Origin of the sequence: uncultured Polaribacter sp. (genome assembly GCF_947503855.1) — a bacterium.
Classification (GTDB): Bacteria; Bacteroidota; Bacteroidia; order Flavobacteriales; family Flavobacteriaceae; genus Polaribacter.
Window position 1 is genome coordinate 115,343 of record NZ_CANNFF010000005.1, and the last position, 111,344, is coordinate 226,686.

The window sequence follows — 111,344 nt, forward strand, 5'->3', positions numbered from 1 at the left end:
TCTGAATTAACAGAGCGTTTTGAGTTGATGGTTTGTGGTAAAGAAATTGCGAATGCGTATTCTGAATTGAACGATCCAATTGATCAACGTGAGCGTTTTGAACATCAATTAAAATTAGCCGCCAAAGGTGATGATGAAGCTACCGAATTTATAGATCAAGATTTTTTAAGAGCTTTAGAATATGGTATGCCACCAACCTCTGGAATGGGCATTGGAATGGACAGATTAATTATGTTTTTAACCAACAATCAATCTATACAAGAAGTTTTATTTTTCCCTCAAATGAGACCAGAAAAGAAAGCGCCTACTGTAGAATTGAATGATGAAGAAAAAGCTGTTTTAGCCATAATTACCAAAGCTGAAAAAATAGAGCTAGTTGATTTAAAAACACAATCTGGCTTATCTAATAAAAAATGGGATAAAACCATTAAGGGCTTAACTAAAAAAGATGTTGCCAAAGTTACTAAAACTGATGAAGGTTTGTTTGTAGAAATTGTATAACAACTTACAATTCTGAACTTTTTCAGAATCTTATAAAAACAAAAAAGGAATTACAGCAATGTAGTTCCTTTTTTATTCCGTTAATTTCTAATAATTTTGACAAAACTAGAATCGTCAATGAAAAACTATCAAAAGATAATTACCCAAATTTACAATAACTTAAAAGATATTGATGATACTGGCAAAATAGCCAATTATATACCAGAACTTGCCAATGTTTCTGACTCTAATTTTGGTGTACATATTACCACAATTGATAGTAATTATTTTGGCATTGGAGATTCTGATAAAAAATTTTCTATTCAGAGTATCTCTAAAATACTAACCTTAACCTTAGCTTATCAATTAGAAGGTGAAAAACTATGGAAAAGAGTAGATGTAGAACCTTCTGGAAATCCATTTAATTCTTTATTGCAATTAGAATCAGATTTAGGGATTCCGAGAAATCCGTTTATAAATGCTGGTGCCATTGTGGTTTGCGATATTTTAATTAGTCACTTAAAAAATTCGAAGGAAGATTTTTTAAATTTCTGCAAAGATCTTTGTAAAAATCCAAATTTAAAGTATTCAGAAAAAGTAGCACAATCTGAAAAAAGCAGTGGTTTTAGAAACATTGCTTTGTGTAATTTTATGAAATCTTTTGGAAATATTAAAAATGATATTGATGTTGTTTTAGATTTCTACTTTTATACTTGTGCTTTAGAAATGACTTGTAAAGAAGTTTCTGAAATTTTTCTTTTTCTTGCAGATGATAATTTTATCACCCAAAAAGGAAAAAGAGTTTTAACGATGAGTCAAGCCAAAAGAATAAATGCTATTTTGTTATAACCTGTGGTTTTTATGACGAATCTGGCGAATTTGCATTTAGAGTAGGTTTACCAGGAAAGTCTGGAGTTGGTGGAGGCATTGTTGCCATTCATCCAGATGAATTTTGTATTACAGTTTGGAGTCCAAAATTGAATAAAAAAGGAAATTCGTACAAAGGGATGTTGTTTTTAGAGCAATTTACATCTGAAACTGAATCGTCTATTTTTTAAAATTATTTCAGAATTAGCAAAAGAATATGATACAAAAAGAAAAATTGAATTACTAAAATGGAAAATATTTAAAATTTTCAAATAAAGTACTACAATAAACACAGTTCAAAATTAATTGCTTGCTTTTCAGCCTATTTATGCAAATCCTAGTAGATTTTCTTTGTTAGTAATTATTTATTAGCTTTATTGCTAAATAAACGCAACTAAATCTTATATGAACTGTTAGCTAAAATGTAAAATGACAAAAACTAAAAGAAAAAAATACATAAAATTTGTTAGTAGTAATTGGGTTATAACACTTACCTCTACTATGATTGGCGTAATTCTCGGCTTATACCTAAATGGCTATTATGAAAATAAATCATTGGCAGAAGATAAGAAAAAAGCCATAACTCAAGTTTTTACTGAAATATCAGAAAACAAAAAATCATTAAAGAATTACCACGATTTAATCATTAAAAATTATAATCAAATAAATTATATTTTCTCAAAACTGAATAACGATTTTGAAATCATAGTACATAAGGACTCTACAAATCTGTTTATTAGTAAAACAAAAGCACTTTTTACATTTGCTAAATCAGAAAAAATCAACTCTAACTTTGTTAAAATAAGAGGAGATTTAAATTTCAATGTAGATTCTCCATTGATGATTTCAAGTTTATCTCAGATTACTTGGCAAGCTTACAAACAGACAAATTTTTTAGCGATAACAAATTTTAAGTGCTTAAAGCATATTGAAATAATTTACGAATTACAAAAAGAAGTAAACGAATTAAATAAGCTATGGGTAAAAAAAGTTTTAAATGGCGAATTTACTCAAGACATTATAATTAGAAACAAGTTTATGTCAGATTGGAGAAGTTTACTCTTAAGACAATCTGTATTACTAAAAGCATATAAAATGAATGATGATATTCTTAAAAACTGTAACTAACCCTTATACTTCATCCCTAAATGCACTACTTTTTTGGTTTCAAAAAAGTCTTCTTCAAAAAAATCTGGTAAATTGTAAATAGTTGCAGAAGTATATAATTTTAATTCTTCTGATAAATCGCCACCTTTTAAATATAAAATTCCGTTTTTTAAATCGTGATTTTGTTTTTTAGCAATTTTGCCTTTGTTCCAACGTACAAAAGTTTCCATCTGTGCTACTGCTCTACTTACAATAAAGTCATACGTATCTTTTACTTCCTCTACTCTACCATGTGTGGTTTTTACGTTTTCTAAACTCAAACCAGCCACTACTTCATTTACAACCTTTATTTTTTTACCAATAGAATCTACCAAATGAAACTGTGTTTCTGGAAACAATATTGCTAACGGAATTCCAGGAAAACCACCACCTGTACCTACATCCATTACTTTAGCACCTGGCATAAATTGTATAACTTTAGCAATTCCCAAAGAATGTAAAACATGGCGTAAATACAATTCATCTATATCTTTTCTAGAAACTACATTGATTTTTATGTTCCAATCTTGATACAGTTCTTGCAGTTTAGAAAATTGCAGAATTTGCGTTTCTGTTAAATTTTTAAAATATTTTTGAATAATATCCATGAATTACTATTTTTAGAATTGCAAAAATAGTTATTTGTGAGCAAACAATTCTAAACAAAAACTGACGTTTATCATATATAGCAAAATTAAATAGGTTATTTTTGCGTAATTAAATTTTTACATGAATACAATAAAATTCCCTCGAGTAGATAAAGCAAAATTCTTTAAAACTTTAAACAAGAGAGTAAACAATTACTTTAAAGACAATAATATAAAAAGAACAGGTAACTGGAGATTGTACACTAAAGCAATCATTATGTTTTCGTTGTTTTTAGTCCCTTTTATTTTAGTTTTAACAGTTTCTATGCCACAATGGGCTATGATTTTACTAATGGCTTTAACAGGTGTTGGTATGGCAGGTGTTGGTATGAATGTAATGCATGATAGCAATCACGATTCTTTTTCCAGCAAAAATTGGGTAAATAAATTAATGGGTAGTAGCATTTACATCCTTGCAGGAAATGTGTATAACTGGAAAGTGCAACACAATGTATTACACCATACTTTTACCAATGTAGAAGGACAAGATGAAGATATTGATGCTGGTAGAATTATTCGTTTCTCTCAACACTCTAAATGGTTTCCAATTCATAAAATACAAAAATATTATTCTATTTTTTTATATGGTTTATTAACTATTAACTGGGCCATTACTACAGATATTAAACAAATGCGCAGGTATTTAAAAAAGAAATTATCTTATGGTAAATTTCCAAATCCAACTACAGAATGGACCAAATTGGTCATTTCTAAAATTGCTTATTATGCACTTTGGATTGTTTTACCAATAGTAGTTTTAGACGTTGCTTGGTGGAAAGTATTAATTGGGTTTTTTGTAATGCATTATACTGCAGGTATGATTTTAAGTTTGGTTTTTCAACTAGCACATATTGTACCAAAAACAGAAATGCCTTTACCTGATAAAGATGGAAATTTAGAACACACTTGGGCAGTCCACCAATTATACACCACCTCTAACTTTGCACCTAGTAATTGGTTGGTAAACTTCTATACAGGTGGCTTAAATCATCAAGTTGAACATCATATTTTTCCGCATATTTCTCATGTACATTACAGTAAATTAGCTAAAATTGTAAAAGAAACTGCAAAAGAGTTTAACTTGCCATATAATGAGTATGAAACTACAAGAAAAGCCATTATAGAACATTTTAGGCACTTAGGCATTTTAGGACAAAACCCAGAAATAGCATAAAAACAAACACAACTAACAGTAAAAAATGACACATCCATTATCGGACAGAATTAACAGTTTACCAGCATCTGCTACTTTAGCAATGGCTGCGAAAGCAAGAGAGTTAAGAGCAGAAGGCAAAGACATTATTGGTTTAAGTTTGGGAGAACCAGATTTTAATACACCAGATTTTATAAAACAAGCCGCTATAGATGCTGTAAACGAAAATTACAATTCGTACACACCAGTAGATGGTTATGTAGAATTAAAAGAGGCTATCTGCACAAAATTTAAAAGAGACAACAACTTGGAGTATAAACCAAGTCAAATTGTAGTTTCTACAGGTGCAAAACAATCTATTGCAAATGTAATGCAGGTTTTATTAAACCCTGGAGACGAAGTTTTATTACCTTGTCCTTATTGGGTAAGTTACTCTGCAATTGCAACTTTATGCGAAGCAAAATCAGTTGAAATTCCATCAACCATAGAAAATAACTTTAAAATTACGCCAGCACAATTAGAAGCGGCTATCACACCAAAAACAAAGTTAATTTTATTTAACTCGCCTAACAATCCAAGTGGAATTATTTATACTCAAAAAGAGTATGAAGCATTGGCAAAAGTGTTAGAAAAATATCCTCAGATTTATGTAATGTCTGATGAAATTTACGAACACATTAACTATGGTACAAAACCTTTTAGCCTAGCAGCTATAGACAGTTTGTATGATAGAACAATTACTGTAAATGGTTTGGCAAAAGCCTTTGCTATGACAGGTTGGAGAATTGGTTATATTGGGGCACCAGAATGGATTGCAAAAGCATGTACTAAAATGCAAGGGCAAATTACCTCTGGAACCAATTGTATTGCTCAGAGAGCAGCTATTACAGCAGTTTTAGCACCTATTTCTAAAATACAATATATGGTAGATGAGTTTAAAGCCAGAAGAAGTATTGTAATAGATTTATTAAAAGAAATTGACGGTTTTAAAGTAAATGTACCAGATGGCGCTTTTTATGTTTTTCCAGATATTTCTGCGTTTTTTGGTAAAACCATACAAGGTGTAACCATTAATAACGCTAGTGATTTTGCCTTATTTATTTTAGAAAAAGCAAATGTTGCTACAGTTACTGGAGATGCTTTTGGAGCCCCAAACTGTATTCGCATTTCGTATGCAGCCTCTGAGTTACAAATTAGAGAGGCTATTAAAAGAATTAAAGAAGCGTTAAGTTAATAACTTACAGTAATAAAAGTCAAATTGAGTTTGTTTATGTTTTAAAAGCAATCAAGAAGCACAAAAAGACAAATAAAAACAATAAATCCATCTATTTTTTAGATGGATTTTTTTTAGAAGACACTTAATTTTCTTCTTAGAACGTGCCTTTTCTGGTAAGACTTTATACAAGCTTATTTAAAAACTTTTGGTTTTATTAAAATGTTTTCAGATTTAAGATTTTTAGCTATTTCTATGTGCTTTAAAAAGAAATCATTACTAAAGAAATTTCAAAAAAAAAGGAAACTCTTTACACTTTTAAGTTTTAAGTTTTAAGAAAATACAAAAAACCACATCTATTACAGATGTGGTTTTTTGTGGTTAGAAAGTAAAAGGAGTTGCTAATCTACATTATCATGTAAGAAAGAATTGTTAGATTTAAAACCTAAATCGTTATCATCTTTTTTAATTGCAGTTTTAGATTTGCTGATTGACGTATCTACATTTAAATCTAAACCTTGTCTTTTATATGCAGGTTGTTTTTCAATCTCATCTACATTTTTACTCATTTGATCGTTAAACTTGTAGTTAAACCCTTTCATTTTTCTGCGTCTTTCTGCAGCTCTTTCTTGCAATTCAGAAATGGTTAAGTCTAGTGGAGAAACTTCTTCACTTGAAGTTTCAATAGCATTTACATCTTCTACAGGTTTTGCAGTTTTTAGTTCAAATTTTATTTCTTCTTCCTCTACAGCTTCCTTTTTTTCGGTAATATGAGAACTTTTACCAATAGTTGGTTGTGCATCAAAATCTTTTAATACATACCTAGTTTCTGTAGACGATTTTATTTCTTTTTCCTCTATAACTTCAATACTATTTTTGTTAACAGCTTTTTCTTCTTCTAAAGAGAATTTAATTTCTTCTTGTTTTTTCTCCTCGTTAAAAGAATTTAAAGGCAAATCAAACAACAAATCTGTTTGTAGTTCTTTTGTTTGCTCATCTTCTTCTTCGTCTACAACTGGTGTAGTATCTGTAATAATAAAATCGTCTTCAGAAACAGTTTCTGTAGAAATCTCATCAAAAGTAACTGGCATTTCTGCAATCGACTCGGTTGTTGGAGTCAAATCTATTTTTGGAGAAGACGGTTTTTCCTCTTCATCTATAGAATTAAAATCTTCTAAAGTATGTACTATTTTCTCTTCTACTTTGTTAGCTCTTGGCTGATTTACAACTGGTGCTTTAGAGATTGTTTTTTCGTCGAAATTATAGGTTGCTTTTTGTTCATCCTCTAAAGTATGTACAACTTTTTTTACCTCTGTATTGGTTATAGAACTTTGTTGATCTGGAGCAAAACCAGTAGCAACAATCGTTACCGAAATTGCATCACCTAATTGTTCATCCTCTCCAATACCCATAATAATGTTGGCATCGTAACCAGCTTCATCTTGTATAAAATCATTAATTTCTCCAATTTCATCTAAAGTTACTTCATTAGAACCAGAAACAATTAATAACAATACGTTTTTAGCTCCTGTAATTTTATTATCATTCAATAAAGGGGAATCTAAAGCTTTTATAATCGCATTTTTTGCTCTGTCTTTACCTTCCTCTTTTGCAGACCCCATAATTGCAGTACCGCTGTTAGATAGTACTGTTTTAGCATCATGTAAATCTATATTTTGTTTATAGTGATGTGTTATTACTTCTGCTATACCTTTAGAGGCTGTAGATAAAACTTCATCTGCTTTAGAGAAACCAGCTTTAAAACCTAGGTTTCCATAAACCTCTCTTAATTTGTTGTTATTAATTACAATTAAAGAATCTACATTTTGGCGCAGTTGATCAATTCCTAATTGTGCTTGTTTAGAGCGCATTCTTCCTTCAAACTGAAAAGGCATGGTTACAATACCTACAGTTAGAATATCCATATCTTTTGCAATTTTTGCAATTATTGGTGCTGCTCCTGTTCCTGTTCCACCTCCCATACCAGCAGTAATAAATACCATTTTTGTTTGGGTATTTAGCATTTGCTGAATTTCTTGCATACTCTCTTTAGCTGCTTGTGCACCAATTTCTGGATTTGCACCAGCACCTAAACCAGAGGTTAAGTTGGCTCCTAATTGTATTTTATTGGGAATAGGACTGTTTTCTAATGCTTGTGCATCTGTATTACAAATTACAAAATCTACACCTTTTATATGTTGTGTAAACATGTGATTTACAGCGTTACTACCTCCACCACCAACACCAATAACTTTTATGGTATTAGATTGTGTTTTTGGCATGTCAAATGAAATGTTATCAAATTCTGCGCTCATAATAACTTTCTTATTTTTTTATTCTATTTTATTATTTTTAATTTACTTAAAAATTAAGTAAGCAAACTTTATTCTTTTCGGTTTTTAACAGCAGTTAATTTCTTATTCTGCGTTGTCTAAAAAGTCCTTTAATCCTTCTATAAACTTCTCGAAGAAGGGTTTTTTATTTTTTACTTTTTTAGGCTTCTCTTCTTGTGCTTGTTCAACTTCATCTTGTGATGCTATATTTTCTACAACTTGGTCTATCCCCTCTTCTTCTGGCTCTTCTTGTTTAGTTTCTTTTGCTAAACCTTCCATTAACAAACCTACTGCTGTTGCAAATGATGGACTTGATAAAACGTCATCAGAATCGCCCGCTAAATGCTCATTTGGAAACCCAATTCTAGCATCCATTCCTGTAATATACTCTACCAACTGGCGCAAGTGTTTTAATTGCGCTCCACCACCTGTTAGTACAATACCTGCAATTAATTTTCCTTTAGCGGTTTCGTGTCCGTAATTTTTTATTTCTAAGTACACTTGTTCTATAATTTCTTGAACTCTTGCATGAATAATTTTAGATAAGTTTTTTAGCGTTATTTCTTTTGGCTCTCTGCCTCTTAAACCTGGTATAGAAACAATTTCTGTCTCTTTATTTTCTCCTGGCCATGCAGAACCAAATTTTATTTTTAACAACTCGGCTTGTTTTTCTATGATAGAACAACCTTCTTTAATATCATCTGTGATTACATTTCCACCGAAAGGAATTACGGCTGTATGTCTTATAATACCGTCTTTAAAAATAGCTAAATCTGTAGTACCACCACCTATATCTATTAAAGCTACACCAGCTTCTTTTTCTTCTAAACTTAAAACTGCTGATGCAGATGCTAAAGGCTCTAAAGTAACATCACTTAAACCTAAATCTGCACTTTTTACACAACGACCAATATTTCTGATAGAAGACACCTGACCAACCACTACATGAAAATTAGCTTCTAAACGACCACCATACATTCCAATTGGTTCTTTAATGTCTGCTTGAGAATCTACTTTAAACTCTTGTGGTAAAACATGTATAATTTCTTCACCAGGTAACATAACTAGTTTATGAACTTGGTTTACAAGATTTTCAATATCCAACTGATCTATAACCTCATCTGCATTGTTTCGTGTAATATAATCTGAGTGATGCAAACTTCTAATATGCTGTCCTGCAATACCTACAACGACTTCTTTAATCGTTTGACCCGAAACACTTTCTGCTTCGTCTACAGCTTGCTGTATTGATTGTATGGTTTGTGTAATATTACTTACTACACCTCTTTTTACACCTAAACTTTTGGCTTTACCAATACCTACAACTTCAATTTTATTGTATTCGTTTTTACGACCAATCATGGCAACAATTTTGGTTGTACCAATATCTAAACCAACAGCTATTTTATTGTTTTCCATTTTGATTTATTTTGTGCACACAACTTGGTTGTGATATTTTACTGTAATTGTTTTATAATTCTGAATCGTTTTATTTTTATACGTTGTATTATAAAACGCTTTTAATTTTTTAAATTTTACCTCAATGTCTTCTAAATTGCCAAAATCTATTTTATAATCTCCACTTCTAACAGAAAAAACAAACTCATTTTCTGCAGATTTGTGGATACATACTATTTCTTTTTTAAAAAAATCATCTTTTAAAATTACTTTAACAAAAGGTAAAATTTCTTTAATTTCTTGGTCTTTTTTTACTCCCGAAATCAACAAAACTCTTGCAGAAAAAACATCAGACAAAGGAACCTTTACCCCTTGTTTATCAATGTAATAAGAACTATTTTTTGATACAATTCTTGCAATAGGTTCACGTTGTTTTACTACTGTTTTTAGAATACCATTAACGGTGTAAAATACAGCCGCTTTTTCTACATATGGATTTTTTAAAATATTATTTTCTAAACTATATAAATCTAAGATAGATTTTGCTTTGTTTTTGACTGTTTCATTATTTTGTATTAACAATTTATTAACCATATTATGGGTTAAAAAATTATTGTCTCCAGCCTCAAAATTAACAGATATATCTACGATCTTTTTTTGACTATTTCTTTGTAACGAAAAACCATATAACAAACTTAAACCGATAAGTAAACACAGTAACAGTAGGTGTTTTAATATTTTTTTAAACTTCATAACTTTGCTCTTTTAACAAGGTTTCTGTAACGGTATTTACCAACACTCCAACGTCTCCTGCACCTAACATAACCACAATTTTTGCAGTGGCGTTTTTAATATCTTTTACAAGATTATTTTTTTGTGTTAACTTTTTTTGACTAGTATTGATTTTATTTAATAACCAATCTGAATTTACACCTGCAATTGGTTTTTCTCTTGCTGGATATATATCTAACAATAAAACTTCATCAAACTTAGAAAGTGCACTTGCAAAATCATCTACAAAATCTTTGGTTCTAGAAAATAAATGAGGTTGAAATACCACCAAAACCTTTTCGTTTGGGTACATTTCTCTAATCGAATTTTCTACGGCATTTATTTCTGTTGGATGATGTGCATAATCGTCTATTAAAACAAAATCTGCTGTTTTTATCTTATAAGAAAATCTTCTTTTTACTCCTTTAAAATTTTCTAACCTTTCCTTAATTACCTCTAAAGAAACACCGTAAACATCTGCCATCGCCAATGCTGCTAACGCATTCATAACATTATGCTTACCTGGTAAATAAAAAGATATATTTTTAATTATTGATGTAGGTGTAGTTACATCAAAAACATACTTTCCTTTATGTATTTGTAAATTGTGCGCTGTGTAATCTGCTTTATCTTCAATTGCATAGGTTACCCCTTTTAAAGGCAAACCTTTGGCCACAATTAAAGTATCTGATACTTTGTTAGAAAACTCTGCAAAAGAAGTTGTTATAGCTTCTTCATTTTTATAAATATCTAAATGATCGGCATCCATAGAGGTTACACAAGCAATATTTGGACTTAGTTTTAGGAAAGATCTATCAAACTCATCTGCTTCTACCACAGAAACTTTATCATCACCTAAAATTAAATTAGAATTGTAATTTTCTGCAACGCCACCCAAAAATGAAGTCGCATTTACATGCGCCATAATATGCCCTAAAATAGCCGAAGTCGTAGTTTTACCATGTGTGCCTGCAACTGCTAAACAAAATGTACTTTCTGTAATTTTACCTAAAATTTCCGCTCTTTTTAAAATGGTAAAATCATTTTTTATAAAGTAATTTAGTTGCGTATGCGCTTTAGGAACTGCTGGTGTAAAAATTACCAAAGTTTTATTTTTATCTAAAAATGAAATAGGTATGTTTTTTACAGCATCTTCAAAATGAATTTCTATACCCAAATCCATTAAATCTTTTGTAATTTGGGAGGATGTTTTATCATAACCCGCAACATTTTTACCATTCACGCTAAAGAAACGAGCAATTGCACTCATTCCAATACCGCCAATTCCGATAAAAAAAATGTTATGATAACTTTTTAAATTCATTTATGTAATAGTTTTTCTACTTCGTCTACAATATCTTTTGTGGCACTGGGTAATGCCAATTCTTTTATATTTTCTGCCAAACTTTGTTGTTTGCCAATGTCTTTTATTAAGGTTTCTAACACTACAGGAAATGTATCCAATTCATTTTCTCTAATTAGTAAAGCAGCATGCTTATCTACAATAGATTTTGCGTTTTTTGTTTGATGATCTTCTGATACATTTGGCGATGGTATAAATACTACCGGTTTGCCAACAATACATAATTCTGAAACCGAACTTGCACCGGCTCTAGAGATAATGATATCTGCAGCTGCATAAGCCAAATCCATTTTATTTATAAATTGATGCACTTGAACGTTTTGAACCTCATTGTGTTTTTTATAATTATGATAATACAACTTACCACATTGCCAAATAATTTGAATGTTTTGAGATTTAAACAATTCTAAATTATTTTCTATGAGTTCATTTATTTTTTTTGCTCCTAAACTTCCTCCTAAAACTAAAATGGTAGTTTGCTTTTTATTTAACTTAAAAAAATCTACAGCTTGTTCTTTTTTTGAATGAACATTTAACAAATCTTGTCTTACAGGGTTGCCCGTTTTTACTATTTTTTCTTTTGGAAAAAAGCGTTCTAAATTATCATAAGCAACACAAATTTTACTTGCTTTTTTACTTAGTAATTTATTGGTAATTCCTGGGTAAGAATTTTGTTCTTGTATTAATGTTGGTATCTTTTTTTTGTTTGCCATTATTAAAGTAGGCCCACTTGCAAAACCACCAGTACCAATAGCTATATGTGGTTTAAATTTTCTAATTATTTTATTTGCACTCCACAAACTACTCATCAACTTAAAAGGAAATAATAGATTTTTAGCTGTTAATTTTCTTTGGATACCAGAAATCCATAAGCCTTTTATTTTATAACCTGCTTGTGGCACTTTTTCCATTTCCATTTTATCTTTTGCGCCCACAAATAAAAATTTAGCATCAGGGAAACGCACTTTTATTTCGTTTGCAATTGCAATTGCAGGGTAAATATGACCACCTGTACCACCTCCAGAAATTAATATATTAATCGATTGTTTCATGCAGAATATCTAAAGGGTTATCATCTAAAATTTCTTCTTCTGTAACTGTTTTGGTTGCACTAACACTTAAAATCATACCTAATGCAAAACAGGTCATCCAAATAGAAGTACCACCACTACTTATTAAAGGCAATGTTTGCCCTGTAACAGGAAACAAGTTTGTAGCTACTGCCATATTTATGGTTGCTTGAAAAACAATAGGAATACCTACTGCTAAGACCAACAATGTTCCAAAAATTGTAGTGGTTTTTTTTATCACTATAAAAATTCTAAAAAGTAATAAAAAGAAAATAGAAACAATTACAAAACCGCCAACTAAACCATATTCTTCTATAATTATTGCAAAAATAAAATCTGATGACGATTGTGGTAAAAAGTTTTTTTGTACACTTTTACCTGGACCAACACCAAAAGAACCTCCTGTTACAATAGCTATTTTTGCTTTTTCAACTTGGTATGATTCTTTACCTCCTTCTTTAGAAAAATTCTCTATTCTATTTTGCCAAGTTTGAACTCTATTGGGCATTGCATCTGGAAACGCTTTTGCTATTAGTATAAAAAAAGTAAGTGCTACTAGACCAGTACCTAACACCAAACCAATATATTTTATAGGATAACCACCAATAAAAGTAATTAATAAAATCATAGAAAATATAATAGCTGTGGTTGAGAAGTTTGCAGGTAATATTAAAATTAAAACTGCAAAAACGGGGAGCCAAAGTTGCCAAATACTTTCTTTAAACTGAATCTTTTTTTCTTTGTTTTTAGCTAAATATCGTGCCACATACACCATTAAAACCAAACCTGCTAGGGTAGACGTTTGAAAACCAATACCTCCAATACGAATCCACCTACTTGCATTTGCACCACCAATAGTGGTTCCTTGTGCTAAGGTTACAATCAAAAGAACAATAACAATAGGCAGCATAATTACAGAGCCTCCAGAAAAATATCTATAAGGCACTTTATGTACTGCATAAATAATTGCAAAACCTAAAATTAACAACACAGCATGTTTTACTAGATGCCCTAAGGTTGAACCATTACCTACCACATATACCAAATTTGTACTAGCGCTATAAACTGGCATAAAAGAAAAAACAGCCAAAATAGCTACAATAGCCCAAATGGTTTTATCTCCTTTAATATGTTTAAATATGGTTTTCAATCTTAGTTTTTTTTATTTTTTTTTGGGAAATGAAATTATTCTTTCTAACTAATAAAATAGATTTAAAGACTTTTTACCGCATTTTTAAATTGCCAACCTCTGTCTTCGTAATTTGTAAAAAGATCGAAACTTGCACAAGCTGGCGATAATAAAACAGCCTCACCTTTTTCTGACAATTTATAAGAAACTTTTACAGCCTCTTCTGCCCCTGCAGTTTCTACAATAATATCTACAACATTCCCAAAAGTGTCTTTTATTTTTTGATTATCTACACCTAAACATATAATTGCTTTTACTTTTTCTCTAACCAAAGGAAGTAGGTCTGTATAGTCATTTCCTTTATCCACACCGCCCACAATCCAAATGGTTTGTTTATCCATACACTCTAAAGCATAAAAAGTAGCATTTACATTGGTTGCTTTAGAATCGTTAATATATTCTACTCCTTTTATTTTGGCTACATTTTCTAATCTATGTTCTGCACCTTCAAAGTTTTCTAAACTTTCTTTAATGGTTTGTTTTCTAACTTTTAACAATTGTGCAGCCATTGTTGCTGCCATTGCGTTTTTTGTATTGTGTTTTCCTTGGATTGATAGGGTTGATGTTGGCATTTGTATTGTGTCTTTTGTTATATTTATGTTGATTGTATTGTCTTTTACATAGGCACCAAACTCTAACTCTTTTTCTAATGAAAAAGGAATTAATTTTGCTGCAGTTTTATTATTTTCTAACCAATTGGTAATTGCAGTATTATCTGCATCATAGATTAAAAAATCTTTTTCTGTTTGGTTTTTTGTTATTCTAAATTTTGATGAAATATATTTGTTAAAATCATAGTCGTATCTATCTAAATGATCTGGGGTAATATTTGTAATAATAGCAATATGTGGTGTAAATTCTTGAACCCCGTCTAACTGAAAACTACTTAACTCTAATACATAATTGGTATAGTTTTGTGTAGCTACTTGTTCTGCAAAACTTTGTCCTATATTTCCTGCAACACCAACATTTAAACCTCCTTTATTTAAAATATGATGCGCTAACAAAGTGGTGGTTGTTTTACCATTAGAACCTGTAATACCCACTATAGTAGCCTCTGTAAACTGAGCTGCAAACTCAATTTCTGAAATAACAGGTATCTCGCTGTCCTTCAATTTTAAAATCAAAGGAACATTGTCTGGTATACCCGGACTTTTTACTACAACATCTGCACTTAAAATTTTAGCTTCTGTGTGTTTTTTTTCTTCAAAATCAATAGTGTTATTTATAAGAATTTCTTTGTATTTTTTAGCTATTTTACTTTTATCAGAAACAAATACCTGAAAGTTTTTTTGAATTGCTAGAATAGCTGCTCCTACGCCACTTTCTCCCGCACCAAGCACAACAATTTTCTGCTCTTTTTGTAAAGAGTTTTTAGTGTTGTTATGTAATGCTTGATGTTTCATTTATAATTAAATATCGTTTTGTTTTTACCTTAACTTTAAGGTTACAATGGTAAATACAGCCAATAAGATGCCTACAATCCAAAAACGGACTACAATTTTACTTTCGTGATAACTCAACTTTTGATAATGATGATGCAAAGGAGACATTTTAAAAATTCTTCTACCTTCGCCAAATTTCTTTTTAGTGTATTTAAACCAAGATACTTGTAGAATAACAGAAAGATTTTCTACTACAAAAATTCCTGCTAAGATTGGCAGAAGCAACTCTTTTCTAATAGAAATTGCAATAACTGCTATAATTCCACCAATAGTTAAACTACCCGTATCTCCCATAAATATTTGTGCTGGATAGGTATTGTACCAAAGAAACCCAATTAATGCACCTGCAAAGGCAAGTATAAAAACAGTCATTTCTCCTGAGTTTGGTATGTACATTACATCTAAATAATCTGCAAAAATGATGTTACCAGAAACCCAAGCAAAAACTGCTAAGGTTACTACCATAATTGCAGAAGAACCTGCTGCTAAACCATCTATACCATCTGTTAAATTAGCTCCATTAGAAATGCCTGTTACTATAAAAACAGTAATAAAAATGAAAATAATCCATCCATACTTTTCGTAACCATCACCTAAAAAACTTACTGCTTTTGAGTAATCTAACTCGTTATTTTTAAAAAACGGAACTGTTGTTTTTGTAGATTTATGGGCATCCCCAAAAACTTGCTTTTTACCATTTGCCTGAACCATTTGTTGTTCTACTGGCAACTGTTCTTTAATAGTTACGTTTTCATTAAAATACAGCATAGAACCAACAATTACCCCTAAACCAATTTGTCCTAAAACTTTAAACTTTCCTTTTAAACCAGCTTTGTCTTTTTTAAATACTTTTATGTAATCATCTAAAAAACCTATTAAGCCCATCCAAACAGTGGTAATTAATAAGATGATGATATAAATATTATCTAGTTTTGCTAACAAAAGTGCTGGAATTAACGTGGCTAAAATTATAATGACACCTCCCATTGTTGGCGTACCTGATTTTTGCACTTGCCCTTCTAAACCTAAATCTCTAATAGACTCTCCTACCTGCTTTTTTTGTAAAAATCGAATGATTCTTTTTCCATAAATTGCAGAGATTAATAATGATAAAATAAAAGCTGCAGCTGCTCTAAACGTAATAAACTGAAACACACTAGCTCCAGGAATACTAAATTGACTTTCTAAATATTGAAATAAATAATACAGCATTTTATTGGTTTTTTAGTTGATTAAAACAATTGGTAACTTCTTCTAAATCATCAAAATGAGTTCGTTCTCCATTAATATCTTGATAATTTTCGTGCCCTTTACCTGCAATTAAAATAATGTCTCCTGCTTCAGAAAACTTGCAAGCAGTTTTAATGGCTTGTTTTCTATTTAATACAGTAATTGTTTTTTTATAATTTTCTGGCGCAACCCCTGCTTCCATTTCATCTAAAATAGTTTGTGGATTTTCTGTTCTTGGGTTGTCTGATGTAAAAACTACTTGATTGCTTAATTGCGATGCAATATGCGCCATTTTTGGTCTTTTGGTTTTATCTCTATCGCCACCACAACCCACAACTGTTATTAGTTTTTCGTTACCAGTTCTAATATTATTAATGGTTTCTAATACATTTTTTAATGCATCTGGTGTGTGTGCGTAATCTACAATTGCAGTTACTCCATCACTAGAAACTATATACTCAAACCTACCATTAACATTTTCTAATCGACTAACAAGAGTTAAAACTTCTAGTTTTTCTAACCCCAACAATTCTGCTGTTGCAATAATTGCGGTTAAATTGTAAATATTAAAAACACCAATTAATTTAGTCCAAACCTCTATACCGTCTACAGAAATTAACGTACCCGACAATTGCTTTTCTAAAATTTTCGCTTTAAAGTCTGCAATGGTTTTTAAGGCATATGTTTTTTTGGTAGCCTTTGTATTTTGCAACATAAAGTTGCCATTTTTATCATCTAGATTCGTAAGGGCAAATGCCGATTTTGGCAAACCATCAAAAAACTGTTTTTTTACATTTCTATATTCTGCAAAGGTTTCGTGATAGTCTAAATGATCATGAGATAGATTGGTAAAAATACCACCTGCAAAATGTAAACCCTCTGTTCTTTTTTGATGAATTCCATGAGAACTCACTTCCATAAAACAATAATCTACACCTGCTGCCAACATTTTATCTAAATAAGAGTTGATTGTTACAGAGTCTGGGGTAGTATGTGTTGCCTTAAACTCAATATCATTAACCAATATTTTTACAGTTGACAATAAGCCAACTTTATAACCAGCTTTTTTAAATAATTGATATAAAAGTGAAGCTACTGTAGTTTTACCATTGGTACCTGTAACCCCAATTAAAGGCATTTTTTCTGAAGGATTGTTGTAATAATTAGCTGCCATTATTGCCAAAGCAACACTAGAGTTAGCTACTTTTACATAGGTAACTTCCTCTTGTTTTGTAACAGGAACATCCTCGCAAATAATTACACTTGCACCAAAATCTATCGCTTTCTCTATAAACAAATGACCATTTACAGAAACCCCTTTTTGAGCAACAAAAACATCGTTTTTTGTTACTTTTCTAGAATCGAAAACAAGGTTATTTATTTGGATGTTGGTGCTTCCAAAAACTTGCTGTATTGCAACCTTATATAATATGTCTTTTAAATTTTTCAGTTTAAAACAGTTTTAATGTAATTGTTTTTCCTTTTTCTAATTTTGCTCCATTTTTAAGTGATTGAGATTGCACTTTACCCACTCCATCAACCTTTACTTTTAAACCTAAGTTTTCTAATAAAGACAAGGCATCCATAGCAGACATACCTTTTACATTTGGTACTTTTGTATAGTTTTTACTTAATAAAGAATTGTAATTCTGATAAGCCTTATCTATTTCTTCAAATTGAACAGCATCATCTACAGATTGCTTATCTGTAGGCGTTGTTGTATATATTTTTTGAGCAATTTCTTTAAAAACAGGTCCCGCAACTGTTGCTCCATAATATCCTTTTTCTTTTTTAGGATCATGAATTACCACAATACAAGAGTATTTAGGATTTTCTACAGGAAAAAATCCAGCAAAAGAAGCTACATAATGTTTATTAGAATACCCAGCTGCAATGGTTTTACCGTCTTCATCAACATGTTTTGGTAAGTATTTTTTTGCTGTACCGGTTTTACCTGCCATAGAAAAATTAGGCGAATAAATATTATTTGCAGTTCCTTTTACAACCACATTTTCCATTATTTTTTTAATTTTGTTTAAAGTTTCTTGAGAAGCTATTTTTGGATTTATCACTTCCACATCAAAAACTTTTGCTACTTTATCCTGTCTTTTTACTTCTTTTATAAAACGTGGTTTTACCATAACCCCATTATTTGCAACAGCGTTGTAAAACATTAGTGTTTGCATTGGTGTTACAGAAATACCATAACCCCAAGACATCCATTCTAAAGAAATTTTATTCCATCTTTTGTCTGACGGTTTTGGTACCACAGGCCTACCTTCGCCTTTAATCTGAAAGCCTACAGGTTTTGTAAAACCATAGTTATCTAATTTTTGTATAAATTTTTCTGGTTGGTGATCATAATGTTTACGAATCAACTTAACAATACCCACATTAGAAGAAACCTCAAAAACTCTAGCTGCAGAAATTTTACCATACCCACCTCTATGAGAATCTTCGACTTTAGAACCATGTATATAAATTCTACCTTTTTCTGTATCTACAACCGTAGATGTATCTATTACTTTGTCATCTAAAGCTGCCATTAAACTTGCTAGTTTAAAAGTTGAACCTGGTTCATGACTTTCCCAAACCGCATAGTTTCTTTTTTCGTAGTATTTGCCTTTAGAAGTTCTGCCCAAATTAGAAATGGCTTTAATTTCTCCTGTAGCAGTTTCCATAACTACAGCACAACCATGATCTGCCTCAAAATACTCTAACCTTGCTAACAATGCATGGTGTGTAATATCCTGTATATTAACATCTATTGTTGTTATTACATCATGCCCATCAACAGGTTCTTTTTCGTTATAATCTGTTATCGGTTTCCATTTATTTTTCGCAATTTTTTGTTCCCATCTCAAACCATTTTCGCCTTGCATATAATCTGCAAAAGCCCCTTCTATACCAGCTTCACCTCTAAAATCGTCATAACCAATTGTTCTTTCTGCAATTTTGCCAATTGGATGTGCACGCTCTGTTCTGTGTTTTGCTATAAAACCACCTTTATAAACTCCCAAATTAAATATTGGAAATTTCTTCATCTTTAAATAATCTGTATACCCTATATTTCTTGCAATCAAAAAATACCTTCTTTTTTTATTCTTAGCACTTCTTAATCTGTTTTGATGATAGCTAACTGAGTTACCTAATAATTCTGATAATTTTGTAGCCAGCCCAACAATGTTTTCTTCAAAAACTTTATCATCTACGGTTACCAAATCCATGTAGATTGTAAATTTAGACATAGAAGTTGCTAACAAATTACCATCGGCAGCATAAACATTACCTTTGTTTGCATAAATAGTATCTTGCCTAATTGTAAGTTCTGTTGCTAGCTTTCTGTAAGTATCTCCATGAACATGTTGCAGGTTTACTACCCTAAACACAATTGCAAATAAAAAGAGGGCCATAAAAGCAACTACCCAGTAGAATTTAGTAAGAATGCCTTTTTTATGAGTTGCCAATTTAAATTATTTTTTAATAGTTACTTTTATTTTTTTCGGAGGAGTTTCTGAAGGGAATAAACCTCTTTCTTTTGCATTTCTCCTAATACTAGATTCCATTTCCATTCTTGTAAGAATTGTTTCTGTATCTAAAGATTCTGCCCTTAACTCTCTTTTCAATTTATTTAATTCTGTAATTTTTATTACTTTTTTATCTGCATTATGAGCACTTGTAATCATTATTAACAAGAGAAAAACAATAAAAAAAATTACTTTCCAGTTTTTTAAGGCAGATTCGTCTGTTAAAAAACTACCTCTTAAAAAGCTATAAATACTTTTTTTAACTTTAGACATTTTATTTTTTTAAGGTTGCAATTCGTAGTTTAGCACTGCGAGCTCTGTTGTTTTCGTTAATTTCTTGCGAGGTAGGCACTATTAACTTTCCAACTTTCTGTAACGGCTCGCTCGAGTTTCCAAAAAAATCTTTTTCGGGCTCACCACTAAACAATCCTGTTCTTATAAATCTTTTTACCAATCTATCTTCTAAAGAGTGATATGAAATTACACTTAACCTACCCTCTTCTTTTAATAAAGTTGGTGTTTGCTGTAAAAATTCTTTTAAAACTTCTAACTCTTCATTTACTTCTATTCTAAATGCTTGAAATATTTGTGCTAAAATTTTATGCTCTTTAGCTTTTGGTAAATATTTCTGCAGGGCATTTTTTAACTGAAAACTAGTTTCAATTTTATTTTCTTCTCTTTTCTCAACAATTGTTTTCGCAATATTTCTAGAGTTTCTCAACTCTCCATACAGAAACAATATTTCTGCTAACTTTTCTTCTGAATAATTGTTTACAATTTCTTTGGCAGAGATTTTAGATTTTTGATTCATTCTCATATCCAAATCTCCATCAAAACGAATTGAAAATCCTCTTTCTGCCTCGTTAAACTGATGTGATGAGACCCCTAAATCTGCTAAAATTCCATCAACTTTTCTAACTCCATAAAACCTTAAAAACCTAGAAATGTATCTAAAGTTTTCTGGTATTAATTGAAAACGCTCATCATCTATTACATTTGCCAAAGCATCAGGATCTTGATCAAAAGCAAACAACTTACCGTTTTTACCTAACTTTTTTAAGATTTCTTTAGAATGCCCTCCACCACCAAACGTTACATCGATATAAACACCATCAGCTTTTATTGCTAAAGCGTTTACACTTTCCTCTAATAAAACTGGATTATGATAACTCATCTGCATCTGTATTACCCATTACATCTTCTGCCAATTGCGCAAAATCTACAGCTGCATCATCGATAGCTTTCTCGTAATTATCTTTATCCCAAATTTCTATGATATTCACAGCAGAAGACAACACCACTTGCTTTTTAATCGAGGCAAATTCGCATAAATCTTTTGGTATCAAAATCCTTCCAGCAGTATCAAAATCTACTGTTTTTACACCTGCAGTAAACCTTCTAATAAAATCATTATTCTTTTTAACAAACCTATTTAGCTTGTTTATTTTCTGCATCATCAAAGTCCATTCCTGCATTGTATACAACTCTAAACAAGGCTGAAAAACAGCTCTCTTTATCACAAATCCTTGAGAAACAACTGGCTGCAACTGCTTTTTTAAAGCAGTAGAAAACATAACTCTGCCCTTTGCATCTGCTTTACATTCGTATGTACCAATTAAATTTATCACCCTCTTACTAATGAAATATTGTTGATTTCAAAAATATATAAAATTTACCACTTTTTACCACTTTTTACCACATTGTTAATAAATATTTATTATTTTATCTAAACAACATTAAAAAATCGCTTAAATATTGAATTCGAGACATTTATAAAAAGGTTATATATTTTATAAAAAAGAACTACATTTGCGAATAAGTAAAACGAATTGAATAATGACTGATAAGTTAAAATCTGAAGGGAAATTTACATATGTAGAAGAAGGAGAAGGGCCTGCAATTATTGTTTTACATGGTTTAATGGGCACTTTAAGTAATTTTAAAGAAACTTTTTTTCATTTTTCTGAAAATGGATATAAGGTTTTAATACCTGAATTACCATTATACTCTTTACCGCTATTAAAAACCAATGTTAAAAATTTAGCGATATTTTTAAAAGAATTTATGGAACATAAAAACATTGATTCTGCTATTTTGCTTGGGAATTCTTTAGGCGGTCATATTGCTTTATATTTTACAAAACATTATCAACAAAAAGTAAAAGCACTTGTTTTAACAGGCAGCTCTGGTTTGTATGAAAAAGCAATGGGAGATAGTTTTCCAAAAAGAGGAAATTATGAGTATATAGAACAAAAAACTAAAAGCGTTTTTTACGATCCTGAAATTGGAACCAAAGAAATGGTAGATGAAGTTTTTAAAATTGTAAACGATAGAAATTCTGTTATACGAACTCTGGCAATAGCCAAAAGTGCTATTAGACACAATATGGCTAAAGATTTACCCGAAATGAAAATACCAACCTGTATTATTTGGGGAAAACAAGACAATGTTACACCACCTGAAGTTGCAGATGATTTTCATAAGCTTTTACCTAATTCTGATTTGTTTTGGATTGACAAATGTGGGCACGCAGCAATGATGGAAAAACCAGAAGAATTTAACACAATTCTACATAAGTGGTTTACAGACAGAAATATTTAGGGCATGAAAATAAAGTCTGCAGAATTTGTAATGAGCAACAGCAATGTTATAAATGCTCCTAAAGATAGAATACCAGAATACGCTTTTATAGGACGTTCTAATGTTGGCAAATCATCATTAATTAATATGCTGATGGAGCGTAAAGATTTGGCTAAAATTTCTGGAAAACCTGGTAAAACACAGTTAATCAACCACTTTAAAATAAACGATTCTTGGTTTTTAGTAGATTTACCTGGTTATGGTTATGCCCAAGTTTCTAAAAAGAAAAGAGTTATTTTTCAATACTTTATAGAAAATTATTTTAAAGAAAGAGAACAATTAGTTTGCACCTTTGTGTTGATAGATTCCAGACACGACCCACAAAAAATAGACTTAGATTTTATGCAGTTTTTGGGTGAAAACCAAATTCCTTTTTGCATTGTTTTTACAAAAGCAGACAAATTAAGTAGCTCTAAATTGAACAAACAAATTACTTCTTACAAAAAGAAATTACTGAATTATTGGGAAGCTTTACCAACATCATTTATAACCTCATCTTCTACTGGGTTTGGTAGAAAAGAGTTTTTAGACTTTATTGATGGCGTTAACCAAGACGTTGCCAAAGATTTTAAATAAAAACCTTTTACCCACTTAAGGTAACACTTAAAAATGCACACTACAAAAAACAACTTACAGGTTTTATTTGAAGACAATCATATATTAATTGTAAATAAAAGAGCTGGTGATATTACACAAGGTGATAAAACTGGAGACAAACCTTTAAATGAAGTTGTAAAAGAATACATTAAAGACAAATACAACAAACCTGGTAATGTTTTTATTGGCACTGTACATAGATTGGACAGACCTACTTCTGGTGTTGTAATTTTTGCAAGAACCTCTAAGGCTTTAGAGAGATTGAATAAAATGTTGCGAGAAAAAAGCATCCAAAAAACCTATTGGGCACTGGTTAAAATCAAACCGAAAAAGACAAAAGATACGTTAACAAACTTTCTTAAAAAAGACTCCAAAAAAAATAAATCTTTTGTTTACAAAAAAGAAATTGATGGTAGTAAAAAAGCTATTTTACACTATTCAGTTTTAAAAAATCTAGATACTTATACACTTTTAGAAATAGATTTAGAAACTGGCAGACATCATCAAATTAGAACACAATTAGCAAACATTGGTTGCCCAATAAAAGGCGATTTAAAATATGGTTTTGCAAGATCTAATAAAGATGGTAGCATTTCTTTACATGCCAGAAAAATTGAATTTGTACATCCTGTTTCTAAAGAATACATTAAAATTACTGCACCTACACCCATAGATGTTGTTTGGAGTGCTTGTGAGAAAAATTAAATTTTAGGCTTTAAAACTAAAACTCGCACGTTTTTCTCAATTTCTTTTTGATTCATTTGCATTTTTTCAAACTTGCCTTCTAAATATTTTTGTTTTTGATCTTTATAATACCTACTAAATAATCGACCAGACTGTCCTGTTGGTAAAATTGACAAACTATTTTCTACATCAGAAAAATCTATAATTCTTCTTGTAGAAGGGCCTGCTGTAACTTTGTAAACCCCTGTGCTATCTAGTTTAAATATCTGATTGTTAATCACCTCATTACCACCAATAGTTTTAAATGGCCCTACATTAAATATTTTACGTAAAACACCACCAGCTTTACCTATAGCGTGTTCGTGCTCTACAGAAATTACCTTATCCCAAGTCCAAAGTTCTACATTTGTTCCTAGTTGATTTTCTAAAAAAAGAAACGCTTTTTTAAAAGATTTGTTTATAATTTCTTCTTTTGACTCCTCCTTATTTTTAGTGGTAATATCATCCCACCAAACAGAATTATCTCTAGTAATTTGAGTTGTTAAAACCTGATCTTGTAACTGAGAGTTGATAAACAAATTAAAACTTTTTCCTATTTCATCTTTATAAGTAGCCACTAAAAACTCATATAAAAAGCGATTATAAATTGTTGGTCCAATAGCATCTTTTAAATAAACGCCTTTCCAATTTTTTAAAATTTCAAAAGCTTTTTTCTCTGATGGATTTAGCCCAGGGTAATCAACACTTTTTAGCAATTTGTTTGCAATTTCTGGCACCACAGAAGAAGTTACATCATAAGTCATTTTAACAACATCCTCTTTTGTAAAATCATTTTTAGCTTCTAATAGCTCTACAATTCTTTTAGACCTATCTTCTGGTTGATAGTATCCAGGATATAATTTTCCTCTTACAGAATCTGGTTGATGATTCGCGGAATACACATAATTAGAGCTTGGGTTAATGGCTTTCGGATTTTCTTCAAAAGGCAAAATTTCTAAGATTTCATCTTCACCAGAAGCGCCATCTAAAAACAGTTTTGATGATATACCTTCTCTTAATTGATACAATTTAGCAGAAGCAAACCAAGCAATGTTATTGTTTGCATCTCCATACATTACATTTAAACCAGGTGCATGTATTTTTTCTACAGCATTTTTAAATTCATTAAAAGATTTTGCATGACTCATCCCAAAAGCAACATCTAGGGTTTTGTTTTCCATTTGGGTAAAAACCCAATTCATGGCTATGGGTCTATCATCATTAATATGATTTACCAAACCATTCATTATAGGTCCATGTTTGCTAACCTTTACAACAAAAGTAGTATCTGGTTCGTCTTTGATTTTAATGGTTTTCTCAATCAAATCATATTTTAAAAACCCATTTTTTGTTTTATATTCTAAATTATTATTCGGATTATTTTCTTCTACATAAAAGTTTAAATCGTCATTAGCCAACATTGTTAAACCATAAGCATAATCTTTGTTATGCCCTAAAAGCGGAAAAGGCATTAAGGCTATATTGAATCCGTAAATTTCAAAATCGGGTGTTTTTATGTGATTTTGATACCAAACTGAAGGTTGAGAATATCCAATATGAGGATCATTTGCAAAAATAACTTTTCCGTTTTTTGTTTTTTCTGCACCAAGTACCCAAGAGTTACTTCCTATAAAAGTAGATACTGGTAAAGCATCCATAATATCACTAACTTCTTGAGATAAATTAGATTTTAACGGATTTACTTCTTTTTTATTAATGGTTAAGTTTTTACTGTAAGAATTCATCAACTCATTAATGTAAGCTTCTCCTAAATTCTCTTTAATATCTGTTAATAAAGGATCTGTTTTATGGGCAACAGCAAAACTAAATGCCATATAACCAAATACGTTATATACGTCTTTAATGGTATATTTTTCTACTTCAACATCCACCAAACTAAATTCTAAAGGTATTTGTCCTTCTTCTATATATTGGTTAATTCCGTCTAAATACTTCTGAGTTAAAATGTAAGCGTCAGTATTTTTATCAAGTTTTTCTATCGTTTTTTCGGCAGCCTCTTCAATTCCTAATCCACTAAAAAACAAATCTGTTTTTAATAATTTTTTTCCAAATATTTCCGACAATCTACCAGGAGCAATTCTTCTAATTAATTCCATTTGCCACAACCTATCTTGTGCGTGTACATATCCTAAAGCCACATATGCATCTTCTTGGGTTTTAGCATTAATGTGTGGCACACCGACATCATCAAAACGAATAGTAACCTCACTTTTAATCTTTTTCAATTCAATTTCACCAGAATAATTTGGTTGTAAAGCGCTTGAAAGATACCAAACTGCTATAAATAAAACAGTTAAAATTAATAAAAGCGCTATCAGAATTTTTTTTACTATTTTCATGGAAATGTGTTTGATATTTTCAAAGATAATAGATTTATATTGTATTTTTGATGTATTCACAAAACAACTACTTTATGAAAAAAATTCAAATGGTAGACCTACAAGGTCAATATGCAAAAATTAAAGAAGATGTAAACAATTCTATAGAACAAGTTTTAAGTACATCTGCATACATAAACGGACCTTTAGTACACGAATTTCAAAAAGATTTAGAAAAATATTTAGATGTAAAACATGTAATACCTTGTGCAAATGGTACAGATGCATTACAAATTGCAATGATGGGTTTAGGTTTAGAACAAGGTGACGAAGTAATTACTGCAGATTTTACATTTGCAGCTACGGTAGAAGTAATTGCATTATTAAAATTAACACCCGTTTTAGTAGATGTAGATGCTAAGACTTTTAATATTGATATTGATGCATTAAAAAAAGCAATTACACCTAAAACAAAAGCTATTGTACCTGTACATTTATTTGGTCAAGTTGCCAATATGGATGCCATTATGGAAATTGCCAAAGAACATAATTTATACGTTATAGAAGACAATGCTCAAGCAATTGGGGCCAATTATACTTTTAAAAATGGTAAAAAACAAAAAGCAGGTACTATTGGTAATGTAGGTACAACTTCGTTTTTTCCGTCTAAAAACTTAGGTTGTTACGGTGATGGAGGTGCCATTTTTACCAATGATGATAAACTAGCTCATACTATTAGAGGTATTGTAAATCATGGAATGTACACCAGATATTATCATGATGTAGTTGGCGTAAACTCTAGATTAGACTCTATACAAGCTGGAGTTTTAAAAGCAAAGTTACCTAACTTAAATGAGTATTGTAATGCTAGAAGAAATGCTGCTCGCTTTTATAATAACGCTTTTGCAGAAAATTCAAATATCATAACACCAACGGCAAAGTCGAATGCAACAAACCATTGTAATCAAATTTGTGATGTTTGTGATTGTCATGTATTCCATCAATATACCTTACAAATTACCAATGGTAAAAGAGATGCTTTGCATAAACATTTATTAGACAAAGGCATTCCAAACGCTATTTATTATCCTGTAGCATTACACGCACAAAAAGCGTATACAGACAAACGTTATAACGAAAGTGATTTTCCAGTTACAAATCAATTAATAGAAACGGTAATTTCTTTACCAATGCATACAGAGTTAGAGAATGAACAATTGGAGTTCATTACAAAAACCATCATTAATTTTGTAGGTTAGACGATTATAAAAGAAACTTAATTTTAAGCAAAAAGGAGGTTTTTTAGTGATATTTTTCGTGATTTTTAATGAATTTTTAGTGTTTTTTGCTAAAAATTCACTTTTTTGTAGCTTTTATTTTTAAGAAAACCAACTATCTATTAACATATTTACAAAAATAAACGGTGCTTTTTTTCATATCTGTATTTTTTATCTGATTTTCAATATTTTACGTCCTATTTATTGACATTACTTATCATTACAAGTAATTTTGTTATTTGTATTATTAATGATAAATGAACTCAATGAAATTGATTAAAATTAAAAGAGAGACCAGGTTAGAACAACGTCACACAATTAAAATGGGTACTTTAAATACTAAAGTAACCTATATAAAAATGACGCTTTTTAACCTTATCAATCTAAAAACATTACACAAATACAGAGAAACTTATTATGATAAAATAAAAGATTGTGAAGATTGCGTTTTAGCAAAATAAATTTAAAAAAGCCTCAATTTTAAAATAAAATTGAGGCTTTTTTAAAAAATTGAATATATAATTTACTCAAAACTTGCTCCACTAGCAGCAACACTTCTATCAATTTTACGCATTAAACCTTGTAAAACTTTTCCTGGCCCAACTTCTATAAACTCAGTTCCACCATCAGCAATCATTGCTTGAACACATTGAGTCCATTTTACAGGAGCTGTTAATTGCGCAATTAAATTTTCTTTAATCTCATTAGGATTTGTAACCGCTTTTGCTACAACATTTTGATACACAGCACAAGTTGGCTCACCAAAATCGGTTGCTTCTATAGCTGCTGCTAATTCTTCTCTTGCAGGCTCCATCATTGGAGAATGAAATGCACCTCCAACAGGTAATAACAAAGCTCTTCTAGCTCCTTTTTCTGTCAATACCTCACACGCTTTTTCTACCGCTTTTATTTCTCCAGAAATTACCAATTGTCCTGGGCAATTGTAATTTGCAGCCACTACTACTCCATCAATTTCAGCACAAGTCTCTTCAACAACATTGTCATCTAATCCTAAAACTGCTGCCATAGTAGACTCTTGCATATCACAAGCTTTCTGCATTGCTAAAGCTCTTTTAGAAACCAATTGTAAACCGTCTTCAAAAGTTAATACTCCATTTGCAACCAAAGCAGATAATTCTCCTAAAGAATGCCCTGCAACCATTTCTGGCTGAAAAGCATCACCTAATACTTTTGCTAAAATCACCGAATGCAAAAAGATAGCAGGTTGTGTAACCTTAGTCTCTTTTAACTGCTCTGCAGTTCCTTCAAACATAATGTCTGTTATTTTAAACCCTAAAATATCATTTGCTTTTTCAAAGTATTCTTTCGCTAATGGTGACTTTTCGTATAAATCCAATCCCATTCCTGTAAATTGCGCTCCTTGACCTGGAAAAATATATGCTTTCATAATAATATGTAATCGTTAAGTTGTTAAACTGTTTAATAGCGACAAAAATAATCATTTTTATTAGAAGCTGATTCCTGCTTTTCGTTATATATTTTACCAACAAACTTCTAACTTCTAACAAAATTCGTAACTTCGTTTTATGACATATAAAGACAAACAACTTGCAAATAGAATTTACCTAATTCTTGCTGCTCTTTTTATAGCCTCTTTAGTAACCTCTAACTTAATATTCCAAAAATTCTTTTATTGGTATCCTTTTGATATTCAAGTTTTCGATACAAAACTTTTTGAAGTTTCTGCAGGACTTTTACCTTATCCAATTACGTTTTTAATTACCGATATTTTATCAGAAATTTATGGAAAACGAAAAGCAAATGAGGTGGTTATTGCAGGAATTTTTGCTTCCTTTTTCTCGCTAATCATTATCTATGTTTCTAAAGAAGTACCAGCTACATCTTGGTCTCCTGTAAATAACAGTATTTTTGTCAATGTGTTTGGTGCAGCCCCTTTAGCAGTTTTCGCTTCGATGATGGCGTATTTGTTTGCCCAATTTATAGATATTAGAATTTATCATTTTTGGAAACAATTAACGAAAGGAAAACACTTGTGGTTGCGTAATAATTTCTCAACCTTTTCTTCTCAAATCATTGACACTCTAACCGTTTTAGTCTTATTATGTTTATTCGGCATTATCGATTGGAAAAACTTTTTAGGCCTTTTACTAAGTGGTTTTATTTTTAAAATACTAATTGCAGCTTTAGACACCCCAATTTTATATTTGGTTGTTAATGCTTTTCGAAAAAGATTCAACTTAGCAATCAATGAAGAAATTGATGATAAAGTTCTCATTGAAAAGGTTCAAGACGTAAATGAAATGAGTGTGTAAAATTTAGAGAAATTTTTCTAATTATTAAAAAAAATATTGCGTCTAAACCCTCAGAAATACGATTAAAGATGAAAAAAATAAGTTTACTTTTTGTGATACTTTTTGTATACCTACAAAACAATGCACAAACATCAATTTTTAACAACTTACTACAAGCTCATGTTTCTGATGACGGAATTGTAGATTATAAATCTTTTAAATCAGATTATTCAAAATTAGACACTTACCTCTCTTATTTAGAAAAAACAACACCTAAAATCTCTTGGTCAGAAAATAAACAAAAAGCATTTTGGATTAATGCTTATAACGCTTATACGATAAAATTAATCTTAGAAAACTATCCACTAAAAAGTATTTTAGACATTAAAAAGGATAGCAAAACAGCCTGGAAAATTCCTTATGCAAAAGTAGGTAGCAGAATTTATACTTTAGACTACATTGAACATGAAATTCTACGTGAAAAATTATTCGATCCAAAAATTCATGTGGGCCTTAATTGCGCCTCCGTTTCTTGTCCTAAGTTATTAAATATCGCTTTTACAGAAAATAATGTAGAAACTAAATTAACCAAATTGATGAAGGCTTTTATCAATGACTCATCTAGAAACAAAATAGATAAAAAGAAAGTTCAAATTTCAGAAATATTTAATTGGTTTAAAAGTGATTTTACCAAAAACGGTACTATAATAGATTACTTAAATATATATTCAAATACAAAAATTAAGTCTAACGCAAAAATTAGTTATAAGAAATACGACTGGTCTTTAAACGGTAACTAAACGACTCTTTTTAACAAAAATTATTAAAAACAAATTGTATCTTTCAATTTTAAAATTAAAATCAATTTATGTCAAAATCATATTATGACGCAACCGATTTAAGAAAGTTCGGTAATATAACTGAATGGAGTGAAGAACTTGGAAACAAATTCTTTGATTATTATGGAAAAGTCTTTGAAGAAGGCGCATTAACCGCTCGTGAAAAAAGTCTAATTGCCTTAGCTGTGGCCCATACAGAACAATGTCCTTATTGTATTGATGCTTATACAAAAGACACGTTACAAAGAGGCGTTACTAAAGAACAAATGATGGAAGCCATTCATGTTGGTGCTGCTATAAAAAGCGGTGCAACTTTAGTACATGGTGTTCAAATGATGAATAAGGTAAATAAAATTGATGGATAACTAATTATGAATTTTAAAGTACGATTTATGAGTTAAAATACTCTTTTCGTAATTCATAATTCTACATTCGTAATTAAATGAAAAAATCATTAAAAGCAAGAAATAACGACATCGCAAATACTTCTCGTCAACTAGAAATTCTGTCAAAAGGTATTTTTGCAGATGGAGAATTACCCACATTTGCAGCTAAAATTTCAACAACCAATCAATTTCCACTCCGTCCTAAAAAGTTAGAGGTTTTACAAATAAATTTGGGCTATATGTGTAATCAGGTTTGTGAGCATTGTCATGTAGATGCAGGCCCAGATCGTAAAGAAATCATGACTATAGAAACCATGCAGCAATGTTTGGAGGTCATCAAAAAAACAGAAGCTCATACCTTAGATTTAACTGGTGGTGCGCCAGAAATGAACCCAAATTTCAAATGGTTTGTAGAAGAAGCATCAAAAGCAGGAATTAAAGATTTTATTGTGCGTTCTAATTTAACCATTATTAGAGCTAACAAAAAATATTACGATTTACCCCAATTCTTTAAAAAATACAACATTCATGTTGTTTCTTCTATGCCACACTGGACACGAGGAAAAACCGACAAACAGCGTGGTGAGGGTGTTTTCGATAAATCGATTAAAGCTTTACGAGAATTGAATGCTGTAGGGTATGGAATAGAAGGTTCTAGTTTAAAATTAGATTTAGTCTATAATCCTTCAGGAGCATTTTTACCTGGAGATCAAATGGGCTTAGAGCGTGATTTTAAAAAGGCCTTAAAGGAAGATTTTAATATCGATTTTCATAATTTATTTGCCATTACCAATTTACCAATCAGTAGATTTTTAGATTATCTCATTGCATCAGAAAATTACGAAGATTACATGTATGCTTTGGTTGATGCTTACAATCCTGCAGCTGTAGAAAATGTAATGTGTACCAATACCATTTCTGTAAGTTGGGATGGTTGGTTGTATGATTGCGATTTTAATCAGATGCTAAATTTAAAAGTAGCTAGTAAAGTAAAACATATTGCCAATTACAACGAAGAATTGCTACAAAACAGAAATATCATTATCAACCAACATTGTTATGGTTGTACAGCTGGTGCAGGTAGTAGCTGTCAAGGAACTGTTGCGTAAAGCCTCATTTTCTTCGAGATATTTCCAGAAAAAAGAAGAAATTCAGCAAGTTTGAAAAAATAAATTGCAATTGACTATAGTCAATTGTAAAAAATAAAAATTTAAAATGAGTTATTTAGAAACCACCAAAGACGTTTATAAAGAAGCAGCCTTAACACCAGATGTTGGTTTATGCTGTACCACCAATCCTATTTGGGAATTACCAGGATTAAAAATTCCTAGAATTATGCAAGAAATGAATTACGGTTGTGGTTCTACTGTGCATGCAAGAGATTTAACCAACAATCCAAAAATGTTATATGTGGGTGTTGGTGGTGGAATGGAGCTATTGCAATTTGCTTACTTCAACAGAAATAAAGGGGGGGTTATTGGTTTAGATGTGGTGGATGAAATGCTAGAAGCGTCTCGTAAAAACTTTAAAATCGCAGAAGAACAAAACAATTGGTTTAAAAGCAACTTTGTAGATTTACGCAAAGGAGATGCCATGAATTTACCAGTAGAAGACAATTCTATTGATGTTGCCGCTCAAAACTGTTTGTTCAATATTTTTAAATCTGATGATTTACAAAAAGCCATTGCAGAAATGTACCGAGTGCTAAAGCCTCATGGTAAATTGGTAATGAGCGATCCTACTTGCGAACAGGAAATGAATGATGAATTAAGAAATGACGAACGCTTGCGTGCTTTATGTTTAAGTGGTAGTTTATCCATTGCAGATTATGTAAAAGCGTTAACCGATGCTGGTTTTGGCACTATTGAAATTAGAGCAAGAAAACCATACCGTATTTTAGATCCAAAGAATTATCCAACTAACAAATTGATTTATATAGAATCAATAGAAGTGGCTGCTATAAAAGATCCAATGCCTGCTGATGGCCCCTGTATTTTTACAGGTAAAGCAGCCATTTATTTTGGTAATGAAGATTATTTTGATGATAATGCAGGTCATGTTTTATTAAAAAATCAACCCTTAGCCATTTGCGATAAAACTGCAGGAGCTTTAGCTGCTTTAGGTAGAGATGATATTTTTATTTCAGAAAGTACCTATCATTATGATGGTGGTGGATGTTGCTAATTGAAAATTACAAACTTTATGTCATTTCGAGCGCAGTCGAGAAATCTTTTACTGATTTTTACCAGAAACCCAGAATTGGGCAAAGCAAAAACACGTTTGGCAAAAACCGTAGGTGATAAAACGGCTCTAGATATCTATAAATTTTTATTAGAAAAAACTAAAAACATTGTTGTTGAAGTAAAAAGTGCAGACAAGGCTGTGTACTATTCAGTAAAAATTAGAGAAAACGATATTTGGAATGCCAATACCTTTCAAAAATACCAACAATTTGGGGAGGATTTAGGAATACGAATGCAAAATGCCTTTCAAAACGGATTTAATGCAGGTTACCAAAAAGTACTCATTATTGGAAGTGATTTGTATGATTTAACATCAGAAATTATAGAAAATGCTTTTGAAAAGTTAGATAAAAACGATGTTGTAATTGGACCTGCAAAAGATGGAGGCTATTATTTATTAGGCATGAATTCGTTTCAAGAAAATATTTTTAAAAACAAAAAATGGGGCACAGAAAGTGTTAGAAAAGATACGTTAGCAGATTTAAATGATAAAAAAGTATTTTTGTTAAAAGAATTAAATGATGTAGATGTATTTGAAGATATAGAACATCACCCCGCATTTCAAATCTTTTTAAAGTAATGATAAATAAAAAACAACAACTGCAAGAAACCACTCAATTTTTAAAAACAAACGGAATTACCAACCCAGAAATAGGCATTGTTTTAGGTACAGGTTTAGGGAAGTTGGTGGATGAAATAGCTATTGAAAAAGAAATTTTATATGCAGATATTCCTCATTTTCCACAAGCAACTGTTGAATTTCATTCAGGTAAATTAATTTACGGAGAATTATCTGGCAAAAAAGTAGTGGTAATGTCGGGTCGTTTTCATTTATACGAAGGCTATAATGCTTGGAAGGTAACCTACGGAATTAGAACAATGCATGGTTTAGGAATCCAAAATTTACTAATCTCTAACGCTGCTGGTGCCATCAATTTAGATTATAAAAAAGGCGATTTAATGCTGATTGAAGATCATATTAATTTACAAGGAGCATCACCTTTAGCATTTAAAGAGGCCAAAGATTTTGGAAATATTTTTGCAGATATGTTAGCGCCTTATTCTGAGAAGATCAATTCAAAAATGATAGAGGTAGCAAAACAAAACAACATTCAGTTACATTTAGGAGTTTATGTAAGTGTATTAGGACCGCAACTAGAAACTAGGGCAGAATACAGAATGCTGCAAATTTTAGAAACCGATGCTGTAGGCATGAGCACTGTACCCGAAGTTATTGTTGCCAAACAACTCAATTTGCCTTGTGCCGCAATTTCTGTATTAACAGATGAGTGCGATCCAAAAAATTTACAACCTGTAGATATTTCAGAAATTATTGCCATTGCTGGTGAAGCAGAACCTAAAATGATTATCTTGTTTAAGGGAGTTATCGAAATACTATAAAGCTATGCAAGACTCTTAGGTTTTCAAAACCTGAAAGGTCTAAATTACATATTATATCAACAACCATTTTAAATCCGTTATTCAACAAAAAAAAGGCGCCAATTCTATGTAAAAAAAGCAATAGGTTTTTTTTGAAAGCTTTTTATAAAATTCTTACAATTTTCAAACCTAATAAATCTACTTAAAATAGTATTTTTAGCATAAATTAGAAAAAGACCCTTCAGGTTTTAAAAACCTGAAGGGTCTAGATTACATATTATATGAACAACCATTTCAAATCCATAATTCTACAAAAAACAGGAGCAACTTCCTTACAAGAAAAAGAGATTATTCAATCGCTTTGGAGTGGTTATGGCAACATTAAACGCATTACTTTACATGGTGGTGATATAAAAAGTGTGGTGATTAAAAACGTACAATTACCTAAACAAAATACACATCCCAAAGGGTGGAGTAGCGAAATTGGACATTTAAGAAAACTAAAATCGTATCAAGTAGAGACTTTTTGGTATCAAAATTATAGCAGTAAAAGCTTAGCGCGTTTGCCAAAATGTTATGGAGTTACCCAAAAAGATGATGAAGTGTTCATTATTTTGGAAGATTTAAACGCAGCTAGTTTTTCGTTGCGAAAACAAAATGTCAATTGGCAAGAAGTTGAGGCATGTCTAGAATGGTTGGCAAAATTCCACGCAAGTTATCTGGGTGAAGTTCCAAAAAATATTTGGGACATTGGCACCTATTGGCATTTAAAAACTAGACCACAAGAATTGCAAGCTTTAGAAGATAATTCTTTAAAAAATGCGGCTTCAAAAATTGATAAAAAGTTGAATAATTGCACATACAAAACCTTTGTGCATGGAGATGCAAAATTAGCCAACTTTTGCTTTTCTGAGTATGGAAAAGTAGCTGGAGTAGATTTTCAGTATGTAGGCGGTGGTTGTGGCATAAAAGATGTTGCGTATTTTATTGGAAGTTGTTTACCAGAAAAAGAATGTGAACGCTTAGAAAACAAAATTTTAGATACCTATTTTACATATTTGCACAATGCATTAGGTAATAAAAACGAAGCTCTAGAAAAAGAATGGCGTGCATTATATCATGTAGCTTGGGCAGATTTTCATCGTTTTTTAAAAGGATGGAGTCCTGGACATTGGAAAATTAATTCTTACAGCGAACGCATAACCCAACAAGTGATTAAAAATTTATAAAATGGATATACAACACCTTACTAACATTGCTATAAAAGCAGCTTTAGCTGCTGGAAAAATCATTAAGAAAGCAATGCGTGAGGATGTAATTGTAGCGCATAAAGAAGGTGGCAATACCTATGCATCTCAAGTGGTTACCAAAGTAGATATTGCTTGCGAAAAAATGATTCTAAAACACCTAAAACCCACTTGTAAGAATTTTGATATTGCATTACTTTCTGAAGAAACTCAAGATGATGGAAGCCGGTTTGAGAAAGGTTATTTCTGGTGTATAGACCCAATGGATGGTACTTTGGCGTTTATCAATAAAACACCAGGCTTTTCTGTGGCAATTGCTTTGGTTGATAAAAATGGAACCCCACAAATAGGTGTGGTTTATGATCCAAATACAGGAAATTTGTATTCGGCTACAAAAGACAAAGGCGCTTTTAAAAACGGACAACCTTGGAAAGTAACCGCTAACAACAAGTACTTGACCTATGTAACTGACAAAAAATTAGCAGATACACCCAACAAAAGTAAAATTCTAGCTGTTTTAGATGATAAAATCAATACTTTGGGCTTCTCAGCATACAAAGAAATTGCTGGCGCTGGCGCTGTGTTAAATGCCATTTTAGTAGCAGAACATGCACCAGCCCTCTTTTTAAAACTTCCCAAAAAAGAAAAAGGTGGGGGTTCTATTTGGGATTATGCTGCCACTGCGTGTATTTTTAAAGAACTGGGCCTAGGAACTACAGACTTTTATGGAAAACCTTTAGAGTTAAATAGAAAAGATGGTTCTTTTATGAATAAAAAAGGGATTTATTGTAGCTCTTAAGTGGATTGAAACACCTCTACTTTTAGGGCATAAAAAACCTCAATAACAAAGATAAAACTTGTTATATACCAAAAATTATAATCAAAAATTAATATATTTGATTGGATATAATTACTTCTGCGCAATTTGAGGGAAAATTTTCAAATTATACCAAATTTTGGTATTTTTGAATTAAATTAGTTTCAAAATGAATAAAAACACATCAATATCACTCGGAAATTATTTTGACCAATTCGTTCAAAGTAGTATTAGCAAAGGAAGATTTAAAAACGTTAGCGAAGTTATTCGTGCAGGGTTAAGACTTTTGGAAGAAGAAGAAAGTAAAGTAATTGCTTTGAAAAACGCAATTCAAGAAGGAATTGACAGTGGAATTGCTCACGATTTTGACCCAAAAAAACATCTCGAATCACTAAAAGCGAAAAAACACTCGAATGCCTGAATATAAACTGACGAATAAAGCTGTTGCTGGAATAAATTCTTTAAGTTAGATTTAGCCAGTTTAACTGGGTTTTCTTTTACGACTAAGGCTAAACGTTTTTTTAGTTCTTTATCAAACTAATGTGTCTCTGACTTGTTTTAATATCTCGTCATAACCTGCTTCATCAATCTTAGACACCTTACTACAAATAGGACAAATAATTGAATTTATTGCTTTATATTTTAGTTAGTTATTTTTAATCTACACAACACAATGTATTAATTCTAAACTTCAATTCTTCAATCCATAATCGTTAGAAATTCTTCGGGGTGACTGAGATAATGGTCTATTTCTTTTAATTGATTCATTTTACTTTTAAGACCGATGAGCTCGTGTAAAAACGCATTTTCAGATTTTAATTTTGAATAATGAATCTGTTGTATGGTATTTATGCCCGTTTTTTCGTAGTGTAAACAAACTGAATTATTTTCATTTATTTTTTCTAAAAAAGTATCTATCGTTGTGGTATTAAACGTGCTTTTAATTGCATTGAATTGCTTTATTAAATTTGATAGTCGCTTTTTTCTTGAGCTGATGCCTTGTTTAAAATACCATGACTGCCCATCAGGTTCTTCAAACTTTCGCTTTAAGATCGCATATTCCATAAGAAGACCAGCCAAAGTCGAATGGTTTTGCTTTTTTACAAATAAGGCTTTTAACTTTTTAGCATCTAAAGGCATATCCCTAATCTATTCTATTAGTTCTTTCAAATGCTCAAACACCATCACCATAGCTAGGGTGTCTAACTCACAATACTTCAACAGGGCTTTGCGTAGCGTACCTCTTTCTAAATCGCTCATGTCGGTATATTGGGTTAACCCGTATGCGGTTAAAGCAGCTCCACCATTATTAATTTCGTCAATGTCACTTTTACGCTCAAAATCAGTATCCCACTCTTTAAAAGGCTTATCCAAAGACTTATAAGGGTCTTCTATTTCGCCATCTTTTAGACGTAACCATTGGTGATTACTCGGGAAATTCTCACTCGTCATATTGATGTCTGCAATCGGTTGACTGTACTTTTCTTTAATGAATTCAGAAGTTTTAAAAATAGCGGGTAAAATAGCTTTTATGGAATTACTCCCTTTGGTATGTGGGTTGTAATAATAAGCTTTGATTACTTCACAAAGATCAATCATACCTCTTTCAGGTTGCCAAAGTTCGCCTTTGTAATCCTTGTCCTTTGGTGGCGTCGTCAATGTCTTTATAAAGTTGATTAAGCTTTCTTTATCAGGCTCAGTTGAAGCTTCTAATTGCCGTTTGACTTGATTTAGGGTAGAATTTTCATAAGGTGAAAACTGAAACACAGAACCGTTATTTTGCTCTAAGGCTGCTTTTAGTGCTCTTACAAACTCAAAATTAGGAAACTCACCTGGGTTCACATTAATAAATTCGGTAGCGTGTTCTATACGTCCATCTTCATGGTAAATATGGTGAGAAAACTGAAACACTACTTTTTCATAAGGATGCTGACCTTTATAAAAAGGAAGAGCCACTGTAGAAGCTTCAAAATCAATAAAATTATAAGGCGGTATCCAAGAAGCCATTTCACTTTTCAATTCTTGATCTAAAGTTTCAAAAGTGAAATTATCAGGGTCTAATGCTTTTTGTTTTTGCAAAATTTGCCTTTCATAAAGCGACCAACCATTCAAAACCTGTTTTGATTCACTTTTTGGTTGGAATTGTTCATCATTTATATCTTCTAATTTTAGGGCCTTTAATTCATTGAATTCTTTAAGTTTAGTATGATGCAGCTTTGAGATCTCAAAAGCATTTGGTGCTCTAAAATCTACTTCTTTCCAGTTTAATTGCTTTTGAAAACAGTCTTTAAAGCCTGATTTTTTATCCTTTGAGGCTGCATCGGTTTTAAACTCGCAATGTTTACATTTTCCAAAATTTAGAGGATAACTAAAGTAGCGGTCGTCTTGATAGGTTTTAGATAAGACTTCAATGGCATCTTCAAATTGATAGTCTTCTAAAATGCGATGCTCTCCTGTTTCAATTTTAGTAATCATCTCAGAGACATCTTTAAGAGATAAGACCGAATCTTCTGGCAGGTTTAGCTGTGCTAATTGGTCTGCCTTTTTTTCTATTCCGGTTCTACTATTGCTGTTCTTTTTAATGCGGAACATTTGATTTAGCCCATCTATAGATGCCGTTTTATTTTGATCAGCTAGCATTAAGTAGGGCTTGACATTAAATTGCGGATGTGCTTTTTCTATAACGTATTTTTGAAAAGCTACATCAAACAAATACAAATTCCAATCAGCATTATATTTCACATCCTTCTTCTTATCCCCTTCTTTAAATGACTTGGCCTTTACTTCAATTAAATTGATGTGATTTCCTTTTTTCTCTAAAATATCAACACGAATAAATAAATTATTGTACTTAAAAGCAGCCTCATAAATCACTACATTCTCCTTTTGCAGTTGGTCATTCGTTTCTGTTACTTTTTGTTCATAATCATAATGAGGAGAATTATCATCATCAACTAAATAACCACCTGGGTAATGCATACGTGCTAATTCTTCTACCTGAAAGCCCCCTGATGCTAAAGCTTCTAAAAACGGATTATTGTTTTTTTGATTGGCATAGTCATCCTTCTTGGTGTAAAACAATTTATTAGGGCATTCAAGGCCTAATTTAAAACGTGATTTAGTTAAGTATCTCATAATTGCGGCTTAAAATTTATTTCAGATGGATTAGTCATTTAGTTTAAAATAGTCTAAAATGGCTTCCCAATTCGGGTATTTATTAAATTTGTCGTTGACATAATCCCAACCAAAATGAAGGTGTGATCCCTTAAAATTTCCTGCGCCGTTAGCTATTCGATCATCGATTAAATAGTCGCCATTGAGCAAATCTTTACGGTGGGTAATGATTACTTTTTTATAAAACAGCTCACCAAAATAACGCTCAACCCATAAGCGTTTATGCATCCAAGCGCTAGGATTATCCCAGGGTGCAGTGGTTAAAATAAATAATTCATATTGACCAGAGTTGTTGAGTTTTTTTACCGCTTCAATAGCACCTACTATAGGTTCTAAGTGCTCAAATATACCAGGAATATTATCAGGTTCAATGTTACTTTTAGCTAGGCCTTTTGCTGGTATATTAGCAATAGCTTTGCTAAAATCAGCCAGAACCCCATCCATATCTATGTAAATAATAGGCTTGTTCATATAATATTAGCGGATTAACTTTTGGAGACATTTTACCTTTTGCCAGCTGCCTTGTGCATCTTTATGATTCAAATAGGTATCACTTCCTCCAGATAAACCAATACCATAGGTGTTTTGATTGATGACCTCATTTTCTGAAATCCAGTCAAAACCGTGTGTTGATTTACCTTTTTTTCCTTTTACAATCGTGTCAAGTAAGGTTCCTCTCCAGCGTTTTTCAATATTTCGAGTTGTAGTTCACTTTAGTGAAATAAAAAGTAAATTACATCTTGTTACCATTTTTAATAAATCTTCTCCAGGTTTCGTCTTTTAGATCCTGAATATCTTTAGTTAAATTACTCAGATTCTTCACAAAGTATTTTTTTAGTTCATCATAATTTCCGTATTTCTCTATATTAACAGTACGGCTACAGAATGATTTACCTCTAGATCCATTGAATTTATTGTCCCAACATAAACTACTTTTTAAATTTTGAAAATTCTTATCTGATAAAAACACTTCAACCTTTTCGTTATAATCCTTACGAAAATTACTACTTTTTGAAATATTAACATTATTATAATCATATGCGGCAAAATAGAATTTCATCTTCGCACTGTTTGTATTGTGTTCATATTGCAAACCTATTCTAGCAGTTTTTTGCTTAGCTGTCTTAGCTTTTGGAAATGGAAAGTTTGGTATTAAAAAACTAGCTTGAATTAAGAAACCTCCATTATTTCCAGTATCGGTAACGAAATTTGTTTCAAAATCTAATGGGTCAGTATTTTTTAAATTAAAACCTGGTCTAACTTTCTGAAATCTTTTATCCTGACTAAGCTCATGTTCGAGCAATAAAAACCATTCCTGAAGTGCACTAATTTCAATAATTTTAAAAGAATTTTTTACAGCTTTTTGAACATTAGAATGATTTAAATAAGTAGATGTGTTTAAACCTTGATTCCCTAAAGTAAATTTTTCTGTTAAAAATAAAATATACTCTTTTGCTGAAGCCGATGGGTTTTTGATATACTGTAAATTATCGACTACTAAATTCTCATAAGACATTGTAATCCAAGGGTTTTTTAGCTTATGGGATTCAATAACATCTTCTCTCCAACTATTTAAATGTGGCAATTTCTTTTTTAAAATATGACTTGGCTTTAGAAAAGTAAATTTCCACCTTTTAATGTCACCTAAATCAATATTGATTTTATCAATATAGTTTTTTGATTTGTCCGATTTACTATCCAAAAGTGCATCCGATAAACTATTAATAAAGCTAACACTTGATAACCTTGTGAAATAGTATTCTGTTTGTGATAATGTTTTCTTATTACTATTTTGAGTGTGCTTATCCTTCTTTTTAAAAGACTCTGAAGCCTTTATCTTGTTTTCAATATGTATAAAATTAAGTTCATTTTTTATTTTATAGATTACAAGAATGTCTATTTGTTTTATTTCAGCTATTGCTTGGACAAATATCGCTTCTTTAAATTTGGTTTTTCCTAAAATAGACTCTAATAAAGCACTTTGAAACTCTGGATATTTATTCAATAACCAAGTTATTGCTTTACTGTGAAAAAGTTCTCTGTTGAAATTAGAGACCGTTTCTATAAACGTTTTATTTGTTGTCATCTTTTTATTTTTGTTTAGGTTTTCTCTTAAGTTCCAAATAGCTTTGGTAAATCTGTTAACGAATTAACTTTTGGAGTGTTCTCTCCTTTTGCCAATTGCCTTGTGCATCTTTATGATACAAATAGGTATTACTTCCTCCTGATAAACCAATACCATAGGTGTTTTGATAGATGACCTCATTATCTGAAATCCAGTCAAACCCGTGTGTTGATTTATCTTTTTCTCCTTCTACAACCGTATCAAGCCAAGTGCCTCTCCAGCGTTTTTTTCCACTCCGGGTAGGGGTCCAATTTGAGGAAATTTTACTTATTCGTTCACCGTTTTTATAACTATTAACTTGCTTTAAAAAATTTATGGCGCTTATGCAAAAAGCTTTATCAGTTGTTTTTACGATTTCAAAATTTACTTCTAACTGCTCAAATATAGAGTGATTGATGGCAAAAAAATGATTGTTATAATACCTACCATCTATGATACTATCACTTTTCTCTTTTTTTGACAATATGCGTTTTAATTTTGGGTAGGCTTTAAATAATTTGTTGTCGATACGCTTTTCGTGCACAACATGATAAACGGTTAAAGCATGATTTAAAGCTTCCGAAAGGGAGGCATAAGCAAAACTATCCACTATAAAAACAGATGTATGATGTGCCAAATAATCCTCGACAAGTTCACTTGCTTCTCGTTCAACCTTATCAACGACTTCCTGCGTCACATGCATCGTGAGCTCTTCAACCTTTTCATAAATTGGTAGAAGGTCTATGTTCTTTTCGAGACCACAAGAACTGTAAAAGGCATTGTGTTGCTCAAAGTCATCTTTACTGTAGCGTATCCCAAAGAGTTTGTTATGCAGACCTTCTACATAAGTTAATGATTTTGAAAACAACAACTCCTGTGTTTTAGTCATCTAAATGGTATTTATTAATAAATAACTCGACTGATAAGTTATCGGTAAGCAACTGTACTCCCCATTTTCAAGAAAATCTTCTATTTTGACGTCTTTTTTATATCTCTTCATTTTTATGCTTTTATAGGTTGTAACTATTCTTTTTCACTTAGATCAAGACCTAGCATTTTCATAATCTTTTGCCATAGCGATAGTTTTGCCTCAGGTTTTTGAGACATTTGATCATCCTTCTCACTATTAGGCGTATGCGTTGAAATTTCATATCCCAAACTCATGCTTAACTTGATGAATTTTTGGATATTCGTGAAGCCCCACTGATTAGAAACCACTACATGAGCTCCATTCATAATTTTAAGTGGTTCACGCATGTTAAAACGCTTAGGATCTTTTACATCAGACTCTTTCCGAATAAAGCCTTTCGAGCCTTGTACTTCATCAGGAAACACCTTTTGTATGTCTTCAAAACTGGGATTGTTTTTCTCTACCCAGTCTTTAACGATGGTAAAAACTAATTGTCGTTTGTTTAGGTTTTCGCCTAAATCTTCTACTGTATACTTAGAGTAATCTCTTGCCATTTTTTATCTTAAATCGCTATAATCCTTCAAGTGAATGCACTCCATCTGACTCAAAGAAATTATCTAAATCATATTCATTTAATTTGAAAATATTACTTAGTTCTTCCTTTGCAGTATCATCATCTTCAAAAAAATATTTATGTGCTATGGAAATATCCACATCATTAATTTTCGTAATCCACAACTGTGGTACCCAATCATAATTTAATGTATATTTAGAAGTGATTCTTTTTATATCATCTACATGTTTAGAATCATTAAAAATAGTATTACTGATAGTAGTCAAATATTCAGTGGTGATAGGTGTTATAAATTCAAGACTTAATGTACTTACCGGCAAATCAAAGTAAGAACAATTATTTACATCTTCAGAATTCTCCATGTTTCTAATTAAAACGCGAACTGAATTGATTACTTCATTTTCATTAAAATCTGTTTTAATTTGAGCTGAATTTGCTATTGTGACATATCCCAATTTTTCACTAGCAGCTATAAAATCATTAATATTCTCTCCCCACTGATTAGAAACTACCACATGTGCGCCATTCTTAATTTTAATTGGTTCACGCATATTGAAGTGCTTTGGGTTTTTTACATCAGACTCTTTCCGAATAAAGCCTTTTGATCCTTGAACATCATCTGGAAATACCTGTTGTAAGTCTTCAAAACTTGGTTTGTTTTTTTCTATATAGTCTTTTACGATGGTAAAAACTAGTTTTCGTTTATTTAGGTTCTCACCTAAACCTTCTACTTTGTACTTGGTGTAATCTCTTGCCATTAATTTTAGTTTTTTCCTTTACTTATGTTTTGTTTGATGTCCATTAGTTGTAAATTAGTTTCAGAAGCAATCAAATATAATTCTTTTAGCAAATCTTCTGGATTGATTGATTTGATAAAATCTTTGCTATAATTCTCTCTAATATATTTTTGAGAACTTACACGACTTAATTGCGAATATTTGCTGAGTTTTAATTTTTCGAATTTGTTCTCATTTTTAAGAATTTGATTTTTTATTTCAGTAGTTATTAAGTTAAAGCAATTCAATTTAGAAATATTTTTGTTCATTACTTCATATAATGAAGTTTCGTGGTCTATTGCAATATCTTTAATGTTTGAAATTTGCATAGGTGCAAGCGTAACATTGTCGGTTAACTTTGTAAATATTTGAAAGTTCTTTCCTTTTATGCTAACAAATACATTGGCAGAATTGTTAAAAATCAGCTTCTCAATTTTGCTGAGTTCAATTTTTTTATTTTCAACAAACAAATGAATATTTCCAAGTAGTTTATTGTTCCATTCTTCAAATGCTTTTCTGTTACCAATAATGTTAAAATAAGATACAATAAAACGTATAGGGTAATAAATATTATCATATGTACGGTCTTGAGTATTTATCCTTAACTTAAAGTTAGCAAAAACGTCTTTTTTTGAGTATTCATAAATTATATCTTCTGAGGCACATTCTGATTCGCTAAATTCGTAAGGCAAAGAATTTATATTATCCAATAAATCAGACTCCTGGTCTGTTTGCTGATCTTCTTCTGATACAATATAATCGTTTTCAATTAAGAACTCTAAATAAGCATATAAACCACTTTTATAATTTTGCAAAGTTTTAAGCGGACGACCAAAACGCATTTCTGCATCTTTTATAGAAAGTTGTTGAATCATAAAATCAATAGCATTTGTTTTTAATTTACTCGATGAAATATTGCTATCAAGTATGTCGAACAATCTATAAGATTTTATATTTTTAATTTCAATAGTTTTGCTTGCACCCGAAACATAACTTAAATACGATTTTGCAGATGATTCTGAAATTCCTAAATTTTTAATTAACCATTGATTAAATTCTTCTTTTTGATGAAATTCGGTTGTCATAAGTAATTTTTTTTATTTAAATTTTATATTTAAGAAACGTCTGCTTTTTTATAACAGGGTTTCGAATTGTGTTGAAATATTATCATCAGTTTTTTTTAGTGTGACAGGAAACTTTTTTAAGTCTTCAAAACTAAGGTTGTTTTTTCTGACCAGTTTTTTTTTGATGGTAAAAACCAATTGTCTATCTATGAGTATAAAATAGTTTTCTAAAATTACCATAATTTCAAAACTCAGGCACTATACTTTTATCGCCCTCTTCAAATACTAAAAGTCCTGTAATTACTTCCTCTTTTAGCATATCTCTTTTTTCAAAAGGCATTGCAGCTTCATCAGGAAAATTTTCTTGAGAAGCCTCATTGAGGTACTTTTTAATAAATTCTGACCGCATGTTGAATAGCTTTTCTGAAATTTCATTCCAATCATAACCAAAATCCTCTAATGAGTTGTGGTCTGTCAATTCATTATCTTCATCAGTAAACTCTTCAAAATCCTCAGGTGAACTGCTTGAACCATATACTTTAGTTTTGATGTCATAAAAGTAATATTGGGCATTAAACCCTCCTCTTACAGGTTCTAAAAAAACAATCAGGGTATATTTTTCATTAGTCTGCACTATTTCAGCTTCTACCAATGCTAGGTCATTGCCTTTATTGTTATCTTCAACCTTGATCTTGGTGTAATCTCTTGCCATTTTGTTATTGTTATTAGTTATACTTGACTTTTCAATTGAATATCCAAGATTTGTAGCATAATCTATAAACCTTTTAATATTCTCTCCCCATTGATTACAAACCACCACATGAGCGCCATTTTTAATCTTAAGTGGTTCTTTAACATTGTATCGCTTAGGATCTCTAACCTCGGCTTCTTTTTTAACAACTCCCTTTGAACCTTGTATTTCATCTGGAAAAGCTTTTTGTAAGTCTTCAAAACTGGGGTTATTTTTTTCTGCATAGTCTTTTACTACGGTAAAAACTAATTGTCTTTTGTTTAGGTCTTCACCTAAACCTTCTATGTTGTACTTGGTGTAATCTCTTGCCATTTACATTATATAACGCTATCTATTATTTCTTGAGCAATTTTTTCATAGTTAATTTCTAAATCTGAACTTACTCCAAAATATTGGCCATATGAACTAAACTCTCCTTGATAGTCCTCATTATTAACATCAATACCGTAAAAATTAAGAAGTAGTTTATCAATAAACTCAACAAGCCAATCTTCAGAGTATTCAAATCCTTCTTCCTCAATTTTTAAAGAATAACCTAAAGCTTGAGCTACTATAAATTCAGCAAGCATGGTTGAATCTTCACAATAAGCTAATTGCTCTATCACATATTTAAAATATGCAGTATAATATAATTTAAAATCTAAGCTATTTACCTCTGAGACTTCAAGACCTTCTAAATCTAATATTTGATCTAGTAGTGGTGACTCATTCAAAGAATCTTTTAACTCCCATTCATCTTCATTGATTCGAAATGCAGCTTCATAATCTTCCATCTCATAACTAAAAAAGGCCTCAAACTCATCCGCTTCATTATCATAGTAACGGTTGGTAAGAGCTTCAAATAGCTTTGCCGGACCAAAATACTTATGGCTCGTTCTCAACTGCTTCTCAAAGAAATCATTAGTTAAAGTTAGAAAATCTTCATTCTTCCGATTATCTGTTAATTGTTTGACCAATGAAGTAGGAAAATTAGTATCTAGTGCGAGTTCAAAAACTTGATTTTGTTTGGCAGGCACTTGATTACTCATAATTTGATAATTAAGTTTGTTAGCAGACTCGATAAAACCATTAATATTCTCTCCCCACTGATTAGAAACTACCACATGTGCGCCATTCTTAATTTTAATTGGTTCACGCATATTGAAGTGCTTTGGGTTTTTTACATCAGACTCTTTCCGAATAAAGCCTTTTGATCCTTGAACATCATCTGGAAATACCTGTTGTAAGTCTTCAAAACTTGGTTTGTTTTTTTCTATATAGTCTTTTACGATGGTAAAAACTAGTTTTCGTTTATTTAGGTTCTCACCTAAACCTTCTACTTTGTACTTGGTGTAATCTCTTGACATTTTGGTTTATAATTTATATTAAAATTATTTTCTGTTTTTCTATGATGGAATGTAATCATGGTCAAAAACATCATTTTCAATTAAATATTCAGCTATTGAAGGCCAATTGTGCAAATAACCATTCCACGAATCTTCCTCTTCATACTCTTCTAATTCAACTGTTAATGATATTAATGTGTTTTTTATGATGTAGCTATTGATATTCTGTTTTTTTTAAAAATGATACAGATTGAGTTATTAATGTTAACCATTCCTGCTTGTAGTCTAGCCAATTATTTTTCATCTCAGTTTTTCAAGATAGTTAATATGATATTTTTTAAAAGATTATTGTCTAAACATTCTAATATGTATTTAGTGTAATCTCTACATCAAATAAAATAATTGTATTAGTAAAATCATTACTCTTTTAGGTAAAAAAGGTTTTTAAACCGAAAAAACTATTTTTAATAAGGTGCTATAAAATTTTATAAAAGTTATGATTATTAGAGAAAATTGGTACTAATAAATAAATTTTAGTTTAAAAATAAAGCTATTTTAATATCTCTAAACGATGCACTTTACATCCTTTAAATATTAAAATTCAATAGTTTTAAATAAGGCTTAAAAAATATGGGTAAGGATTTCTTATTATCATATTGTTATTGTATTTAAAAAAATATACTTTTTTATGCGACTAGCATTTCTTTTTTAAAGAAAAAATCTTCGTATTTTTGTAATACCATGAACAAATACATAGACATCATAAAAAGCTCGTATGCTGATTATTGGAACTACATAAAACAATCTGTTTTGATGGAACTGAATTGGGAAAATTATTTCTATGGATTAATTTTGATTTCATTGCTAGTTTGGGGATTAGAAGCTATTTTTCCTTGGCGAAAAAATCAATCATTGTTCAGAAAAGATTTTTGGTTAGACACATTTTACATGTTTTTTAATTTCTTTTTACTAAACCTAATTGTGTTGATGGCATTATCTAACACCACTGCAGCAATTTTTAATGACATTTTAAGCGTTGTAGGTTTATCTGTCTCTAGTTTTCAATTGTTAGAAATTAACAAACTCCCTTTTGTTGTAAGAATTTTTATCTTTTTTATTGTGGTAGATTTTGTACAATGGTGGACACATCGATTGCTACACAGATCAGAATTTCTATGGAATTTCCACAAAGTGCATCACTCTGTAAAACAAATGGGGTTTGCAGCACATTTGCGCTATCATTGGATGGAACCTGTAGTTTACAATTCTCTACGATACATTCCATTGGCAATTATTGGTGGTTTTTCTGCTCAAGATGTGGCTTTTGTACATTTTTTTAATATTGCAATTGGCCACTTAAATCATGCCAATATTAATTGGGATTATGGTTGCCTTAAATACATTTTTAACAACCCAAAAATGCACATTTGGCATCATGCAAAAGAATTGCCTGAAGAACACAAGTATGGCGTAAATTTCGGATTAACCTTAAGTATTTGGGACTACCTCTTTAAAACCAATTACATACCACATTCTGGTAGAGATATCGAATTAGGTTTTTCTGGTGATGAAGATTTCCCAAAAGGTTTTATACAACAAGAATTGTATCCCTTAGGAAAAAAACAAACCTCTTAAAGACTCTCAATTAACTTAAACAAAAAACCCTTTACATTAAAGTAAAGGGCTTCTTAATTTGTAGAGTTTAAACATCTACGTCTCTTTTTCACTATCTTTTTAAATTCGTAATATATTTAACAGAACTTTCTTTTTTGATTACAATTTAAATAATAACTAATTTAGGACATCATTCATAACATATTTGTAAATTTAAGTTTTTAAAAGATTTATAAGTTTTTAAAAAAGTATTTTAAGTATTTAAACCAATGATAACCAACATAGTTTTAAATTATATTTTTATTACATAGAAATAATATGTAAAATTAAGAGCTACAGAGAGATGCTATTAAAAAAATATGCGACATCGTATTATACCATATTTTTTTTTAGCATATATTTATGTTTTTTTTAATTGTGCTTGTATGTTATTCTAATAAAATTATTTTCTACTGCCAACATTTAAAAGGTATATTTTATGTTTTAAAATACTTATTATCAAGTCACTTTACAATAATTCTAAAAATAAAAGTATAAGGCTATTATGCCTAACTTATTAAATAGCATAATAAACTTGGTATATAAAATCTTCTTAATTCAAAAAGGCAATTAAACTATATTAAAATCTTTTTTTATTTAGGTTAAATTGGTTTACAACTAAAAAAACCAAAATAAAACACTAAATGTTCGCCTCTAAATCATCTAAATTAATATTTTAGTAAAAAAAACAATGATTTTTAAACAACTACTTTTAATTTTAACTCTTTTTGCACAAATTTCACCAAAAGTTTTTTTAGATAAGAACGGAATTACTATAAAATGTAATGAAGCTGCTAAAGTTGGAGAAACTTATACTTTTAACAATACTTCCTACTTAATAGTTGACAACGATCTATTAAAAGAATTAGTAAAAAACAACGAGTCTTTAGAAAATGTTGTTACTACTTATGTAACCGACATGAGCTATCTTTTTTATAAAAATAAAAAATTTAACGACAATATAAGTCATTGGGATGTTTCTAATGTTACCAGTATGAGTTGGATGTTTGGATTTTGCGAAGAATTTAATGGAGATATTAGTAATTGGAATACTGAAAATGTAGAATTTTTTAACGACATGTTTCATGGTACAAAAAATTTTAATTCAGACTTATCTAAATGGAATGTTAGTAAAGGCATACTATTTAATGGTATGTTTTTTGAAAGTTTTTTTAATAAAGACATTAATACTTGGGATGTTTCTAGTGCTTCTAATTTGAGTGGGATGTTTGATAATGCTTTGGATTTTAATAAACCTTTATCTAATTGGGATGTTTCTAATGTGAAATTAATGGGTGGTATGTTTGCTGAAGCCATTAAATTTAATCAAGATATAAGCATGTGGGATGTAAGTAAAGTTACAGATATGACAAATATGTTTAGAAATGCTGTTAAATTTGAACAAGATTTATCTTCATGGACACCAAGAATTTACATTACTCCAAAAAATTTTAATTTTAACAGCCCTGTTATAGGACCAGAGTTTAAAAAATCTACAAACATTTATTTGCCTTTAATTATTACAGTTATAATTTTTATGCTAATTTATTTTTATACAATTTATCGTTTTAAGAAAAAAGAGGAATTTAAAGAGTACAATAGCATTATTAAGAAATTAATACACAACAAAAAAATAAATGATCATTATTTGACAAAAAATGATTTAGATGAGATATTTGACATACAGCATTTAGAGTATGAAAAACAAAAAGCCAAAAGATCTTCTTTAATTAAAGAAATTAATAATTACAAACCTGAATTAATTAATAGAGTGAGAGACCCCGAAGATAAGCGGTCTTTTTTGTATAAAATAGATTGTTAAGCCTACACTATAAAAATTTCTAATAATTATTAAAATAGATTAGAAATAATAGTTTTTTAAGGGGATTTTTTACACACTTATTAGAAAAGTGTTGTATTAAAAAATTATAATATCTCTACACTGTAACGCTATTTCAGGACGTCACAAGCCTTTAACTCTCTCTTTTTTCTTAATTTAAAATTGATACTTTAACAAGACTTCTAATGAACTACCTACATTGCTGTATTGGCTTTGTGAGTTAACCTCGTATACCCAACCTGTTGTAAATTGATTGTTTAATTTTAAGTTCATTAAAGCTGCAAATGCATTGTTGGTTCTATAGGTAGCGCCTATCTCAAAACTTCTATTAAAACCTACCATGGTATTAAAATCTGTTATTATTGGCGCTCCTGTTACAGTACGTGTAAAAACACTTGGTCTTACGTAAATATTCTCTGACTTAGAAACCAAAAACTCATAGCCCATAGCAATGTACAAATGAGGTTTATCGGTAACAACACTAACCAATCCATTTTCTGTCTTGGTTTGTCTGGTATCTAAAACTCTTGGTACTCCTACCGAAAAGTAAAAAGCTCCCTTTGTATAATGCGCTCCAAAACCAATATTGGGTAAAATTATATCTGTCGTATTTAAAGAAGGATCTGCTACTAAATTATAGGTGTTTAAACCACCTGCATTAATCGCATAAAAATTAGCTCCTGCCTTAACACCTAAATATAAGAAGGCCTCGTCTTCTAATTGTAAACGATAACTATAATCGATACTTACAAAGGTAGATTGTGTTACAAAAACCTTATCCATAATCACAGAAACTCCTAATCCTACATTATTCCCGGCATCATAACCGTAGGTAAAGCTTGTGGTAATTGGAGACATTGGTGCATTTGCCCAATGACGCCTGTGTAATAAAGTCATCGTACTACCACCATCTAAGCTAACCGCTGCTGGATTAAATAATACCATTTGTGAGTTGTACTGTGTAATTAAACTCTCTTGTTGTGCTTTGGTATCTAATGATACTATAATCATTAATAAAGCTATAAAATATATTTTTTTCATAATTCTAGTGGGTATCTTAATGATTATTTTGTTTTGTATATCCAACCTTTATAATCGATTGTACCATTACCGTCTAAATCTAGTTGATAAAAGTAAGCTGTGTTATCTGGCAAAGATTTTCCTGTATTGCCTTGTTTTCTGCCGTTCCAAGTATTCAAGTACCCTTTCTTGCGATAGACTTCTTCGCCATATCTATTGTAGATAAACACTTGATTATTTGGATAGTTCTCTATGTTATAAATCATCCAAGTATCATTAATTCCATCGCCATTTGGTGTAACTGCTTCTGAGATATTAATCTCAACCGTATCACAAACATCTCCTAAACCATCACCATCTCTATCTTCTTGCAAAGGATTATATGCTAAAGGACAGTTATCTTGATCATCATTGATACCATCGTTATCATCATCAGTATCTGTGGCATCATTTACGCCATCATTATCATTGTCTGTTCCGTTGTCATTCAAGCCATCGCCATTTATGTCAGCATCAGAATCATTGTTGATACCATCATTATCAATGTCTGAATCTACACAGTCTGGTAGTGTATCTCCATCAGTATCTGTGGCTAATGAACTGGAATCTAATGGATCTGATCCACAAGCAATCTCATTAACATCTAACTGACCATCGCCATCATCATCAGTATCTGCATTGTCTCCAGTACCATCGCCGTCCGTGTCTGTATCTTCTTCTGGATCTAATGGAAAGGCATCATTAGTATCTAAAGTACCGTCGTTATCGTCATCAGGGTCATTTTCATCGTTAATACCATCGGCATCGTTATCTTCTCCATTGTCGTTGGTTCCATCGCCATCTATATCCGCATCATCGTTGTTGTTGATGCCATCGCCGTCACAGTCTGCTGTATACCAAGCTGTACTTGGTGTTTCTGTTTGGCTTGTTAATATTAAGTCACATGGGTCGGTTGCATCTGTATTATCATTATCTTCTATGTCATCTGCAACACCATCGCCATCTGTATCGATTCTAATAATGCTAAAAATTGCGTCTGTTTGAATGTCTAAAGTGTAATTATCACCTGCACTTAAGGTCCCTGAAGTTATCAAATACGTTCCAACTGCCTCGCCAGATTCTCGGGTTAAAGTTCCTGTAAATGCATCTGCTCCAAAAAGTATTGGATCTGCTGTAAATACTAAAACAGGATCTTGAGCGCCATAGTCTTTCTCTTGATCTGCTATTAAAATATTGATACTTTTTGGTAGAATACTAAAAGTTATTTCTTTATTACCCGTATAATTTCCATAACTAACAATCTTCACTGTAGCTGTACCAACATTGATATTATTACTATAATCTAATCCATAATCAGTTCCTTGTACCAAAATAACTGATCCATCTTTCACCGTCAATGGTGGAGTGATATCCTGACCAGAATAAATGAAATCATCAATAGGGGCTATGCTAATAGTTGTATCCGTAATCGACTTACTAGTAATCGTAAAGTCGGCTGTTACAAAGCTTACGGTATAATTACTATCAGCAGCACCGGAAGGTGTAATGGTATAGGTATCTACATCTTCTCCTATTGCTCTTGCGATGCTAACTCCTGTATCTAAACTAGATTCGGTATCACCATTTACGAATCCTGTAATTGTATAGGTTAGCGCTGGATCTGTGGCTCCATATACTTTTGTTTGACCTGAATCAGCTGTTACTGTTAAAGCGGCTTTGGTGATGCTAAAGTCGGCTGTTATAAAGCTTATGTTATAATTGCTATCAACAGCACCGGAAGGTGTAATGGTATAGGTATTTACATCTTCTCCTGTTGCTCTTGCAATGCTAACTCCTGTATCTAAACTAGATTCATTATCTGTCCCTTGGAATCCTGTAATTGTATAGGTTAGTGCTGGGTCTGTTGCGCCATATACTTTTGTTTGACCTGAATCAGCTGTTACTGTTAAAGAAGCTTTGGTGATGCTAAAGTCGGCTGTTACAAAGCTTACGGTATAATTACTATCAGCAGCACCGGAAGGTGTAATGGTATAGGTATCTACATCTTCTCCTGTTGCTCTTGCGATGCTAACTCCTGTATCTAAACTAGATTCGGTATCACCATTTACGAATCCTGTAATTGTGTAGGTTAGCGCTGGATCTGTTGCGCCATATACTTTCGTTTGACCTGAATCAGCTGTTACTGTTAAAGCGGCTTTGGTGATGCTAAAGTCTGCGGTTACAAAGCTTACGGTATAATTACTATCAGCAGCACCGGAAGGTGTAATGGTATAGGTATCTACATCTTCTCCTGTTGCTCTTACGATGCTAACTCCTGTATCTAAATCTGATTCTGTATCACCATTTATATATCCTGTAATCGTGTAGGTAAGTGTTGGGTCTGTTGCACCATATACTTTCGTTTGACCTGAATCAGCTGTTACTGTTAAAGCGGCTTTGGTTATGATAAAGTCGGCTGTTACAAAGCTTATGTTATAATTACTATCAGCAGCACCGGAAGGTGTAATGGTATAGGTATCTACATCTTCTCCTATTGCTCTTGCGATGCTAACTCCTGTATCTAAACTAGATTCGGTATCACCATTTACGAATCCTGTAATTGTATAGGTTAGCGCTGGATCTGTTGCTCCATATACTTTTGTTTGTCCTGAATCAGCTGTTACTGTTAAAGCGGCTTTGGTGATGCTAAAGTCGGCTGTTACAAAGCTTACGGTATAATTACTATCAGCAGTACCGGAAGGTGTAATGGTATAGGTTCCTACATCTTCTCCTGTTGCTCTTACGATGCTAACTCCTGTATCTAAATCTGATTCTGTATCACCATTTACATATCCTGTAATCGTGTAGGTAAGTGTTGGGTCTGTTGCACCATATACTTTTGTTTGACCTGAGTCAGCTGTAACTGTTAAAGCGGCTTTGGTGATGCTAAAGTCGGCTGTTACAAAGCTTATGTTATAATTACTATCAACAGCACCGGAAGGTGTAATGGTATAGGTATCTACATCTTCTCCTGTTGCTCTTGCGATGCTAACTCCTGTATCTAAACTAGATTCGGTATCACTATTTACGAATCCTGTAATTGTATAGGTTAGCGCTGGATCTGTTGCGCCATATACTTTTGTTTGGCCTGAATCAGCTGTTACTGTTAAAGAAGCTTTGGTTATGTTGAAAGTTACTGTTCTTGTTCCGTTGTAGTTGCCTTTACCTGTAATGGTAATTGTAGCTGTACCTACATTGGTATTGTCTACATAACTCAACTCATAGTCTGTATCTTGTGTAAGTATGGTTGCCCCATCCTCTACCTGTGGTATTGGGGTTTGAGCTTGACCTGTGTATACCAAATCAGCTATGGTTGCTGTTGTAATGTCCGTATCTGTAATGGATTTTAAAACGGTAACCGTTGCATCTGCTGTACTTTCATTTCCAGAGGTGTCTTTTACTGTTAAAGTAACCGTATTTTCTCCTAAATCTGCTATAGTAAAAGTACTTTTACTTAATACGTAACTTTCTATACCACAATTATCTGTACTTCCATCGTTTATTTCTGAGGGTGTAATAATTGCAGCACCATCATCACCTAATACCACTGTAATATTTTTAACTGCTACTGTAGGTGGCGTATTTTCTACAACCGTTACTACTTGTGTGGCTGAGGCTGTGTTTGAACCGTTATCTACTGTCCAAGTGACTGTATGCATTCCTATTGAATAATTTGTAGGTGCTACTTTGGTTAGAGTTGCATCACCACAATTGGATGCTGTATAAACAGGAGTCCCTAAATCTACATTGGTAGCCTCACAACTGTTTGCATCTGCTATAACTGTAATTGCTGGTGGTGCTATAATAGTTGGTGAGCTTCCAGAAGTTAATAAACCACCATCATAAATGGAATGTCTTCTATATAAAAGTTCTCTTGCAGCACTACTTGCACAACTATACTTGGTTTCAGGTAGATAAAACTCAATAAAATAAATATCATCAATGTACTGAACCCAACCATTTAATAGAGCATCATAATTTGCTGTGGATAAAGGAACCCTATCTAAAAATGAAAATAAATACCTTACGCGACTTACATCCCAATCACCAATATCTTGATTAAAAGATCTAGCATCAGCAAACATTCCTTCCATCCTTCTTACATTACTTACATCCCAACCACCAATATCTTGATTAAAAGATCTAGCATTATAAAACATAAAGGACATATCATCTACTCTCCTTACATTCCAAGACCCAATATCTTGGTTAAAAGAGCTAGCACCAGCAAACATAAAGGACATATTATCTACTCTACTTACATTCCAGTTACCAATATCTTGGTTAAAAGAGCTAGCATTATAAAACATGTGGCTAGTGTTAGTTATCCCTTCGGGTAAAGCATTGGGTACAACAACTAGGTTTGTGGCATTAAAAAAAGCCCCAGATAAACTCTCTAAACCTAAATTACCAAAACTAGTTACCTCTACTAGTTTTTCTATATTAGTATATGTTGAACTACCTTTTCCAAATTGGGTTAAGCTTCCATATATTTTAACGGTATAAGTACCTTCTGAACTGAAGGTATGTGATTTATCACCTGAGGTAGTTACTGCTTCTATACAACTGCCATCTCCCCAATCTATCTGTACATTAACTGAACCCTGTAAAGGTAAAGTAACAGTAGTTCCATCAGATAATGAAGTATCAAAAACTAGCTTCATTGAGGTATCTTGAGCAGTTACTGTTAAGTTTGCTATACTTTCGTTATAAGAGGTATCTTCTACAGTTACTGTTGCTAGAGCGGTATCAGTATTCCCATTTACATCTGTTACTGTAAGTACAACTTCATTTGTTCCTGAATCCTCACAATCAAAATCTGTACGATCTAAACTCATACTCACAATACCACAATTATCGGTAGAACCATCATCAATTTCTGAAGGCGAAATAGTTACCTTACCGCTAGCATCGAGTTGTACCAATATGTCTTTTGCTATTGCAGTTGGTGCAATATTATCTTCTAAAGTAACCACTGCTGTTGCTGTTGCTGCATTACCAGAAGTATCAGTAACTGTTAAAGTAACTGTCTTAGTATTTTCATTTTCTATTTGAGCACTAGTTAAGCCACCACCGTAAATCATATGATTATCACCAATGTTATCAAACACTTTTTCACTATCAAATGTTGAAAAATCGTATTCTACTATGACATCTGAAGACAACGGTGTTCTGTTTTGATAAAATGCAATGGCTTCAGCTGTATAAAAAGGTACTGTATATAACGTAACTTTGTCTATACTACCTCGAAATCTGTTACCACCAGCTCCATCTCTATTCGCCCCAATGCGAACAAAGGCATTTGATCCAGAATAACTTCTTGAATTATTTACCTCGCTATCTAAGACTCCATTGATAAAAATGCGCGTCTTATTTTGTATCTTATCTAACACAAAAATAACATCAACCCATTGGTCTTCTGGTATAGCATTTGTGGCTGTGTGATACGTCCAACCGCCACTACTAAATGAATCGAGGCCAAAACGCGGCTTAAGATTTGAATCTATACTAATATCTAAAGATAATTTTCCAGTACCCTCTATACCTTTAGAAAAGATAGCACCACCAGTACTAGTTTTAATTCGTGTTGCTAATGTAAAACTAGAGTTTGTAGTGTATGGTAAATTATTATCTTGAAGAAAACCTACACCAGATGAACCATTATTCAAAAAATGAGTTACGTTAGAACACGTAAAATCTGAAGTATCTAAACTCATACTCTCAATACTACAATTGTCTGTACTACCATTATCTATCTGAGAAGGTGTAATACTTGCAGTACCATTTTCATCTAAAGCTACTGTAATGTTTTGTGTAACTACTGTTGGTGCAATATTATCTACAACAGTTACTATTGCTGTAGCAGAAGAGCTATATAAATCTATTCTTGGTTGAAATGAAATTAGACTTGCTTGAGACGAATTTGATGTTGTATAGGCATAACTATATGTACCACTAGATTTATAATACCAATCTTCCAATACACCATCACTGTTGCTATCCCATTGGTATTTTAATTTAAACTTGGAATCATATGCTATATTTACATCTTCTGTATCTTCTTTTTCAAGAACAAAGAAAGAACTAGTACTTTCTGATGTTGTCCATCTTAACATGTTTATAGAACCTTGCCTACTTCCTACTAAAAATTGCTCTTTTACAGCACTATATAATCGTACGGTATCTAAATGTTTTAATTGTCTATTTTCGTTATTTTTTTTGACGATAGTAAACTGTGTCTTTGTATGTCCTGCATAAGCTCCGTTAGAATGTGTGCCAATATATTGTGAACCTATTGTAAGATAAACATCTAAACCATTCGCTAAATCTGGAATCTGTGAGCTTGCTGTTAAGGTAACTGTATTATCTCCTAAATCACCTTTATCAAAGTCTGTAACATCTAATGCATAACTAGCTATACCACAATTGTCTGTACTACCATTATCTATCTGTGAAGGTGTAATACTTGCAGTACCATTTTCATCTAAAGCTACTGTAATGTTTTGTGTAGCTGTTGTAGGTGCTGTAGTGTCGTCAATTACCGTAACGTTAAAGGTGGTTTTCGTTGCGTTATTTGCGCTATCGGTAACCGTTACCGTTATTACTGCAATACCCGTTTGTGTAGCAACAGGGCTTAGTACTAAAGTTCTATCTGCACTTGCACCACCCAAACTAATATTAGCATCAGGTAGTAAGGCTTGGTTATTAGAAGTAGCGGTTACTACTAAATCTGCAACTGGGGTTACATCATCAGCAAGGGTAACAGACAACTCTTCTGAATTAGTACTAGGGCATAGCGTAACATCTACTATACCTGTAACTGTAGGCGCTAGATCTGCACCAGTAATATTCATAAAACTTTGCCATACTGGTGTACTTTGGTAGGCGCTTATACTCTCTGAAGGTACACTAAGAGGTATATTACTTATTGATAGGTTAAAAAAAACATTGAAGTTGATAACAACAGGAGAGTTTGGTAAGGCAGTAACATTAGATAAACTAGAACAATTCCTAAAAGCATATTTCTCTATAGTCGTAAGACTATCGGGCAATGTGATACTTGTTAAACTAGAACAATTGTAAAAAGCATATTCCTTTATAGTTGTAAGACTATCGGGCAGTTTGATACTTGTTAAACTAGAACAATTCCAAAAAGTGGACTTCCCTATAGTTGTGACACTATCGGGCAACGTGATACTTGTTAAACTAGAACAATTAGAAAAAGCATAACCCTCTATAGTTGTAAGATTATTGGGCAACGTGATACTTGTTAAACTAGAACATTTGGAAAAAGCGGAATCCCCTATAGTTGTAAGACTATCGGGTAACGTAATACTTATTAAATTAGAACAATCGAAAAAAGCGGAATTCCCTATAGTTGTAAGACTATCGGGTAACGTAATACTTATTAAACTAGAACAACTGGAAAAAGCATTTCTCCCTAAAGTTGTAAGACTATCAGGTAGCGTAATACTTGTTAAATTAGAACAATTAGAAAAAGCACTAGTCCATATAGATGTAAGACTATTGGGTAACGTAATACTTGTTAAATTAGAACAATTAAAAAAAGCCGAGGCCCCTATATTTGTTACGTTATAGGTAGTACCACCATGATTTACAGTGCTAGGAACATCAATATCCCCACTGTAACAACCTGTCTTTGATACCACAGTAGCTTCAGTGCCGTTAAACGTATAATTAATACCACCTATTTCGGTCTGAGACCAGAGCATGGTAGTAAAAAATAAAAATACCAAGAAAATTCTTTTTTGTAATAGCCGACTGCTATTTGAAAACTTTAAGAAAGAAAACAAAAATAACGGTGAAAAAATCTTTGCAGAAAAGTTTTTCATGAGAATTGGGGGATTTAAAAATAAATAAAATTGACAAGTTTACATCTAAGCAACTTAAAACCATCTCTTAAAAGATACCTAAAAGCTACTGCTGTGTTACAAAAAAAAAGAATAATAGAAAGTAAACTGTAAATTTGTGATAAACAACGCTATGTTGTGACAAACGACCACTTTTTAACATTTAAGAAAGAAATTTAAAACTGCTGTAAAACTTCTTTGTAAGCCCTACCTACTGGTAATTTTGCATTGGTTACATGTACTAATTTAGCGTTAAAAAAGGTAATGAAATTAGTATTTACGATATACGATTTATGTATTTGAACAAAAAAAATAGGCATTAAGTCACTACATTCTTTAAGCTTCATCCTAGTTACATACTCCTTTTCTTGCGTTTCAAATTTTAGGTAGTTGCCTTCTGCTTTTACAAATAATAAGGCATCAAATTTAATTTTCACAAAATTACCATCTACCTTAATCATCATACTTGTTGTATCTGTTTGATTTGTTTGGGTAACCACCTCTTTTTTTGAGTCTAAAGCTAATTGTACATTCGTAAAAATATCTATTTCTGTAAATGGTTTTATAATGTAAGATTGTGGTTTGTGAACTAGAGCTTTTGAAATTGTTTTTTTATCTGAATTAGAGGTTACGTAGATAAAAGGAATTTGATAATTTAAATGGATGATTTCTGCCAACTCTATACCACTAATTTTACCATTAATTACAATGTCTATCAAAACCAAGTCTACAGCAAATGTTTTTAAAGCTATAATAGCTTCTTCTGCATTGTCTACTATAGCAACAACATTAAAATTGTTTTTTTCTAAAGATTGCTTTAAATCTTCAGCAACCAAATAGTTATCTTCTACTATTAATATGTTTGTATCCATCTATACAATTAAATCTTTTGGTATTACAATATGGTGTTGCACCCCTTTTTCTACTGCAGTTGTTAAAGTAGCCTTCCCTTTTAATTGTTTCACTAAAATAGTAATTAATTGCAAACCAAACCCTTTTTGTCCTTGATTATTAAAACCTTTACCAGTATCTAAAATAGTAAGCAAATAGTCCGTTTCTGTAGCTTTTAAAGTTACAGAAAAAAGAAGATTTGTGTTTGTATTGTATTTTATTGTATTCGTAAGGGCTTCATTTACCATTAAACCGATATTTATAGCAGTATCTACAGCAACAGAAAACGGAGTATCTATAGTAATTGTAAATTTAGCGTGTAAGGTATAACTAGCAATTAGATTTTTTACAATCTCTTCTAAATAGTCTTTTAATGCAACAATACTTTCTAACTTATCATTTTGATATAATTGTTGATGCACCAAAGACATTGTTTTAATTCTTGTTTTACTATCGTTTAATGCACGCTTGCTTTCTGGGTTTTGTAAGGTGTTATTTTGTAATGACAGTAAACTAGAAATCATTTGCAAATTATTTTTAATTCTATGGTGCATTTCTTGCAGTAAAAATTCATTTTTTGCACTAATTTCTGCCTCATTTTTTGCAAATTGACTAAGCGATACATTGCTAATTTCTAATTCTTCTTTTGCCTTTTTTTGCTGTATGTAATTACTATAGACTAAAAAAACAATAAGCAGTAAAGCAAATGAAACAGTGATAATAAGAAGTATAATTCGTTTTTGATTGGTAGCGTCTTTTTCTAGTAGATTTGTTTTTTCTTTTTCATTTAATAACAATTCTTTTTTTTGTGTAAGATCGTATTCTGCAAGTAATAATAACGCACTGTTTTTTTGATTTTGAAAACTTATAGAATCTTTTAAATCAAAATAACGTGTCATAAAAGTATTGTGCTGAGACCATTTATTGCTTAATTTATTGGCTATTGCATACTGCTTAAACCAATCTAGTTCTAGGCTCAAAATTCTTTTGTTTTTTAAAGATTTTTTAATTTTTTTTAAATAAGCTATAGCTTCTTTTGGGGTGTTTAAAGCATTGTAGCATTTTGCGATAGACATCCATTTATATAATTTTTGGTCTACTTCATTAATTTTTTTGCAATATGGTATTACTTTTTGAAGTAGTGGAAGCGCTGATTGATACTTGTGTTCTGCCAGTAAGCATTCTCCTTGCTGTGAAATGGCTAGGTTTTTAAAATAGACTTTCACAAACTCTGTATACTCGTTTTTTCCTGTATAGTTGTCATTATTTATGATATAATCTGCCTGATTTTCCATTTGTTTGAAATGATACCGAGCACTATCTATCTGCGTGTTTTTTAAAAACAACTTCCCCAATTTATTATGGTATCTAATTTTTTGAAAATCAGTATTAAAATCATTTCTTTCAAAAGAAGTAAACTCCTTTATGGTTTCTGTATACATACCAAAAGCTTCATAAAGCTCCCAAAAACTGTTAGAAAAACCTTGTTCTATGCGTTCTTTTCGAATTAAAATAGCCTCTTTATAGTTGCCTAAAAAACTATAGCTAAACTCTAAACGCTCCAACATATTTTTATACTGGACCTCTTCTAAATCGCTGTTTTTTTCTATAGCAAACTCTAAGTAAGGAATCGCTTCTTCAAAATTTGTTTTTCTATGATGTATTATAGCTAAGGCTCTCGCTAATTGGGCGGCTATTTTAGTGTTTTTTGATGCTACTGCTGATTTATATTGAAAAGACAAAATAGTTACCCAATCTTTATTTGTATAGTTTTGATAAAGCTTTAGTTTATTTTTTGGGTAAAGCGAATTAAAATAGTCTAAAAGATTTTTTGCTATTGCTTCTGAATATTCTTCTGTTAAAATTTCTAATTTTGGTAAGCTTGTATTGTTTTTTTGTGGTATCCCATCAAAAGACAAACTACCATACAATACTATTCCATAAAAAATTCTAACAAAAAAATAATGCATAAAAAAGTGCTCTTTATATGTAGGCTACAATAATAAAAAACGAAGTTACTTAAAAAATTTAAGTTGCTTACTCTTTATAGAATAAGTAGGTCGGTGCACTCCCTAATTCCTACCTTTTTCATTTGGATATAAAGAAGGTAAATCATCACTTTGAAAATAAGCTTTTGTATCTATATTGATAGCCGTTAATTTACCTTTAAATGCGGCTCCTGTATCTAAATTCCAAATATTTAACGCATTCATAGGTTCTAATTCGTCATAATTTGTAGTTGGTGTGTGCCCAATATAAATTTCGTTGTAATGCTGAACTCTTTTTGGGTAAAATTTAGAGGATTTATCGATGTTTTTATCGGCTACCAAAGCCATTTCCCACAAGGTTCTATCGGTGCAAAATTTATGCGTATACGTTTCTTTATCTACACCATGCATAGAGGTAAAACCTGCATGTAAAAACAATCTATTTTCAGCATCTAAATAATACATTTTTAAATTCTTAAAAAAATGCAGGTGTTGCTTTTTTGCTTCTTCAGAAAAAGAATGATAACTTTCTATGGTTTCTTTACCACCATGTAAATACCAAGACGGATTGACATCTTCGTTATTTTCTAACCAATTTTCGCACCAAACATCATGGTTCCCTTTTATAAAAATGCAGTTTATTTTTTCTGATAGGTTGATTAAAAACTCAATAACTTGTGCAGATTCGCTCCAACCATCCACATAATCGCCCATAAAAATCAGGGTGTCTTCTTCTGTAATTTCTAGTTGGTTTAAAAGTTGAAGTAAGGCTTTTAAGCCTCCATGAATATCGCCAATTGCAAAAGTCCTCATAAAATATACTGTTTATAACAAAACTAGTTGTTTTTAAAAGAACACAAAATTATTTTTAAATTAATTTAATTACCAAACTGGCTTGCGTTATAGATGCCATAGAGATTCTTTCGACTTTGCTATGATACTTTAAAAATTCATTAAAACGAATAAAAAACAGCTTTTAAGCAGAAGCATTATTGTGCTATAAAGGTATTTTGAATAATTAAATTGGCCCAATTATCGTTATCTAAACCAAAAACAGAAAATTTATATTCATCATCTAAAATTAAATCTGGTGGTGTACTTGTATGAATTTTAGTAGCCTCTATATTAGATTCGTTGTAATATTGAAAGGTTTTTTCTTTGGTAAATGTACCAGACAAAAAAGTATCACCATCTTTGGTTAGGGCATTTAAAAACAAGTTGGACAAATACGTACCTTCTTCCCAAGTAAAAAGTGGTTTTAAGGTTTCTGGATAAGTAATTTCCACAGTGGTTTTCCATTCTGTGGGTTGCGTGTTATTTTTGGTTTTTATCGGTTTAGATATGTATAAAACATTATCAACAATATAAGTTACCAAACACCAAACTTCGTCTGAAGATTCTTTGGTAAATCTTCTAAATTTATTACCTATATCTGCTTTGTCAGTTAAATTTCTTCTACTGTAATTTTTATAATCTGTTGGATCTACTGTAGTATTTTTTGTTTCGTAATATCTAAAGTCAAAAGAATTTTCTAAAGGGTAATAATAAATATAATTGGTAGTAGCATTGCCATTTGCTGTGGCCCCGAATGCAAAGGCTTCTGCAATCGTTTTATCTGAATTTGCGGCAACAAATTCTTCTAAATTTCTAGGTATAAACTGTTCTTGGATAATTAAATTCACCCAATTATCTTCACTTACACCCATTAATGTGAAATTATAAACTTCATCTTCTACCAATTCTTCAGGCTTGATGGTGTTGATGTTTAAGGTTATATTAGAAGTATCGTAAAATTGAAAGAATTTTTCTTCTGTATATGTTCCAGAAATAAAGTTATCTTCTTCATCTGTAATGACCTGAAAATAAACGTTATTTTCATTTATAGCACCATCTAACCAAGTAAAATTAGGCTCTGTAGTGGTTTTATAATTGATAGAAACATCATTTGTATACTGGGTAGATTTTGATGTATTTTGAAGATGTATAGGATTTGAAATATGCAAAACACCTTCTTTTACAAATGTTACCAAACACCAATTCTCTATATCACTAGACCGTGAAAAACGAGCCAATTTACCACCAAAAACACTTGTAGATGTTAAGCTTTGTCTTCTGTAATTAGAAAAATCGTTTTTAGCTAAAGCTGGGTCTGTAAGTTCATAATATCTAACATCTGTAGCACCTTCTTCTGGATAATAAAAAATATAACTAAGGTTCGTATTGCCAACTGCATTAGCGGCATAAGCAATAACACCTTCAGATTTAAAATCGGGGTTTTCATCTATATACTCTTGTAAACTTCTTGCCACTTGCACATCATTATCTTGTGAACAAGCAGTAATTAAAATTGCGAAAACAATGGTAAAAAACAGTTGTTTTATCATGTATAAATTAAATTTTAAAAGTCATAATTGGCAATGCTGCATGGTTAGATAAATCTTCAGAAATACTACCCGAAAAAATATGAGACAAACCAGTTCTACCATGCGTTGCTGTAGTAATTAAATCTGCACCAACAGCATTAGAAAAATTTAAAATTCCTTTTTCTATAGATCTTTCACATACAAAATTTACGTTTATTAACCTATCTGTATTGCCCTCTGCTTTCATTAAAAACTCGTGGGCTATAGCATCCATTTCTGGAGAAGTTTTAAAGTTTTCGTTTGGTAAATTTACATACAAAATATGTTTTTTAGCATTAAAAACATCTAATGTTTTTAACATGTTTTTAAAAGCTGGTATAGATTCTTCTGAAAAATCTGTAGCGTAAACAACATCTTTAAAATCAGTATCTTTTAATTCTTTTTTAACAACAAAAACGGGTACTTCAGAAAAACGAATTACCTTTTCTGTATTAGAACCCATAAAAAATTCTTTTAAGCCACTAACACCATGAGAACCCATTACAATTAAATCTGCATTTACTTCTTTAGCAACCTGATTTACTTCGCTAAAAATTTTATAATGCTTTATTAAGGGAACCACTTTTAGATCTTCTAAAAAATCTTTCTGTAAAAACTCTGAAATTTTTTTTTCTGCTAATTTTAAGAAAAAGACTGCTTTTTCTTGCTGATAACTTGGGCTTTCTGACAAGTTTACTTCTTGTATATCTAACATGTGTAAAGCTATTATGGTAGCATTTGTTTTTTTTGCTAATAGCGCAGCAGTTTTTAAAGCGTTTTCTGAATGTATTGAAAAATCTACAGGTACAATAATCTTTTTCATATTTTTTATTTTTGATATCTCTTCAAATTTAAAAACTTTTAAGATCTTAAAAGAAGACATTTATCATGTTTACTGTTGATACAGTTTTGTTAATAATTTTTCTGCAGGTTTATTTTGTGGTGTAAATCGGTTGTCTTTTTCACCCCCCACTCTTTCATGAGCATGAAACCATTTCCATACAAAACCTCCAGCAAACCAGTCTTCTTTCCAAAATTGATTGTGTATTGCTTGCAAAGCATTTACTTGTGCTTTAAGATTGATAGCGCCTCTAACTCTATTTGCTTCCCAAGGTTTTTTACCATTAAAATGGATACTTCTATAACCAAATTCTGTAAACAATACAGGTTTTTTGATTTTTTTTTGCAAGGTGATAATTTCTTTTTTATGTTCTTGCCAGCCTTCTTCAAAATCTTGAACAGTAGGTGTTTTGTTGTCTGATAACGGAAAATAGGCATCTATACCAATGTAATCTAGTTCGTTCCAAAAAGTGATCCTTTTAAATTCATCCCAATTAGCAGCATAGGTTAATTTACCTTTGTAAACAGCTCTAATTTGTTTGATTAATTTTCGCCAAAATTCTGGTCTGTTTTTTACAAATTGTTCTAACTCTGTACCTATACATAAAATTTCTGCTTTTAATTCTTTGGCAGCTTTTGCATAGGTTAAAATATAATCTTTATAGGAGTTTTCTAAAATTGTCCAGTTTTCTTCTGTAGTTGCTTTTAAATCGCCTGTAAAACCACCTCTTCTTAACCACATATGTGGTTTTACCATAAGTTTTACACCTTCTTTTTTAAATTCTTTGGCATATTGCAACAGTCCGTTTTTGGTTTCTCCAAACCATTCTCTGTTTGTATTAAACTCAACTTTAGGGTGTGCTATATTTCTTATAAAACTATAAGGCATCAAAGCAACATAATTGCTTTGTATTTTTAAAACAGGTGTGATATGTTTTTTACTAATAGAATCTCTAGAAGCTACAAAACTAACTCCGTTAATTTTTTTAGTTTGACTTTTACAAGAAAAACATAAAGCAGTTAGTACAATTAAAAAGATGTTTTTTATTTTCATAACATCCCTAAAAATACTTCTTTTTATTAAAACAAAGCTCTTAAACCAATGTTAAAACTTTGCTCTAAGCAAACTCAAATTCCTTTGATAAATGACATAAAAGTGTAAGAAAATTTATTTATAATGATTCTAAACTTAAAAAAAAACCGATTTCATTTTTAAGTTCTTAACTTTCGTTTCTACATAAGAGCAACAAGCAATCAAAATGATGGAACATATAGTAATAATTGGTAATGGTATTTCTGGCGTAACTACCGCTAGACATATTAGAAAAAATTCTAACAAGAAAATTACTATCATTTCTGGAGAAACAAAATACTTTTTTTCTAGAACAGCACTCATGTACATTTACATGGGACATATGAAATTTGAGCATACAAAACCTTATGAAAACTGGTTCTGGGAAAAAAATAATATAACACTAAAAAAAGGGGTTATTAACTCTGTAAATACTGCTAATAAATTACTTGCTTTTACCAATGGCGAAACAGTATCCTATGATAAATTAATAATTGCAACAGGTTCTAAACCCAATAAATTTGGTTGGCCTGGACAAGATTTAGAGGGTGTTATGGGCATGTATCATAAACAAGATTTAGAGAAATTAGAAAAATATGCCCCAAATAATAAAACTTGCAAAAGAGCTGTAATTGTAGGTGGTGGATTGATAGGAATTGAATTGGCAGAAATGTTACGCAGTAGAAACATACCAGTAACTTTTTTAGTGCGTGAAGATAGTTTTTGGAATGGGGTTTTACCTGCACAAGAATCAGCAATGATTAACAAACACATTAAAGAACATCATATAGATTTACGTTTAAGTAACAATTTAAAAGCAATTAAAGCTGATGAAAATGGACATGTAAAATCTGTTATTATTGAAGAAACTGGTGAAGAAATATTTTGTGATGTAGTAGGATTAACTGCAGGAGTAACACCCAATATCGATTTTTTAAAAAACAGTGATATTGAAACTAAAAAAGGTGTTTTAGTAAATCGTTTTTTAGAAACCAATATAAAAGATATTTATGCCATTGGCGATTGTGCAGAACAACAAAAAGCAATTGGACAGCGCAGAAATATTGAGGCTGTTTGGTATACAGGCCGTATGATGGGCGAAACTTTAGCACAAACAATTTGTGGAAACAAAACAGCATACAATCCTGGAAATTGGTTTAATTCTGCTAAATTTTTAGATATCGAATACCAAACCTATGGTTGGGTATTTAGTGAGAAAAACAAAAAAGAAAATGAACTGTACTTTCAATGGAAACATCCCAAAGAATATAAATGTATCACCATTTCTTTTGATAAAGACACCCATCAATTTTTAGGAATAAATACCTTTGGCATACGAATGCGACACGAAATTTTTGATAAATGGTTAACCGAAAAAAGGGCTATAGAACATGTTTTAGAATACTTAGCAGATGCTAATTTTGACCCTGAATTTTACAAATTGTACGAACCTCAAATAGTTGCAAAATTTAATAAAGAAAATAACAAAAAAATACAGCCAAAAAAGAAAAGCTGGAAAAGAATTTTTAGCAAAACATAAAATATGAAAGCAATTAAACATACTGGTTTTGTTCTTTTTTTAGTAGCCTTAACCATTTTTACAGGATCATTGTTTACAGGATCTTTTCAGTTATCTAAATCTGAATTAGATGCTTTTTTAAAGGAAAAAAATTACAAAAGCACAGTTATTAGAGGTGCTTTAGAAGATGCTGTAATAACAGATAAAAAACTTACTATTTTTAAATTTTCTGCTAGAGTTAGAAAAGCGTATGAAAAATCAAACAGCTATTATGACGCTTTAATTACTAAATATAATGCGGCAAAAAATTGGGACAAAAAAGGAGAACAATATCAATATAAAATATACGGAAAACCACACACACTCAGTTATACTTTAGCCAAAAAGGCCGGTAGGGGTTTTGTAAAAGAAAACGCTAGTTTAATATGGTTTTTAACTTTTGGCTTTGGTATGATTGGTGCTTTGTTATTTATGTTACCAAACTTAATCTTATTAGGAAAACCTGGCATTAAAAACAATCATATTTATCATAATTCTGCAACCAACAGAGGTTTTGTGGCGTGGTTAGTGCTTATTTATTTGGTGGCTTTTTACTTACTACTTTATTTTAAACCAGATTATGTAGTAAACTGGACGTACATTTTAGACCCAATTAGTAATTTTTTAAATGGTGGTGATGCCTCTCAATGGTTTGTCTATGGATTTTTGTACTGTACAATAATGGTAACCATGGGAGTTAGAATGTACATTAAATATCGCCATAATAAATATCAAATTATTAGAACTACCTCTGTACTTTTTTTTCAAATTGTATTTGCTTTTTTAATTCCAGAAATTATGACCAGTTTAAACATGCCTGGTTACGATTTTAAAAATGCATTTCCTTTAGATTACGATTTCTTTTTTGAATGGAATTTAGACACCTTAACCTCTAGTGGAAAAATTGGACTTTTTATATTGATTTGGGGTATTGTTTTAACCTTAATTATTGTACCAGTTATGGTCTATTTTTTCGGAAAAAGATGGTACTGTTCTTGGGTTTGTGGTTGTGGTGGTTTAGCAGAAACTTTGGGAGACCCTTACAGGCAACATTCAAACAAAAGCGTAAATGCATGGAAATTAGAGCGCTGGCTAATACATTCTGTATTGGTGTTTTCTTTAGTAATGACTGTAGTAACATTGTATTGTTATTTTTCTGGAACAACCTCTTTTATCGGAATCAATTCTCAATGGATTAAAGATACCTATAGCTTTTTAATTGGAGCCTGGTTTGCAGGTGTAATTGGCACAGGGTTTTATCCCATTTTTGGAAACAGAGTTTGGTGTAGATTTGGTTGTCCGTTAGCTGCTTATTTAGGATTGGTACAACGCTTTAAATCTCGCTTTAGAATTACCACCAATGGTGGCCAATGTATTTCTTGTGGAAATTGTTCTACGTATTGCGAGCAAGGAATTGATGTTAGAGCCTATGCACAAAAGGGTGAAAATATTGTGCGTTCTAGTTGTGTGGGTTGTGGTATCTGTTCTGCAGTTTGCCCGAGAGGTGTTTTAAAATTAGAAAATGGTCCCGAAGAAGGAAGAATAAACCCAACAGAAATTTTGTTAGGTAATGATGTAGATTTAATGAATTTTGTGAATAAAAAATAATATTTTAAGACAATGAAACCAATTGTTAATGTAATAATACCTGCTTTTAACGAGCAAGACTCTATAGGGAACGTAATTGCAGATCTTCCAAAATTTGTGGATGAAGTTATAGTTGTAAATAACAAATCTACAGATAAAACCAAAGAAAACGCAACAAAAGCTGGAGCAACAGTTTTAACAGAAGAGAGAAAAGGCTATGGTTACGCCTGTTTAAAAGGGATGGATTACATCGCAAAAAAAGAGGTTAAACCTACCATTGTTGTTTTTTTAGATGGGGATTACTCTGATTATCCAGAACAATTGACAACTTTAATACAACCTATTATAGAAAACAATATAGATTTTGTAATTGGTGCACGCATTAAAAAATTACGTGAAAATGGTTCTATGACACCACAACAAGTTTTTGGTAATTGGTTAGCTACTTTTTTAATGAAATTATTTTTTAATGCAAAATTTACAGATTTAGGTCCTTTTAGAGCTATTAAATACCAAAGATTATTAGACCTAAATATGCAAGATAAAACATATGGTTGGACAGTAGAAATGCAATTAAAAGCCTTAAAACAAAAATTAACCTATACAGAAACACCTATGAAATACAGAAATAGAATTGGAGTTTCTAAAGTTTCAGGAACTGTAAAAGGTTCTATATTTGCAGGAATTAAAATTTTAAGTTGGATTTTTAAATACAGTTTCAAATAATGGTTCTAGAGTACATTATCATTATCATCTATTCTCTCTCTTTACTGCTAATTTTTATGTATGCATTAGCACAATTAAACTTGCTTATTAACTACTTAAAAGCAAGAAAAAAAGTAGATACTTCTGTAAAATTTGATTTATCCAATCCAAAAGAAATTCCTTTTGTAACCATACAGCTACCTGTTTATAACGAGTTGTATGTAATGAAACGTTTGTTAAAAAATATTGCTAAATTAGAATATCCTAAGGGTAAATTAGAAATACAAGTTTTAGACGATTCTACAGACGAATCTATAGAAACCACAGCAAAACACATTAAAAAGATACAAGAAAAAGGCATTGATATACAACATATTAGAAGAACGAATAGAAAAGGTTTTAAAGCAGGCGCTTTAAAAGAAGGTTTAAAAACTGCAAAAGGAGAATTTATAGCCATTTTTGACGCCGATTTTCTTCCAAAAAAAGATTGGTTGCTACAAACCATTCCTTACTTTAAAGACGATAAAATTGGTGTGGTTCAAACACGCTGGGGACATATCAACAGAAATTATTCTACCTTAACAAAAATTCAAGCTTTTGCTTTAGACGCTCATTTTACATTAGAGCAAGTTGGAAGAAATAGCCAAGGCCATTTTATAAATTTTAATGGAACTGCTGGTGTTTGGCGTAAAAAATGTATTTACGATGCTGGTAATTGGGAAGGAGATACATTAACAGAAGATCTAGATTTAAGTTATAGAGCTCAATTAAAAAAATGGAAATTTAAGTATTTAGAAAATGTAGAAACTCCTGCAGAATTGCCTGTAATAATAAGCGCAGCAAGATCACAACAATTTAGGTGGAACAAAGGTGGTGCAGAAAATTTTCAAAAAATGATGAAACGTGTTGTCAAAAGCAAAAATGTTTCATTTAAAACTAAAATACATAGTTTACTTCACTTGCTAAATAGTTCTATGTTTACTTTTATTTTTTTAGTAGCAGTACTAAGCATCCCTATGTTATATATTAAAAATGAATATGCGCACTTAAAAATGTATTTTTATGTTATGAGCTTTTTTGTCATTAGCTCTTTAATATTTTTTATTTGCTATTGGGTTATGTACAAAAGCATTTATGGTGGTGGTATTAAAAACTTCTTTAAATATATTGGTGCATTTTTTACCTTTTTTTCAATTGCAATGGGCTTTTCTTTACACAATACTATTGCCGTTTTAGAAGGGCATTTTGGTAAAAAAAGTGAGTTTGTAAGAACACCAAAATTTAATATTAAAACCGTAAAAGACGGCTGGAAAAACAACAAATACATTAAAAAGAAACCCTCTCTAAATGTGATTTTAGAAGGTATTTTAGCATTGTATTTTGTATTTGGTATGTATAGCGCTTTTATAGTGGGCACACAAGGTGGAGATTTTGGTTTATTCCCTTTCCATTTTATGTTATTTATTGGCTTTGGTTATGTTTTTTTAAAATCGATTTTTTCTAAAGCATAATGACTATTCTAAAACAAAATAGCCAATATTTAGCCATTTTTTTCAGTATTATTACCTATTTTTTTTTCGCCTATTTCTTAGAAAGAACTCAGTTTTATACCTTTTCTTTTCTTTGGCTTTTTTTATTTGGATGTTTTTATGCAATCATAAAAAACAAGCATATTTCTTTTAAGAATTTAGTGGGAATTAGCATTTTGTTTCGATTGATATTTTTATTTGCAGTACCCCGTTTATCACAAGATTTTTATCGTTTTATTTGGGATGGCCGCATGATTTTAGAAGGTTTTAATCCTTACTTATCTTTACCTGAAACATTTATACAACAAAACTTAAAACCTATTACAGATACTAATATATTGTATGCAGGAATGGGGGAGTTAAATGGAAGTCATTATACCAATTACCCGCCTTTAAACCAGCTGTGTTTTTTTATTGCTGCACTTTTTGCTAGTAAAAGTATTTTTGGTTCTGTAATTATTTTAAGAATCTTTATCATTTTAGCAGATATTGGTATTTTATATTTTGGAAAAAAAATATTAGAAAATTTAAAATTGCCTGTTAAAAACATCTTTTGGTATATTTTAAATCCTTTTGTTATTTTAGAAATGACAGGTAATTTGCACTTTGAATCTGTAATGCTGTTTTTCTTAGTTTTTGCATTGTATAAATTGTATCAAAGAAAATGGATTTTTGCAGCCTTATTGTTGGCCTGCTCTATTTCTGTAAAGTTAATTCCCTTATTATTTTTACCTTTATTTTTTAAGTGGTTTACAAAATATTTTCCCGCCTATGGAGATCATAGTACTCTGTCTGTTCGAGCGCAATCGAGAACTAAAAAACAGCTTATTAATTTTAAAGGCGTTTTAAAATTAGCGGGGTTTTATATTATTATTATAAGTACAACCATCATTTTATTTTTACCTTTTTATTCTTTAGAATTATTTACAAACTATACAAACTCTGTAGGTTTATGGTTTAGAAGCTTTGAGTTTAATGCAAGTTTTTACTATTTATTTAGAGAAATTGGTTACCTCTTTAGAGGTTATAATGAAATTGCCATTATTGGAAAAATAACGTCTATATTAACTATTTTGTTTTTAATTATTCTAACATTCTTTAGAAAAAAAAATTCTTTTAAACAACTCATTACAACTTTATTATTCGGGTTGTGTTTTTATTATTTTACAGCTACAACCGTACATCCTTGGTACTTGGCAACACCTTTAATTTTGTCTGTTTTTACTAAATATAAATTTCCAGTTGTTTGGACATTAGTTATCTTTTTAAGTTATCAAGCCTATGCAAATGAGCCTTGGCAAGAAAATTTATGGTTTGTATTTGCAGAATATTTACTCCTGTTTTCTTTTTTATGTTTCGAAATTTATCAATCTTACAATTTAAAGAAATTGTAAATAAATTTACTTAACTCCCTTTTTTAAGCACTTTTTTGTATTTTAGTACTTATTTTTAATATTTTATGAAAAGACTTACTATAAAAGACATAGCTAAAGAATTTAATGTTTCTATTTCTACAGTATCTAAAGCGCTAAATGATAGTTATGAGATAAGTGTAAGCACCAAAGAAAAAATACAGAAATTTGCAAAAGAGAACAATTACAAGCCAAATTTTAATGCACTTAGCTTAAAAAACAGGCAAACAAAAACCATTGGTATTATCATACCAAACATGTTAAATTACTTTTTTGCGCAAGTTTTTAATGGTATAGAAAAAGTTGCCAACGAAAAAGGCTACAAAATAATTTCTTGTATTTCTAACGAATCTCATACCAAAGAAGTAGAAACTATGGAAATGCTTTCTAACGGAAGTATAGATGGCTTTATACTTTCTATGGCAGAAGAAACCGTTTTAAAAAACAACTTTAAACATTTTGATGAAATATTACAAAACGGTACACCTATAGTAATGTTTGATAGAGTAGCAGAATCTATAAATTGCGATAAAGTAATCACAGATGATTTTAAAGGCGCTTCTAAAACCGTAAAATATTTAGCAAAATCTGGTAGTAAAAATATTGCTTTTATATCTACCATTAGTAATTTAAAAGTGGGTAAAAAAAGACACCAAGGCTATTTAAAAGGTTTAGAAAAAGCAGGCTTACCAATAAATAATAACTTAATAATTAACATATTAGAAGAAGATTACAAAAAATACGAAAGTATTTTAACACCTATTTTTAATGATAATGAAATAGATGCTGTAATAACTACAGACGAATCTTCTGCAATTGCAGCTATGAAGGTAGCACAGAAAAAAGGTCATAAAGTACCAGAAAACTTTGCTGTAGTTTCCTTTTCAAATGGTATTTTAGCAAGACATTCTAGTCCTAAATTAACAACAGTAAGCCAGCATGGAGAACAAATGGGCGAAACTGCTGCAGAACTATTAATAAATAGATTAGAAGACAAATCCGAAGAAGAACCAGAACACAAAACTATAATTATTAAAACAGATTTGGTAGAACGTAACTCTACGAAAAAGTCTTAATTAATGAACCTACAAAACGTACAATTGGTAGTTTCTGATATGGATGGAACACTACTAAATTCTAAAGGTGAAGTTAGCAATCAGTTTTTTAATCTTTTTAAAAAATTACAACAACAAAATATACATTTTTGTGCAGCTAGCGGTAGACAATACAATAGTATTGTAGATAAATTAGCCTCTATAAAAGATGATATTTATGTGATTGCAGAAAATGGTGGTATTGCCAAGAAAGGAACCCAAACATTACTTTCTAACTTTTTAAATAACGATAAAATAGTAAATATTATTCCTATTTTAAGAAATATAAAAGACACAAACATTGTGCTTTGTTCAGAAAAAAAAGCTTTTATAGAAAGTAAAGACACCAAGTTTATCACTCTTTTTCAAGAGTATTATCATAGCTATACAATTGTAGATGATTTGATGGAAGTAGCAAAAAATACACCTATTTTAAAAATTGCTATGTACCATTTTTCATCTTCAGAAGAATACATTTATCCTAAAATTAAACATTTAAAAAACGAATACTTAATAAAAGTTTCTGGGCAAAATTGGTTAGATATTTCTGATGATAAAGCCAACAAAGGAAATGCTTTAAGAGAAGTTCAGAAAATATTAAATGTTACCAAAGAGCAAACCCTTGTTTTTGGAGATTATCATAATGATATAGAAATGTTACAAGAAGCCAATTTTTCTTTTGCCATGAAAAATGCGCATAAAGACATTACAAAAATTGCAAATTATAGCACAGCTAGTAACAACGATTTGGGTGTAGAAAAAATTTTAGAAAAGTTAATTGAATGTAGCCGTTAATTACTGTTTTTTTTCTATTCTTATTATCAAACAAAAAAGTTACACCTCTATTGCAACCACCAAGCCTTCATTACTTCGAATATTAAAAACAGTTTCATCTTCAAAAATTAAATACTGACCTTTTATACCCATTAATGTACCCTTATAAGAAGGTGTTTTTTCTAAATTTAAACTTTTAGGTTTTAGTGGATATTTTTTTACAGGAAAATTTAAGTTCGTTTCAGAATTGTTATTTATATAATATTCTTTAGCTTCTTCTGGTATATATTGGGCTAACTTATTACGCCATTCTACCAAATTTTGGTCTTCAATATCATTTTTTAACATTTTGCGCCAGTTGGTTTTATCTGCTACATATTCTTTTAGAGCAACTTCTGTAATTCCTGCTAAATATCTATTGGGCACTTCTACAATTTCGATGGCTTCGTGTGCACCTTGATCTATCCACCTTGTAGGTACTTGTGTTTTTCTTGTTACCCCTACTTTTACATTACTAGAATTAGCTAAATACACAATATGTGGTTGTAATTGCACTGATTTTTCATATGCCAAATCTCTATCTTCTTGGTCTAAATGAGCTGTACTTAATTCGGGTCTCATAATCCAATCTCCAGCAGAAGGAATATCAAAAAAACAAGACTTACAAAAACCTTGTCTGTAGATTTTTTTTTCTAAATGACAGTTTAAACACTCATATCCCACAAATTTTAGGGTAATATTTTTATCTATTAACTGATTCATATTTAAAAAATCAGTTTTCATGTCTAAATAGTACTGAATTTCAGCCGCATTTTCAGTCATCATTTTTTTTAAAACTCCTTGGTAAATCATCTCACAAATTTTAGTATTTTTAAGTTTCAGTATTAAATGTTGTATAGCTCTAAATCGAAACTAAACAAACTTACGAATTTCTATGGCTTTTCAGATTATCAATTCTATAATTTCTTGGTTTTTAAAGAAACGAAAACATCAAATTGAATTGTTTTTAAAATATCCTGAAGATGTACAAAATGAATTGCTTTTAAAATTATTAAACAAAGCTAAAAACACAAAACTTGGTAAGGAAAAGGAATTTGCATCAATAAAAAATTATAAAGATTTTACTGTAAAAGTACCGATACAAAAATATGAAACGTTTGAACCGTTGATAGAACGTTGCAGAAAAGGAGAACAAAATATTTTTTGGCCATCAGACATTAAATGGTTTGCAAAATCTAGTGGCACTACCAACGCAAAAAGTAAATTTATACCTGTTTCTGACGATGCACTTGAGTATTGCCACATGAAAGCTGGTAAAGATATGTTGTGTTGGTACATTAACAACAATCCGAAAACGCAACTATTTACAGGTAAAGGTTTGCGTTTAGGTGGAAGCTCAGAAGTATATCAAGACAATGGTTCTTACTTTGGAGATTTGTCTGCCATTATTATAGAAAATATGCCTTTTTGGGCAGATTTTAGCTCTGCCCCAAGTCAAGAAGTTGCTTTAATGAGCAATTGGGAAACCAAAATGGATGCCATTATTGATGAAACCATCAACGAAAATATTACCAGTTTAGCAGGTGTACCAAGTTGGATGTTGGTTTTGTTAAATAGAGTTTTAGAAAGAACTGGAAAAGATAATATTTTAGAGGTTTGGCCTAATTTAGAGGTCTATTTTCATGGTGGGGTTAACTTTAACCCTTACAGAGAACAATACAAAAAAATGATTCCTAAAAAGGAGTTTAAGTATTACGAAATTTACAATGCCTCTGAAGGTTTTTTTGCAATTCAAGATAGAAACCATTCTAAAGAATTACTATTAATGTTAGATTATGGTATTTTTTATGAATTTATTCCTATGAGCGATTATAATGGAGAAAACTCTAAAACCATTCCTCTTTCTGAGGTAAAAAAAGACATCGATTATGCTTTGATAATTACTACAAATGGTGGTTTGTGGCGTTATTTAATTGGTGATACCATTCGTTTTACTTCTTTAGATCCTTATCGAATAAAAATTACAGGACGCACCAAACATTATATTAATGTTTTTGGTGAAGAACTAAACATAGAAAATGTAGAAGATGCCTTAAAAATGGCTTGCGAAAAGACATCTGCAACGATTTCTGATTATACTGTGGGACCTATTTTTATGAGTGGCAAAGAAAAAGGTAGCCATGAATGGATTATAGAATTTAACAATAAACCAGATTCTATGGGCTATTTTACAGAAGTTCTAGACAATGCCTTAAAATCTATAAATTCTGATTATGAAGCAAAACGTTATTTAAATATAACTTTAATGCCACCAAAAGTACACCAAGCAAAACAGGGTTTATTTTACAGTTGGTTAAAGAAAAAGAACAAATTAGGTGGCCAACACAAAGTACCTCGTTTATCTAATACCAGAGATTTTTTAGAAGAACTTTTAGAGTTGTAAAGTTTATATTTTTCTCTCTACAACATAATCTATCATAGTAACTAAAGATTTTTTATAGTCGGTTTCTGGAAAGTCATTTAAAATTGCCAATGCTTTTTTTCTATAATCATACATTTGCGCAACTGTGTATTCTATACCTCCATTTTCTTTTACAAAAGCAATTACTTCTTTAACCCTTTCTTTGTTTTTGTTGTGCTTTTTTATAGAATTGATTAACCAAGCTTTTTCCTTTTTAGAACAGGTATTTAACGAGTGTATCAATGGTAAGGTCATTTTTTGCTCTTTAATATCTATCCCTGTTGGTTTTCCTATTTTGGCATCAGAGTAGTCAAACAAATCGTCTTTTATTTGAAAAGCAATCCCAATATATTCGCCAAACTTTCTCATTTGCTGAATGGTATCTTGATTTGCACCTACAGATGCAGCACCAATACCACAACAAGCTGCAATTAAAGTAGCTGTTTTTTTTCTAATAATATCAAAATAAATAGCTTCTGTGATGTCTAATTTTCTAGCTTTTTCAATTTGAAGCAATTCCCCTTCACTCATTTCTCTAACAGCGATAGAAATTAGTTTTAAAAGGTCAAAATCTTCATTATCTATAGACAACAATAATCCTTTTGAAAGCATAAAATCTCCTACTAAAACTGCAATTTTGTTTTTCCAAAGTGCATTTATAGAGAAAAAATCTCTTCTTCTATTACTATCATCAACAACATCATCGTGCACTAAAGTGGCTGTATGTATTAATTCTACAACAGAAGCACCTCTGTAAGTACGTTCATCAAAACCACCATTAGAAACCATTTTTGCTACTAAAAAAACAAACATCGGCCGCATTTGTTTTCCTTTTCTACGAACAATATAATAGGTAATCCTATTTAAGAGCGGTACTTTAGAAAGCATAGAATCTTTGAACTTTTTCTCAAAGAGTTCCATTTCGTTTTTAATGGGAAGTTTTATGAATTCTATGGGTTTCATTTATTCTAAATCTAGTTAATTTTTAAAATATTCTAAAGTATATATCTAACACCAAAAACTAAAACAACTGGAGAAATATTTATCTGCAAACTAAATCTTTTAGAAGTCTTATAATCTAGTATAAAACCTCCAGATAAATTTATAGGACCAGAATATAAAAATGTATTTCTAAAAGGAATACCACTTACATTTTGCAGTTTTCCATCGTAACCATACATAAGTCCTAAACCATATATGAAAGATAATTTTTTAAACAATGGTATTTCTCTTTTATATAAGGCTAAAATTGTTAAATCTTCGTAAGAGTTTTTAAAAGCAGCGATTTCAAAACTTTTATAATTATAACCAACATAGTAGGTATCAACAATGCTTCCATCTTTTGTATGAACACCAATTGGAAGAAATTTTATTGAAGTCTCTAACTCTTTACCTTTTAATAGTTGCCAAAAAGATTTTTTTTCTTCTTGAGATTTTACACTTAAAGTAATAAAAAGTAAAATAGTGGTAATAATTAATCTTTTCATAATTTTATTTTTCCTTCAAAAATATAAAAGTTTAGCTTTTATTTGCCAATTGTCCACATGCTGCATCTATATCTTTACCTCTAGAGCGTCTTACATTTACGGTAATATCATGCATTTCTAAATTAGAAATGTAATTATTTAACGCTGCATTACTTGCTTGTTGAAATTGCCCATCATCTATTGGATTGTACTCTATTAAATTTACTTTGCAGGGTACATATTTACAAAAATCTACTAAAGCTTTAATATCTTCTTTTCCATCATTAATATCTTGCCAAACAACATATTCGTAAGTAATGGCTCTTTTAGTTTTTTCATACCAATATTCTAAAGATTCGCGTAAATCTTGTAAAGGAAAATTAGTGTTAAATGGCATTATAGACGTTCTAACTTCATCAATTGCAGAGTGTAAGGAAACAGCTAAATTAAATTTTACTTCTTCATCTGCCATTTTTTTTATCATTTTTGGCACACCAGAAGTAGATACTGTTATTCTTTTTGATGACATTCCTAAACCTTCAGGAGAAGTTATCATTTCTATAGATTTTAAGACATTTTTATAGTTCATTAAGGGCTCTCCCATTCCCATAAAAACAATATTAGTAAGTTTATGGTTATGATACAACCTGCTTTGTTTGTCTATAACTACAACTTGATCGTAAATTTCATCTGGATTTAAATTACGCATTCTTTTTAAACGTGCTGTTGCACAAAACTTACAATCTAAACTGCACCCTACTTGACTAGAAACACAAGCAGTAGTTCTTTTTTCTGTAGGAATTAGCACAGACTCCACAACCAAACCATCGTGTAATTTTATACCATTTTTGATAGTCCCATCTTTACTTTTTTGCATAGAATCTACCTTAATATGGTTGATTACAAAATTAGCTTCTAACATTTCTCTGGTTTCTTTAGAAATGTTGGTCATGTCTTTAAAAGTGTGCAAAGATTTACTCCAAAGCCATTCATAAACTTGGTTTCCACGAAAAGCTTTGTCTCCATTTTCTACAAAAAAAGTTCTTAGCTGTTCTTTTGTAAGTGCCCTTATGTCTCTCTTATTCGTCAAGTTGTATTATTTGGTTCTAATAAAATTACGTTTGCAAAAATACATATATATTTTTGATGTTTTTAGAGATACAGCATAAGTGTGTAAACATTAACATTATCTCAAATTTTTTTATTTTAAAACTAAAATGGTTCATGAAAATCCATAAAAAAACTGACAATTTTTCAATTGTCAGTTTTGTAAATATTTCTAAATCTTGCTGATTAAATAATTAACATTGCATCTCCATAGGTAGAAAACCTATAGCCTTCTTTTACAGCTACTTTGTAAGCTTCCATTAAAAAGTCGTAACCAGCAAATGCTGCGGCTTGCATCATTAAGGTAGACTTTGGTGCATGAAAATTGGTAATCATACTATTAGCAATACTAAAATCGTAAGGAGGAAAAATAAATTTATTGGTCCAGCCTTCAAAAGCATTTAATTGCTGATTAGACGACACCGAAGACTCTACAGTTCTCATCACAGTAGTACCTACAGCGCAAATTCTTCTTTTTTCTGCTTTTGCTTCGTTAATTCTTTTTGCAGCAATTTCTGGAATGATAATTTGTTCAGAATCCATTTTGTGTTTAGACAAATCTTCTACTTCTACAGAACTAAAAGTACCTAAACCAACGTGTAAAGTCATTTCTGCAAAATCTACTCCTTTAATTTCTAAGCGCTTTAATAAGTGTTTAGAAAAGTGTAAACCTGCTGTTGGTGCAGCAACTGCGCCTTGGTGTTTTGCAAAAATTGTTTGATAACGTTCTTCATCAGAAGGTTCTACATCTCTGTCTATTTCTTTCGGTAAAGGTGTTTCGCCTAATTCTAATAATTTTGCTCTAAATTCTTCGTAAGAACCATCGAATAAGAAACGTAAAGTTCGTCCTCTAGAGGTTGTATTATCTATAACTTCTGCAACTAAACTATCATCTTCTCCAAAAAACAACTTGTTACCAATTCTAATTTTTCTTGCCGGATCTACTAAAACATCCCACAACCTGTTTTCTGCATTTAATTCTCTTAATAAGAAAACTTCTATTCTTGCACCTGTTTTTTCTTTGTTTCCAAACATTCTAGCAGGAAAAACTTTGGTATTGTTTAACATCATTACATCACCTTCATCAAAGTAATTAATAACCTCTTTAAACAATTTGTGCTCTATAGTACCCTCTTTTTTGTTTAACACCATTAAACGAGATTCATCTCTATGTTCTGCAGGGTATTTTGCTAATAATTCTTGTGGTAACTCGAATTCGAAGTTTGATAATTTCATAAATATATTTTATTATAAAAGCTGCAAAGATACGATATCGAAATAGGCGTTGTCAAGTGTTTGCCTGTTTAATTTACAGTTTATCTATTTTAATACCAATTTGTTGCATATTTTCCCAAAAATTTTGAAACGATTTTGTAACCACTTCTGCATTTAAAATTTTGATAGGAACTTTTAAAGCCAAAGGTGCAAAAGCCATAGCCATTCTATGATCATTATACGTTTTTACACCAATATTTGTAATAATTTCTGATGATTTTTCTAAATATAAACTCTTATCTGTTACAGAAATACGAGCGCCTAATTTTGTTAATTCTGCTTTTAAAGCCTCTAACCTATCTGTTTCTTTGATTTTTAAGGTATGTAAGCCTGTTAAATTACAAGAAATGCCCTCAGAAAAACAGGTTACTGCAATGGTTTGAGCAATGTCTGGTGCATTTTTTAAATCGATTTCTAGGGTGTCTTTTAGGGTTTCTTTTTCTTTTTTTAGGATAATAAAATTATCACCAAAAGAAGTTGTTACCCCAAAATGTTGGTAAATTTCTACCAAACAAGAATCGCCTTGTAAGCTTTCTTGTTTATAAGCTGATAGTTGAATGGAAGAACCGAGTTCTGCAGAAGCAATAATCGAATAAAAATAACTTGCAGAAGACCAATCTGACTCTACAACTACGGTTTGTTTTTTTATGGATGTTTTTGGTGATACTTTAATAACATTTCCACTAAAAGTAGCATCAATATTTAGTTGATGTAACAAACTTATGGTCATGTTTATATATGGTATAGAAGTAATATCACCCAACAACTCTATCGTTAAACCATTTTCTAATTTTGAGGCAATTAATAGTAAAGATGAAATGTATTGGCTACTTACATTTCCGTTAATCTGAACCTTATTTTTAGTAATTTTTGTTCCTTTAACTCTAATAGGTGGATAGCCAGTTTTGGCTTCGTAAGAAATTTCTGCACCCAAATCTTTTAAAGCATTTACTAAAATTTCTATGGGTCTGTTTTGCATTCTTTCAGAACCCGTTAAAACCACTTCTCTACCTTCTTTTACAGCAAAATATGAAGTTAAAAAACGCATTGCTGTACCTGCATGACCAATATCTACTATTTCTTTATTTGTAGAAAGTGCATGTTGCATGTGTACAGAATCGTCTGAATCTGATAAATTTTTAATTGAAATTTCTGGAAATAAGTTTTGTAAAATCAGTAATCTATTCGATTCACTTTTAGAACCAGAAATAATTATTTCTTCCTTTATTTTTTTATCCTTTAAAACATTTAACAATATGTCCATTCTAAAAACTGATTTTAATTCTTATTTTAAATTTTAATACAACAACTTACCATGATGAAAAACTACTTTTTATGGCATTTTGTTTGCTAATTTCTGCAAACGCCAAAGTTAATGCACAAAAAAAATCTACCAAAGTTTCTAACGAATATTTTAGCGAGGTAAAATAGCGAAATATTGAACCCTTTAGAGGTGGTAGAAGTGCTGCTGATACTGGGGCTTCTGGTAAAGCCAATCTTTTTTATATGGATTCTACTGGTGGTGGTGTTTGGAAAACCACAGATGCAGGGAACACTTGGCAGAATATTTCTAATGTATTTTTTGGTGGGCATCTTTAAGTGGCGCAATAACTTTATCAGGTAATTACAAAGTTAAATTGGCTGTGAAAGAAACCAAAATGACTAATAATTTTAATATTTTGAGAAACCCAACTTTTGAAGCCACAGAAAATGATATGAAAGTACCAAAGAAATAAATGCTGAATTGGTAACATTAAATGCACTATTTGTAAATGGTGTAAAAATACTAAATCAACAAGTAAAAGAGAGCTGTATTGGTTTGATTCAGCTAGATTAACAATTATAATACCTGTTAAAGTATAGTCTAAAAATTTACCACTTTTTCTATTGCGTTCAAATGGACAAGTTACTTCATTTTTTTATTGGTAACCCAAATACCATAAAAAGTACTAATTACTACCTTTAAACCCCAAAAACTTTTCCATTTTCCGTTGGCAAAATTGGTGGTATTTACTTTTGCAAAATCACCAGCAAAAATATCGCGCCAACTATTCATAAATAAAGAAATTAAGGTTACTAGTATAAAAAAAGGAATGGCAACTTTTGCAAAGTTTTGCCAAAATGAGGGTTGTTTTATTTTTTGTAAAAAAGTCATTTTATTTTAATTTTTGGTTGTTTTGATGACGATTGTGATCTCTTTTTGTTTTAACATCTAATTTTTTCTCAAATGCATCTTGTAAGTTTATTCCTGTTTGATTTGCCAAACACAATACTACAAAAACAACATCTGCCAATTCTTCTCCTAAGTCTTTATTTTTATCAGATTCTTTTTCGCTTTGTTCTCCATAACGTCTTGCAATAATTCTTGCCACTTCGCCAACTTCTTCTGTTAATTGCGCCATGTTTGTAAGTTCGTTAAAGTAACGAACTCCATGATTTTTAATCCAATCGTCTACTTGTTTTTGTGCGTTTTTTATGTTCATGTTTGTAAGTTTTCAAGAACACAAAGTTACAAAGTATAAAAGAGAGTTTGGTTAGAATAATTTAGTTTGTCTCTAAATTTATTTTCTTGTAACTTCACTAAAAGCGAATATAAGTCATTAAAACGACGTCATATTCGTCTTAAGTTAGCGAAACTCCAAAAATTACTTCCATTTAATACCACAACCCACACTTGGTTTTTGGTTTTCTAAGGGGCTTTTGTTGGCCAATAAGTTGTCTAATGCTTGTCTTATATCTTTTCCTGTTACTGGTTTTTCATTTCCTGGCCTAGCATTGTCTAATTGTCCATGATAAACCGATTGTAAATCTGCATCAAATACATAAAAATCTGGAGTACAAGCAGCGTCATAAGCCTTGGCTACTTTTTGGGTTTCATCATATAAATAAGGAAAAGGATAATGTAGCTTTTCTGCCAATTCTTTCATCAACTCAGGTGCATCTTGCGGATAATTTTCTACATCATTCGCACTAATAGCTATGAAATTGATTCCTTTTTCTTGATAATCATTTGCTAATTTTACCAACGCATCATTTACGTGAATTACAAACGGACAGTGATTACAAATAAACATAATTACAGTTCCGTTTTTCCCTTTTGCTTGCTGTAAAGACACATTTTGATTGGTTACAGTATTTATTAAAGTAAAATCTGGGGCTTTTGTGCCTATTTTAAATTCGTTAGATTCTGTTCTTGCCATAGTTTTGTTGTTAGTTCTTAGTTTCTGCCAAAGCTTTTGCACAAATGTAACCACCTGTCCATGCATTCTGAAAATTAAATCCGCCAGTTACAGCATCAATATTTAAAACTTCACCTACAAAAAAGAGGTTTTTATGTTTTTTGCTTTCAAATTTTTTGAAATTAATTTCTTTTAAATCTACACCTCCAGCTGTTACAAATTCGTCTTTAAAAGTAGTTCTACCATTGGCATTGTAAATTCCTTTGGTTAATTGATTGGCTAAATTTTCTAATTGTAAATTACTTAAATCTGCCCAATTCTGGGTTTTAGAAATGTTAGAAAATACTACAAAACGTTCCCACAAACGTTTAGATATTTCTGCAAATGGCGATTTTAAAATCACCGTTTTTCTAGGCTCCTTCTTCTTTAAATTCAGTAATATATTTAGCACTTTTTCTGTGGGTCTAGACAACCAATTAACCTCCACATTATATTGGTAATTTTTATCAGCTAAAATTCTTGCCCCAAAAGCAGATAATTTTAAAACTGCGGGGCCACTTAAACCCCAATGTGTTATTAATAAAGGCCCAGAAGCTTCTAATTTTGTACCCATAATATTTACAGTTGCATTGGGTAGAGAAATTCCTAATAAATCTATAATTCTTTTATCGTTGATGTTAAAGGTAAATAAAGATGGAACGGGTTCTATAATATGATGAGATAAGGTTTTACAAAGTTGCCAAACTTTTTTAGAACTTCCTGCTGCAATTACCACTTTATCTGCTTTAAAAGTTTGTTCTTTTGTGTTTACAACCCATTCACTTTCTTGTTGATAAACGGAATTTACGCCACAGTTTATCAACACTTTAATCCCTAAATTATCAACAGCTTTTTGAAAACAATCTATAATTGCCTGACTTGTATTTGCCTCTGGAAAAACACGATTATCTTCTTCTATTTTTAAAGGAACTCCTCTATCATCAAACCATTCAAAAGTATCTCCTGTCATAAAAGTATGAAAAGGCCCCAGCAATTCTTTTGCTCCTCTTGGGTAGAATTTTACCAGTTCTCTAGGTTCAAAACAAGCATGAGTAACATTGCATCTTCCACCTCCAGAAATTTTCACTTTCTGCAAAACAGCTTTCCCTTTTTCTAGAATGGTTATATCTAAATCTGGGTTATTTTCTTTGGCATTTATCGCTGTAAAATATCCTGCTGCTCCTCCGCCAATTATGATTATTTTGTTCATTTTTTTTATAAAAAACTCTCGACTGCGATCGAGAAGACATTTAATAACTTATGTTCAGGTATTGCGCAGTAGAAACCTGAATGTTTTTATAGAATTATTTGTTGATATCTTAAAACTGTATTAAATCCTTTATTTTTAAAATAGTTGGGGGTTTGATCATTACCTGTAACCATTACAAAATCTCCGCCCCAAGCACCTAAACTTTTTATTTCACCCAAGTGATAATCTGAAAATAATTGTTCTTTAATAGGTTTCAATTTTATGATTGATGAAATGATTTCTTCGTGCTCAACAAGTAACTGATTAAAATTTTCAATTGATTTTGCTTTTAAAAATTCATTAGAAATTTCTGATATTCTTTGTATCTCCTTATCAAAATTTTGCTCACTTTCTCTAAACTTTGCAATACCTTCTTTAGAATCTTGTTTCTGATTTAAGTATACAAAAAATATATTTTCTTTAAAAGCTGGATTGAATTCCACTTGCTTAACAACAGGCTTTTTACTTGCTATTTGATAAAAAACAGGAGTATTATTTTGTGCACATGCAATATCGTATCCACTACCTTTAAAAGAGTTCCATAAAAGTTGAAAAGCGTCTACTTTTGCCCAACTTGCAACAGAATTTATTAACGTTGATGAACTTCCTAATCCCCAATTTCTAGGGAAAGTTAATCTTGTTTTAACTACAAATCCGTTTTCTGTACTCAAAAAATCTGGATTCATCCTTTTTGCTTCGCTTAAAATTTCTAATAAGGTTTCTGCAATAAATTCTGCACTTCCTTCTTTATCAGAGTTAAAAGTACAACTTACCAAACGCAATTTAGGTAACTCAAAAACAGCTTCAAACCAACAATCTCCAGTATGTGTAAAACTACCCCAAATTAATTGTGGTTGTTGAATATTTTCTACCACTAAATCTTGTCCGAATTTTGTAGGTACAGCTAAAGAAACTGCACCATCTAAAACAAGGTATTCTCCTGATAATAATAGTTTTCCGTTTGAATAAAAATTCATTAAACTAGTTTAAATTGTTTAAAATGATGAGTAAAATGTTTTACATGAAATTTTTTCCAATACTCGTAATCTAACTTACCAAAAAACGGATGATTTTCTATTTTTGCAGTTTTAAAATGAGTCTGAAAGGTATCTATTTGGAAAAGTAAATCGTCTATAGATTTTTCCATCGTGTCAAATTTTACAGGATAAGGTTCTTCTGACAATAATGGTGCTTTAAAACCAATTTGCAATTCGTTATCGGTATCTAAAAAAGCTTTTCTTCTTAAAGATTTCTCATCTTCTACAAAATAATCTGCTTTTATTTTTCCGTTAGAAATTTTTATCAAAAAGCTTAAATGTTCTATCATTTGTTGACTGGTCATTTTTCCAAAAACGGGTTTTGCATCTGCTTTTAAAGAAGATAATAATTCTTTTAAGGCAACTTTATCTGTAAAATTCACCCATGTTGTTTTTGCTTTTCTAATTTCTTCAAACTTAGAAACTACTCCTGAATGTGAGACTGTTTTTCCTTCAAAAAAAGTTTCAATGGTTTCTTTCTCTAAGTCGGTTGCACCTAATTGGTTTAAGATATTCTGCAAGTGCATTTTCATGTGCCCATGCTGAATCCCCTTTGTTGTTAAGGCTCTTAAAGCTGCAAAATTTTGAGCTAAACCAGCAGCAGCCATAATTTGCATTAAATCTTTTGCAGATGGTTTTTGCAACATTTCTAAAGACAATTTTGCTAAAGGATGTAAAGCTGTTAAACCACCTACAGTCCCTAAAGCCAATGGAATTTCTATCCAAAATTTAAACATTCCGTTTTTAATTTCGCAATGAGATAAACTTGTGTAAGTTCCATTTCTAGAAGCATAAGCATGCACACCTGCTTCTACTGCTCTAAAATCATTACCAGTTGCTAAAACCACAGCGTCTACTCCGTTCATAATTCCTTTATTATGAGTAACAGCTCTATAAGGTTCTATTGCTGCAATTTTTACAGCTTGGCAAAATTTTTCTGCAAATTTCTGTGGATTTTTGCCACCCAAATCTTCAATTTTACAACTTACTTCTGCTCTAACTAAACATTCTGGAACGTAATTAGATAGAATACTCATAACAATTTCAATTTCATCATTTCTAAAGCTATTAGCTATTGCCTCTAAACAAGAATTGATAAAATTTGCCCCCATAGAATCTTTGGTTTCAAAGGTGATGTGCAATTGATAATAATTGTCTAATTTATCTGTTTTATCAACTAATTGAATGTCTAAAATACCACCCCCACGTTTTTCCATGTTTTTAGTAATGGAAGCAGTTGCAGTATATAATTCTGTTTTATTTTTGTTGAAATAAGCAATTAAATCATCTTTATTACCCGCAAACATAAAATGTACTTGCCCAATTTTAGTAGTTCCTAAAACTGTGGTTTTAAAGCCTCCTCTTGTGCTCCAAAATTTGGCTACTAAAGATGCTGCTGCCACTACAGAACTTTCTTCAATTACCATAGGTATTGCATATTCTTTGTTGTTAATTACAAAGTTTGGGGCAACTCCCATTGGCATATAAAAGTTAGAAATCGTGTTCTCTATAAAATCGTCATGCAATTGTTGTAGTTTTTCATCATCATTCCAATATTGTTTTATAATTTCTACCGCTTTTACATTATTTTGAAAATAATTTGCTGCCAACCAATTTAATTTTTCCTCTTTACTAAACTTCGAAAAACCAGATATTTTTTTGCTCATTTATTCTTTTATAACTATAGAGAACAAATATAAATTAATCATTCAAAAGATTCTCCTTTATTCAAAATTTATCATTTTTTAAAAGATTTTTTGATAGTTTTTTGATGATTTTTCCGTAAACTTGACAAATTATTATTAAATCGATTTCTGTAATGAAAAAAACACTCATTTTATTAGCAATAATATCATTAATAGGTTGCAAAAAAGAGGCTTCTACAACAGCGAACTATAGTACTGGAACTAAAGAAATAACATTAGAAGAAATTTGGAATGGAACTTTCTCTCCAGAGAGAATGAATGCTTTAAATGCCATGAACGGCGATTATTATTCTTTATTGAATTACGACAAAGAAACCAAAACCACTACTGTAGATAAATACAGTTATAAAACACTAAAAAAAGTAGCTACTGTTGTTAATAGTGCAGATTTAGAGGATTTAGATAGTTTTTCTTCTTATGATTTTAACAACGAAGAATCTTCTGTTATTTTAGGCACTGAATTTAATAAAATTTACAGACGCTCTTTTACTGGAACTTTCTACTATTATAACATTAACACCAAAAAGTTTTTATTAATTGGTAAAAACATACAACAACCTTCTTTTTCTCCAGACAGCAAAAAAATTGCGTATGCTAAAAACAATAATTTGTATATTTTAGATTTAGCAAATAACAACAAAATTACTCAGGTTACTAATGATGGTAAAAAGAACAGCATAATTAACGGTACTACAGATTGGGTTTACGAAGAAGAGTTTGGTTTTGTAAAGGCTTTTGAATGGAGTAAAGAAAGTAAATACCTTGCCTTTTTACGTTTTAATGAATCTAAAGTTCCTACCTTTTCTATGGATATGGTTGGGACTGGCAATTACCCAGACAAACAAGTTTTTAAATATCCTAAAGCAGGAGCAAAAAATGCGGATGTTACCCTTCACACATACCAACTTTCAACAAAAAGAACTAGAAAAATCCCTTTAAGCGATTACGAATACATACCAAGAATTAAATGGTCTAATGATGACAATATTTTAGTGGCAACTACTTTAAATCGTCATCAAAATAATTTAAAACTACACAAAGTAAATGCTTTAAAAAGTAGTAGTGTTTTATTATTAAATGAAACTGACAAAGCCTACATAGACATTACAGATAATTTAACTTTTTTAGAAGATAATAGTTTTATTTGGACAAGCGAAAAAGACGGTTACAACCATATTTATCACTATAATTTTTCTGGAAAACTAATAAACCAAATAACCGATGGAAACTGGGAGGTGACCAATTATTATGGTTATAATGATAAGAAAAAAACTATTTATTACCAATCTGTAGAAAATGGCTCTACTAACAGAGGTGTATATTCTATTGGTTTAAATGGCAAAAATAAAAAATTACTTAGCAATAAAACAGGTACAAATACAGCTTCTTTTAGTGCGAATTTAAACTACTTCATCAATACCTTTTCATCAACAGAAATACCACCAATTTACACTTTGCACACTGCAGAAGGTGAAATGCTAAAAGTAATTAAAGACAATGTAGAATTAAAAGAAAATTTAGCAGACTATAAAATGAGTCCAAAAGAGTTTTCTACCATTTCTATAAACGGAAACGAATTGAATATGTGGATGATAAAACCGGCAGATTTTGATGAAAATAAAACATATCCGCTTTTAATGTTTCAATATTCTGGACCAGGTTCTCAGCAAGTTGCCAACAGATGGAATGCAAGTAACGATTATTGGCACAATATGTTAGCCCAAAAAGGAATGATTGTAGCTTGTGTTGATGGACGTGGAACAGGTTTTAAAGGAAGTGATTTTAAAAAATCTACCTATTTAAATTTAGTGAAATACGAGACTGAAGATCAAATTGCAGCTGCTAAAAAATTAGCAGAACGTTCTTACATAGACGAAAATAATATTGGTATTTGGGGCTGGAGTTTTGGTGGTCATATGAGTACAAATTCACTTTTAAAAGGAAGTGATATTTTTACAACTGCTATTGCAGTGGCTCCAGTTACATCCTGGCGTTTTTACGACACTGTATATACAGAACGTTTTTTAAGAACACCGCAAGAAAACCCTGCAGGTTATGATGAAAATTCGCCCATAAACTATGCAGATAAATTAAAAGGAAACTATTTATTGGTACATGGTACAGGTGATGATAATGTACACGTACAAAACAGTTACAGAATGATAAATGCCTTGATAGAAAACAACAAACAATTTGATATGTTTATTGTACCAGACAGAACTCATGGTATTTACAAAGGAAAAAATACGCGTTTAAACCTCTACACAAAAATGACCAACTTTGTAGAAACGCATTTAATTAATAAATCAAATTCAACAACAAAAATTAAAGGATAATAGATTATGAGTAATGTAGCAAAACTACCACATCAAAAAGAATTATTTGGGCATCCTGTAGGATTATATGTATTGTTTTTTACTGAAATGTGGGAACGATTTTCTTATTATGGAATGCGAGCCCTTTTAGTTTTATACTTAACTTCAAAAACTACTGCCGAAAATCCAGGAGTTGGATGGAGTCAAGGAGAGGCCTTAGCCCTTTATGGTTGGTATACTGCATTGGTATATATCGCTTCTATTCCAGGAGGAATTTTAGCCGATAAATTTTTAGGGCAAAAAAAATCAGTTATTCTTGGTGCAATTTTATTAGTAATTGGACATAGTGTTTTAGCTATAGAAGCAATTTGGGCATTTTATACTGGCTTATTTTTTATTATTCTTGGAGTTGGTTGTTTAAAACCTAATATTTCTACTATGGTAGGTGGCTTATATAAAAAAGGAGATGTTAGAAGAGATAAAGGATTTACAATTTTTTATATTGGAATAAATATAGGTGCCTTTTTATCTGGTCTCATAGTTGGTTATGTAGGAGAAGTACATGGTTGGCATTACGGATTTGGGTTAGCTGGAATTTTAATGGTTTTAGGGCTAATTCAATTTTTAGCTGGGCAAAAGTATTTAGTTCATGTAGGAAATTATCTAGGGAAATCTAAAAATAAGGAAGACCAAGAGGCTTATAAGAGACCTTTAACTAAAATTGAAAAGGATAGAGTTATTGTTTTATTAATATCTTTCTTATTAATAATTGCATTTTTTGCAGCTTTTGAACAAGCTGGAGGTTTAATGAATATTTATGCAAAAGAAAAAACAAATAGAATTTTACTAGGATGGGAAGTACCAGCAACTTGGTTTCAATCACTAAACTCTTTTTTCATAATTACTCTTGGTATTGGTATTGCAGCATTTTGGGCTAAAAGGAAATTAAAAGGCTCAGAAGCTTCTTCTTTATATAAAATGATTATTGGTTTAGGAGCAGTAGGTGTTGGTTTCTTATTTATGTCAGCTGCTTCTACAGAATATAATAACACAGGAACCTCTGCAATGTATTGGCTTGTTTTAGCCTATTTATTTCATACAGTAGGAGAGTTATGTTTATCTCCTGTATCACTGTCCTTTGTAACAAAATTAGCACCTGCTAAGTACGCATCAATAATGATGGGTATATATTTCGCGACAACTGGTTTAGGGAATAAAGCAGCTGGATTACTTGGAGAATCTTCTTCTATTTTTGGTGATTTTAAAGTTTTTACTGGAATAGCAATTTTTTGTATTGTATTTGCTTTACTAGTTTTTATATTCTTAAAAAAATTAAAATCTCTAACACATGGTGCGGAAGATAACGAAATTGATTTCAGTACAAAAAAAGCATAATTCTATAAAGTAACATCTCATAAAAAAGCCTCATAATTAAAAATTATGAGGCTTTTTATATGAATAAATTTAGGTAAATATTAAATACTATCTCCTAACTCTTTTAGTTTTTCTGTGTTTTCTGCTAGCATTAATTCGTCTATCAATTTTTGAATGTCGCCATTCATTATGTTAGGCAAATCATACAAAGACAAACCAATTCTATGGTCTGTAACTCTACCTTGTGCATAGTTATAAGTTCTAATTTTAGCACTTCTATCTCCAGAAGAAACCATAGAACCACGTTTTAATGCATCTTCTGCATTTTTCTTTGCCAACTCCATATCATACAAACGAGAACGCAGTACTTTAAACGCCTTTTCTTTATTTTTATGTTGTGATTTTTGATCTTGACATTGTGCTACCAAACCAGTTGGAATATGCGTTAAACGAACTGCCGAATACGTTGTATTTACAGATTGTCCTCCAGGACCTGAAGAACAGAAAAAATCGATTCTTACATCTTTTGGATTAATCTCTACATCAAATTCTTCGGCTTCTGGAAACACCATACAAGTAGCTGCAGAGGTATGTACTCGACCTTGTGTTTCTGTTTGTGGTACTCTTTGTACACGATGCACACCAGCTTCAAACTTTAAAGTTCCGTAAACATCTGGTCCATTTACTTCAAACTGAATTTCTTTAAAGCCACCATTAGTCCCCTCAGAATAATCGACTGTAGAAACAGACCACCCTTTACTTTCGCAATACTTGGTATACATTCTAAATAAATCTCCAGCAAAAATACTTGCCTCATCTCCACCTGTTCCTGCTCGCAATTCTACTACTGCATTTTTAGAATCTTCTGGGTCTTTTGGTATTAAAAGAAATTTAATTTCTTCTTCTAATTCTGGTATTCTAGCATTGGCTTCTTCTAATTGCATTTTTGCCATTTCTGTCATTTCTGCATCAGAACCGTCTGCTATAATTTCTTTAGCCTCTTCTATATTATTGGTTAATTCTTGGTATTCGTCACCTTTTTTTACAACGTCTCCTAAGTCTTTGTATTCTTTCATTAATTGCGCATAACGCTTCTGATCCATAATAATTTCTGGCTGAATAATTAAATCAGAAACCTCATCATAGCGTTGCTTAACAATTCTTAATTTATCTAACATTTGTTGTGTATTTCTTGGATTGCGAATTTACAAATTTTATAGGTATATTTGGAAAAACCTAGTTTTTTTTTATAAGGAAACTACTTTTGTTAAGCACCTTTTTATTAATTGTTTCTTGTAAAAACGAGTCCAAAACCTCGAAAAAACGAATAATTTTAATCGGATAACGGAAGCATTTAAATGATAAACCTGGCAATCTAACTTTTGAAGTTTGGAGTACAAATTTAGTAGGTATGGCTACACAATGAAAGTTTAAAAAAATCTTTTCAAGAAATACTAAGTATTATAAAAGTTTATGATACAATACATTTAGAAGTTAAAGGAGTAAATGAAAAACTGACGTTATTTAAATTTACCAATCAAACAGACACCTCTTTTATATATGAAAATACAAAAAATGAATTCCCGAAAAAAATCACCTACTTTAAAGATAATAAACAACTAAAAGCTATTGAGACAGTAGATGATTTTAGAATTGACTTTCTTTTTAAGAAAGTGAATTAACTACAAGTTTTTAGGAATTGTAAAATAAAATGTGGTACCAATTTTCTTTTCACTTTCTAACCAAACCTCTCCATTGTAAAAGTCAACAATTTTCTTTACGGTTGATAGACCTATTCCCGAAGATGTATCTATATTCTCTAATTTTGTGAATACTTTAAATATTTTTTCAAAATATTTTGCCCCTATTCCTTTACCATTATCTTTTACAAAAAATTTAAAATGACTTTGTTCATCAAAAAAACCAACTTCAATAATACCTTGTTCTTTGTCATTATATTTTACTGCATTTTGGATTAAATTCTGGAAAATTTGATTAAATCTCCATGTATTACCAAATAATTTAGGTAGATTTTCTTGAACTTTGATTGTAAAATTTTCTGGAACCAAAATTAATTTAATAACTGCATTTACCAATTCGTTTAAATCTATTTGTTTATCATTAGACTCTAATTTATTAACTATTGAATACTCTAAAATACCTTTAATAAGAAAGTCCATTTTTTCTACATTAAACAATACTTCATGTAATGTGGTTAGTGCTTTTTGGTTTATAATTTGTTTATGATCGTCTAAAAACCAAGTCACTAATGTATGAATATTAATTAATGGGGCTTTTAAATCATGAGACACCATTTGTGCATAATCGTTTAGTTGTTCGTTTTGGTTAGACAAATATTTTAACAGTTCTTCCTTTTTTTCTTTTTGTTGTTTTATTAATTCTTCTTGCTCTTTTCTTTGTATTACATTCACCAACATATTTGCAAAAACAAAGAGAATGTTTTTTTCATTTTCTGAGTATTTATGCAATTGCCTAACAGAATCAAAACCAATAAAACCAATTAACTCGCCATTTTTAATTTTAGGTATGGCAATTAAACTTTGAATACCTTGAGGTTCTAAAATTGCACGTAAACCAAGCTCACCATCATCAGGTAAAAGACTTACATCTTCTACATAAAAAGCTTCTCCTTTTCGATGAGCTTCTAACCATTGAGTAATATAATCTAATGGTATATTTTGCAAATTTTCAATTTCAGCTCCTATACCATTTGCGCACCACTCATAAGTATTACTGGTTGTATTGTTTGTAAAGTTGTAAGAAAAAATGTAACTTCTATCTGCTTTTACAAATTCACCTATTGTTTTTAAAGAATTTTCTATTAACTCATCTATATTAGATAAATCTGAATTAATATATTTTGTTGAAATACTTATTAATACATCTTGAAAACGTAGCTGGTAGTCTATAATTTTATCTTTCTCTTCTTGAGAAATGTCTTTTTTTCTAATCAAACTCTCCTTTTTTTTTAAACGATAAATTAAAGATACGTTATATTTTAAAAATCATGTTGTATTTGTTGTAGTTCCTCTACTAATATTTTTAACTTGTATAGATCTTTCATAAACTTAACTTAAACGTATAAAAAAACGCAAAACACATCAGTATTTTAAGTTTTCGTGTTATATCTTATGCTAAAATCTAGTACTCAAATGTACCAAACTCACTTTTAATCGTAAGCTTCTTATTTTCTGATGTTGCTACCCTACCCACAATTTGCGCATTTACATCATATGATTTTGAAATTGCAATAATTTCTTCTGCAATTCCAGGAGACACATACAATTCCATTCTATGACCACAATTAAAAACCTGATACATTTCTTTCCAATCGGTTTTAGATTGCTCTTGTATCAATTTAAATAAAGGCGGTACTGGAAACATGTTGTCTTTTACAATATGTAAATTATCTACAAAATGTAATATTTTGGTTTGTGCGCCACCTGAACAATGTATCATTCCGTGTACAGATTCTGCATCGAATTTTGATAATATTTCTTTAATAATTGGCGCATATGTTCTTGTAGGTGATAAAACTAATTTACCTGCATCAATGGGCGAGTTTTCAACTTCATCTGTCAATTTTGTATTTCCAGAATATACCAAATCAGCAGGAACAGCCGCATCAAAACTTTCTGGATATTTTTTTGCTAAATCGTTATCAAACACATCGTGTCTTGCAGAAGTTAACCCATTAGAACCCATACCTCCATTATATTCCGTTTCATAAGTGGCTTGTCCAAAAGATTCTAAACCAACAATAACATCACCTGCTTTTATGTTGGCATTATCAATCACATCAGAGCGTTTCATTCTTGCAGTAACGGTAGAATCAACAATAATTGTACGTACTAAATCTCCAACATCTGCAGTTTCTCCTCCAGTAGAATGTATGGTAACTCCGAATTTTTTTAGATCGTCAATTAATTCTTCTGTTCCGTTGATAATTGCTGATAATACTTCGCCAGGAATTTTACTTTTGTTACGCCCAATTGTAGAGGATAACATGATATTATCTGTGGCTCCAACACATAGTAAATCATCAATATTCATTATTAGAGCATCTTGTGCAATACCTTTCCAAACAGAAATATCTCCAGTTTCTTTCCAATACATGTAGGCTAAAGAGGATTTTGTACCTGCACCATCTGCATGCATAATCAAACAATAATCATCGTCATTGGTTAAATAATCTGGCACAATTTTACAGAATGCTTTCGGAAACAAACCTTTATCTATATTTTTTATGGCATTATGCACATCCTCTTTAGATGCAGAAACACCCCTTTGTGCGTATCTTTTAGAAACTTCTTGACTCATATTATTGTATTGTGAATTGCAAATTTAGGCTTTTACAAAAAAAATCCTACAGATTTGTAGGATGTTTTTACACTATCTTGTAAACAATAGCTCTCTATACTTGGTAAGTGGCCACAAATTATCATCTACCATGGTTTCTAATTGATCGCAATGAAAACGAATTTTATCGAAAAACGGTTTTATTTTATTACAGTAAGCTTCTGCTTTCACTAATGCTTTTTTATTGCTTACTTTTTTACGCTCTTCTATCATTTTTAAAACCAAAGCATTAATTTCTGTAATGTGGTTAGATATGGTCATAATTAGCTCTATTTGTTCTTTGGCTATATTTTTATAATCAGCACCAAATATTTCTTTTAAATTTTTAGTATTTTCTAATAATGTATTTTGATATATAATTGCTGTTGGTACAATATGATTTCTTGCAATATCGCCTAAAACACGTCCTTTTATTTGTAATCTTTTCGAATATTCTTCTAATTCAATTTCGTAACGCGCTTGCATTTCTACTTTAGTCATTACTTTCATCTCTTCGAAAAGTTTAATAGTTTTTTCTGCAACCTTAACTTTTAAAGCTTCTGGGGTTGTTTTATTATTACTTAAACCTCTCTTTTTAGCTTCTTTTTCCCAAGCTTCTCCATAACCGTCACCATCAAAACGAATTTTTTTACAAGATTTTATATACTCTCTAAGTACATTAAAAACAGCTTCGTCTTTTTTAAGTTTTTTAGTATCTATTAATTTGTCTACTTCTATTTTAAACTCTTTTAGTTGTTTGGCAACTATGGTATTTAAAACCGTCATTGGTGCTGCACAATTGGTTAAAGAACCTACTGCTCTAAACTCGAACTTATTCCCAGTAAAAGCAAAAGGCGATGTTCTATTTCTATCTGTATTGTCTAATAAAATCTCTGGTATTTTACCAATAATGTTTAGTTTTAAATCGGTTTTTTCTTGGGGTGATAACTTGCCTTTAGTTACGTTTTCTAACTCGTCTAAAACTGCCGATAATTGACTCCCAATAAATACTGAAATAATTGCGGGAGGTGCTTCATTGGCTCCTAATCTAAAATCGTTACTTGCAGAAGCTACAGAAGCTCTTAACAGCTCTTCATACTCATAAACAGCTTTAATAGTATTTACAAAAAAAGTTAAAAACTGTAGGTTTTTCATCGGTGTTTTACCAGGCCTTAACAGGTTTACACCATTGTCTAAAGATAATGACCAATTATTATGTTTACCAGAACCATTAATGCCTGCAAAAGGTTTTTCGTGAAACAATACTTTAAATTTATGTCTTTTAGAAACTTTTTGCATTACATCCATCAATAAAGAGTTGTGGTCTACTGCCAAATTAGCTTCTTCAAAAATTGGTGCAATTTCAAACTGATTGGGTGCTACTTCATTATGCCTAGTTTTTACAGGTATACCCAACAACATACATTCTTCTTCTAAATCTTGCATAAAACTCATGGCTCTTGCAGGTATTGTTCCAAAATAATGATCGTCTAATTGTTGCCCTTTTGCTGGTGTGTGCCCTAAAAGCGTACTTCCTGTTAACTGAATATCGGGTCTTGAGTTTGCCAAAGCGTCATCAATTAAAAAAAATTCTTGCTCCCACCCCAAAGTTGCAGAAACTTTGTTGGCGTTTTTGTCAAAATATTTACAAACAGCGGTTGCATGCAAATCTATAGCTTGCAATGCTCTTAACAAAGGTGTTTTATTATCTAAAGCCTCACCAGTATAGGCTACAAAGATGGTAGGTATACATAAAGTAGTTTCATATATAAATGCAGGTGATGTTGGATCCCAAGCTGTATAACCTCTTGCCTCAAAGGTATTTCTAATTCCTCCATTTGGAAAACTTGATGCATCTGGTTCTTGTTGTACCAATTGCTCTCCATCAAATTTTTCCATAGCCAAACTACCATTGATAGATTCAAAAAAAGCATCGTGTTTTTCTGCAGTAGCACCTGTTAAGGGTTGAAACCAATGTGTATAATGGGTTGCTCCTTTAGAAATTGCCCAATCTTTCATACTTACTGCAACTTGGTCTGCAATTTTTCGGTCTATTTTGGTTCCATGGTCTATGGCATTCATCACACTTTCGTAAGCTGATCTTGTAAGATACTGTTGCATAGCGTGTTTATTAAACACATTATTACCAAACAAAGATGATCTTTTATCACTTTGAACTACTTTTATAGGAGTTCTATGTAAAGTTTCGGCTAAAGCATTAAATCTAATTCTTGACATATTATTAATATTTGCAGTAGATATTTTATTTTCATTAAATATACCCCTTAAAATTTAGGGATAAAATTATTTTTAAGCAAAAATAAACATTTGCCCCCTATTTTTTTTGATATGTAGCTAAAATATTTCATTTTTGTAGTGTAACATACACTCAATTATTTTATTATGGCAAAAATTAAATTAGAATACATTTGGTTAGATGGATACTTTCCAACTCAGAACATGAGAAGTAAAACCAAAGTTGAAGAACATGAAAATTTTCAAGGAACTGTAGAAGAACTAGATATGTGGTCTTTTGATGGATCATCTACTAGACAAGCATCTGGAGGTTCTTCTGACTGTTTATTAAAACCAGTTGCAATCTACCCAGACCCTGCAAGAATTAATGGTTATTTAGTAATGACAGAGGTTTTAAATGCAGATGGAACACCACATGTTTCTAATGGTAGAGCTACAATTGAAGATGAAGATAACGATTTCTGGTTCGGTTTTGAGCAAGAATACTTTATTATGGATTCTAAAACACAATTACCTTTAGGATTCCCTATTGGTGGTTATCCTGCACCACAAGGAATGTATTATTGTTCTGTTGGTGGTAAAAATACTCATGGTAGACTTTTAGTTGAAAAACATGCTGATTTATGTATTGATGCTGGTTTAAACTTTGAAGGTATTAATCAAGAAGTTGCATCTGGACAATGGGAATTTCAATTATTTGCAAAAGGAGCTAAAAAAGCGGGAGATGAAATTTGGATTGCTAGATATTTATTAGATAGATTAACTGAACAATATGGTTACTACATAGACTATCATCCAAAACCATTAGGTAAAGATATGGACTGGAATGGTTCTGGTATGCATGCAAACTTCTCTAACACAACTTTAAGAACTTGTGGTTCTAAAGAAACTTATGAGAAAATTTGTGAAGCATTTAGACCTGTAGTTAAAGAGCATATTGCTGTTTATGGTGAATTTAACGACCAACGTTTAACTGGTGATCATGAAACTGCTTCTATTAATGATTTCTCTTATGGTGTTTCAGATAGAGGTGCTTCAATCCGTATTCCAATTATTACTGTAGAAAAAGGTTGGAAAGGTTGGTTAGAAGACAGAAGACCTGCTTCTAATGGAGACCCTTACAAAATTGCTGGTAGAATTATTAAGACTGTAAAGTCTGCTAATATTAGCTAGTAAAAAGTATATATTTATTTTAAAGTCTGTTTTCTTTCTTAGAAAACAGACTTTTTTTTTGCAATCATTTTTCATTGCTATTCTATATCTTTGAGAATATATATTATTTGTTAAATTAGAAGAACTAACTTATAAAAAACGAATACAAAATTATTCTAATGAGTGTTAAAAACTGGACTTTACTAATTATAAATAGCTTGGTACTTTTAGTAGTACTTACCATTTCGTTTAGTTTTTACTCAGAATTTTCTAAAGTTTTAGACAAACGGATATTGTTACATTTAAGATCTATAAAAACCTTAAAAAAAATACAACTACAACGCCTAGTAAACAAAGAGTGGAATGCATTTACGTATGCTACTAATATTGCTAAACAGGGTGGAATAAAATTACCTGAAAACGAATTTTTAGTTAATGGTATATACGATTTAACACATTTACATCCTTCTAAAAAAACATCCATTGGTTTAGTTAAAATAAAAGATAGCGTTAGATATTTAAATATTGTTTCTTATAAAAAAATTCAACAAATTTTGCTAGAAAGAACAGGAATGGGCGCTAGTGGTGAGTCTTATTTAGTAGGAAATGATTATCGGTTACGATCACAATCTCGATTTTTTCCTAAGACAAAACCTTATGAAATCATCGTAAAAACTGAAGGCGTTATTAATGGACTTAAAAATATTAGAGGTGAAGGTTTTTTTCCAGATTACAGAGGTATAGAAGTTTACAGTGTATATAATTCTTTAAATATTGGGAATTTAAACTGGGTAATCTTATCTGAAATAGATGTAAAAGAAGTACAAATTCCGTTAAAAGAAATGCGTGATAAACTGTTAATTTTAACCTTAATTACACTTTTAGTTTCCATAACCATCTCTTTATTTCTTACCAAAATCATTACCAATCCTTTAAAAAAGATACACAATCTTATTGGGTTTATGGCGAAAGGAAATTATAACGAAAAAATTCAACTAAAAAATAGCCCAAAAGAAATTACAGAAATGAATGTTGCCTTAGCCAACTTAAGCGAGGTTATTTCTAGTGCTGTTAATTTTTCTGTAGAAATTGGTAACATGAATCTAGATAGCGAATATCAACCTAAAGGAAAAAACGATTTGCTAGGAAAAAGCTTACTTAAAATGCGTAATAAACTAAAAGCATACAGAACTTTAGAAAGCGAAATAAACAAAAGCAATAAACGTTTGCTTATTCAGAATTTAGAATCTGAAAGAAAAAGGTTAGCAAGAGAACTACATGATGGTTTAGGCCCCTTATTAACAACCTTAAAAATAAATGTACAAAACAAAATAGAAAGTGGCGAAAACAAAGACACCATCAAAAACATTATAGATACTACCATTGCAGAAATTAGACAAATGACAAATGTTTTAATGCCCACAAGTTTAGATAAATTTGGCATTGGAGCTACTTTAAATAATTATGTACAGAGTATTCAAGACTCTATTTCGTTTCCTATAAGTTTCGAGAATTTAACACAACACGAAAACTCAAACATTACTAAAGAACAAGAAATACATCTTTTTAGAATTACCCAAGAATTAATAAATAACACAATAAAACACGCCAAAGCAAGCCAAATAAAAATATCTTTAACAGAATTTGCTGATTTTTTGTCTTTATTTTACTTTGACGATGGTATTGGGTTTGATTCAGAAAAAGTTACAACTGGTTCTGGTCTTACAAACATTAAAGATCGAGTAGAAATATGTAATGGTATTTTGATTATAAATTCAAGTAAAGGAAAAACAACTTTTGAAATTGAAATGCCCATAAAGAATAATAAAAATGATTAAAATTGTTGTTACAGATGATCATAAACTATTTAGAATAGGTTTAGCAGAATTACTTAAAAAACAAAAAGATTTTAATGTAATAGCAACATTTTCTGATGGAGAAAAGTTTTTAGATTTTTATACTAAATCTCAAGACTTTGATATTGTTTTATTAGATATTAATATGCCAAATATAGATGGTATAGAAGTGCTAAATAAATTAAGAAAAATAAAAAGCTCTGTAAAACCCATTATTATATCTATGTATGATGATGGCAACTATATTGCAAAATGTTCTAAAAATGGAGCTTACAGCTATCTTTTAAAGAATACAGATGAAGAAGAACTAATTAAAGCTATTAGAATAGTAGCAAAAGGAAAAAAATATTTTAGTTCTTTAATTGCAGAAAAAATGGTAAATTTTATGGCAACCCAAAGTGTTAGCGAAAATTTACTTTCTAACAAAGAAACAGAAGTATTACTTTTAATTAGTAAAGGACTAACTACAAAAGAAATAGCAACACAACTTTTTGTAAGCACTAGAACTATAGAAACACATCGTGCTAATATTTTAAAAAAATTAGAAGTTAAAAATACGGCTCAACTTATTAAAAAAGCTTCAGAAATAAAATTAATTTAAAATCTATATCCGTATAAATACGGATACAAAATACCAATTTTCTTATACAAACAAAACAGCTAATTGCATTGTAAATTTATAGTAGCTAAATGATAGTATTTAGTTTAATTTAAAATGTATTAGTATGAAATATTTAATATTAACTTTTGCAGCTTTACTCTCATCTACAGTTATATTTTCTCAAAATAATTCTCAAAAAACATTATTAAAAGACACCAATGAAGTAAAGGTTATAAAATTAGTTACATCTAAAAGAACTAATTTAAAAGGACCTGCTTATAAAAATTATAAACCTTGGAAAAAAAGCGAAAAAGAAGTCCAAGAAATACAACTAACAAGCTCTAAAAAAAGCGAATTGGTTGGTGTAGATTATAAAAACTATAAAGTTTTAGACGAGACTGAGAATAAAAGTGTAAAGAAAATTACATTGGTAACTTCTAAAAGAAGAAAACTTACAGGACCTGCTTATAAAAACTTTAAGCCCTGGAAATAAAATTTTAATAAGTGATTGTTTATCAATTTTAAACCTTCGTAAAACTTTTGTTTTATGGAGGTTTTTTTATAATATAATATTACACCATTTTCTTTTTTAATTTTCAAATTTTTACGGTTGAAAATGCTCGGGATTTTTTTTTCTAAATAGATCAAATTGTGTTTTTGAATACATTAAAAAATATTGAAAATTAGTCTTTTAGATTCAAAAAGGTTTTGTATTTTTGCGCGCACTTACTACGTGATAGTAAGATTTTTAATAACCAAGGTCGAGAACCTTAAAAAATTAATAAATTATGTCTGTAAAAATCAGATTACAAAGACACGGAAAAAAAGGCAAGCCATTTTATTGGATTGTTGCTGCTGATGCACGTGCAAAAAGAGATGGACGTTACTTAGAAAAAATAGGTACGTACAACCCAAATGTAAACCCTGCAGAAATTAACTTAGATGTTGATGGCGCTGTAAAATGGTTACAAAATGGTGCACAACCTACTGATACTGCAAAAAACATTTTATCTTACAAAGGTGCTATGTTGAAGAATCATTTAGTAGGTGGTGTGCGTAAAGGTGCTTTAACTGAAGAGCAAGCTGAAGAGAAATTTAAAGCTTGGTTAGAAGAAAAAGCAGCTAAAATTGCTGATAAAGAAGCTGGTTTATCTAAAGCAGAATCAGAAGCAAAAGCAAAAGCTTTAGCTGCTGAAAAAGCGGTAAACGAAGCAAGAATAGAAGCAGCAAAACCTGTTGTAGAAGAAGTTACTGAAGAGGCAAGTGAAGAAGTTGAAGCAGCTGCTGAAACTACTGAAGAAGCTACAGAAGAAGAAGCTACAGAAGAAAAAGCAGCAGAATAAATTGTAATTTTTACGAGCATGCGTAAAGAAGATTGTTTTTATTTAGGCAAAATCGTAACAAAATATAGTTTTAAGGGTGAAGTTGTTATCAAATTAGATACAGATGAACCTGAGTTGTATAAAAATATGGAATCAGTTTATGTCGAATTTGGCAGTAATCTGGTTCCATTTTTTATTGAAAAAAGTTCTTTACATAAAGGAAATCAGTTACGTGTACAGTTTGAAGATGTTTATTCAGAAGAAGAAGCGGATTCAATTTTAAAATGTGGTATTTATTTACCACTCGATTTATTACCGAAGTTAGAAGGAGATAAGTTTTACTTTCATGAAGTTATTGGTTTTAAAATAATTGATGCTAGTTTTGGTGAAGTTGGAGAAATTGTACATATAAACGATAAAGCAGCACAACCACTTTTTGAAATTGATAGAAAAGGAAAAGAAATTTTTATTCCTATGATAGACGATTTTATAAAAGAGGTAGATAGAAACAATAAACAAATACACGTAGAAACTCCTGAGGGTTTAATTGATTTGTATTTGTAACAATTTTAAGTTTCTAAAAAAACTGCAACATAAAGAGAGGTGTCTGAGTGGTCGAAAGAGCTACCCTGGAAAGGTAGTATATGGGTAACTGTATCGAGGGTTCGAATCCCTTCCTCTCTGCAAAAAAATATTAATTTTAATAAACCCTACAAATATGATGTTTGTAGGGTTTTTTTATTCTACAATTAGTTTTTTGACAGCTGTTTTATTGTTTGAAGATATTTTTAAAAGATATAATCCTTTTGGTAAATTTTCAATATTAATTTCACTATTGGCTATGTGTTTTTGTGAATATACTTTTTGACCAATAGAATTAAATAGTATAATTTCATCAATTTTTTCTGTAGTCTTTATCTTAAAGAACCCAGAAGCTGGATTAGGATACAGAGAAAAATTACTGCTAAAATTTTTATCAATGCTTGCAGTACTGGTATTTTGATAAATTCTTACATAATCAATAAGCATACTGCTTTCTGTAAAACTTGGACTTACGACTCCAGAGATACCTCCCATTGCAAAATTAATCAACAAAAATTGAGGATCATCAAAAGGCCAACCATCGTCTACACCATCAGAGTTTACATCTGTAAAATTTTCAGGTTTTTTGTAGATATAATGTACTTCATCATCTACTAAAAAAGTAATTTGGTTTGGAGACCAATTCATAGAAAAAACATGATAGGTATTTGTAACATCTGTTAAAGGTTTTGCTTTAGTATTTACAGTACCTCCAGAACTTGAAGTTGTATGCAGTGCACTAGAAATAGTATTTGTTGCGTGTAAACCATGTTCCATAATATCTATTTCACCACAATGTGGCCAAGCTGTTGTGCCAAAACCTTGTGTTTGCCAATACGCACCTGTTTCGCTAATATTTTTTCCTAAGGTCCATATTGCAGGAAAAGTTCCTTCTCCTTCTGGTAGTTTTGCTTTTACATCAACTCTACCATAAGTAAATGCAAATTTTGAGTTTAATCTTGCTGAAGTAAAATCTCTAGAAACTCCATTTTGTATGATGGTTTCTCTTTTAGCCACAATATGTAAGTTGTCAGCTGTAACAAATGAGTTTTCGATCCTATTTGTGTAGTGTTGTATTTCTCCATTTGCCCATCCACCATTTACAATTCCTATGGTTTGATGATGCCATTTATTGGTGTTTAATGTATTTTCATCAAATTCATCAGACCATACTAGATCACTATAAACAACATCTAGCTCATTTGGATTTATAGGTGTAGATCCATCAGAAATATCGTCTAACAAATAAGTACCTGCAGTTGTAACACCTAAATCTATAAAAATCACCAATTTGCTATATTTACCAGATGCATTGGTAGTGCCATTGGTATCTGAAAATATAGCATTAGAAAAATCGAACGTAAGGTTTTGCCAATTTGTTGCATTTCCACTTGCAATAGTTTGTGTTACTTCTACATCTGCATTGGTTCCATTTTCTAATTTTAACGTGATAGTATGTTGATTCGGGTCATAAGCATAAAATGACAGAGTAATTTCTTTTTGATTTGTTAGATCTATATCTCTATTTAAATCGATATAAAAGCCTTGAATAGCAGCTGAACCATTATTATGAAATTGACCTACTTTATTAGAAGAATTTGTAGGGTCATTAACTGTAGCATAACTTGAACCCGTAAATCCTGAAAAAACATGATTGCTATTTTCGAAATCTATAGGCATCTGTTGTGAAAACGATACTATGGTTACTAAAAGTGAAAAGACTAAGAGGTAAAAATGTTTCATAAAATAGTTTTTGTAAAAATAGCTACAAGATTTTTTTTTAAACATTAAATTACCAATACAAAAACCATACATTATGTTAAAAACCCTAATTTTTCGTTGTATTTTTGACAGATGACAAAGCTATTTCAATTTAAAGAGTTTTCTGTAAATCAAGATAAAACAGCTATGAAAATAGGAACAGATGGGGTTTTATTAGGTGCTTGGTGTGCTCTACATAATTATCCAGAAACAATTTTAGATGTTGGTTGCGGCACAGGAGTTATTGCTTTAATGTTGGCACAACGTTCTAATGCTATGTCAATTGATGCTGTTGAGGTTGATGAAAATGCTTATGAACAGACTGTTGAAAATTTTGAAAATTCAGATTGGGGAGATCGTTTATATTGTTATCATGCTTCGTTTTCTGAATTTGCGAATGAAATTGCAGAAGAGGAGGAAAGTTATGATGTAATTGTTTCGAATCCGCCTTTTTATACAGACGATTTTGAAACCGAAGATAACGCAAGAAATAAAGCACGATTTACCTCTTCTTTATCTTTTGAAGAATTGTTAAAAGGTGTTTCTACTATTTTGTCCGAAAACGGAATTTTCTCAACCATTATTCCTTTTAAAGAAGAGGCTAATTTTATTGATTTGGCTAAAAAATACAATTTGCAAGTACATAGAGTTTGCAGAGTTCAGGGCAATCCAAATTCAGATATAAAAAGAAGCCTGTTAACATTTTCTATGCATTCATCAGAAATTATTGAAGAACATTTAATTATTGAAACAGCTCGTCATCAATATACAGAAGAATACATTAACTTAACCAAAGATTTTTATTTAAAAATGTAAAAAAAATCTAATTATTTATAGAAGTTTTATAGAAAACTAACCAATTACATGATTGGGATTATACCCTAGATAGGGAACTTTTTTCTCAATGAATTCAATTCCGTGATTTTTCAATTCCTTTAAAATGGGTTGGTACACTTCTTTAGCAATTGGAATTTGTACTCCTGGTTTTGTAATCTCCCCATTTAAAATTTTTAAAGTAGCTATGGCTAAAGGTAAACCTACAGTTTTTGACATGGCTGTGTAATTTTGATTTTCTCCAAAAACAATTAAGCTACTTTCAATTTGTTCTTTTTTACCCTCTTTTTCATAACCAAATAAGTGTTGCATCACAATCATATCTTTATCATTTTCTTGTAAAGTCCAAGAATCTTCTAAAATTTTCTGTAGTATTTTGGCAGGAGTTGCATTTTTAATTCCAATTTTTTTATTCGGATTAAAAAGGTCTAACTCTAATAGTTTTTCCCACATCACATCATCTTGATCTATCTTTAGATAAGAGCGTAACTTTAGTTCTACAGAATCAGAAGGAGAATATGCTAAAAATAGATTCACAAAATCACGATAACTCATATTTTCTGAGTTTTCAATGCTATAAGAATCGTCTGTCATGCCTAGTTGTACAAAAATATTCCAAGCTCTAGAGAAACCAACACGTCTAATAGTGCCTCTATACATGGTGGGTATGTTTTTTAAACCATAGGTTTCTCTGTATTTTAAAGAATCTCTATTTGCATACGCTTCAAATTTTTGATTGTTGATTTTTAAAAACTCAGTTCTTCTAAACAATTTATGATAAGGAATGTATTTATATGTACCTTCTTGTATAAACATTGCGGCACCGCCTTGTCCTGCAAGTACCACATTTCTTGGATTCCATGTAAATTTATAGTTCCATAAATTAGTGTCGCTTTCTGGTGCTACCAAGCCACCTGTAAAAGATTCAAAAAGCAACATTTTGCCACCTTTATTTCTAATTTTATCAATTACTTGCATAGCACTCATATGGTCTAAACCTGGGTCTACACCTATTTCATTAATAAAAACTAATTCTTTTGCTTTTACTTGTTTATCAAGTGCTTTCATTGCTGGAGAAACATAAGAAGCAGTTACTAAATTTTTACCATATTTCAAGCAATCTTTGGCAACTTCAATATGAAATCTTGCTGGCAGCATAGAAACCACAATAGTTGCATTTTTAATTGCATTTTCTCGTTGATTTTTATCAAAAACATCAAAAATAATTGCCTTTGCATTTTTATGATTATTGATGAGTTTTGTTGCGTTTTCTATGGAAATATCACCAATAGTTAAGTGTAATTTCTCCTCATTAGACTTTTCTAATAAATATTTTATTACATACGAACTAGATTTTCCTGCACCAATAATTAAAATGTTTTTCATATAATAAATAATGTATTTTTGTAAGGATACTAAGATAAATCATTTGTTTAATATTTAACAAAAACTTAATAAAATGTTTAAAAATTTAATTATCACTTCTTTTTTAGGGATGCTTGCCATAATTTTAGGTGCATTTGGGGCACATGCTTTAAAGGAAACTCTTACTGCAGAAGCTTTGGCTAGTTTTAATACAGCTGTACGTTACCAAATATATCACGTAATTGTGTTGCTATTTATAAATACTTTTGATGGTTTTTCTTTAAAACAAAAAAATAGAATTAGCATATTGTTTTTCTGTGGTATTTTTCTTTTTTCAGGCTCCATTTATGCCATACAATTAACATCAATTACTGCAAAATCAATTTGGTTTGTAACACCTCTTGGTGGACTCTTTTTTATTGCAGGTTGGTTTTTAATGATTATTATATTTTTAAAGAAATTAAAAAAATAATAATGATTTCGTAAAAATGTGGTTGATTTTATAGGTGTATTAAAATATTGTTTAATTTTGTAACGTATTTATAGAAACATAACTAAAAATATACAAATGATACATTTAAATACGAAATCGATTTCGCTAGAGAATTTAGGAATCAAAAATGCGACTATTCGTTATCAATTATCTTCCAACGATTTACATGAAGAAACTTTAGAAAAAAAACAAGGAATACAATCTTCTTTGGGGGCAATTGCCATAAATACTGGCGAGTTTACAGGACGATCTCCAAAAGATCGATTTATTGTTAAAGATGTCATTACACAAGATGAAATTTGGTGGAGTGACATTAACTTACCTTTTTATGCAGATAAATTTGACTTATTGTATGATAAAGTAACCAATTATCTATCTGAAAAAGAATTGTTTGTTAGAGATAGTTATGCTTGTGCAGATAAAAATTATAAATTAAATATTCGGGTGGTTACAGAATATCCTTGGAGCAATATGTTTGCTTACAATATGTTTTTAAGACCCACACAAGAAGAATTGCAAGGCTTTTCTCCAGAATGGACTGTAATAAACGCACCTGGTTTTATGGCAGACCCAGTAGTTGATGGTACTCGTCAGCATAATTTTGCAATTTTAAATTTTACAAAAAAAATAGCCTTAATAGGTGGTACAGGTTACACTGGCGAAATTAAAAAAGGAATTTTTTCTGCTTTAAATTTTATACTTCCTATTTATAAAAAGACATTACCAATGCATTGCTCTGCAAACGTTGGTAAAGATAGAGATACCGCCATTTTCTTTGGTTTGTCGGGTACCGGTAAAACCACACTTTCTACAGATCCAAATAGAAGTTTAATTGGTGATGATGAGCATGGTTGGACTGCAGAAAATAGTGTCTTTAATTTTGAAGGGGGTTGTTATGCCAAAGTGATTAATTTATCTAAAAAGCAAGAACCAGAAATATTTGCAGCCATTAAAAAAGGAGCGATTTTAGAAAATGTAATCATAGATGAGAATGGAGAAGTAGATTTTACAGACACTTCTATTACTCAAAATACTAGAGTTAGTTATCCAATTTATCATATAGATAATATACAACAACCTTCTATAGGTAAAAACCCAAAAAATATTTTCTTTTTAACTGCGGATGCTTTTGGTGTATTGCCTCCAATATCTAAGCTAACACCAGCTCAAGCTGCTTATCATTTTATATCTGGTTATACCGCAAAAGTTGCAGGTACAGAGGCTGGTGTAACAGAACCTGTGCCAAGTTTTTCTGCATGTTTTGGAGCGCCTTTTATGCCATTACATCCTACAAGATATGCAGAAATGCTAAGTGCAAAAATAAAAGAAGCTGGTGTAAATGTTTGGTTGGTAAATACAGGTTGGTCTGGGGGGCAATATAGAGTTGGAAGAAGAATGCCTTTAAAATATACAAGAGCTATGATAACTGCAGTTTTAAATGGAGATTTATCTGATTATACTTACGAAAATTACCATATACATTCTGTTTTTGGAGTAGCTCAACCAAGATTTTGTCCTGGTGTTCCAACAGAATTATTAAGTCCGAGGTCTACTTGGAATGATGATGATGGGTATTACAAAACAGCTTTTAAATTATCGAATGCATTTAGAATGAACTTTAAACAATTTGAAGAATTTGCTAGTGAGGAAATTAGAAGAGGTGCTCCTCAAAGATATGCCCACTAATTTTTTTATTTAAATCAGAAACACCTCATTTTTATGAGGTGTTTTTTAATAGCGATACGGCTTATTTTTATTAGTATCATTTTTATTGATATAAAAGAAAAATTTAAAAACCTACTTACTTCTATAAACTTAGTAGTCTAAAAAAACTTATCTTTTTGATATATATATACCCGTTGTGCATTATGATTTAAGAAAAAAAAGTTGCTCATATTACTGAAAATCAGTAAATTGATTTAACCACAAATAATTAAATATGAACAACTTAAATGCAAATTACGAAAGAATTTTGGAAGTATTAAGAAAAATATCAAAAGAACAGCTTT

The 111,344-nt window shown here is 30.9% G+C and carries 94 protein-coding genes and 1 tRNA gene (1 of these 95 cut by a window edge); 43 read left to right on the plus strand and 52 right to left on the minus strand.

Annotated elements, in window-relative coordinates:
* The 4 genes from lysS to Q0662_RS05630 form a co-directional block, all read left to right on the plus strand.
* Nucleotides 1-501 carry the 3' portion of a lysine--tRNA ligase gene (gene lysS, locus Q0662_RS05620; protein WP_298948066.1) on the plus strand. It extends 1,194 nt beyond the left edge of the window, so the window shows 501 of its 1,695 coding nt (coding positions 1,195-1,695); its start codon lies beyond the left edge, outside the window; its stop codon occupies nucleotides 499-501.
* A gap of 117 nt (nucleotides 502-618) precedes the next feature.
* Nucleotides 619-1,329, plus strand: coding sequence for a glutaminase A (glsA, locus tag Q0662_RS05625; RefSeq protein WP_367181288.1), 711 nt, complete (start codon nucleotides 619-621; stop codon nucleotides 1,327-1,329).
* The gene (locus Q0662_RS12020; protein ID WP_367181291.1) at nucleotides 1,326-1,538 is read left to right on the plus strand and encodes a glutaminase; all 213 of its coding nucleotides are present in this window, start codon (nucleotides 1,326-1,328) and stop codon (nucleotides 1,536-1,538) included. The genes glsA and Q0662_RS12020 overlap by 4 nt, the downstream gene beginning before the upstream one ends.
* A gap of 238 nt (nucleotides 1,539-1,776) precedes the next feature.
* Complete coding sequence (locus tag Q0662_RS05630; RefSeq protein ID WP_298947972.1) at nucleotides 1,777-2,475, plus strand: hypothetical protein; 699 nt, start codon at nucleotides 1,777-1,779, stop codon at nucleotides 2,473-2,475.
* Here Q0662_RS05630 and rsmG read toward each other — a convergent pair.
* Complete coding sequence (gene rsmG, locus Q0662_RS05635; protein WP_298947973.1) at nucleotides 2,472-3,101, minus strand: 16S rRNA (guanine(527)-N(7))-methyltransferase RsmG; 630 nt, start codon at nucleotides 3,099-3,101, stop codon at nucleotides 2,472-2,474. The genes Q0662_RS05630 and rsmG overlap by 4 nt on opposite strands.
* Before the next feature lie 121 nt (nucleotides 3,102-3,222).
* Between rsmG and Q0662_RS05640 the strand changes: the two genes are divergently transcribed.
* Both Q0662_RS05640 and Q0662_RS05645 read left to right on the plus strand, forming a co-directional pair.
* The gene (locus Q0662_RS05640) at nucleotides 3,223-4,314 is read left to right on the plus strand and encodes an acyl-CoA desaturase (protein WP_298947974.1); all 1,092 of its coding nucleotides are present in this window, start codon (nucleotides 3,223-3,225) and stop codon (nucleotides 4,312-4,314) included.
* Between the two features lie 25 nt (nucleotides 4,315-4,339).
* Nucleotides 4,340-5,527, plus strand: coding sequence for a pyridoxal phosphate-dependent aminotransferase (locus Q0662_RS05645; protein WP_298947975.1), 1,188 nt, complete (start codon nucleotides 4,340-4,342; stop codon nucleotides 5,525-5,527).
* A gap of 380 nt (nucleotides 5,528-5,907) precedes the next feature.
* Here Q0662_RS05645 and ftsZ read toward each other — a convergent pair whose 3' ends face one another.
* From ftsZ to Q0662_RS05710, 13 genes are all read right to left on the minus strand, one after another.
* Nucleotides 5,908-7,821 (minus strand): cell division protein FtsZ, encoded by a 1,914-nt coding sequence (gene ftsZ / locus Q0662_RS05650; protein WP_298947976.1) that lies wholly within the window; start codon nucleotides 7,819-7,821, stop codon nucleotides 5,908-5,910.
* A 102-nt stretch (nucleotides 7,822-7,923) separates the two neighbouring features.
* Nucleotides 7,924-9,258 carry a cell division protein FtsA gene (ftsA, locus tag Q0662_RS05655; RefSeq protein ID WP_298947977.1) on the minus strand — a complete coding sequence of 445 codons (1,335 nt, stop codon included), beginning with the start codon at nucleotides 9,256-9,258 and terminating at the stop codon, nucleotides 7,924-7,926.
* A gap of 6 nt (nucleotides 9,259-9,264) precedes the next feature.
* Nucleotides 9,265-9,990, minus strand: a complete 726-nt coding sequence (locus tag Q0662_RS05660) for a cell division protein FtsQ (protein ID WP_298947979.1) — start codon at nucleotides 9,988-9,990, stop codon at nucleotides 9,265-9,267.
* Nucleotides 9,980-11,332: a UDP-N-acetylmuramate--L-alanine ligase gene (gene murC, locus Q0662_RS05665; RefSeq protein ID WP_298947980.1), complete on the minus strand. Its 1,353-nt coding sequence runs from the start codon at nucleotides 11,330-11,332 to the stop codon at nucleotides 9,980-9,982. Before murC ends, Q0662_RS05660 begins: the two co-directional genes overlap by 11 nt.
* Entirely contained in the window at nucleotides 11,329-12,423 is a 1,095-nt protein-coding gene (murG, locus tag Q0662_RS05670; protein ID WP_298947981.1) for an undecaprenyldiphospho-muramoylpentapeptide beta-N-acetylglucosaminyltransferase, read from the minus strand. Before murG ends, murC begins: the two co-directional genes overlap by 4 nt.
* Nucleotides 12,407-13,591, minus strand: coding sequence for an FtsW/RodA/SpoVE family cell cycle protein (locus tag Q0662_RS05675; RefSeq protein ID WP_298947982.1), 1,185 nt, complete (start codon nucleotides 13,589-13,591; stop codon nucleotides 12,407-12,409). The genes murG and Q0662_RS05675 overlap by 17 nt, the downstream gene beginning before the upstream one ends.
* Nucleotides 13,592-13,653: 62 nt before the next feature.
* A complete protein-coding gene (murD, locus tag Q0662_RS05680; protein ID WP_298947983.1) occupies nucleotides 13,654-15,036 on the minus strand; it encodes a UDP-N-acetylmuramoyl-L-alanine--D-glutamate ligase in 1,383 nt (460 codons plus the stop codon).
* Between the two features lie 24 nt (nucleotides 15,037-15,060).
* Nucleotides 15,061-16,287 (minus strand): phospho-N-acetylmuramoyl-pentapeptide-transferase, encoded by a 1,227-nt coding sequence (gene mraY / locus Q0662_RS05685; RefSeq protein WP_298947984.1) that lies wholly within the window; start codon nucleotides 16,285-16,287, stop codon nucleotides 15,061-15,063.
* Nucleotide 16,288: 1 nt separating this feature from the next.
* Nucleotides 16,289-17,755, minus strand: a complete 1,467-nt coding sequence (locus tag Q0662_RS05690; protein ID WP_298948067.1) for a UDP-N-acetylmuramoyl-L-alanyl-D-glutamate--2,6-diaminopimelate ligase — start codon at nucleotides 17,753-17,755, stop codon at nucleotides 16,289-16,291.
* A gap of 1 nt (nucleotide 17,756) precedes the next feature.
* On the minus strand, nucleotides 17,757-19,718 hold the full coding sequence (locus Q0662_RS05695) for a penicillin-binding protein (RefSeq protein WP_298948069.1): 1,962 nt from the start codon (nucleotides 19,716-19,718) through the stop codon (nucleotides 17,757-17,759).
* A gap of 60 nt (nucleotides 19,719-19,778) precedes the next feature.
* The gene (locus Q0662_RS05700) at nucleotides 19,779-20,105 is read right to left on the minus strand and encodes an FtsL-like putative cell division protein (RefSeq protein WP_298947985.1); all 327 of its coding nucleotides are present in this window, start codon (nucleotides 20,103-20,105) and stop codon (nucleotides 19,779-19,781) included.
* A 1-nt stretch (nucleotide 20,106) separates the two neighbouring features.
* Entirely contained in the window at nucleotides 20,107-21,006 is a 900-nt protein-coding gene (gene rsmH / locus Q0662_RS05705) for a 16S rRNA (cytosine(1402)-N(4))-methyltransferase RsmH (RefSeq protein ID WP_298947986.1), read from the minus strand.
* Entirely contained in the window at nucleotides 20,993-21,460 is a 468-nt protein-coding gene (locus tag Q0662_RS05710) for a division/cell wall cluster transcriptional repressor MraZ (protein ID WP_298947987.1), read from the minus strand. The genes rsmH and Q0662_RS05710 overlap by 14 nt, the downstream gene beginning before the upstream one ends.
* Before the next feature lie 208 nt (nucleotides 21,461-21,668).
* Between Q0662_RS05710 and Q0662_RS05715 the strand changes: the two genes are divergently transcribed.
* The 3 genes from Q0662_RS05715 to Q0662_RS05725 are packed head-to-tail and all read left to right on the plus strand — an operon-like array spanning nucleotide 21,669 to nucleotide 23,774.
* A complete protein-coding gene (locus Q0662_RS05715) occupies nucleotides 21,669-22,433 on the plus strand; it encodes an alpha/beta hydrolase (protein WP_298947988.1) in 765 nt (254 codons plus the stop codon).
* A 3-nt stretch (nucleotides 22,434-22,436) separates the two neighbouring features.
* Nucleotides 22,437-23,048 carry a ribosome biogenesis GTP-binding protein YihA/YsxC gene (yihA, locus tag Q0662_RS05720; protein WP_298947989.1) on the plus strand — a complete coding sequence of 204 codons (612 nt, stop codon included), beginning with the start codon at nucleotides 22,437-22,439 and terminating at the stop codon, nucleotides 23,046-23,048.
* A 33-nt stretch (nucleotides 23,049-23,081) separates the two neighbouring features.
* The gene (locus Q0662_RS05725) at nucleotides 23,082-23,774 is read left to right on the plus strand and encodes an RluA family pseudouridine synthase (RefSeq protein ID WP_298947990.1); all 693 of its coding nucleotides are present in this window, start codon (nucleotides 23,082-23,084) and stop codon (nucleotides 23,772-23,774) included.
* On the opposite strand, the gene Q0662_RS05730 is transcribed toward Q0662_RS05725, so the two are convergent.
* Nucleotides 23,771-26,152 (minus strand): penicillin acylase family protein, encoded by a 2,382-nt coding sequence (locus tag Q0662_RS05730; RefSeq protein WP_298947991.1) that lies wholly within the window; start codon nucleotides 26,150-26,152, stop codon nucleotides 23,771-23,773. The two genes, Q0662_RS05725 and Q0662_RS05730, sit on opposite strands and share 4 nt — an antisense overlap.
* 74 nt (nucleotides 26,153-26,226) lie before the next feature.
* Between Q0662_RS05730 and Q0662_RS05735 the strand changes: the two genes are divergently transcribed.
* Nucleotides 26,227-27,390 (plus strand): DegT/DnrJ/EryC1/StrS aminotransferase family protein, encoded by a 1,164-nt coding sequence (locus Q0662_RS05735; protein WP_298947992.1) that lies wholly within the window; start codon nucleotides 26,227-26,229, stop codon nucleotides 27,388-27,390.
* A gap of 284 nt (nucleotides 27,391-27,674) precedes the next feature.
* Complete coding sequence (locus Q0662_RS05740) at nucleotides 27,675-27,869, plus strand: hypothetical protein (protein WP_298947993.1); 195 nt, start codon at nucleotides 27,675-27,677, stop codon at nucleotides 27,867-27,869.
* Between the two features lie 62 nt (nucleotides 27,870-27,931).
* On the opposite strand, the gene fabD is transcribed toward Q0662_RS05740, so the two are convergent.
* On the minus strand, nucleotides 27,932-28,816 hold the full coding sequence (fabD, locus tag Q0662_RS05745) for an ACP S-malonyltransferase (RefSeq protein WP_298947994.1): 885 nt from the start codon (nucleotides 28,814-28,816) through the stop codon (nucleotides 27,932-27,934).
* A 139-nt stretch (nucleotides 28,817-28,955) separates the two neighbouring features.
* Between fabD and Q0662_RS05750 the strand changes: the two genes are divergently transcribed.
* The 10 genes from Q0662_RS05750 to Q0662_RS05795 all read left to right on the plus strand — a co-directional run bounded on the left by Q0662_RS05750 (nucleotide 28,956) and on the right by Q0662_RS05795 (nucleotide 37,014).
* Nucleotides 28,956-29,702 (plus strand): queuosine precursor transporter, encoded by a 747-nt coding sequence (locus Q0662_RS05750; RefSeq protein ID WP_298947995.1) that lies wholly within the window; start codon nucleotides 28,956-28,958, stop codon nucleotides 29,700-29,702.
* 68 nt (nucleotides 29,703-29,770) lie between these two features.
* Entirely contained in the window at nucleotides 29,771-30,481 is a 711-nt protein-coding gene (locus tag Q0662_RS05755; RefSeq protein ID WP_298947996.1) for a DUF547 domain-containing protein, read from the plus strand.
* Nucleotides 30,482-30,549: 68 nt separating this feature from the next.
* The gene (locus Q0662_RS05760; protein ID WP_298947997.1) at nucleotides 30,550-30,885 is read left to right on the plus strand and encodes an arsenosugar biosynthesis-associated peroxidase-like protein; all 336 of its coding nucleotides are present in this window, start codon (nucleotides 30,550-30,552) and stop codon (nucleotides 30,883-30,885) included.
* Between the two features lie 77 nt (nucleotides 30,886-30,962).
* Nucleotides 30,963-32,015: an arsenosugar biosynthesis radical SAM (seleno)protein ArsS gene (gene arsS / locus Q0662_RS05765; RefSeq protein WP_298947998.1), complete on the plus strand. Its 1,053-nt coding sequence runs from the start codon at nucleotides 30,963-30,965 to the stop codon at nucleotides 32,013-32,015.
* Between the two features lie 106 nt (nucleotides 32,016-32,121).
* Complete coding sequence (gene arsM / locus Q0662_RS05770; RefSeq protein ID WP_298947999.1) at nucleotides 32,122-33,090, plus strand: arsenosugar biosynthesis arsenite methyltransferase ArsM; 969 nt, start codon at nucleotides 32,122-32,124, stop codon at nucleotides 33,088-33,090.
* Between the two features lie 18 nt (nucleotides 33,091-33,108).
* Nucleotides 33,109-33,729, plus strand: coding sequence for a TIGR04282 family arsenosugar biosynthesis glycosyltransferase (locus Q0662_RS05775; RefSeq protein ID WP_298948000.1), 621 nt, complete (start codon nucleotides 33,109-33,111; stop codon nucleotides 33,727-33,729).
* A complete protein-coding gene (locus tag Q0662_RS05780; protein WP_298948001.1) occupies nucleotides 33,729-34,550 on the plus strand; it encodes a purine-nucleoside phosphorylase in 822 nt (273 codons plus the stop codon). Before Q0662_RS05775 ends, Q0662_RS05780 begins: the two co-directional genes overlap by 1 nt.
* Before the next feature lie 260 nt (nucleotides 34,551-34,810).
* Nucleotides 34,811-35,758 (plus strand): oxidoreductase family protein, encoded by a 948-nt coding sequence (locus tag Q0662_RS05785; protein ID WP_298948002.1) that lies wholly within the window; start codon nucleotides 34,811-34,813, stop codon nucleotides 35,756-35,758.
* Nucleotide 35,759: 1 nt separating this feature from the next.
* Nucleotides 35,760-36,575, plus strand: coding sequence for an inositol monophosphatase family protein (locus tag Q0662_RS05790; RefSeq protein WP_298948004.1), 816 nt, complete (start codon nucleotides 35,760-35,762; stop codon nucleotides 36,573-36,575).
* Nucleotides 36,576-36,762: 187 nt separating this feature from the next.
* A complete protein-coding gene (locus Q0662_RS05795) occupies nucleotides 36,763-37,014 on the plus strand; it encodes a type II toxin-antitoxin system ParD family antitoxin (RefSeq protein WP_298948005.1) in 252 nt (83 codons plus the stop codon).
* A gap of 278 nt (nucleotides 37,015-37,292) precedes the next feature.
* On the opposite strand, the gene Q0662_RS05800 is transcribed toward Q0662_RS05795, so the two are convergent.
* From Q0662_RS05800 to Q0662_RS05845, 10 genes are all read right to left on the minus strand, one after another.
* The gene (locus Q0662_RS05800; RefSeq protein WP_298948006.1) at nucleotides 37,293-37,733 is read right to left on the minus strand and encodes a hypothetical protein; all 441 of its coding nucleotides are present in this window, start codon (nucleotides 37,731-37,733) and stop codon (nucleotides 37,293-37,295) included.
* Nucleotides 37,734-37,742: 9 nt separating this feature from the next.
* Nucleotides 37,743-39,728 (minus strand): DUF2779 domain-containing protein, encoded by a 1,986-nt coding sequence (locus Q0662_RS05805; protein WP_298948007.1) that lies wholly within the window; start codon nucleotides 39,726-39,728, stop codon nucleotides 37,743-37,745.
* Between the two features lie 30 nt (nucleotides 39,729-39,758).
* Nucleotides 39,759-40,238 carry a hypothetical protein gene (locus tag Q0662_RS05810; RefSeq protein WP_298948008.1) on the minus strand — a complete coding sequence of 160 codons (480 nt, stop codon included), beginning with the start codon at nucleotides 40,236-40,238 and terminating at the stop codon, nucleotides 39,759-39,761.
* Nucleotides 40,239-40,500: 262 nt separating this feature from the next.
* Nucleotides 40,501-41,853, minus strand: coding sequence for a hypothetical protein (locus Q0662_RS05815; RefSeq protein ID WP_298948009.1), 1,353 nt, complete (start codon nucleotides 41,851-41,853; stop codon nucleotides 40,501-40,503).
* A gap of 55 nt (nucleotides 41,854-41,908) precedes the next feature.
* Nucleotides 41,909-42,760, minus strand: coding sequence for a hypothetical protein (locus tag Q0662_RS05820; RefSeq protein ID WP_298948010.1), 852 nt, complete (start codon nucleotides 42,758-42,760; stop codon nucleotides 41,909-41,911).
* Between the two features lie 134 nt (nucleotides 42,761-42,894).
* Nucleotides 42,895-43,335 (minus strand): hypothetical protein, encoded by a 441-nt coding sequence (locus Q0662_RS05825; protein ID WP_298948011.1) that lies wholly within the window; start codon nucleotides 43,333-43,335, stop codon nucleotides 42,895-42,897.
* Nucleotides 43,336-43,351: 16 nt separating this feature from the next.
* Complete coding sequence (locus Q0662_RS05830) at nucleotides 43,352-44,113, minus strand: hypothetical protein (protein ID WP_298948012.1); 762 nt, start codon at nucleotides 44,111-44,113, stop codon at nucleotides 43,352-43,354.
* A 5-nt stretch (nucleotides 44,114-44,118) separates the two neighbouring features.
* Complete coding sequence (locus Q0662_RS05835) at nucleotides 44,119-45,216, minus strand: hypothetical protein (RefSeq protein WP_298948013.1); 1,098 nt, start codon at nucleotides 45,214-45,216, stop codon at nucleotides 44,119-44,121.
* A gap of 223 nt (nucleotides 45,217-45,439) precedes the next feature.
* The gene (locus Q0662_RS05840) at nucleotides 45,440-46,258 is read right to left on the minus strand and encodes a hypothetical protein (RefSeq protein ID WP_298948015.1); all 819 of its coding nucleotides are present in this window, start codon (nucleotides 46,256-46,258) and stop codon (nucleotides 45,440-45,442) included.
* Between the two features lie 5 nt (nucleotides 46,259-46,263).
* On the minus strand, nucleotides 46,264-47,292 hold the full coding sequence (locus Q0662_RS05845; RefSeq protein WP_298948016.1) for a hypothetical protein: 1,029 nt from the start codon (nucleotides 47,290-47,292) through the stop codon (nucleotides 46,264-46,266).
* A gap of 720 nt (nucleotides 47,293-48,012) precedes the next feature.
* Here Q0662_RS05845 and Q0662_RS05850 point away from each other — a divergent pair.
* Nucleotides 48,013-48,906, plus strand: coding sequence for a sterol desaturase family protein (locus Q0662_RS05850; RefSeq protein ID WP_298948017.1), 894 nt, complete (start codon nucleotides 48,013-48,015; stop codon nucleotides 48,904-48,906).
* A gap of 709 nt (nucleotides 48,907-49,615) precedes the next feature.
* Complete coding sequence (locus Q0662_RS05855) at nucleotides 49,616-50,746, plus strand: BspA family leucine-rich repeat surface protein (RefSeq protein WP_298948019.1); 1,131 nt, start codon at nucleotides 49,616-49,618, stop codon at nucleotides 50,744-50,746.
* A 174-nt stretch (nucleotides 50,747-50,920) separates the two neighbouring features.
* On the opposite strand, the gene Q0662_RS05860 is transcribed toward Q0662_RS05855, so the two are convergent.
* From Q0662_RS05860 to Q0662_RS05895, 8 genes are all read right to left on the minus strand, one after another.
* Nucleotides 50,921-51,805, minus strand: coding sequence for a PorP/SprF family type IX secretion system membrane protein (locus Q0662_RS05860; protein ID WP_298948020.1), 885 nt, complete (start codon nucleotides 51,803-51,805; stop codon nucleotides 50,921-50,923).
* Between the two features lie 23 nt (nucleotides 51,806-51,828).
* Nucleotides 51,829-59,580 carry an MBG domain-containing protein gene (locus Q0662_RS05865; RefSeq protein WP_298948021.1) on the minus strand — a complete coding sequence of 2,584 codons (7,752 nt, stop codon included), beginning with the start codon at nucleotides 59,578-59,580 and terminating at the stop codon, nucleotides 51,829-51,831.
* 290 nt (nucleotides 59,581-59,870) lie between these two features.
* Entirely contained in the window at nucleotides 59,871-60,566 is a 696-nt protein-coding gene (locus Q0662_RS05870) for a response regulator (RefSeq protein WP_298948022.1), read from the minus strand.
* Complete coding sequence (locus Q0662_RS05875; RefSeq protein ID WP_298948023.1) at nucleotides 60,567-62,555, minus strand: sensor histidine kinase; 1,989 nt, start codon at nucleotides 62,553-62,555, stop codon at nucleotides 60,567-60,569.
* Between the two features lie 102 nt (nucleotides 62,556-62,657).
* Entirely contained in the window at nucleotides 62,658-63,386 is a 729-nt protein-coding gene (locus tag Q0662_RS05880) for a metallophosphoesterase family protein (protein WP_298948024.1), read from the minus strand.
* Nucleotides 63,387-63,562: 176 nt separating this feature from the next.
* A complete protein-coding gene (locus Q0662_RS05885; protein WP_298948025.1) occupies nucleotides 63,563-64,957 on the minus strand; it encodes a hypothetical protein in 1,395 nt (464 codons plus the stop codon).
* Between the two features lie 7 nt (nucleotides 64,958-64,964).
* A complete protein-coding gene (locus tag Q0662_RS05890; RefSeq protein ID WP_298948026.1) occupies nucleotides 64,965-65,798 on the minus strand; it encodes a universal stress protein in 834 nt (277 codons plus the stop codon).
* A gap of 69 nt (nucleotides 65,799-65,867) precedes the next feature.
* Nucleotides 65,868-66,869, minus strand: a complete 1,002-nt coding sequence (locus tag Q0662_RS05895) for a glycoside hydrolase (RefSeq protein WP_298948027.1) — start codon at nucleotides 66,867-66,869, stop codon at nucleotides 65,868-65,870.
* 208 nt (nucleotides 66,870-67,077) lie between these two features.
* Here Q0662_RS05895 and Q0662_RS05900 point away from each other — a divergent pair, with 208 nt between their 5' ends.
* The 7 genes from Q0662_RS05900 to Q0662_RS05930 all read left to right on the plus strand — a co-directional run bounded on the left by Q0662_RS05900 (nucleotide 67,078) and on the right by Q0662_RS05930 (nucleotide 75,567).
* Nucleotides 67,078-68,427 (plus strand): FAD/NAD(P)-binding oxidoreductase, encoded by a 1,350-nt coding sequence (locus Q0662_RS05900; RefSeq protein ID WP_298948070.1) that lies wholly within the window; start codon nucleotides 67,078-67,080, stop codon nucleotides 68,425-68,427.
* Between the two features lie 3 nt (nucleotides 68,428-68,430).
* On the plus strand, nucleotides 68,431-70,053 hold the full coding sequence (locus Q0662_RS05905) for a 4Fe-4S binding protein (protein ID WP_298948028.1): 1,623 nt from the start codon (nucleotides 68,431-68,433) through the stop codon (nucleotides 70,051-70,053).
* 12 nt (nucleotides 70,054-70,065) lie between these two features.
* Entirely contained in the window at nucleotides 70,066-70,758 is a 693-nt protein-coding gene (locus Q0662_RS05910) for a glycosyltransferase family 2 protein (protein ID WP_298948029.1), read from the plus strand.
* Nucleotides 70,758-72,248, plus strand: a complete 1,491-nt coding sequence (locus Q0662_RS05915) for a cellulose synthase family protein (protein ID WP_298948030.1) — start codon at nucleotides 70,758-70,760, stop codon at nucleotides 72,246-72,248. Before Q0662_RS05910 ends, Q0662_RS05915 begins: the two co-directional genes overlap by 1 nt.
* A gap of 203 nt (nucleotides 72,249-72,451) precedes the next feature.
* Entirely contained in the window at nucleotides 72,452-73,660 is a 1,209-nt protein-coding gene (locus tag Q0662_RS05920) for a mannosyltransferase (RefSeq protein WP_367181290.1), read from the plus strand.
* A gap of 65 nt (nucleotides 73,661-73,725) precedes the next feature.
* A complete protein-coding gene (locus tag Q0662_RS05925; RefSeq protein WP_298948032.1) occupies nucleotides 73,726-74,754 on the plus strand; it encodes a LacI family DNA-binding transcriptional regulator in 1,029 nt (342 codons plus the stop codon).
* Between the two features lie 3 nt (nucleotides 74,755-74,757).
* Nucleotides 74,758-75,567: an HAD family hydrolase gene (locus Q0662_RS05930; RefSeq protein WP_298948033.1), complete on the plus strand. Its 810-nt coding sequence runs from the start codon at nucleotides 74,758-74,760 to the stop codon at nucleotides 75,565-75,567.
* A gap of 39 nt (nucleotides 75,568-75,606) precedes the next feature.
* Here Q0662_RS05930 and Q0662_RS05935 read toward each other — a convergent pair whose 3' ends face one another.
* Nucleotides 75,607-76,398: a DUF2797 domain-containing protein gene (locus Q0662_RS05935; RefSeq protein WP_298948034.1), complete on the minus strand. Its 792-nt coding sequence runs from the start codon at nucleotides 76,396-76,398 to the stop codon at nucleotides 75,607-75,609.
* Between the two features lie 82 nt (nucleotides 76,399-76,480).
* Here Q0662_RS05935 and Q0662_RS05940 point away from each other — a divergent pair, with 82 nt between their 5' ends.
* On the plus strand, nucleotides 76,481-77,989 hold the full coding sequence (locus Q0662_RS05940; RefSeq protein ID WP_298948035.1) for a GH3 auxin-responsive promoter family protein: 1,509 nt from the start codon (nucleotides 76,481-76,483) through the stop codon (nucleotides 77,987-77,989).
* Nucleotides 77,990-77,992: 3 nt separating this feature from the next.
* On the opposite strand, the gene Q0662_RS05945 is transcribed toward Q0662_RS05940, so the two are convergent.
* The 11 genes from Q0662_RS05945 to Q0662_RS05995 form a co-directional block, all read right to left on the minus strand.
* Complete coding sequence (locus tag Q0662_RS05945) at nucleotides 77,993-78,970, minus strand: polyprenyl synthetase family protein (RefSeq protein WP_298948036.1); 978 nt, start codon at nucleotides 78,968-78,970, stop codon at nucleotides 77,993-77,995.
* 32 nt (nucleotides 78,971-79,002) lie between these two features.
* Entirely contained in the window at nucleotides 79,003-79,494 is a 492-nt protein-coding gene (locus Q0662_RS05950; protein WP_298948037.1) for a hypothetical protein, read from the minus strand.
* Between the two features lie 31 nt (nucleotides 79,495-79,525).
* Nucleotides 79,526-80,563 (minus strand): 23S rRNA (adenine(2503)-C(2))-methyltransferase RlmN, encoded by a 1,038-nt coding sequence (gene rlmN / locus Q0662_RS05955; protein WP_298948038.1) that lies wholly within the window; start codon nucleotides 80,561-80,563, stop codon nucleotides 79,526-79,528.
* A gap of 203 nt (nucleotides 80,564-80,766) precedes the next feature.
* Entirely contained in the window at nucleotides 80,767-81,816 is a 1,050-nt protein-coding gene (gene queA / locus Q0662_RS05960) for a tRNA preQ1(34) S-adenosylmethionine ribosyltransferase-isomerase QueA (protein ID WP_298948039.1), read from the minus strand.
* Between the two features lie 73 nt (nucleotides 81,817-81,889).
* Nucleotides 81,890-83,119, minus strand: a complete 1,230-nt coding sequence (locus tag Q0662_RS05965; RefSeq protein ID WP_298948040.1) for a 3-phosphoshikimate 1-carboxyvinyltransferase — start codon at nucleotides 83,117-83,119, stop codon at nucleotides 81,890-81,892.
* A gap of 642 nt (nucleotides 83,120-83,761) precedes the next feature.
* Nucleotides 83,762-84,010 carry a hypothetical protein gene (locus tag Q0662_RS05970; protein WP_298948041.1) on the minus strand — a complete coding sequence of 83 codons (249 nt, stop codon included), beginning with the start codon at nucleotides 84,008-84,010 and terminating at the stop codon, nucleotides 83,762-83,764.
* A 1-nt stretch (nucleotide 84,011) separates the two neighbouring features.
* Entirely contained in the window at nucleotides 84,012-84,338 is a 327-nt protein-coding gene (locus Q0662_RS05975) for a nucleotide pyrophosphohydrolase (protein ID WP_298948042.1), read from the minus strand.
* Between the two features lie 162 nt (nucleotides 84,339-84,500).
* On the minus strand, nucleotides 84,501-85,055 hold the full coding sequence (locus Q0662_RS05980) for a thioredoxin family protein (RefSeq protein WP_298948043.1): 555 nt from the start codon (nucleotides 85,053-85,055) through the stop codon (nucleotides 84,501-84,503).
* Between the two features lie 10 nt (nucleotides 85,056-85,065).
* Complete coding sequence (locus Q0662_RS05985) at nucleotides 85,066-86,283, minus strand: NAD(P)/FAD-dependent oxidoreductase (RefSeq protein ID WP_298948045.1); 1,218 nt, start codon at nucleotides 86,281-86,283, stop codon at nucleotides 85,066-85,068.
* Between the two features lie 86 nt (nucleotides 86,284-86,369).
* Complete coding sequence (locus Q0662_RS05990; RefSeq protein ID WP_298948046.1) at nucleotides 86,370-87,299, minus strand: GYDIA family GHMP kinase; 930 nt, start codon at nucleotides 87,297-87,299, stop codon at nucleotides 86,370-86,372.
* Complete coding sequence (locus tag Q0662_RS05995; RefSeq protein WP_298948047.1) at nucleotides 87,299-89,026, minus strand: hydroxymethylglutaryl-CoA reductase, degradative; 1,728 nt, start codon at nucleotides 89,024-89,026, stop codon at nucleotides 87,299-87,301. Before Q0662_RS05995 ends, Q0662_RS05990 begins: the two co-directional genes overlap by 1 nt.
* A gap of 152 nt (nucleotides 89,027-89,178) precedes the next feature.
* Here Q0662_RS05995 and Q0662_RS06000 point away from each other — a divergent pair, with 152 nt between their 5' ends.
* Both Q0662_RS06000 and Q0662_RS06005 read left to right on the plus strand, forming a co-directional pair.
* On the plus strand, nucleotides 89,179-91,401 hold the full coding sequence (locus Q0662_RS06000) for a S9 family peptidase (protein WP_298948048.1): 2,223 nt from the start codon (nucleotides 89,179-89,181) through the stop codon (nucleotides 91,399-91,401).
* 6 nt (nucleotides 91,402-91,407) lie between these two features.
* Nucleotides 91,408-92,775 carry a peptide MFS transporter gene (locus Q0662_RS06005; RefSeq protein ID WP_298948049.1) on the plus strand — a complete coding sequence of 456 codons (1,368 nt, stop codon included), beginning with the start codon at nucleotides 91,408-91,410 and terminating at the stop codon, nucleotides 92,773-92,775.
* A gap of 80 nt (nucleotides 92,776-92,855) precedes the next feature.
* Here the strand turns inward: Q0662_RS06005 and prfA are convergent, their stop codons facing one another.
* From prfA to Q0662_RS06025, 4 genes are all read right to left on the minus strand, one after another.
* Nucleotides 92,856-93,932, minus strand: coding sequence for a peptide chain release factor 1 (gene prfA, locus Q0662_RS06010; protein WP_298948050.1), 1,077 nt, complete (start codon nucleotides 93,930-93,932; stop codon nucleotides 92,856-92,858).
* 504 nt (nucleotides 93,933-94,436) lie between these two features.
* Nucleotides 94,437-95,729 (minus strand): ATP-binding protein, encoded by a 1,293-nt coding sequence (locus Q0662_RS06015; RefSeq protein WP_347186457.1) that lies wholly within the window; start codon nucleotides 95,727-95,729, stop codon nucleotides 94,437-94,439.
* A gap of 187 nt (nucleotides 95,730-95,916) precedes the next feature.
* Nucleotides 95,917-97,095 (minus strand): AIR synthase related protein, encoded by a 1,179-nt coding sequence (locus Q0662_RS06020; RefSeq protein ID WP_298948051.1) that lies wholly within the window; start codon nucleotides 97,093-97,095, stop codon nucleotides 95,917-95,919.
* Between the two features lie 72 nt (nucleotides 97,096-97,167).
* Nucleotides 97,168-99,351: a glutamine synthetase III gene (locus tag Q0662_RS06025; RefSeq protein WP_298948052.1), complete on the minus strand. Its 2,184-nt coding sequence runs from the start codon at nucleotides 99,349-99,351 to the stop codon at nucleotides 97,168-97,170.
* Nucleotides 99,352-99,516: 165 nt separating this feature from the next.
* On the opposite strand from Q0662_RS06025, the gene Q0662_RS06030 reads away from it, so the two are divergent.
* From Q0662_RS06030 to Q0662_RS06060, 7 genes are all read left to right on the plus strand, one after another.
* The gene (locus Q0662_RS06030) at nucleotides 99,517-100,542 is read left to right on the plus strand and encodes a glutamine synthetase beta-grasp domain-containing protein (RefSeq protein WP_298948053.1); all 1,026 of its coding nucleotides are present in this window, start codon (nucleotides 99,517-99,519) and stop codon (nucleotides 100,540-100,542) included.
* Between the two features lie 158 nt (nucleotides 100,543-100,700).
* Nucleotides 100,701-102,359 carry a sensor histidine kinase gene (locus Q0662_RS06035; protein WP_298948054.1) on the plus strand — a complete coding sequence of 553 codons (1,659 nt, stop codon included), beginning with the start codon at nucleotides 100,701-100,703 and terminating at the stop codon, nucleotides 102,357-102,359.
* On the plus strand, nucleotides 102,352-102,978 hold the full coding sequence (locus Q0662_RS06040) for a response regulator transcription factor (protein WP_298948055.1): 627 nt from the start codon (nucleotides 102,352-102,354) through the stop codon (nucleotides 102,976-102,978). Before Q0662_RS06035 ends, Q0662_RS06040 begins: the two co-directional genes overlap by 8 nt.
* A 124-nt stretch (nucleotides 102,979-103,102) precedes the next feature.
* On the plus strand, nucleotides 103,103-103,471 hold the full coding sequence (locus tag Q0662_RS06045; protein WP_298948056.1) for a hypothetical protein: 369 nt from the start codon (nucleotides 103,103-103,105) through the stop codon (nucleotides 103,469-103,471).
* A 295-nt stretch (nucleotides 103,472-103,766) separates the two neighbouring features.
* A complete protein-coding gene (locus tag Q0662_RS06050) occupies nucleotides 103,767-104,321 on the plus strand; it encodes a 30S ribosomal protein S16 (RefSeq protein WP_298948057.1) in 555 nt (184 codons plus the stop codon).
* 18 nt (nucleotides 104,322-104,339) lie between these two features.
* A complete protein-coding gene (gene rimM, locus Q0662_RS06055) occupies nucleotides 104,340-104,864 on the plus strand; it encodes a ribosome maturation factor RimM (protein ID WP_298948058.1) in 525 nt (174 codons plus the stop codon).
* A gap of 33 nt (nucleotides 104,865-104,897) precedes the next feature.
* Nucleotides 104,898-104,984: transfer RNA gene (locus Q0662_RS06060), tRNA-Ser, on the plus strand.
* Between the two features lie 54 nt (nucleotides 104,985-105,038).
* On the opposite strand, the gene Q0662_RS06065 is transcribed toward Q0662_RS06060, so the two are convergent.
* A complete protein-coding gene (locus Q0662_RS06065; protein WP_298948059.1) occupies nucleotides 105,039-106,625 on the minus strand; it encodes a family 16 glycosylhydrolase in 1,587 nt (528 codons plus the stop codon).
* Between the two features lie 111 nt (nucleotides 106,626-106,736).
* Here Q0662_RS06065 and Q0662_RS06070 point away from each other — a divergent pair, with 111 nt between their 5' ends.
* Nucleotides 106,737-107,459 (plus strand): methyltransferase, encoded by a 723-nt coding sequence (locus Q0662_RS06070; protein WP_298948060.1) that lies wholly within the window; start codon nucleotides 106,737-106,739, stop codon nucleotides 107,457-107,459.
* A gap of 36 nt (nucleotides 107,460-107,495) precedes the next feature.
* On the opposite strand, the gene Q0662_RS06075 is transcribed toward Q0662_RS06070, so the two are convergent.
* A complete protein-coding gene (locus Q0662_RS06075) occupies nucleotides 107,496-108,863 on the minus strand; it encodes a saccharopine dehydrogenase family protein (RefSeq protein ID WP_298948061.1) in 1,368 nt (455 codons plus the stop codon).
* A gap of 73 nt (nucleotides 108,864-108,936) precedes the next feature.
* On the opposite strand from Q0662_RS06075, the gene Q0662_RS06080 reads away from it, so the two are divergent.
* Together Q0662_RS06080 and pckA are read left to right on the plus strand one after the other, a co-directional pair.
* The gene (locus tag Q0662_RS06080; RefSeq protein ID WP_298948062.1) at nucleotides 108,937-109,314 is read left to right on the plus strand and encodes a DUF423 domain-containing protein; all 378 of its coding nucleotides are present in this window, start codon (nucleotides 108,937-108,939) and stop codon (nucleotides 109,312-109,314) included.
* Nucleotides 109,315-109,410: 96 nt separating this feature from the next.
* Nucleotides 109,411-111,021: a phosphoenolpyruvate carboxykinase (ATP) gene (gene pckA, locus Q0662_RS06085; protein WP_298948063.1), complete on the plus strand. Its 1,611-nt coding sequence runs from the start codon at nucleotides 109,411-109,413 to the stop codon at nucleotides 111,019-111,021.
* Nucleotides 111,022-111,344: the final 323 nt, after the last annotated feature.

What these genes read in the sequence shown, in the direction of transcription:
- glsA (WP_367181288.1), top strand. Translation starts at nt 619, where the DNA reads ATGAAAAACTATCAAAAGATAATTACCCAAATTTACAATAACTTAAAA.
- Q0662_RS05630 (WP_298947972.1), top strand. Translation starts at nt 1,777, where the DNA reads ATGACAAAAACTAAAAGAAAAAAATACATAAAATTTGTTAGTAGTAAT.
- rsmG (WP_298947973.1), bottom strand. Translation starts at nt 3,101, where the DNA reads ATGGATATTATTCAAAAATATTTTAAAAATTTAACAGAAACGCAAATT.
- Q0662_RS05640 (WP_298947974.1), top strand. Translation starts at nt 3,223, where the DNA reads ATGAATACAATAAAATTCCCTCGAGTAGATAAAGCAAAATTCTTTAAA.
- Q0662_RS05645 (WP_298947975.1), top strand. Translation starts at nt 4,340, where the DNA reads ATGACACATCCATTATCGGACAGAATTAACAGTTTACCAGCATCTGCT.
- ftsZ (WP_298947976.1), bottom strand. Translation starts at nt 7,821, where the DNA reads ATGAGCGCAGAATTTGATAACATTTCATTTGACATGCCAAAAACACAA.
- ftsA (WP_298947977.1), bottom strand. Translation starts at nt 9,258, where the DNA reads ATGGAAAACAATAAAATAGCTGTTGGTTTAGATATTGGTACAACCAAA.
- Q0662_RS05660 (WP_298947979.1), bottom strand. Translation starts at nt 9,990, where the DNA reads ATGAAGTTTAAAAAAATATTAAAACACCTACTGTTACTGTGTTTACTT.
- murC (WP_298947980.1), bottom strand. Translation starts at nt 11,332, where the DNA reads ATGAATTTAAAAAGTTATCATAACATTTTTTTTATCGGAATTGGCGGT.
- murG (WP_298947981.1), bottom strand. Translation starts at nt 12,423, where the DNA reads ATGAAACAATCGATTAATATATTAATTTCTGGAGGTGGTACAGGTGGT.
- murD (WP_298947983.1), bottom strand. Translation starts at nt 15,036, where the DNA reads ATGAAACATCAAGCATTACATAACAACACTAAAAACTCTTTACAAAAA.
- mraY (WP_298947984.1), bottom strand. Translation starts at nt 16,287, where the DNA reads ATGCTGTATTATTTATTTCAATATTTAGAAAGTCAATTTAGTATTCCT.
- Q0662_RS05695 (WP_298948069.1), bottom strand. Translation starts at nt 19,718, where the DNA reads ATGGCCCTCTTTTTATTTGCAATTGTGTTTAGGGTAGTAAACCTGCAA.
- Q0662_RS05700 (WP_298947985.1), bottom strand. Translation starts at nt 20,105, where the DNA reads ATGTCTAAAGTTAAAAAAAGTATTTATAGCTTTTTAAGAGGTAGTTTT.
- rsmH (WP_298947986.1), bottom strand. Translation starts at nt 21,006, where the DNA reads ATGAGTTATCATAATCCAGTTTTATTAGAGGAAAGTGTAAACGCTTTA.
- Q0662_RS05715 (WP_298947988.1), top strand. Translation starts at nt 21,669, where the DNA reads ATGACTGATAAGTTAAAATCTGAAGGGAAATTTACATATGTAGAAGAA.
- yihA (WP_298947989.1), top strand. Translation starts at nt 22,437, where the DNA reads ATGAAAATAAAGTCTGCAGAATTTGTAATGAGCAACAGCAATGTTATA.
- Q0662_RS05725 (WP_298947990.1), top strand. Translation starts at nt 23,082, where the DNA reads ATGCACACTACAAAAAACAACTTACAGGTTTTATTTGAAGACAATCAT.
- Q0662_RS05730 (WP_298947991.1), bottom strand. Translation starts at nt 26,152, where the DNA reads ATGAAAATAGTAAAAAAAATTCTGATAGCGCTTTTATTAATTTTAACT.
- Q0662_RS05735 (WP_298947992.1), top strand. Translation starts at nt 26,227, where the DNA reads ATGAAAAAAATTCAAATGGTAGACCTACAAGGTCAATATGCAAAAATT.
- Q0662_RS05740 (WP_298947993.1), top strand. Translation starts at nt 27,675, where the DNA reads ATGAAATTGATTAAAATTAAAAGAGAGACCAGGTTAGAACAACGTCAC.
- fabD (WP_298947994.1), bottom strand. Translation starts at nt 28,816, where the DNA reads ATGAAAGCATATATTTTTCCAGGTCAAGGAGCGCAATTTACAGGAATG.
- Q0662_RS05750 (WP_298947995.1), top strand. Translation starts at nt 28,956, where the DNA reads ATGACATATAAAGACAAACAACTTGCAAATAGAATTTACCTAATTCTT.
- Q0662_RS05755 (WP_298947996.1), top strand. Translation starts at nt 29,771, where the DNA reads ATGAAAAAAATAAGTTTACTTTTTGTGATACTTTTTGTATACCTACAA.
- Q0662_RS05760 (WP_298947997.1), top strand. Translation starts at nt 30,550, where the DNA reads ATGTCAAAATCATATTATGACGCAACCGATTTAAGAAAGTTCGGTAAT.
- arsS (WP_298947998.1), top strand. Translation starts at nt 30,963, where the DNA reads ATGAAAAAATCATTAAAAGCAAGAAATAACGACATCGCAAATACTTCT.
- arsM (WP_298947999.1), top strand. Translation starts at nt 32,122, where the DNA reads ATGAGTTATTTAGAAACCACCAAAGACGTTTATAAAGAAGCAGCCTTA.
- Q0662_RS05775 (WP_298948000.1), top strand. Translation starts at nt 33,109, where the DNA reads ATGTCATTTCGAGCGCAGTCGAGAAATCTTTTACTGATTTTTACCAGA.
- Q0662_RS05780 (WP_298948001.1), top strand. Translation starts at nt 33,729, where the DNA reads ATGATAAATAAAAAACAACAACTGCAAGAAACCACTCAATTTTTAAAA.
- Q0662_RS05785 (WP_298948002.1), top strand. Translation starts at nt 34,811, where the DNA reads ATGAACAACCATTTCAAATCCATAATTCTACAAAAAACAGGAGCAACT.
- Q0662_RS05790 (WP_298948004.1), top strand. Translation starts at nt 35,760, where the DNA reads ATGGATATACAACACCTTACTAACATTGCTATAAAAGCAGCTTTAGCT.
- Q0662_RS05795 (WP_298948005.1), top strand. Translation starts at nt 36,763, where the DNA reads ATGAATAAAAACACATCAATATCACTCGGAAATTATTTTGACCAATTC.
- Q0662_RS05800 (WP_298948006.1), bottom strand. Translation starts at nt 37,733, where the DNA reads ATGCCTTTAGATGCTAAAAAGTTAAAAGCCTTATTTGTAAAAAAGCAA.
- Q0662_RS05805 (WP_298948007.1), bottom strand. Translation starts at nt 39,728, where the DNA reads ATGAGATACTTAACTAAATCACGTTTTAAATTAGGCCTTGAATGCCCT.
- Q0662_RS05810 (WP_298948008.1), bottom strand. Translation starts at nt 40,238, where the DNA reads ATGAACAAGCCTATTATTTACATAGATATGGATGGGGTTCTGGCTGAT.
- Q0662_RS05815 (WP_298948009.1), bottom strand. Translation starts at nt 41,853, where the DNA reads ATGACAACAAATAAAACGTTTATAGAAACGGTCTCTAATTTCAACAGA.
- Q0662_RS05820 (WP_298948010.1), bottom strand. Translation starts at nt 42,760, where the DNA reads ATGACTAAAACACAGGAGTTGTTGTTTTCAAAATCATTAACTTATGTA.
- Q0662_RS05825 (WP_298948011.1), bottom strand. Translation starts at nt 43,335, where the DNA reads ATGGCAAGAGATTACTCTAAGTATACAGTAGAAGATTTAGGCGAAAAC.
- Q0662_RS05830 (WP_298948012.1), bottom strand. Translation starts at nt 44,113, where the DNA reads ATGGCAAGAGATTACACCAAGTACAAAGTAGAAGGTTTAGGTGAGAAC.
- Q0662_RS05835 (WP_298948013.1), bottom strand. Translation starts at nt 45,216, where the DNA reads ATGACAACCGAATTTCATCAAAAAGAAGAATTTAATCAATGGTTAATT.
- Q0662_RS05840 (WP_298948015.1), bottom strand. Translation starts at nt 46,258, where the DNA reads ATGGCAAGAGATTACACCAAGTACAACATAGAAGGTTTAGGTGAAGAC.
- Q0662_RS05845 (WP_298948016.1), bottom strand. Translation starts at nt 47,292, where the DNA reads ATGTCAAGAGATTACACCAAGTACAAAGTAGAAGGTTTAGGTGAGAAC.
- Q0662_RS05850 (WP_298948017.1), top strand. Translation starts at nt 48,013, where the DNA reads ATGAACAAATACATAGACATCATAAAAAGCTCGTATGCTGATTATTGG.
- Q0662_RS05855 (WP_298948019.1), top strand. Translation starts at nt 49,616, where the DNA reads ATGATTTTTAAACAACTACTTTTAATTTTAACTCTTTTTGCACAAATT.
- Q0662_RS05860 (WP_298948020.1), bottom strand. Translation starts at nt 51,805, where the DNA reads ATGAAAAAAATATATTTTATAGCTTTATTAATGATTATAGTATCATTA.
- Q0662_RS05870 (WP_298948022.1), bottom strand. Translation starts at nt 60,566, where the DNA reads ATGGATACAAACATATTAATAGTAGAAGATAACTATTTGGTTGCTGAA.
- Q0662_RS05875 (WP_298948023.1), bottom strand. Translation starts at nt 62,555, where the DNA reads ATGCATTATTTTTTTGTTAGAATTTTTTATGGAATAGTATTGTATGGT.
- Q0662_RS05880 (WP_298948024.1), bottom strand. Translation starts at nt 63,386, where the DNA reads ATGAGGACTTTTGCAATTGGCGATATTCATGGAGGCTTAAAAGCCTTA.
- Q0662_RS05885 (WP_298948025.1), bottom strand. Translation starts at nt 64,957, where the DNA reads ATGATAAAACAACTGTTTTTTACCATTGTTTTCGCAATTTTAATTACT.
- Q0662_RS05890 (WP_298948026.1), bottom strand. Translation starts at nt 65,798, where the DNA reads ATGAAAAAGATTATTGTACCTGTAGATTTTTCAATACATTCAGAAAAC.
- Q0662_RS05895 (WP_298948027.1), bottom strand. Translation starts at nt 66,869, where the DNA reads ATGAAAATAAAAAACATCTTTTTAATTGTACTAACTGCTTTATGTTTT.
- Q0662_RS05900 (WP_298948070.1), top strand. Translation starts at nt 67,078, where the DNA reads ATGGAACATATAGTAATAATTGGTAATGGTATTTCTGGCGTAACTACC.
- Q0662_RS05905 (WP_298948028.1), top strand. Translation starts at nt 68,431, where the DNA reads ATGAAAGCAATTAAACATACTGGTTTTGTTCTTTTTTTAGTAGCCTTA.
- Q0662_RS05910 (WP_298948029.1), top strand. Translation starts at nt 70,066, where the DNA reads ATGAAACCAATTGTTAATGTAATAATACCTGCTTTTAACGAGCAAGAC.
- Q0662_RS05915 (WP_298948030.1), top strand. Translation starts at nt 70,758, where the DNA reads ATGGTTCTAGAGTACATTATCATTATCATCTATTCTCTCTCTTTACTG.
- Q0662_RS05925 (WP_298948032.1), top strand. Translation starts at nt 73,726, where the DNA reads ATGAAAAGACTTACTATAAAAGACATAGCTAAAGAATTTAATGTTTCT.
- Q0662_RS05930 (WP_298948033.1), top strand. Translation starts at nt 74,758, where the DNA reads ATGAACCTACAAAACGTACAATTGGTAGTTTCTGATATGGATGGAACA.
- Q0662_RS05935 (WP_298948034.1), bottom strand. Translation starts at nt 76,398, where the DNA reads ATGATTTACCAAGGAGTTTTAAAAAAAATGATGACTGAAAATGCGGCT.
- Q0662_RS05940 (WP_298948035.1), top strand. Translation starts at nt 76,481, where the DNA reads ATGGCTTTTCAGATTATCAATTCTATAATTTCTTGGTTTTTAAAGAAA.
- Q0662_RS05945 (WP_298948036.1), bottom strand. Translation starts at nt 78,970, where the DNA reads ATGAAACCCATAGAATTCATAAAACTTCCCATTAAAAACGAAATGGAA.
- Q0662_RS05950 (WP_298948037.1), bottom strand. Translation starts at nt 79,494, where the DNA reads ATGAAAAGATTAATTATTACCACTATTTTACTTTTTATTACTTTAAGT.
- queA (WP_298948039.1), bottom strand. Translation starts at nt 81,816, where the DNA reads ATGAAATTATCAAACTTCGAATTCGAGTTACCACAAGAATTATTAGCA.
- Q0662_RS05965 (WP_298948040.1), bottom strand. Translation starts at nt 83,119, where the DNA reads ATGGACATATTGTTAAATGTTTTAAAGGATAAAAAAATAAAGGAAGAA.
- Q0662_RS05970 (WP_298948041.1), bottom strand. Translation starts at nt 84,010, where the DNA reads ATGACTTTTTTACAAAAAATAAAACAACCCTCATTTTGGCAAAACTTT.
- Q0662_RS05975 (WP_298948042.1), bottom strand. Translation starts at nt 84,338, where the DNA reads ATGAACATAAAAAACGCACAAAAACAAGTAGACGATTGGATTAAAAAT.
- Q0662_RS05980 (WP_298948043.1), bottom strand. Translation starts at nt 85,055, where the DNA reads ATGGCAAGAACAGAATCTAACGAATTTAAAATAGGCACAAAAGCCCCA.
- Q0662_RS05985 (WP_298948045.1), bottom strand. Translation starts at nt 86,283, where the DNA reads ATGAACAAAATAATCATAATTGGCGGAGGAGCAGCAGGATATTTTACA.
- Q0662_RS05990 (WP_298948046.1), bottom strand. Translation starts at nt 87,299, where the DNA reads ATGAATTTTTATTCAAACGGAAAACTATTATTATCAGGAGAATACCTT.
- Q0662_RS05995 (WP_298948047.1), bottom strand. Translation starts at nt 89,026, where the DNA reads ATGAGCAAAAAAATATCTGGTTTTTCGAAGTTTAGTAAAGAGGAAAAA.
- Q0662_RS06000 (WP_298948048.1), top strand. Translation starts at nt 89,179, where the DNA reads ATGAAAAAAACACTCATTTTATTAGCAATAATATCATTAATAGGTTGC.
- Q0662_RS06005 (WP_298948049.1), top strand. Translation starts at nt 91,408, where the DNA reads ATGAGTAATGTAGCAAAACTACCACATCAAAAAGAATTATTTGGGCAT.
- prfA (WP_298948050.1), bottom strand. Translation starts at nt 93,932, where the DNA reads ATGTTAGATAAATTAAGAATTGTTAAGCAACGCTATGATGAGGTTTCT.
- Q0662_RS06020 (WP_298948051.1), bottom strand. Translation starts at nt 97,095, where the DNA reads ATGAGTCAAGAAGTTTCTAAAAGATACGCACAAAGGGGTGTTTCTGCA.
- Q0662_RS06025 (WP_298948052.1), bottom strand. Translation starts at nt 99,351, where the DNA reads ATGTCAAGAATTAGATTTAATGCTTTAGCCGAAACTTTACATAGAACT.
- Q0662_RS06030 (WP_298948053.1), top strand. Translation starts at nt 99,517, where the DNA reads ATGGCAAAAATTAAATTAGAATACATTTGGTTAGATGGATACTTTCCA.
- Q0662_RS06035 (WP_298948054.1), top strand. Translation starts at nt 100,701, where the DNA reads ATGAGTGTTAAAAACTGGACTTTACTAATTATAAATAGCTTGGTACTT.
- Q0662_RS06040 (WP_298948055.1), top strand. Translation starts at nt 102,352, where the DNA reads ATGATTAAAATTGTTGTTACAGATGATCATAAACTATTTAGAATAGGT.
- Q0662_RS06045 (WP_298948056.1), top strand. Translation starts at nt 103,103, where the DNA reads ATGAAATATTTAATATTAACTTTTGCAGCTTTACTCTCATCTACAGTT.
- Q0662_RS06050 (WP_298948057.1), top strand. Translation starts at nt 103,767, where the DNA reads ATGTCTGTAAAAATCAGATTACAAAGACACGGAAAAAAAGGCAAGCCA.
- rimM (WP_298948058.1), top strand. Translation starts at nt 104,340, where the DNA reads ATGCGTAAAGAAGATTGTTTTTATTTAGGCAAAATCGTAACAAAATAT.
- Q0662_RS06065 (WP_298948059.1), bottom strand. Translation starts at nt 106,625, where the DNA reads ATGAAACATTTTTACCTCTTAGTCTTTTCACTTTTAGTAACCATAGTA.
- Q0662_RS06070 (WP_298948060.1), top strand. Translation starts at nt 106,737, where the DNA reads ATGACAAAGCTATTTCAATTTAAAGAGTTTTCTGTAAATCAAGATAAA.
- Q0662_RS06075 (WP_298948061.1), bottom strand. Translation starts at nt 108,863, where the DNA reads ATGAAAAACATTTTAATTATTGGTGCAGGAAAATCTAGTTCGTATGTA.
- Q0662_RS06080 (WP_298948062.1), top strand. Translation starts at nt 108,937, where the DNA reads ATGTTTAAAAATTTAATTATCACTTCTTTTTTAGGGATGCTTGCCATA.
- pckA (WP_298948063.1), top strand. Translation starts at nt 109,411, where the DNA reads ATGATACATTTAAATACGAAATCGATTTCGCTAGAGAATTTAGGAATC.